This is a genomic window from Fictibacillus nanhaiensis, assembly GCF_019801215.1.
Taxonomy (GTDB): Bacteria; Bacillota; Bacilli; order Bacillales; family Fictibacillaceae; genus Fictibacillus; species Fictibacillus nanhaiensis_C.
On record NZ_JAHVJO010000003.1, the window covers coordinates 402,790 to 513,827 of the forward strand.

Here is a 111,038-nt window from a genome sequence, read left to right on the forward strand (position 1 = left end):
ACTATATCTTCTGCAAGGTCACCAAATCGGAAATGTTCCTTAGTGACAATATCTAGTTTCATAGCATCCAATTTTGTGTAGTACAGCATGTTTTTCACACGCTTCTCCATTCTCTCTGTCTCTTTTAATATGACATCCATCATATCTTCTGTCGTTTTCTTAGGCATGATGCCATCTTTCACAGACTGGGCGTAACTTTTGATCGTCATAATCGGTGTTTTCAGCTCATGTGAGGCATGCTGGATAAATGTCTTCTGAGCATGATCATGTCTAAGCAGATTCTGCCTCATCTCCTCAAACTGTTTCGACAAGACGTAGAACTCATCATCCCCCTTCCAATGAAAGGGTTCCTGCCAGTTTCTTTTCGCAATCTGCTCGAATCGCTTCCCAAGAATCGCTAATGGAGAACGGAGGTACCTTGCAAGCCAAATGGCGGGCAAGATGGAAAAGATACCGGTGAAAAGCAAGATCAATACAAGTCTTAACCAAAGACGGTTCACCATTTGATCACGATATGTATCCCACATATAGGAAATCAAATAAACTTTCTCATCTAAAACGTTGGTTTTTGTAGAGATCACATAAAAAAGGGTAGCATTTTTATAAGTCAACTCGTATCTGCCCTGCGTTTTCTTCTGTTCGTACGCTTTCTCAGCCATTTCCACTAATACCTCTTGCGGAACAAAATCTCCTTCCGTGGCATACTGATCAACGATAAGAATATGTCCTACCGAGTGGCCTGCATTTTTTCTTTCATAAAAGTCGATAGAAGATTCCCCTTTTTGAGGGAACTGCATTTTTGGGTCAAGCACAGTTTTTTGACCGTTTTCGATAATTCGATAGGTTTCTTCAGTCATTGTATCTTTTATGGAAAGCGGGTAGATTATGGCTGTCAAAAGTCCTATCGTGAACAGCAGCAGTCCGAACGAGAGCCAGATTCGCTGAGAGAGATTTAATCGAATCATGATGGAATGATCCGATATCCTGAACCATATACCGTTTCCAAGTTCAGCCTCGGCATTTTTTTCCGAACACGGCGAATCACATCGTCAACAGCTCGTTCTGACCCAAAATAATCGTCTCCCCAGACAGATTCCAATATTTCTTCTCGCTTTCGGGATTTCCCCTTGTTCTCGATTAAGTAGAGCAGCACGTCTATTTCTTTGCCTGTTAAGTTGATTATTTCTCCTTCACGCGTAATCTTTCTCGAGATCGGATCTATCCTGTATCCAGTAATTTCAATTACTTGCGGCACCTGATTTCCTGTTTCATAGATTCTTGTTAATAGTTTTTTTACGCGGATCACAAGCTCTCTTGGCATAAAAGGTTTTGCCAAATAATCATCACTTCCCATTTCAAGTCCGACAATCCGGTCAAGATCCTGATCTCTAGCTGAGATAAAGATAACAGGTGTATCTTGATTTTTTTTAATCTCTTTTATCATTTCATAGCCGTCCATTCCTGGCAGCATAATATCCAAAATCCATAGATGGGGAGGGGATTCTTCAGAACACTTCAATGCATCTTCTCCATTATGAAAAACGGATACACTCCATCCCTCTTTTTCCATATACGCTTTTAAAACATGTGCAAGATCTTGCTCATCCTCTACTAAATAAACGGAATAGTCATTTGACATGGGCCGTCCCCTCCTTTTTTAACTAATACTAAAACGACTGCCCCATTGAATAAATGGTACAGAAGGAATGAGAGATTCAAGATGAGAGTGGCATGTAAAATATAGAACTTGCCGATTTAGTGCTACCTCTTGAATGAGTGACAGGGTCTTTCTCGTTCTCTTCTCATCAAAGTTCACAGCGATATCATCCATAAAAATCGGAAAACCTGCTGGACCCGCGTTCGCAGCTACTGCCAGTCTGATAGACAAGTACACTTGCTCTGCCGTTCCCCTGCTTAATTCATGGGGGTAATAGCGAGATCCATCTGCTTTTACGACTGCCAATTCATCTGTTTCTGTATAGATGATAGATTGATATTCACCTTCTGTTATCTTACTAAAATACTCACTGGAAGTCTTTAAAACTGCTGGCAGTTTTGTTTGTTGATACTCTTCTTTAACTTTTTGAAGTGCATGCTGTGCAAGACGATAACTTGCCCACTTTTTCACGAAATTGTTCCATTCTTCTTTTAATAGCTCGAACCGATGCATATGCTCAGAATAGCTGCCGTCCTCCAGAAGTTTCTTCATTTCCCACTCAAGTTTGGCTTTGTCTTCTGTAAGCGTCGTGAGTTCGGTCTGCCATTTTACTTCTTTATTTTCACAGTACTCAAGATGCTGAAGCGTTTGATCATATTGCTCGGTTATCTTCTCGGCCATCTTCTCAATTTCAGAAGCTGAAAACCCGAGGGATAACAGCTGATTGTACAGCATATCTCTGTCTTCCACGAGCTTTGTATATGTAGCGACATCTTTCCCTTTTTTGTAATATTCTTCCTCATTATGAACACCAGCGTCTTTCCACAAATGTTCAATTTGGATCTGAATATGTTGAATCTGTTTGTGCAGTCCTTCTTTTCTCTCTAAAAGTTCTGTAAGGTTTCTTCGGAGATGATCTCTTTCTGTTACGCTCTGCAACTGCTTCTCTAATTTCGAATGAAGTCGGGTAACCTGTTCCACAAACGTATTTGAAGTCTCTTCATTAAACGCCGAAGAGAGCTGCAGTGCTTTACTTTCGTAAGAAATCCATTCATCTTTCATTTGCTGAAGCTTTTGTGCAGCGTTTTGCTTCTTTTTCATAAGCTCTTTTAATTTATAGAGACTATTCACATACCCTGACACTAGTAATCTGTCGAGCTCACTTGTATAACCATTTTCTTTAGCCCAACTTTCTGCACGTTCTAATAAGCGTACCTCTTCTATTTCTAAGTAATCGAGTTGCTTTGCAATTTGTAAATAAACATTATTTTCATGTGCCAGCACGGCTTCTAACTGAATCCATAGCTTTCTGTTCTCAAGCTCTTTTAACCATTTTTGATCTGTATACTGAACCTCATTGAGAGAGTTTGCTGTTTTCTTTTTCATTCCATTTAGTGCTGTCATCAAACCTGTTAACAGCAAAACAAGAAAACCGCCATAAAAAACCGATGAGTTATCGGTTGACCACCCAGACCAGATCAGAACAGCGGCAGAAATAAAGGGCAGCCATACAGCATATAAAGGAAATGAATTTTTTTGATTCTTCTTGTTCTGTTCCTTTTCATAACGTTCGTATTCTTCTTGAGGTAAAAGGCGTGCTTTCAGGTCTGATTGTTCTTTTTCAAAACCTTCAAGCTTTACTCTGGATTCTTCCAGATCGCCTTCTAGCCTTCTTTTTCTCTCTTGAATGTTCACTTTTTGTTTTAGTAATTCCTCATGTTCATGTAAAGATGAAAGAGTGAAGGACAATTCACTTAATTCTTTTTCACCCCATGTTTCACCAATTGAAGCACTAAGGTCTTTTTCTTCAACCTGAAGTTGATCGATACTCTTCTCCAGATCGTGCATTTGTTTTTGTAAAAGCTCAACATGTGATCGTTTATTAAACAATTGTTTAATTTCCTTCTGTAGCGCAAAAAACGCTTCATTCACCTCAAGTGCATTCTCTGCGTTCTTGACGTGTGAAATCCTTTCTTCTATATATTGAAGTTCTCCATTTAATAAGGAAACTTCTTTTTTCCATTGCTCAAACCGATTTATTCCATTTTCAGGAAAAACTATTTCTGATGAAACAAATGGCTTTAGTTTTTGTGAGAATTGTTTATATTTTTCTAAAACGGGCTGAAGCTCAAATAATCGCTTAAGTAACCTGCGTTCTTGTTGAACCTCCTTTAACTCTCCGAAAAGCGATTGACTTCTTTTTTCCAGGTTCTCTTTTTGGGTCTTGATATGCTGGTAATTTTCATTCTTTTCCCGATACTCGCTCAAGGATTTTTCTATTCGCTTTAATTGTTCCAGCTTTTCATTAATAAGAGGCTTTTTACCCGCCTTTTTAAATAATTCCGATTGTTTCTTTTCAAACGTTTGTTCAATTTCAAGAAGATCACGATCCCCGGAGATAGCCGTACTGATTAAAAAATTCCCAAGTTCTTCAGAGGTTAATTTATCGAGCTTTTGCAGTCCATCAAGTCCAAAGCAATAAGCACCTTGAAAAAGAGATTGATCCATTCGGTCTAATAGCTGACTTAAAAAGGGCTCTTCTTTTAGCTCTCCGGTTTCATTGTAAATCGTAACCTCTCCAGCCACTTTGGAACCTTCAATTCTTTCTATCGTCCAAATTCCCCATTTGGGGTGATCGATGATAAGCTTACCTCCCATGCGATTTCCGTTCTTTGGTTCATACCGTCGTTGGGATTGATTTTTAGTTGGAAACCCAAATAAGATGCATCTTATAAAATCCATCAATGTAGTCTTACCCGCTTCATTTTCTCCAAACAGCCATTGGAATCCAGTTTTCTCCAATGTTATTTTGCAATTTTGCAACACACCAAAGTGATAGATATGAAGAAAAACGATTTTCATGATTTCACCTACCCTTTATTAAGCTCTGCTAATAATAGTTGCTCAGCTTGTTTCGTTATCTCTTCCCAATCCTCATGACCTAGTGAAATATGTTTTCTTGCGGTTTTGTGTGTGATTAGTTCAGCTAACGCTATTTCACGTTCCCCTTCATCCTGTAAAACATGTAATACATCTTGAAAAAAAGCAGATTGCTTTAAAGACAGCTCATTCTGTTTTGAAGGAAGGGTATCATTTTTAATGGTAACAACGTATACAAAGGAACTCTCCACATCCTCTTCCCGCAGGATTCCTTCAAGCTCTTCAATAAACGATCCATCAAGTAGTTCAGGATATAAAGGAGTATGTCCCGATAATGTGATGATTAAGAACACACCTTTCTGATCCTGTCTGTATGTATCTTTAATTTCTTCACAATACGTGATGACTTCTTGCAGCCGTTCAAAGTTTTCTAATTGAATAACTGCTTCATGCCATTCAATATCGGATGTGGATACAAATCTGCTGCTCGCCTGGTTTTCATGAAGTGTAACGATATAACCACCTTTTTCTCCCGTTTCACCACTATGTCTTCCTTGTATGTTCCCTGAATAGCGCACAGGTGGTTCATCATTCAGATCCATTTTTTTATGAATATGGCCCAGAGCCCAATAATCGTATCCCTTCTTCAACAACTCAGATAGTAGAAATGGTGCATATCGGCTGTGTCCGCTGTACCCATCTGCTTGACCATGTAATACTCCGATATGGTAAAAGCCGTCTTTCTTTTCTGGATAATGTTGGGTTCGGTTATCTGTAATAGCTGATGTTTCATAGCTAAACCCATGAATGCGAGCAATCGTCTTGCCTTCTTTCTCATAAGATAATGTCTGGATAGCATTGCCTTCAAAAAAATGAACATTCTTCGGCCAATCCAGTGTAATCCATTGTCCATCAAGGGGATCATGGTTGCCATGACTAATATATACTTGTATGTTATGAGTCTCTAATCTCACGAAACAATTTTTCAAAAAAGATTGAGCTTTTAAGCTTCGCTGTCCGCTGTCATATAAATCACCAGCAATGATGACAAAATCAACTTCTTCCTTTATAGCTAAATCTACAAGTCTTTTAAATGACAGAAACGCACTGTCAAATAACCGCAGAAACAACCCTTCAGGCAAGGAGGAAAGCCCCTTAAACGGACTGTCTAAATGCAAGTCTGCACAATGTAAAAATTTAATCATTCTACTCACCCTTTTTTCTACCATTCTTCCCCTCATTTTAACATATATACGAAAACACGTTCGCTAATTTCTCATAATAAAAAGGAAAGCAAGTGTGCTTTCCCATCAAAGATTTATATTCCAGTTGAATCTTTCTTTTCTTGTTTTGATAAAAGCATTGCCTGTTTAAACAGTTTTAAAGATGGTGCGTTTCCGTACATAAGAACACCTCCGCGATACACACGTGCTCCAATAACGGCAAAAAGCAGTATAGCACCCACAAGCACACCAATTCCAAGTGCCACTTCCCAAACAGGTAATGATAGCATTCCAACACGCAGCAGCATAAGCATTGGAGTAAACAACGGGAAGTAAGAAGCGGCCGCAACAAAGCCAGACTCCGGATTTTCTCTTCCATACATGGCAATCATGAATGCAGCAACGATTACGATTACGACAGGTGTCATAATGTTGTTCACTTCTTCTACCCTGCTGATCAATGAGCCAATCATAGCAAATAGTGTCGCATACAGAAAAAATCCTAACACGAAGAAAAGAAGAGCGTATACTACTAAAGAAACGGGAATTTCATTGAGCTTAAGCTCTTGAATAATACTTTCATTTTTTCCACTCAGCTGTCCGTTCAACTTAACCGCAGCATAACCTCCCGCAATAATAACGGCTAACTGGGTAAGAGCAATGAGGACGATTCCAAATATTTTTCCAAACATTTGTTTAACCGGTGAGACACTTGAGATTAAAATCTCCATCACTCTTGACGATTTTTCCGTTGCTACTTCTACCGCGATCATACTTCCGTACATCATAACGGACATGTACATGAAGAAAAGAAGAACGTATACGAGAATATATACTTGCGCTGCTTCTTCTTCGCTCTTAGCAGTCGTAGATAGCGATTCTTTATTGAATGAGACAGGCAAATAAATGGCTGCCAGCTGTTCTTGGTTCAAACCGATTGATTCAGCTGCAGCTTTATTCTTGATCTGTTGCAATGCCATCTCTAAATCCGTAATCAGATCCTGTTTTGTTACATCTTCAGCTTTGTAAGTCCCGGTTACAATACCAGCCGCGTCTTTATCCAAAATCAAAAGACCATCATATTCACCTGTTCGCACAAGCTTTTCTGCGTCTTTTTCAGATTTGGTAACCTCTTTAGCCTCAAGCTCATCACCAGCTTGCTTTAAATGTGTTTGCAGGGCTGTAAAGGTCTCCCCCGTTTTATCAATAACTCCGACGTGTGATACTTCATCTCCATTAAACATTTTTGTGATTTGATTCATGTTCGTGACGACAAATAATAATAGAATCGTAATCAGCGTAGAGATGATAAAGGGTTTTGACTTAATCTTCGAACGATATGTATGCATCATAACGGTCAAAAACTTACTCATGAACGACACCTACCTTTTCGATAAAAATATCATTCAATGAAGGTTCTTCGAGTTCAAACTTTCTAACAAATCCTTTTGATTGAATGGCTAGGAATAATTCGTTCGCAGCTTCTTCTCGTTCTACCTGCAATATAATTCCGTCAGCTGTCAAACGGTGTTTAACAACCCCATTCGTATCTTTTAAGTAACTTAGATCAAAGTCTGCTTTTACAGATACGTTCTTCTTTCCGAAAGAGCGTTTAATATCTTTTAAGTTTCCTTGAACAACTGATCTCCCCTTATGCATGATGCATAAATGCTCACAGAGTTCTTCAACATGTTCCATTCTATGACTGGAAAAAACGATTGTTGTACCTTCCTTTTTCAGCTCATGAACGGCGTTTTTTAATAGCTCTACGTTAACTGGATCTAAGCCGCTAAAAGGTTCATCTAAAATTAATAACTCTGGTCGATGGATAACCGCCGCAATAAATTGTATTTTTTGCTGATTTCCTTTTGAAAGAGATTCTACTTTTTTGTTCAAATATTCATCTGCTCCAAATCGCTTTAACCAATTCTCTGTTTGTTCTTGGATAAGTGAACGTGACATTCCTCGCAGTTGTCCTAAATAAATAAGCTGTTCCCTAACCGTCAGTTTTGGATACAAGCCTCTTTCTTCTGGAAGATAACCTACTACATCACTTGTCTCATATGAAATTTCTTTCCCATTCCACGTAATTGAACCTTCTGTTGGTGTTAATAATCCTAGGATCATTCTGAAGGTAGTGGTCTTGCCCGCACCGTTCGCTCCTAGCAATCCAAAGATCTCTCCACTCGGAATCTCTAGGTTTAATCCGTCAACAGCCGTAAAGACACCAAATTTTTTCCGAACTTCGTTTATGGTAAGCATAAAATCCCCTCCCGTTGTAAAATATACCATATTATTCCTAATACGTGATGTATTCTGCGAAGTTTCATACAATTTAATGTGGTTTTGCAGGAAATAATCCGGTTAACGTGGAAATCATTTTTTAGATACGAAAGGAGTTAACAACCATGAATACATATGTATTGACTGCCTACGAAAAGAACGGGGATAAAGTATTGGATGAAAATATTTCAGCATCCAATGATCGTGAAGCAAAACAACGGGGAGAAGCCCGTTTGGCTGAACTAAACTTACAAGAAAAAACGCATCGTCTGACTTCACCAAAGGGACAGCTGCTTCTTTTCCACCGCTAATGAATCTTACGGAAACGAGGGGAAAAAAAGTGAGTGAAGTTTTTATTCGTGAAGCTCGGTATGAAGACAGTTATGAACTTTCCTATTTGATGGGGGAACTCGGATATCCGACATCTCCTGAAGAAATGACTGAACGTTTAGAAACACTTCTCCCAAATGAAGCATACGCCTGTTTTGTTGCTTGTATAAACGATCAAGTCATCGGGATGATTGGTCTTACAATAGGAATCTTCTTCGAAAAAAATGGCTGTTATGCTAGAATCTCGGCTCTGGTAGTTAGTGAAGAATTTAGAGGAAACGGAATCGGCAAGCAGCTTGTCCGGTATGGAGAAGAATGGGCTAAAGAGCAAGGCGCAACTGCCATCTTGCTCAATAGCGGAAAACACCGGACAGATACTCATGAGTTTTACAGAAGCTTAGATTATGATGATACAGGCTTACGTTTTATTAAAGTAATGCTGTAAAAAACATAAAAAAGACCGGCTGCTTGATCTAGCGCCGGTCTTCTTTCGTTTCCGTTCCATTTTTGACCCCGTAATGTCTTTGTTGTTATTTTAAGTTAACCCACACACTCTTCACTTCTGTGTAATTGTTCAATGCATAAGAGCCCATCTCCCGACCCATTCCAGATTGCTTATAGCCTCCAAATGGTGATGCAGCATCAAACGCATTATAGCAGTTCACCCAAACCGTACCTGCACGAAGTTTGTTAGATACATAGTGAGCCGTTTTTAAGTTTTCAGTCCATAGTCCTGCAGCAAGACCATAATCGGAGTCATTTGCACGATTAATCACCTCGTCAAGGTCTTCAAACGGCATCGCAGCTACAACTGGACCAAAGATTTCTTCTTTTGCGATCGTCATTTTATCATCAACATCCGCAAAAATCGTTGGCTCTACAAAATATCCTCGGTCATAAGGTGCTGTTCCACCAGTCAGAAGTTCTGCACCTTCATCCTTACCTTTTTGAATATAGTTAAGGACACGGTTATGCTGCTCTTCCGAAACAAGAGGCCCCATCGTCGTATCCCGATCCAATCCAGGACCTTGTTTGATTTTTTTCGCATGTGAAACAAGATCTGCTACTACATTATCAAACGATTTCTTCTGGATATAAAGACGTGAACCTGCACAGCAAACTTGTCCTTGATTAAACATAATACCACTCAAAGCACCAGGAATCGCACGTTTCATATCAGCATCCGGCAGAATGATATTGGGTGACTTTCCACCAAGTTCTAACGTTACACGCTTTAATGTATGAGAGGCATTACGCATAATCATTTTTCCTACTTCAGTTGAGCCAGTAAATGCGATTTTGTCTACGTTTGGATGATCAACAAGAGCCGCTCCTGTTTCGCCTGCACCTGTTACTACGTTAAGTACGCCTTCAGGGAATCCTGCTTCTTGCGCTAATTTAGCTAAATAAAGCGCAGAAAGTGGTGTTTGCTCTGCTGGCTTCAACACAACTGTACAGCCTGTAGCAAGTGCCGCCCCAAGTTTCCACGCTGCCATTAACAACGGGAAGTTCCAAGGAATGATCTGTCCAACTACACCAAGTGCTTCGTGACGCGTATAGTTGAAGAAGCTTCCTGCAACAGGAATCGTTTGTCCGACAATTTTCGTAGACCATCCTGCGTAATAACGGAAATGCTCAATCGCTAATGGTACGTCAGCATGCGTCGTTTCTCCGATTGGTTTCCCGTTATCGAGAGTATCAAGCTGTGCCAACTCTTCTTTATTTTCTTCCATTAAATCAGCTAGTTTGTAAATTAAGTAACTACGCTTGGACGCAGGCATTTTTGACCAGTAGCCTGTTTCAAATGCAGCTCTAGCAGCTTTAACTGCTTTGTCGATGTCCTCTGCTCCACCTTCAGATACAACGGCAAGTACCTCTCCCGTTGCAGGGTTTACTGTTTCAAATGTTTTTCCGTTTGCGGAACTGACCCATTCCCCATTAATAAAATGTTTCTTCGTTCCGTTCAGGAACTCTGCCACCTTTGGTTTTAATTGTAGGTCTAACGTTTTTTCCATTTGAATCCTCCCTTTACAAAGTGTTACTTACATAAATAAATTTCAACAGGATTCATGTAAACCCTTTCATTTTCTACATTTGTAATCAAACTGAAACGTTTTTGATAAAATTCGCCAAATGAATGTCGAAAAAAGTTGTAATTCTGTGGGCTTGTCTGCTAATATGACAATTTCTGAATTAAAGCTTAAATCTTGTGGATAAATCAGCTATCTTTTTGGATTCACCCTCTAAATTTCTGAATTCAAGCACTAGATTTTTGGATTCGCTCTTTAAAACAACAACAAAAAGACCCTTCATGGACGAATTCCTCCATAAAGAGCCCTCTATTATTCTACATAATACTATCTTTTCATTGTTTGGAAGCGCATTTGCTTCCGAAAAACTTCTTTTACCATATAAGGAACACCTAGTTGATCGTTTGTACGTGTAATCCACTTCGCTTTGCGCTTTACATCGTCTGGTGCGTTCGCCATCGCTACGCCAAGACCTGCAAATTCGATCATATCCATATCGTTGTACGAATCCCCGATTGCCACCATTTCGTTTGGCGCAATTCCAAGCTTTTCGCCAAGAAATCGTAAACCGTTCCCTTTAGTTGCTTTTTTCGCAGTTATTTCTAAATTAGATTTTGTCGAAGAGGAATACTCCAAATCTGGCATTTGTTCTTTTAAGAACTTTTTAGCAGATTCACACTCTTTTTCATCAAAAAACTGAACATCCATCTTTGGTGGCGAAACTTCTTGAGACAGGACATAGTCTCCTAGATTTTCTGTGAAGGATACAGGATAGAAAAGCGGATCACCCGTGCTGAGTGTTAATTTCGCAACAAGCTGGCTCTTTTGCTTCAGCTGATTACCAACTGAAAAGCGCTCATGAACCACGCGCATATGACATTCGTAATTCTCAAGGATGTCCACAATCCTGTAGGTTTCCTCTACAGAGAGGCGCGTTTCTTGAAGTGGCTCGTCAAGGGATGAGGCAATAAATCCTCCATTATGACTGATTAGATAATTGTTGATCTTTAGCGCTTTTGCTATCTTTTGAGTAGAAGGAAAGCTCCTTCCCGAAGCGAGTGTGACGTATACCCCTTTTTGTTGTACATAATCAATGGCTTCTTTCGTTTCTTTATCGATACGGAAATTGCTTCGCAGTAGGGTTCCGTCGATGTCAATCGCTAGTAAACGGTATACCATGTTGCTCCCCCCATTTCGCGAAAATAAAGTATAAAGACTCGTGTTAAGTCTATGACCTTTAAACATGCTTTAGAACGCTGACAAGCCTACATTCTTTCGGACAAAAAGAAAAACCCTGTTTCCGTTGAAGAAACAGGGTTTGGGATCCTTTTTACTGTTGTGGTTCGTTTTCTTGCGTCATTGGACCATAAAGCTCTTCCAGCGGTTTCGTAATCACTCTGTTCAGATCATTAATGATTGTACTCATACGTTGTTCTGCCGCCATAAGCTTAGAAATCGTTTCGTTTTGTTGAACTTCTGTAAACAATTGTTGAGCAGCTTCTACTTCTTCTTGAGTAACTTCTTGACCAGACATTTGCTTTTGCTGCAAAGTCACTTGAATGTCACGGAATTTACCAAACAGCTCTTTCGTTTGAGGATTATTGTTTACTTCATCATAGCTATTTTTTAAAGCCTGAAAGTCTTCGCTATTTCTTAATGCTTTTTCTAGATCGTATGCAACATCATATACGTTTGCCATTGTTAAAAAACCTCCCATGTATTAAAGTACGGTACCCACTATAACAGACTCTATAATAATAGTACAAGGATACCTTGAAACAGACCGATCAATCCACCTAATAAAGCTCCAAGCCATGTAATCATTTTCAGTTCGCTTTTGGCGATTGATATGATAATTTCCTCTAGACGCTCCAGAGAAAATGCCTCTACTTGTTCCTCGACGATTTTAGCGAGATGCATCTTTTCAAGAAGAACATCAAGTTTTGCGACAAATAAATCTAGTCCTGCAGCCACTGCCTTAGGTGTCAGGTCATCCACAATCCACCCTTCAATGGCATCTGCAATTTGACTTACCGGTGTATTTAAATATTCTTCAATCGGCAGTCTGTTCGTTATTTCTTTTGCCACCCCAGAGATAAGGTCTGGCACACTCAGTAATCCTACCGCTTCTCCCATTCTCTTTTCCATGAAGCCACGGTATTCTGATTCAAAAAGCTTTAGCATGGTTTCACGTGTATTCTCATGCTTTAAAAACTTAATCAGTTCAGGCTGAACTTTGTCAACGATACTCACATTTCCGAAGAACATTGAAACCATGTTGACGAGCATACCTTTATCCATCAAAAATGCGTCTATTCCATTCGCTAACGCCTTTCTTCCCTCGCTGCTCTCTAAATAATGAACACCTCTGTTCAGGAGCCAGTCCACAACTTCCGGAAGCTTTTCTTCACCCGCTGAAACAAACTTTTCAGGAAGGACATCTTTCATTTCCTTGCCATTCGATTCTTCGAACATTTTTTTCATTCTGTTCAGAAGCCAATTCTCAGTCATCGATTGAATGCGGTGCTGCATATCTTCTACACCGAAGTCTTTTTTCAATAGTTCATTTATTGTAACGTCGCTTTTTAAAAAGCGTTTCACTTCACCTTGAATCAGTTCTGTCATCTCTGTACGAAAACCAGAATCATTGATTTTCGCCTGAACTCCCTCAGCAGTGAGAAGATGTTTTGTAACCGTTTCTCCTAACTGGACAGCTAGCTGATGTCTTCGCTTCGGAATGAGTCCTGGGGTAAATGGAACCCTGAATTTACCAATATATAAAGTGTTGAAAGGACGGAACAGCATTTTGATGGCAATTAAATTCGTCAGCCCGCCAATAAATGCTCCGACTATGATCATTATCGTAATTGAAACCCATATATTCATATTCGTTCTCTCCATTACAGCATATTCTACTTACCTAGTATAAGCGATTTCAAAATAGACAAGCAATGTGGACGGAAAGCTTACTTAGATGAAACAACTGACAGCAAATCTACAAAATAAAAACGGTCCTGACCTGTAAACATATCTTTTACCATCCGGCATTCACCAAGTTTATACGGAATAGGATAAGAAAAGTTCGGTCCATCAAAAACAAAAGTATGAAATTCCCCGTTCTCTCCGCAAACATCATGCTCTACTGGATAATCGTTTATAAATGGCTCATCTATGACTCTTCCCAAAAAGGACGCATCTATTGTAAAGGCATCCACGCAGCATACTACAGTTTTAAAGCCTTCCTTTACAAATTCGTCAATCAGCTTTTTTGAGTCTTCTCCCCAAATAGGAAAGATAGGAGTTAATCCTATACCTTCTAGCATTTTTTCACGATAGACTTTCACATCTTCTAAAAATATATCTCCAAACATGATGTATGCAATGCCATCAGCAAGTATACGGTTTACGGCATTTCCCATTCTTTGCTGATAGATTTCATTTGGACAATCCTTTGGGATCCACACTTTGCGAAGAGGAATGCCAAGTGAATGTGCCTGCATCTCCAACAGACTATTTCGTACCCCATGCATGGTTGTTCTGTCATAGTCTTCAGTTAAAGTAGTCAATAAAGATTCAATCTCCCACTTTCCGGATTTCTGGAGCCTATGTAAAGCTAAGATGGAATCTTTACCTCCACTGAACGATACGACAATCTTTTTTTTCATATACTCCTCCAATACTATTTTGGCGGCAGACCGAACGTATATCCTTCTGCTTTCAGTTCAGTCAGCAGCTCATCTAAAATCAGGACTGTTTGCTTTAGTTCATGCAGCAAAATCACTGAACCTTCCTCTACATAATTGATAACATGATGGATAATGTGCTCAGGATCTTGCTTATGCTCCCAATCAAGCCCCGCCACTTCCCATAGAAAAGGAATAAGATCGAGCTTATCTAGTACGGAAAGAGTATCTTCATTAAACTGTCCGTATGGCGGCCGGAAATATTTCATCTTTTGACCTGTGAGGTTTTCAATATGCTCTTTATTTGATTTAATATCGTGATGCTGCTTTTCAAGACTAAGTCTCGTAAGATCTCTATGTCTGAGTGAATGACCGCCAATAATATGACCTTCCTCTACAACACGTTTCCATGGTCTTTGTTTATGCAATAATCGTGACTGCCAAAAGAACATTGCTTTTGCTTCATGCCTTTTTAAAATATCTAGAATCGGAATTAATACCGATGAAGGTCCGTCATCAAACGTCAGGATAAGCGATTTAGAATTTGAATGATCTGCCCACTTTCTTTTATTTGTCCAAATGTCTTTATTCTCCCAGTCGTACACGACCGTTGAAGAAGTTACTCATGGGCACTTTTTCATCTTTCTTCCTCCTAACTTCTCAAACCCGTTTAGTCTATACCGTAACATTGCTATAATAATAACAAGGTTTCCTCTGAAAGGATATGAAATAGGATGCTCGATAAATTAAAGAAACACTACAAAGATGCCATAACGACCGACCTTTCCCAAACTTCAGGATTTCAATGGTTTATCACAAATGAAGGAGAAGCGTTTGGCATAACTCAATCTTCCCTTTCCGATACTGAGAAAAAATTATTAAGCTCCATGTTTGATTCGTTTGAAGTAGGTTCGGCAGAGCAAACTTTTTCTCCTGCTCAATTAAAATGGAAATCCATTCTTACAGGAGATGCCTCCACTGAGGCAAAGAGTTTTCATCGTTTTGTTCATTTTTTTAGCAAAAAACCTATAACAGACTATAGTTCTTTTTCGGAAGCAGTTAACGGACTATTCCCAGAGGATGCGGTGCTTCTCTTAAATCATGACTTCAAAAGCGGCGTCATTATTGAAACGTCTAGACAAGCGTTTAACGATACCCCGTATGAAGCGCTGAAAGACGTTCTTTCTACAGATTTTTATATGGATATCTCTATTTATATCGGTTCCTATCATTACCAAACAGCTTTTGCAAAAGATACTTTTGAACGTGAACAAAAACAATTTTTAGCGGTAAAAAACAATCTCTTGCCGAAATCAGTGTATACAACAGCGGACATTGTTCCCTACCTTCTTCTCCGTTCAGCAAGTGAAGGAACAGAAATGACATTAGACCTTCTGTTCGATGAGTGGGCAGAAGAAGATCAAGAAACGCTAAAGAGCATCAAAGTATTCGTAGAGTGCAACATGAACATTTCATTAGCTGCCAAAAAGTTATACATTCATCGGAATAGCCTTCAATACCGTGTTGACAAGTTTTATGACAAAACTGGAATCGATGTAAAACAATTTAAAAACGCAATTACTGTTTATATGGCCATTCTATATCTAGAACAAAAAAACAGGATCCTTTAAAGACTGCTTCCGATTATGGAAGTGGTCTTTTTTACAAATAAAGGGATTATCACTTTTACATAGAATATTTTTACAAATATAGATAGAGAAATGTAATAAAAAGGGGACATTGATCATAGTGAAATATTTTAAACAACCTGTTTTTCTTGCTGGTTTCTCAATCATTCTCTTATTCATTTTAGGCAGCTTCTACTATTCATCAGTTAAAGATTCAGCCAGCCCGTCCAAACTCCTTTATGATGAAACAGGAAAAATCATTGATCAGGCACCGTTTGAACCTAGTGATGAATACCCGCTTGGTTCTGATCAATTCGGCAACAACTACTTGTTCGCGATTATAGAAGGAGCAAAATACACTTTAGGATTAGTACTACTCATTACGATTGGAAGAATGATCTTTTCCATTCTAGGTTCTTTTATCCTTCTAGCTGTTCCTCTTTTCATTAGGAAATTCATCAGTAGCTTAACTGATATTTTTCACTTTGCACCATTGTCAATTTTTGCATATTTGCTTATCGCACCAGCCCTTGTTGCATTTAGCTGGAGCTATTCAGACTTTACACAATTCATGATCGCTACTGTCGTCTTAATCTTCCTTACAGTGCCTGTCTTAGCCTTGCAGATAGCAAATGAGATCACCATCTTATCCAAAGAAGAATTTATCCAGCATGCTCCTCTATTAGGTGGTGGAAGAATTCATATCTTTATAAAGCATATACTCCCTTGTTTAGCACCAAAATTGTTCCTGATCACCGTTCAGCAAGCAGGACAAACATTATCTATCCTTGCTCATCTCGCTTTCTTGAAAATTTTTGTTGGTGGATTTAATGATATTACATATGGAGAAGAAGAGGACACTTATGTTCGAACATTTTCAGATTCTTTTGAGTGGGGCGGTTTAATCGTACAGAACTGGTCGTTTTATTATGCAGAACCTCAACTCGTGATTGCTCCTGTATGTTGTTTTGTTCTATGTATTATCGCATTTAACCTGATGATTTCTGGAATTACAAGAGCAGACAATCCTTCTTTACGATTGAAGAAGAAGAAATCCTTTGTCAGTACGGCTGCAGCATCACATGCATTCATTCCTTTAAAGAAAGAAGGGATGAATAGGTGATTAAAGTACTCACTAAGTTACTAACCTTTTTTGTAATTTCCATAACAGGAATTCTGCTTTTCACTTCGCTGCCCGTATTAATTTACGATTATGCGGTCCTGATGAACAACACTCGTTTAATCGATCGCGGACAGATGGATAACAATTCATTTCTTACTAACTCGATTGTTTTTGAACCTTCTGCTTATATAAATCAAATCAAACATACCGTACAACAAATCCTGGACGTGACTAACACGACCTATTACTCGAACGGCCAAGATTATGAGCTATTCCCTGCATTTGTTGAAGTTTATCCACAATCGCTAACCTTTTTTATCGGAGCTCTCTTTTTTAGTCTTTTGATGGGTATTGGGCTAACCATCCTTTATATGCTTTTCCCTGCCCAATTAAAGACCTTGATTAAAAGGATGATAGTGGCAATCGAAACACTGCCTGATATATTCATTATTATCCTTGTACAACTTACCGTTATTTGGTTCTATAAAACAACCGGCGTACTCATGTTTAATATTGTGAATGTATACAATACAGAGGCATACTTTCTTCCCATTTTCGCTATCTCTATTCTTCCAACATTGTATATAGTCAAGTATTTGATATTAACGATAGAGGAAGAATCACTTAAACATTATATAGAGTTTGCCAAAGGAAAAGGACTTCATAATTTTTATATTCTTATTGTTTACTTGATGAAAAATACGGCTGTCCCTCTCTTTTTTCAAATGAAAACCATTTTCTGGATCATACTTTCTAACTTGCTCATCCTTGAAATTCTTTTTAATATATACGGAATAACCCGCTTTATAGCGGATTATGGTGTGGAGAACCCCCACCTAGCTGCTATCTGTCTGATTGCGATCTTCCTGCCTTTCTTTGTACTTTTTGCTTCAGGAAGCTTGCTCATCCGAAAGCTAGATCCTCGTTAAGATAAAATTTCGCCTCTTTGTGCAACTTGCATAAAGAGGTTTTTCAATTTTAGGCATGTCGTCCATTTACGATGAGGTAATGAAAGCGTAAACTTAAACCATAAAAGAAAACGTTTACATTGGAAGGGGATTTAAAAGAATGGCAACGATTAAGTTAAACAATATCGTAAAGCAATATGATAATAAAGTAACAGCAGTACATGATTTCAACTTGGATATTTCAGACAAAGAATTTATCGTATTTGTAGGTCCATCGGGTTGTGGTAAATCAACAACTCTTAGAATGATCGCTGGACTTGAAGAAATCTCTGAAGGAGAACTTGTGATCGACGAGCGTGTCGTGAACGATGTTGCACCAAAAGATCGTGATATCGCGATGGTTTTCCAAAACTATGCACTTTATCCTCACATGAATGTATACGACAATATGGCATTTGGCTTAAAACTTCGTAAATTCAGCAAGGACGAAATTGACAAGCGAGTTAAAGAAGCAGCGCGCATTCTTGGACTAGAGCAATACTTAGATCGTAAGCCTAAAGCTCTTTCGGGTGGACAGCGTCAGCGTGTAGCATTAGGACGTGCGATTGTACGTGATGCAAAAGTATTCTTAATGGATGAGCCTTTATCAAACCTTGATGCAAAGCTTCGTGTACAGATGCGTGCAGAAATCACAAAGCTTCACCAGCGTCTGCAAACAACAACGATTTATGTAACACATGACCAAACAGAAGCGATGACGATGGCAACTCGTATCGTCGTTATGAAAGACGGCCGAATTCAGCAAGTTGGTTCACCGAAAGAAGTTTACGATACACCAGAAAATATCTTTGTAGGCGGATTTATCGGAAGCCCAGCGATGAACTTCTTAAATGGAACACTTGGAGATGGATTCTTTACAGTTGGTGATACAAAGATCGCGATTCCAGAAGGTAAGATGAAAGTATTGCGTGACAAAGGATATGCTAACAAAGAAATCGTTCTTGGTATTCGTCCAGAGGACATTCATGATGAGCCAGTATTCTTGGAGTCTTCTTCAAACACAAAGATCGAAGCAAAAATTGATGTAGCTGAATTGATGGGTGCAGAAACGTTCCTTTATTCTACAGTTAGCGGCCAAGATTTTATCGCCCGCGTAGATTCTCGCACTGACATTCGTAACGGACAAAACATCTCTCTTGCGTTTGATATGAACAAATCGCATTTCTTTGATAAAGAAACAGAACTTCGCATCCGTTAATATATCTTTTTTAGAAGAGTCCTGCTAATTGAAGCAGGGCTTTATATTGTTATTCGAGAGCTTCAACATCCATGAAATGGAAAAATATGTGATGAGGTCATCTTTTTATATGATGACTCTCCTTTTTTATGTGATGGAAGTACAATTTTATGTGATTGTGCTTATTTTTTATGTGATTATGAAAGGCTAATAAAGAATAGACCAAAATCCCCTGTTATTTTTTCCTTTCTCGGGGAAAATGTTTAATGGTTGACGAAATGATAACCAATTTATACAATTAATTCTATAAAATTTGTCGGGATTATCCCGGCTAGGAGGACTTCATTTGAAAAACACACTTAAATTCCTGTTGGCACTTGCCCTTTCAGCTGTTCTATTATCAGCTTGCGGGACGGATGAAAAATCTAAGGACACAGGTTCCGATAAAGAAAAAAATGTATTAACGATCGGAACTGAGGCTACTTACCCGCCGTTCACTTTCCGTGACAAAAAAACAAACGACATTACTGGCTATGATGTTGAAGTAGCAAAAGAAGTAGCTAAACGCCTAGATATGGAAGCGAAGTTTGTTCCAACTGAATGGAAAAACATGTTCACTTCCCTAGACTCAAAACGTTTTGACCTTGTTGCAAACCAAGTGACGATTACAGACGAAAGAAAAGGACAATACGATTTTTCAACTCCTTATACCGTTTCTGGCGGACAAGTGATTGTAAACAAAGAAAATACTGACATTAAAGGCATCGAAGATTTAAAAGGAAAGGTAGTCGGTACAACGCAAGGAAGTAATTATGCAGCAGAAGCAGAAAAAGCTGGTGCAAAAACAAAATACTATAAAGGCGTTGCCCAAGTGTTAACAGATCTAGATGTAAATCGTGTAGATGCTGCAATGAACGATCAGCTTTTTATCTTAACAGAATTAAAGAAAACGGATTATAACGTAAAAGCAGTTGGAGAGCCGTTTAATAAGAATGAGATGGCATTTGCATTCCGAAAAGGGAATGAAGATCTCATAAAAAAGGTTAATGAAGCTTTAGAGGAAATGAAGAATGATGGTACTTTAGAAAAAATCTCCGAAAAATACTTTGGGGAAAATGTAAGTGAATAATCTATCTGAGATCTTGCTCAACTCCCTCCCCTACTTGTTGGAGGGAGCTGTTTTTACTGTTGTCATCAGCTTGTTTTCTATAATTGGAGCTCTTATTTTCGGGTTATTTATTGCATTATGCCGGATGTCATCTATAAAAATTCTTTCTGGATTTGCAAAAGGATACATTTCCTTTTTCAGAGGGACGCCGTTATTAATACAATTGCTTATCTTATATAACGGATTTACATTTATTTATGTACCTGAAGGGTGGCAGGCTGCACTTGCGGGATTAATTCTTCATTTTAGTGCGTATATCGCTGAGTCCTATCGAGGTGCCATTCAATCGATCGAAAAAGGACAATGGGAGGCTGCTTTTTCTTTAGGAATGAACAGATATTTAACATATAAAGAAATTATTCTTCCTCAAGCTTGGAGAACTTCTATACCTTCTGTTTGGAACTCTTTAATCGATATTGTTAAAGCTTCATCGCTGGCTTCTGTCATCACCGTGCCAGAACTTACTTTAATGGCTGACCAAATCAGTGCATCACAGCTGATCGTACTTCCTGTATTGCTCGAAGCCGCTGTCCTCTATTGGATTTTAACGTCTTTATTAGATGGTCTCAGAATTATTCTTGAGCGACGCATCCAATTGAGGCAATAGACTTCATGTCCATGAACTTCTGGATATGAAGTTTTTTTATGACCATTCCCCGATAAAGAAAAGCACTTCCTGATGGCATGAATCACAATAGAAGATATGCGCACATTGGCTTTCCTGGAAATTTGTCGGATAGCCATCTTCAAGTTTCAGTTCATTAACTTCCATATAGGGACTGTAGTCGTCAAAAAAATCACTAACTTTTCCTTGATCGCTTACACCCCTGCCACAGTCAGGACATCGGACACTGATTGTTTGAAAGTTATTGCATATCGGACACATAGCCATGTTTAGACACCTTCCTTTCACTCTGTTTAAAAAGGAGTGGAATACTCCACCCCTTTACAGCCATGTTTATAGAGTTAGCGAGATCCGCCTAATTGTTGTTGCGCCATTGCTACCAGACGTTTCGTCATTTCCCCACCAACTGATCCGTTTGCACGGGCAGTCGTGTCTGGTCCGAGTGTTACTCCAAATTCAGAAGCGATTTCATACTTCATTTGATCGATTGCCTGTTGTGCACCAGGAACCACCAATTTATTTCTTCTTGCCATTTGTTTCACCCCCTTACTATATATTGTGCATACATCATTAAGCGGGTATGCGTTCATCAGCTTGGCAATATATAGAGCTCCTCCCATTTGAAATTTTTTATAAAAAATTTGTATCAATGGTTTATACTGATTTATAGTTAGAGAACATTATAAAAAGTTGGTGAAGATATGTCGAATGAATTTGCGGTTGATATGTTCCGAAAAACAATACCATTATTTCAGGCACTTGGTGATCCGGTCAGACAAGATCTTGTTTTACTGTTAGCCGAAACTGAAAAAATGAACGTAACGGATATTTCCAATCAATCTCCCATGTCTCGGCCAACCGTTTCTCACCATTTAAAAATATTACGTGAAGCTGGTATTGTCGGTACGGAAAAAAAGGGGAAAGAAATTTTTTATTTTTTGACACTCGATCAAACCGTTGTTCAGCTTAAACAACTGATTAACATTATTGAAGAGGAATGTATTCTCTAATATAGAAAAAGCGACTCAGCACGTAGCTGAATCGCTTATTTTTTTCGTAATTGTTTATAAAAAGAACGAACAAGAGCGGCCTTCTGTTTTTTAGTTGAGAAATAAGCCAGAATAAGTGCTCTTACTTTTAGATATTTATTTTGATACGGATACCAGTTAATTTCTTTTTGCTTTATGCCAGGGTCTCTCATAACGGACATTTGCCGGCTAAAAGTGTAAAGTCCCTCATCACCATGATACTTTCCTGTACCACTGCTTTTCACACCGCCAAATGGCAGATGAGGATTGGCAACAGATACAAGCACATCATTAATGACAGCGTTGCCTGTGACAAGCTTTGACGTCACACGATCTGCCTTCTTGCTGTCTTTTGTCCACACACTTGCATTTAAACCGAATTCTGTACTGTTGGCTTTATTAATCGCTTCTTCTTCCGTTGAGAATGCAATGACTGGCATCACTGGTCCGAACGTCTCTTCCGTTACAATCTTCATATCTTGAGTAATGTTTGTTAAGACCATAGGCTCAAGGTACATGCTTTCTCCCCATTTGTCCGGATGTCTTCCGGTAAGCAATAAAGCACCTTTTTCTAAAGCGTCTAACACGTGATCTCGAATTACTTCTTTTTGCTGATGAAAGGTTAATGAACCAACATCTTCACCCATCTTCAGTTTTTTCGTTTCTTCCACTAGTCGGTCAATAAATTCGCCATGAATGGAACTTTGAACATAAACTCGCTCAATGGACATACAAACTTGACCTGCGTTCGTGAACGCCCCCCAAACTGCACCATGAACAGCTCTCATTAGCGGAGCATCATCAAACACAATCATAGGGTCTTTGCCTCCGAGTTCAAGCGTATACGGAATAAACCTCTTGCTCGCTTCCATCCCTATTTTCCTTCCCGTTTCAACAGAGCCGGTGAAGAAAATGCTGTCTGGAGTTCCTGAAACGAGGGCCTGACCAAGCTCTTTTCCTCCATGGGCAACTTGAAGTACGTTTTTAGGCAGATTGATCTCTCTTGCAATTTTTTCAATTAATAGTCCGATCGTAGGGGTAACTTCTGATGGCTTTAAAATAACGGAATTACCTGCGATTAATGCTGAAATAACAGGTGTCATCGAAAGCTGAAACGGATAATTCCACGGTGAAATGATTAAAACCGTTCCTAATGGAAAATAATCCACATAAGAAGACTTCCCGACAAAGAGAATTGGTGTCGAAACTTTTTGGCGCTTTAATATTTTCGGTGCGCGCTTTTCATAATGCTGCAGAATGTCAATCACAGGCATTAGATCAGCTGTTAACGCTTCAGTTTTTACCTTTCCGGTAGCTGAACAGATTTCTTCAACGATTTCATCTATATTTTCTAGAAGATAGTGCTTCATTTTTGTAAGAAAAGAAAGTCTAGTTTCCAAAGGACGAGTCGACCAGAATTTGAATGCAGCAGATGATTTCTCATATATATCTGAAACGTGCTGTACTTCTGTCTCCAGCCATTGATCAATCGTCTCTCCTGTAGCAGGATGTTTTGCAATCAATACATTTTTCATTTGCGCACCTCCTTTTTCAAAAAATTCATATATCTTTCATCATACCTTTTTTTGAGCTTATTGTTTATTTATTTTTTGCAATATGATAACATGTTGATATACTTAAACGTATAAACATATAAAATATTGAGGGGATGGATCCTTTTTGAAACATAAAACTGTACTTATTACGGGTGCTTCAAGTGGAATTGGCCTAGAATTCGCATCGATCTTTGCTAAAGATGGCTACCATATTATCCTTACAGCAAGAAATGAAACAAGACTGCAAGACATTGCCCGCGATTTAAAAACCAAGCATAATACAGAAGTTACGGTAATAGCAAAAGATTTAAGTTTGAACGAGGGTGCAGAAGAATTAACGGCGGAGCTTTTAGCAAAAGGGATTGAAATAGATGTATTGATCAACAACGCTGGTTTTGCTGCATATGGACCTTTCGATGAAACATCTTGGAAAGAAGAAAAAGATATGATTCAAGTAAACATCATGGCTCTGACTGCTCTTACAAAACAACTGCTGCCTGGTATGATTAAACGCAACAGTGGAAAGATCTTAAATGTTGCATCAACTGCTGCTTTTCAGCCTGGTCCGTTAATGGCTGTGTATTACGCCACTAAAGCATATGTACTTTCCTTTTCAGAAGCTATAAATTATGAAGTAAGGGATACAAATGTTAGCGTCACTGCCCTCTGCCCTGGCGCAACGGCTACAAATTTTGAAAAAAGAGCAAGCCTTGAATCTTCAAAGTTGTTTCAATCAGGAGCAATGGATGCTCATGAGGTTGCCTTATCAGGTTACAAGGCGTTAATGGAGGAGAAAGCTCTAATTATTCCAGGATCAAAAAATAAAGTTTTAGCAAACTTAGTCCGTTTTCTTCCAAGAAAGACTGTGTTAAATATCGTTCATTATGTTCAAGATAAAAAATAATCGATAGAGCAGTTCTCTGAGATTTGTTAAAGAGACTGCTCTTTTTTCTCTCTTTTTTAATTGCAATTTTGAAAAAACACCCATTGATTTCCATTTTATTATGGTGTAATATTACACTTATAGGGAACAATTTTAGTTTATAACTGATTTTGAACGTTGTTACATATACATGTATGGGGGTGGAGAATGGATGAATCAAAAATGGATGAAACGTGAAGGTCAGAAATGGGTTGAAGATAAGATCATTACTTCTGAACAACTTGATTTACTTGTTGCTCGTTATCCAGATACAAAAGAACAAAGTAAAATCACGGGTATACTACCGATTTTAGCGAGTGTTTTAATCGCTATTGGCATATTATCTTTCATTGCATCGAATTGGAGCGAAATTCCTCCTTTTGCAAGGCTCTCTCTATTAATTTTCATCATGATTAGTTTTTATACAGCAGGTGACAGGTACCTCAAAAAAGGACATGAAGCATTGGGCACATCGCTTAACTTGCTAGGTATTGTCTCGTTTGGAGCAAGTATCATCCTATTAGGGCAAACCTTTCATTTATCAGCAGTAGATGCCAGACTGTTTGTCTTTTGGAGTTTGCCAGCTGTTTATTATTTGTACCGAGACCGAAGCAAGCTTTATTTGTTCCTTCTTGCTGCTTTAACAATCGGCGGACAGATTTATAGCCTTAATGAATTCCAAAGCTTTAGTTATCTTCTATTATTCCTTTTCATCACCTGTATAGGTGGATTTGTATTCTTGTACCCAAGAAAACTGGAAACTGAACTTTTCACGATTGGACTTAGTACTCAGATATTCATCCTGCTCATAGTGAAAGACTTCAATCTACTCTGGTTCCTCCTGTTCGGATTCGCTTTATATACAGCAGGATCGTGGGTCCATAAATCCGTATTCAAACAATCGTTTAAACGTTTAGGTACAATTATAGGTTTTGGCTTTGCATACGGACTTTATTTTTTTCTGACGAATGAAATTGTTTCTGATTTTGAACCGCATAAGATCTATTATCTGTCTGTATTTATTCTCATTCTAGCTCTTTCCATCTACGCCAAAAGAGCAGAAAACACGTTCTTGTCTATATGGGAATTACTCATCTTTCTTCCTTACTTCTTTTTAGTAGAACTGACGGATGCTTTAGCAGTAGGACTTCTCTATCTTATCGTTATGTTTGTGTATTCAGGATTTATGCTTGCCGCAGGCTACCGGAGCGAAAATCGGGCACAGATCAACTTTGGAATTGTGCTTTTCCTCCTCGTTTGTTTGATGGGATACTTTAATCTTGCTTGGGCATTCATGCCAAAATCCATATTTTTCTTAATCGGCGGAATTCTATTATTTATTCTAAATGCATTTCTTCAACGCAAGAAAAAACAAATCCTCAAAAACGGAGGACCCCATCATGAATAATAAAAGAAGATGGATCCTAGTTGCTGCCCTACAAGTACTCTTTCTGCTTTTTATTGCTGGAAGTTACTATAGCATCGATTATTTGGGCAAAGAGATCAAAATAAAAACAACTCCCGTTGATCCTAGAGATATTTTATATGGAGATTATGTCACACTCCGGTTTGATATTAGTACCGCTCCCCTTTCTAAATGGAAAGGTGACATCGGTTTACTAGATCGGGGCCAGCGTGTCGCTTATGTTGTATTAGAAGAAAATAAGGAAGGCTATCATGTCGTTCAAGAAGTTTATCCTGAGAAGCCTGATGTGACCTCAGATCAAATTGTTTTAAAAGCGAAAACTGAAAAATTTTGGAGCGAAACCAACGATACAATTCGGCTTATATATGGATTTGAGCGGTATTACATTCAGGAAAATACGGGGAAAGAACTCGAGCAGCAAGCAAGTGATATGGATGTCATCCTAAGTGTTGCACCATGGGGAGCACACAAGATTATTGAACTTCAAACCAATAAATGAAAAGCCTCATAGGAATGGGGCTTTTTTTCTCGGTTTAATATTGCTAATTACGGGAAAATTGATAGTGAGGTGAAAACGATGTCTGATACTAAAATAATTGAACTAAAAGATGTAATCAACGGGTGGTCGGGTAGTCAAATCGCCATTCGAAAAGAAGAAGCCGGCGATATTGATGAAATCAGGATCTCACTTGTAAAAGCCACATTTGAACAACGAGATGCACAGGATGACTATTTGGGATACCATATCTTGTTTTTACATGGAACCGCGTATGCGGCAGAAGAAGGTTCACAAGTAGAACTTCCTGCCATTACGTATGAAATTCCGATAGATGGCATCAAAGACATAAGACTTGATCATGAAATTGTATCTTTTGAAACAAACAGAGCTCAATATGTCGTAAACAAATAATAGATAGAGCTGATCTGCTTAACGGATCGGCTCTTTTTTCGTTCTCTTTGTATAAAATCCTAATATTAGCCAATCGATGTGTCTTTTGTCACATTTTGTTGTGTTAGCGTTTTAATCCTTATATGAGGGGTATATCCTTCAGTAAACAAATTTCCTTCAAAATCAAACAAATGAGGAGTGGTTTACAATGTGGAAGAAGAGATGGGCAGCCGGAACCTTGGCAGCCATGCTGACTTTAGGTGGATTAACTGCTTGTGGTGATGGTGTTGACCAGGATAACGGAGTAAATGATGGCGAACAAAATGATGAAATGGATGAAAAGAATAAAGAAGAAGGTTGATGTTAAAAAAGCTTAAACCCGATTGTTTTGCCCAGACAAGCGTTTAACTCCTGCACATAGACACTCTTTTTGTCTCGTTGGTAGGACAGAAACGACCTCGAGGGCAGAATCGTGAAGCTAGACTATAAAAAGCTGAACCTGACTTCATAAAAAAAGGAGCCCTTAAAAGGGCTCCATTTCGTGATTAGCTTACTGCACGTTTTTCTGTTTTTCCTTGTTGAAGCTGATACATCTGGAAGTAACGTCCCTTTTGCTTCATCAGTTCATCATGACTTCCTCGTTCAACGATAACGCCTCTGTCCAGAACAAGAATCTGGTCAGCACTCTTAATCGTTGAAAGTCGGTGAGCAATAATAAAAGTGGTTCTTCCCCGTTTTAATACATCCAATGCCTCTTGGATGACTGCTTCTGTTTCTGTATCAATACTTGCTGTTGCCTCATCCAAAATTAAAATAGCTGGGTTATAAGCAAGTGCTCTCGCAAATGAGATCAATTGACGCTGACCTGATGAAAGTGTGCTTCCCTTTTCAACAACAGGTTCATCTAAACCTTTTGGAAGGTTATTGATAAATGGCATTGCACCAACATCAGTTAGTGCTTTTTCTATTTGTTCCCTTGAGATCTCAGGGTTATCTAGACTTACATTGGAAGCAAGTGTTCCAGTAAACAAGAATGGATCTTGAAGAACAATACCCATATGCTGACGCAATTCCTGTTTGGACAATTCCATAATGTCCTTCCCATCAATCATGATCTTTCCTTGCTTAATATCATAGAAACGGAACAGCAAATTCATGATGGAGCTTTTTCCAGAACCCGTGTGACCTACCAGTGCTACTGTCTCGCCTTGGTTCGCTTCAAAAGATATATTCTTCAGAACAGGCTCTCCTTCAACGTAACTGAACGTCACGTCATCAAAAACGACATTGCCTTTATAACGTTCGATTTCAGTCTCGGTAACCGTTTCCCCTGGTTCATCCATTAATACGAACACTCTCTCAGCTGAAACAAGTGCCTGTTCAAGCTGAGCAAGCTGGTTTACCATACCTGTAACAGGATGAAACATTCGGTTCAAATAGTCTACAAAGGCATAGAGCACACCGATTGAAATAACTGAGCCGACTCCAAGTGCCTGACCTCCAAAGTGCCAAATAAAGGCCATGAATGCTAGGTTTTTTAATAGCAGGACCAGGTTATGTCCCGTTAATCCATTCAGGTTAAGCATCTTATTTTGGAACGTAAAATATTCTTTATTCATCGTTTCAAACTCTTCTGTCGTCTCTTTTTGTCTCTTAAATGCCTGAATAATGGTCATTCCATTGATGGATTCGTTAATCATTCCATTGATGTCACTCAATACGGAACGAATTTTATGATTGTAATGGGATGCAAATTTTCGGTAGACCATGATCCACACGACTAAGATCGGTAAAAGAATTAAACAGATCGTTGCAAGCTTGGTATCTAACAAGAACAAAGCAATAAATATACCGGTTAGGTAGATGATTCCTGTAAAGAAATTAGCAAGTACGTTAATAAACAGTTCTTTAATTGCTTCTGTATCGTTCGTGATGCGTGAAACGATTTTACCTGCAGGCTGATTATCGAAATACGTAATAGCAACTCGCTGTACATGTGCAAATACATCTTGTCGAATCTTTTTAATAACCAAGTTTGATGACCGCTGCAGCATGTACCGCTGGCCGTATTGAAAAAATCCTGCAAACATTAATAATCCCATGTAAAGCATCATTAGTTTTACGATGCCTGTTATTTCAGGTTCATAAAAGCTAAACGTTTCACGAACACTAAGTTTATCAGCTGGATAGGTTTCCGTTTTCTCTCTAAAAGATATGGTTACTTTACCATTCTCAGCTTTTCGTTCACCGTCAAAAGAGAGCGGTTGATCAATCACATAATAATTACGTTTTACTTGAACAACACGAATCTCTTCTCCCTTTTGTTCTCCCTGCTCAAAGTGATCACTTCGTTTATACCAGTTTCCATTATAATTCACAGCTGCCTTTTCTTCTTCATTCACTTGGTACCACGGCTTCTCGATTCCAAGGATATGATCATCAATTATCGTTTTAGCGATGAAAGGTCCCGTCAGTTCCGCTGCGATTGCTACGGTTAGCATTAGCAAACCGAGTATAAAGTTTTTCTTGAACTGAAGTGCGTATTGAAACAGGCGTCTTCCTACATTCATTGTTACACCGCCTTATTATCGTTTAAGTTTTGTTCGATTTGCTGACGTTCGTGCTGTTCTTTATACCAGCCATCTTTAGCAATCAGGTCTTCATGTTTTCCTTGGTCCACGATCTTGCCGTCTTCAATTACGATAATAGAGTCTGCGTGCTCAACAGCAGATAACCTGTGCGTCGTAATGAAAGTCGTTTTCCCAGCACGTTCTTTTCGAATGTTTTCAATGATTGCAGTCTCTGTTTTTGCATCGACCGCTGATAATGCATCATCTAAAATCAAGATTTCCGGGTCTACACATAATGCACGTGCAATGGATACACGCTGTTTTTGTCCTCCCGATAAGGCAACTCCCTTTTCCCCTACGAGTGTGTTTAGTCCTTCTGGCAAATATTCTACATCGTTTTTAAAAGATGCCATTTCCATCACGTGGTCTAGCTTATCTTTACCTGCTAAACGATTGCCGAACAGAATGTTTTCTTGAACAGATCTTGAAAAAAGAATAGCATCCTGTGGCACGTATCCGATCCACGCTTGCAGGTCTTCAAGAGCAATATCTTCAATCCCTACTCCTGAAAAACTGATTTTCCCATCTCCAGCTGGATACTCTCTCAACAATTGTTTAAGCAAGGTTGTTTTACCGCTTCCGGTACGTCCGACGATTCCAAGGGTCTCCCCTTTTTTTATCGTAATATGAATATCTTTTAAATTGTCTGTTTCAGACGAAGGATAACGGAAAGAAACACCTTCGAATTTAATCGTCCCTGGATCTGATAGAGGGACAAGGTCTTCTCCGTTCTTCACATCTGGTTCATAAGCTAACGTTTCATTTACACGATCCAGAGATGCGCTCCCACGCTCCATTACATTAATCAGTTCACCAACTGCAATCATTGGCCATATTAACATTCCAAGATAAACGTTAAAGGTAACGAGTTCACCTAATGTAATCGTATTGTGAAACACCATGTACGCTCCATAACCTAGACCAATCATGTAACTTATCCCCACAAGGATTTTAATGGTCGGCTCAAACAGAGCATCAATTCTCGAAACAGCGAGGTTCTTTTCAAAAACTTCGTTCGTTACCTTATTAAATCTCTCATTGTCTTCTTTTTCCTGAACATAAGCACGTATGACACGTACTCCTTGAATGCTTTCTAACACAGAGTCGTTCATTTCTCCAAATGCGTCTTGAGCGACTGTAAATCGTTCATGTACTTTTTTACCATACTTTTTAATGATAAATGCGATAATCGGCAGTGGAATAAGTGCAGCAAACGTTAGCTTCCAGCTGATCATAAAACCCATTACGAATAGTATCGTGAGCATGAACAAACTAGAATCTACAAGGGTAAGTATCCCAAACCCTGCTGTCATAGCGATTGCTTTTAAGTCATTCGTTGCACGCGCCATTAAGTCACCTGTTCTATTTTTCTCAAAAAAGGTTGGTGTCATCTTTAAGAGATGGCGCATAAAACGGGATCTCATTGTACGTTCAATGATCTGAGCTCCACCAAACAGCTGATAGATCCAAATGTACATCGCAATGTACATCCCTACTAGAACGGCTACGAAAATACCAAGCTTCTGCATCATTTCATCTTTCGTGATCGTTCCCATATGAATAGAATCTATCGTATCTCCTATTAGTTTAGGAGGAATAACTTCAAGAATTCCAACTCCAGTCAAGAGCACAATCGCTATCGTATACCGTTTCCAATGCTCTTTAAAAAACCAAGATAACTTTCCTAAAACTGAAAACATTTCTCTCTCTCCCCTCTATCTCGCTGTCTATGTTTGACGAATCGTATAAACGAGCTACCCAAAAAGTGTATGATCCTTCCGTTCTAGCCACACTTCAAACACTCCAATTTTCATTTCGTTTCCTCCTTGAATTTGTTTTTATATTGCAAAAGAAGAATAATAGCCTCTTCGTGCAAACGAAAAAATAAAAAAGCATACCACTCGAAGGCGATATGCTTAATAAACACAAAAAAAACACACGTCACGACTGGAGGTGACCTGCGTACAAATAGGTATGTAAGAAAGGATAAATAAAGAAAGGAATCCCCTTACTTCATCTTTTCAGGCAGGTCATGATATGAAATTGTATTGTATGCTAGCATGACAATAGAACATTCAATATGCGTTGAAACCGTAACTTTTACCATGACACAACCATCCTTTCCATAATTTTGTAGTTTGTAACTTTGGTAATCTTAACACTATTCTAATTACTATGTCAATTCCTTTTAGATATGCAAAATAAAACTTTTACAATTCTAAACTATGACGTTTTCATCGTAATGGTGTGTCCATTTATTCAGTTGTCTGAAAAAAGATATTCGACCAAAATATGCAAATCCGATCGAGCTGGTTTATGTTACTTAGCCTCAGGATCATCATGCATAATACCAAAAAGACCATCCACTGGATCTTTGCAATACGCCAGATACCCGACACCAGGAATCGCCATTTTAGGGACAACTACGATACCGCCTGAATCTGTTACTTTATTTAGAAAATCGTCTACTGAATCCACTTTGATTGTGTTTGTCGTCCTCGAAACACCATCTGGAGAGCGCATGATGCCGCCATCAATTCCTGCTTCCCCCTCACCCGTTCGAACAAGAAAATACTCTTCTGGTCCATCCCACTTTGAAACTTGCCACCCAAATACGTCCTTGTAAAAGGCTGCCGCTTTATCCGGATCTGCCACTTGCAGTTCAAAATGTACCACTCTGTTCATCATAATCTTCCTCTCAAATTTTATATAGAAACATATGTTCTCGTAATAAGTATTAGACATCCTTTTTCATATTCCTTTTAAGAAATGAAATTTTTTTATTAAAAAATAAAGAGGGTATGTCGAAAATTGGTTAAATGAAAATTAACGTGGAATTAGTTTGATTTAACGTGGAAATAAATCATATAACGTGGAAATAAGAGAAATAACGTGGAATTACACGATACTCCACCTGAAAAACAGCTTCACCACATAAAGAAACCCCGTCACTCCAGGTAACGGGGTCTACTTTAATTTTATTTTAAGCAAACTGACGCGTTAAGTTAGCCATTTCAATTGCAGAAACAGCAGCTTCCCACCCTTTGTTGCCCGCTTTTGTTCCGGCACGTTCAATGGCTTGCTCGATAGAATCCACTGTTAGAACACCAAAGATCACCGGAACACCGCTCGTCATGGAAGCAGCAGCAACACCTTTAGCAGCTTCATTACACACATAATCAAAATGTGGAGTCGATCCGCGAATAACCGCACCAAGTGTGATAACAGCGTCATAATTTCCGCTGTCAGCCATTTTCTTAGCGATTAACGGTATCTCAAAAGCTCCAGGAACCCATGCAATGTCTACATCGTCTTCTGACACACCGTGTCTTTTAAAAGCGTCCTCTGCACCAGATACTAATTTATCCGAAATAAAATCATTGAAACGACCAGCAACGATTCCTATTTTTAAACCTGTACCAACTAAGTGTCCTTCAAATAACTTTGCCATTTTATAGGTCCTCCCGTTTTAGAAATGAAGCATATGCCCCAATTTGCTCTTTTTTGTTTTTAAATAGTCTTCATTGTTTTCATGATGAGGCATCTGTAAAGCCACACGTTCTGTTACTTCCAAGTCATAGCCCTTTAGTCCGGCAATTTTTCTTGGGTTGTTCGTTAGTAGTTTCATTTTACGAATCCCAAGCTCTTTTAGTATTTGTGCTCCAATTCCATAGTCACGAAGATCCGGTGCAAATCCTAGTTGCTCGTTGGCTTCCACCGTATCAAGACCCTCTTCTTGAAGCTTATAAGCTTTCATTTTATTAAGTAGTCCGATGCCTCTGCCTTCTTGTCTCATGTACAATAAAACACCGTTGCCTTCTTTTTCGATTTGCGCAAGGGCGGCATGAAGCTGTGGTCCACAATCACATCGGTTTGAACCAAATACATCACCTGTCAGACATTCTGAATGAACGCGAACCAAAACAGGCTTATCGTTGCTGATTTCACCCTTTACAAGTGCCACATGTTCTTTGTTATCTAATACATTTGAAAAACCAATGGCTTTGAAATGACCAAATTCGGTTGGGAGGTTAATTTCCACTTCTCGTTTAACCATTTGTTCCGTTTTATTTCGGTACGTGATCAAGTCTTTTATCGTGATGAGCTTCAAATTATGCTGTTTCGCTAAATCTACAAGTTCAGGCACACGTGCCATCGTGCCGTCTTCTTTCATGATCTCACAAATGACACCAGCCGATTTGCTTCCGGCCATTCTTGCTAAATCAATTGCAGCTTCTGTATGCCCTGCTCTTCTCAGCACACCGCCTTTTTTTCCGATCAACGGAAATATATGACCGGGGCGTTTGAAATCTGATGGAACTGAGTCTTCGTTCACAAGCTCGCGAACGGTAGCTGCTCTTTCTTGTGCAGAAATGCCTGTAGTGGTAGAAATATGGTCAACACTGATAGTAAAAGCCGTTCCGTGGGAATCGGTATTCGCCGCCACCATCGGGGATAAATCCAGCTTGGATGCGATTTCCTCTGAAATGGGAGTACATACTAAGCCTCGTCCGTGCGTAACCATAAAATTGATCGACTCAGATGTAATTCCTTCCGCTAAGGCAACGAAATCCCCTTCGTTTTCACGATCTTCATCATCCACTACGATTACAATCTTCCCGTTTTTTAAGTCAGCTACTGCTTCTTCTATGGAGTGAAACATTTACTCTCCTCCTAAAATCCGTGCTCTTGTAAAAAATCAAGAGACATTTTTGACTTTGGTTTATTATCTTCTTTCTCTGGAGACAACATTCTGTATACATATTTGGCAAGCATGTCACATTCAATATTCACTCGATCTCCAGGACCTTTTTTACCTAACACCGTGTGATCCGCAGTGTGCGGGATTAACGAAACCGTAATCGTATCCTTTGTCACATCAAAGACCGTCAAACTTGTCCCATCGATGCTTACAGATCCTTTTAGCATAAAATACGGCATTATATGCTTTTGCAATGAAATCACATAATAGATCGCATTTCTTTCTGGCCGTTTCTCTACGATCACTCCCGTTCCATCAACATGTCCCGAGACAAAATGTCCGCCAAAACGCCCGCCAGCAGCCATGGCGCGTTCAAGATTGACGGTTGAACGGTTGTTTAACAGCTTCAAAGTCGAAGAACGAAAAGTCTCGGGCATCACATCTACGGTAAATTGATGAGAGGTAAATGAAGTAACGGTAAGACAAACACCGTTTACAGCAATGCTGTCACCAAGCTGAACATCACCAAGCACTTTTTGAGCAGATATGGTTAGCACGATGGTTTCATTTCCTTTGTTAATGGACTTGATTGTCCCTAATTCTTCAATAATGCCTGTAAACAAATTTCTATACCTCCCTTTTTATGTGATTTGCTGCTTTCGGTAATCGTAAAATAGTTAGGAGTCTATTTTTCACATAAAAATACCCCGAGAACAAAACGCTCCCGGGGTTAGATTAAACATGTATAACGAAATAAACCTTCAAAATCACTGTGTTTAATAAACAAGTGTTTAAAAGCTTCACGTTCCTTCTCCCATCCAGACTATACTGTCGGCTTCGGAATTTCACCGAATCCACCGTTTTTGTAGAACAAAACCGGGTCACGGACTAAGAGGTATTCGCCTCATCACCGCCGGTTGGGAATTTCACCCGACCCCGAAGGAAATCTATTTACTTACATACATTATAAGTAAACACGAGGCTAAATTCAAACGTAAGAGCATTATTGACCGATGATTAATTTTTCTTTCGGATAATGAATGTGCTCTGTGACCACTTTACCACGAATGATAAAGAGGAATGAAAGAACACCGATTCTCCCAATAAACATAAGTATCATCAAGATTACTTTACCCGTTGAACTTAACGTGGGAGTAATACCTACTGAAAGTCCCGTTGTACCAAACGCAGAGCAAACTTCAAAAAAGAGATGTTCAATCGGCATCGGATCTGTAATTGAAAGAATAATGGTTGAAGTCGTACATAGTACCATCGCTACGATTATGACAATAAAGGACTTTTGGATATCTTCAGGATAAATTTCCCTATTAAAAATCTTAATTGTGTTTCTTCCTTTTGCATAGAAGTAGATAGCGAGAAGAGCTACTGCGAAAGTGGTTGTCCGAATTCCACCACCCACACTGCTTGGAGATGCGCCGATAAACATCATCACACCTAAGAACAGCATCGTTGGAACGGTAAACTGTGAAACATCCATCGTCGATAAACCGCCACTTCTAGTCGTGACTGACTGAAACATCGAATAGAAAAACGTTTCATGCCATGTTTTATCTTCAAAAAAAGCATTCATTTCGAGCAGATATATTCCTATTGCTCCTGTAACAACCAATAGAGCAAAGGTAATCGTTGTGACTTTAGTGAAAAGCGTGAACGTATACCGCTCCAGGTACTTCCGTTCTTTAATAAAATTGTTTAGTTCAACCAAGACTGGAAATCCGATGGCACCTGACGTGATCAAACACATCGTTACAATTTGAACAAGATAGTCATTTCTAAACGGAATTAGTGAGCTCCCGGTAATATCAAATCCGGCATTCGTTGTTGCCGTAACGGATGCAAAAAAAGCATGATACAGAACACTTAGGTCTGTATTATAATACGGCTGGAATAAAAAATAGAAAAGAACCGTTCCAACCGCTTCAATCCCGAGTATTAGGACTAAAATTTGTTTCATGAGCTGAACAAGACCTGCGAGTGTAGATTGGTTCTGATCTGTCATGATGAGCTGACGCTCCCTCATCCCAATTCGTTTCCCAATTAATAACCAGATTGCTGTTCCGAGCGTCATTACTCCAATACCGCCAATTTGTACAATAATGGCGAGAAGGATGACGCCGGTTTGGTTAAACGTTTCAGAAATATTTACAGCTGTTAATCCTGTAACACTTACAGCACTAACTGCGGTAAATAACGTATCAATAAAAGACAGCTCTACTCCCTCTTTATGTCCAACAGGCAAACCTAAAAGAAAAGTAGCTACCAAAATGGATAATAAATAAAAGATAACGATGAGCTGAACGGATGTCAGATGATTTTTTTTTGGAGTACTGCCATTATTTTTATACATATATGTTTTCACCTATCAAGGGATTTTTCTGTAACCTTCTGAAATCTTAACAATAGCATTTCCATTTAACAAGGTGAAAACGAACATTTTGTAAAAAAAGACTATTATTTTTAGATGAGCTCTTTTTCAGAAGACATTCTTTTTTCAATCGTTTTCATTAAATGGGCTGAATCGTCTACCTGGATGACGACTCTTGTAACCATTTTTTTAAATCCATATATCAGACGGACTTGAATCGGTTTCTTTAATATGAGGTCAATTGACGGCTTTGCTGGGATAAAGTCACTCACTAACGCTTCAAATGTATATTTTTTCTCCTCGCTAGTAATAGCGTCTGGACCTTCATAACGTTTTAGTTCTTGTATGGCTGAGTACGGGACAATCACGCCTTTAATAAAACCAATGTTTATGAAGTGCCTTGTCTGTCGCAATTAAAGGGACCTTTTTTCACTGCTTGCATCTGCCCGATTAGAAAAAGAACGGTATACGCATTAATGAAAAGTAAAATGAGAGAAATCGTATGATCTAACTGACTGAAGAAGTAATGAAGTCCCACCGATTCAATTATAAGAGCATGAATCAGCATAAGGTAAAAAGCTACAAAACTCGTTTTTTTGTGATAGGTAAAAACCTCTCCCGATTTAATATATGAGTGACGCCAGGAATATAGGGCATAGTACAGCATCGTGATCTCACTGATTACCGTCTCAAGCAGCCGGTTTTCCTTAAAATGAGCTGCAAATGCTTGTTGAATTTTTATTATGAATGGAAGTTCCTCGTTAAGCTCTTTATATGTTTTCCTAACTTTCGCCATTTTACGGCAAACGATAACTAATACATACAATTCAATCGAGATAATTCCTGCCTCAAGCGCAATGAGAATTTTAGGAACGGCAGATACCTTTTCCAATAAGAAATCCGGGATAATCTTTGTTGCTAATCCATAGCTTACAAGTGCTACTAAAACGGTCAATTTCCATGTATACCTTTGACGAATGACAAAATAGTAAGTGAGAAGCGGGATAACGAGAAGAAAATCAAACATGGAGCCAACTAAAACGAGATCGGGTACAGGTTGAAAATAAGGGGTCTTGTACAATACCGTGTTGCTTCCAATAACCAAAAAACAAAGAGTGAGAAACGGTATCCACTTAACTGGTTTTACGATGGAATGGTTCATTGTAATCCCTCCTCCCTTTTCATTATACAATAAATACCAATTAATTCTTTTCATTCCAGTCTTTGTCACAAAAGGTACAAAAATAAGACCACTACGCTTCTATCGGCGGGTGGTCTTGGTTTTTATTCATTGTGGTTTTCTTTTTTATTGGCAAGAATACAATCAAACTTAAACAAAAGGCCACCCCTTCTAACACAAGGATATACCACGGATAAGGACCTAAGAAATCCATTAAAGAGGCATTGCCAGGTTTCCTCATAAGAAACATATAATTGGCATTCAACATAACATTAACGATAAAAACGCATCCCGCATAAACGTTCAACCAAATGAACGAAATAAAAAAACGACTCCAGCTGATTCTAAATGATCTGACAATCGCATAATACATCGCTGTCCAGACGATTAATCCATGTGCTAAAAAGTATTGCAAAAAGCGGAAATGCCAAGGCTCCTGATACAATTCCGGAGTAAGCAAACCTTGTAATGCTCCGGTAAATCCGAACAAGTAAACAAAGGCAAAGAGCTTTTTATTTTCAGTTATCACTAATACGATACACAACAATATATTTAAACTGCACAACTGAAGAGGTAAATACAGCTCCTCTGTCCACATCTCATTATATACAGCCCAATAATGATAGGTAACTTCTGATAAAACAAGCCCTGTAAGCAATATTTTTTTTATATAGGAAACATCACTAAGACGTGACCGAAAAACGTACATAACAAGAACAACTAGAAAGATAAAAAAGAGACTTAGAATATGTGCCCCGCCAAACATTACAAACCCCGACTCGCCTTCATTAAACCAATGCTTCATACCCCACCTCCAACCTCTTACTTAAGAGTATTCACAATTCACCGTTGCATTTCCTTTTTGGAAAAATTTGTAAATTACAGTTGAATTGCGTAACAGTGTTATGTTACACTTCTATCAAGGAGGTTGTTTATGGACAATTTAATCTCAAAAAAAGATCTGCTTGAAGCAGCAAACATCTCTTATGGCCAGTTATATCGCTGGAAACGAAAAAACCTCATTCCTGAGAACTGGTTTATTAGGAAGTCCACATTTACTGGACAGGAAACCTTTTTTCCACGAGAAGATATTCTGCATCGCGTTGAAAAAATCAAAACATTAAAAGATGACTTATCACTTGATGAACTCGCTGCTATGTTTTCACCATCTCCTACAGTCACCTCGTTACCTACAGAAGAAATAATAAAACGTAACATTGTTTCTCATACATCTCTTGAAATGTACATCAATCATTTTGGCGAAACACCTACTTTTTCTTTTTCACACTTACTGACTTTATACGTATTAGATTCCTTATTACAAACGGGAGAAATGAACCGTTCAGAAGGTATGGACTTACTGCGCATTCTAGAAGAGCAGGCAAACACAATTAAAGAAACCGAAAGCGAGTTATTTTTTATTCGAAAAATGGGAGTCTCCTTCTTTATCATAACACCTGAACCTGCAAAGCTGTTCGTAGAGTCTCAAACAAAAATGATCGCCCATTACAGAATGAATCAATGCATAGAAGAATTAAAGCTAAAGATTAATTAAACGTTGAGGAGGAAAAAAGAAATGGAAAAAACGGCAGAAAGAAACATTAGTATCTCAGGTTCAGGAACTGCTTCTGGAGGAGAATATCACGAAGTAAAAGTGAACGGTTCAGCAAAAATTCATGGTGACATTCAATGCGAAAAGTTTAAATGCAATGGAAGCTCTCATGTTGAAGGAAACGTAATAGCTGAAAACGTAAAAATCAATGGATCTACTCATTTTGAAGGCAACCTAGACGCTAAAGAAATGACAATTAACGGCAGTGCTGACATCGATGGAAACCTCCATTGTAATGAACTTAAGGTTCAAGGATCTTCTTCTGTTAAAGGTCACGTTACAGGAAAAGAGATTATCGTAAGAGGCTCCGCTTCCATCAAAGGCAACGTTTCAGGTGAAGAAGTAGATATAAAAGGACAAGTGAAAATAAAGAGTGACTGTGAAGCAGAATCATTCAACGCACGTGGTAATTTTAAAATTAACGGATTGTTAAATGCGGGAAGCATTGATATTGAACTATTGCGGCATTGTGAGGCGAAAGAAATTGGTGGAGAAACGATTAGCGTAAAAAAAACCATTGATTCTTCAGGTTTTAAAAAACTGATTAAATTCTTCATCTCCCAGCATTCTGATCAGCTGACTGCTGAAGTAATCGAAGGGGATCACATATATTTAGAACATACACACGCAAAAGTAGTACGCGGGAACACAATTACGATTGGCCCTGGCTGCCATGTTGAAAAAGTCGAATATAAAGAAAGTCTAGAACTGGATGAAAATGCAAAAGTGGGTGCACAAGAGAAAATTTAATATGATCTTGGGTCCGCTCCTATATTCCAACTATTGCTCGTAAACTTTAAAAATCGCTCGTAAATTTCAATAATCGCTCGTAAACTTGAAATATCGATCGTAAACTCCAATTACCGCTCGTAAATCTTAATAATCGCTCGTAAACCCCAATTATCGCTCGTAAACCCCAATTATCGCTCGTAAATCTTTATTATAGTTAAAATCAATCAAACGTACTCAAAAGTCAAAAGCAGCCTCTCTCAGGTCATTTAAACACCTGTTTAAGGCTGCTTTCCTATTTTCTCACTCACTGACTCCCTGCTGTTACTTTTAAACCGATAATCCCCGTGATGATAAATGCTAAAAATACAAACCGCATCCACGTTTTCGGCTCTCCGAAAAGAATAATTCCCAATATGACAGCTCCAGCCGCTCCAATTCCAGTCCAAATCGTATATGCCGTTCCGATTGGCAATATCTTTGTAGCCAACGACAAGAAATAGAAGCTGATAATCATTCCGATTACCGTAACGACGGATGGCCACAATTTTGTAAAACCGTTTGTATATTTCAGACCAATTGCCCACACAATCTCAAAGATTCCTGCAATAAATAAGTACAGCCAAGCCATGATTTAACCCTCCTAAAAAATAAAACCCGAGAAGATATAGTATCTATATCCTCCCAGGCTTTTATCCCTCCGTGTACACAATGTATCCATTGCGCGCTTTCTCTTGGTCCAGACTAGCAAAAAACTACGGAACCCTAGAAAGCTTTCTTTCTCTATTATTTATATAACATCCGGTTCCCGTCAAGTACCAACTGTTTACACTAGTGATCAACCCTAAAAAATGTATACATTTTCCTTTTTAATCAAACATTAAAGAATAAGGCAGGTGATGAAGTAATGAGTTCAGCGAAAGAAGAAATCGCCATAAACAAGAATCTTCAAGACAATGATGAATATATTCGCAACCTCTATAAAGACTGCGATGATATTAAAATTCAATATTTCCAATTTGGGAAGAACTATAACAATGAAGCTATTGTTGTTCATTGTGATTCTCTTGTTCAAGAAGAAAAGTCGAACCTGCTTCATCAAATCATCAAAGATATGCCTGATTTTGAAGCGGCTCTCTCTCTTTCCATTTCAATTGATGAAATAAAAACCTTTTTTGAAAACAAAGGTGTATCTTCCCGTCCGGTTCAGCTCTTGAAAAACTATTCAGAAGTTAACGGCAAGATTGTTAACGGGCATATGGTCATCTTTTTAAATAAATGGGACTTGGCAATAAGCATTGATACTTCATCTGTTGAAAAAAGAAGTGTGGCAGAACCCCAAAACGAGGTAGTGGTTGTCGGACCAAGAGAGGGTACGATCGAAAATCTGCAAAAGAATCTTGGATTAATCCGCTCTAGATTAAAGACGCCGGATCTTAAGTTCTGCTTTCGTCAAACAGAAAACAAATCCAACTTGAAGTTTGTTTACGGGTACTTATCAGGAGCAGTAAAACCTGAAGTTCTCGAAGAATTTGTATCAAGAATCGACCGGATAAAAGATGAAGAAATACTAGAAACAGCCTATATCGCAGAGCTTATTGAAGAGTCTACCATTACGCCATTTCCACAATATCGGTTCACCGAACGGCCAGATGTTGCTGCTGCCTCCCTATTAGAAGGCAAAATTATCGTTTTAGTTGAAGGAACGGGAACCATTGTGATTTGCCCTGGCCTGTTTAACGAGTTTTTTCAGTCGGCTTCTGATTATTATCAAAGATCCAGTTTTTCATCAATCATACGTTTAGTCCGATACATCGGCTTTTTTTTAAGCATCGCTCTACCAAGTATTTATATTGCTTTAACCACTTTTCATTCAGAACTTATTCCTACTGTCCTTTTAATTGCACTGTTAGATACGCGGGAGGGCATACCCTTCCCTGCGTTAATTGAAGCTTTAATCATGATCTTCTTTTTTGAACTCTTACAAGAAGCAGGAATAAGGCTGCCTAAACCCATCGGTTCAACAGTTAGTATTGTTGGCGCATTAATTATCGGAGAAGCATCCATTAATGCTGGAATTGCTTCTCCCATCATGGTCGTCATAATTGGACTAACGGGGATCGCATCCTTTTCCATTCCTTATTATGATTTTGGATTTGCAGCTCGATTGCTTCGAATTCCATTAATGATATTGGCATCCATAATGGGAGGGTTCGGTCTTTTAATCGGAGCTCTACTTATCCTTCTTCACTTATCAAAATTAACCGTTTTAAAAGAACCTTATCTCGGTTCACTTACCTTGAAAAACGGCTCACTTCTTAAAGATGGGTTGATTCGGCTCTCCTATAAAAAACTGTTGCGTCATAAAAAGCTGTAAAAAAAGCTATACAAAATTTTGAAAAAGAGATTGGCGGGATTTGGATGAAGCAGCTGACAAAATACATACTTTCCTTTTCCCTGCTTTTTCTTTCTGGCTGCTGGGATCAGAATGAGCTTACAGAATTTGTGTTCGTTCAATCACTCGCTGTGGATCAAACGAAAGACGGAAACATTAAACTGACTACCCAATTTTATAAGCCTTCCCCTAAGATTGCTTCATCAGGGGGTGGAGGAGATGTATCTTTTGTAAATATAGAAACGGAAGGAAAAACCATGTTTGATGCCATTCGTGATATCACCATTCATATCGGAAGAAAAGCACACTGGGGACATGTACGTTTTATTGTGATGAGTGATAAGGTGGCCAAAAAAAATATCGCTCAGATGCTCGAATTCTTTTATCGTGATCATGAACCAAGACTTCTAACGGGCTTTGCTATCACGAAAGGAAAAGCCTCCGATTATCTACAAACGAAGCCTCACATTGAAAATACCATTAGTGAACAACTAAATGAGGCAACTAAATCCGGAGGTAAATTCAGTGGCAAAGCGTACCCAACAAACTTGTATACTCTTGGCAAACAAATTCATAGTGAGACCCAGACTGCTTATGCACCTTTATTATCAAAAGACTCTTCCAAAAACAACATGATTATTATTGATGGATTGGCGATTTTTCATAAAGCCAAGCTAAAACAAATCCTGTCCAACAAAGATACGAAATACTTGATGCTCGTCATGAAAGAGTTTCAATCTGGAATCATTGAACTGCCTTGCCCAAAGAGTGACCTTAAAGAAAGCTATGAAGTATTGGACGTTCAGACGAAAACATCAGTTTCAACGAAAAGGGATGGGATTCATTACAAAATTGAACCAAAACTTCAAATGGCCATTGGAGAGATGCAATGTACAACGATTGAAGACAGAAGTCATATGGAAGAACTAAACAAGAAGTTGGAGAAACAGATCGATCGCCAGATTCATGATCTTCTAAAAAAATCGCAAAAGAAAAATACGGATATCATCGGTTTAGGCAATGCCATCTATCATTATGAACCCGAAGAATGGGATAAAATTAAAAAAGAGAAAAAACCTTATTATAAGACGGCTACCATTCATGTGAAAACAAAAGTAAACGTTGTGAACACTGGGACAGATATTGGCATACCTTTTTCACCAAAATAAGAAAAGGGAGTAAAAGTATCAATGATTGAAAACCTTATCCTTCTACTAATCGTTGTTCTACTTTTTTTGGATTATAAAAAGGTGACAACAGAAAAAAAAATAAAAAGAATCTATCTCTCCCTTTCTGTTCCAGCCCTATACGTTTTTTACTCATTCTCTTTTGACAAGAGCCTTCCGAGTTTGGACGATTTCTTCCGCCTTGTTCTTGGTCCTCTCGCTGAAATGATTCTTTCTTGGCTGCAAATAAAATAAGAAGGAGTACCGATAATGCAAGTAAGTAAAATAAATTATTGGCAAATGGCTATTTTATTTCAGGTATACATAACAGGGTCTTCCATTATCAACATACAGGGGCCTTTATTAGCTGCTGCCAAAAACGCGGCGTGGATTGCTCTTTTACTTTCTACCTTAATCGGGTTCCTCATACTCTATCTTGTACTCTCGCTACATGACCTTTTTCCAGAAGATAATTATGTAGGTCAAGTCAGAAAAATAGTAGGTCCTAAAGTGACATACCTCTTCATAATCCCGTTTATTCTTGTAGTAATCTATGTTACTGCCAATATCGTATACGGGATGGGACAATATTTCACTACATCTATGATGAGAGAAACCCCTCTGTATATTTTTCATGTGCTGATTCTCACTACAGCCGCTTTAACAGCAAAAGCGGGAATTGAAGTAATGGCTAGAATGTTTCACTTATTGTTGTATCTCCTATTTTTTATCATCTTTATGATGCTTCTTTTGCCAATGTCTATATATGAAGTTGAAAATCTTCTTCCACTAGCACCTGACGGTATAAAACCCATCATAAACGGAATCTATGTGGGATTCGGATTTCCTTACATGGATATCCTCTATTTTGCCATGATTCTTCCATTTATCCAAAAGCAAACAGGAAAGTCACTAAACAAATGGCTGTACGGCGGATTGTTTTTTAACGGAATATTGCTTTCGATCACCATCATGTGCTCAATAATGGGACTAGGTCCTCTCGTTTTTATGAAAAAGTTCCCTTTGCACCTATTAGCTCAATTAATAAGTATAGGAGAAATCATTGAACGTGTAGAAGCGATTTTCGGGATTGCCCTCATCTTAGGATCTTATATGAAGATCGCCTTACTATTATTTATTATTGATCAAGCTATTTCCAGTTTGTTTAAGATAAAATCTTCACAATTGATCTATATCCTATCGACCATTGTATTTTTCCTTTCACTAACTATGTATAAAAATGAGATTGAGCTTGGTGAATCGGGATCTATTATGCAGCCTACTATCACCTTCTTTTTTGGTTTTATTCCCCTTGCTTTGACGGTCATCATAGGGAAATGGAAAGATAAGAACCAGAAGTATAGTCATGAATAATTAATGGTCAAACACCCTTATCTCAAACGATTTTTCTTTTTTTATTTCTTCATGAAAAGTATTGATAAATGTTCGGAGCGAAGCCCGATGGGAGATATTATGCTTTTAACGAACATCCAAACTGACTTCCCTTCTAATCACATTGGAAAAATCTATAGTTTCCGAGCACTCATAGGCGGACTTGGACTCTCTTTAGGAACACTAGCAGCAAGCTTTTCTTTTCAATTTTTCACAATACCTGTTGTAATGGTCATCTTTTCGTGTGTCATTATCGGAATTGGCACCTTAGGCATTATTTATGTACGCGGTATGATTTCAGTAAAAATTCAAAACGCCAGCTGACATTTAATGTTAAACTAAAGTGTGAGTATAGTTATGAAATACGAAGCTTGAGGTGAATGCATGTTAAAACTGGATACTTTGTCACAACGATTTGAAAACTTTGCAACATTCGAATGTGCAGGATCGAGTCAGTTATATGAATTCTTATCTTTAAAAGTTGCTCAAGATAACGACCTGCTTTATTTATGTACAAAAGCTCGAGATGGGCAACCCGCACCCAATTTATTGTTTGGTAGCGTTCACCATTTATTATTAAGCGGAAAACAGCATGAACTTAGCGACTACTTCCCAAGCCTTACAAAACAACCTAAAAAAATAACAGATTCATTTGAGTCTTTTAAAAATTTCTGTGAAATGTATCAAGATGAAATAATCCTTTTGCTGCAAACGAAGTTAGTGCAAACAAATGAAGTAAGACGGTGCGGTTATCTATATCCCTGTTTCTCTTATATTTACAGCAGAATACATAAGCCGCTTGCGCTTATCGAGATTGGAACAAGTGCAGGTCTGCAGCTGTTTTGGGATAGATATCGCTATTCTTATAATACCGGCAAATTATACGGAAACCACCTATCTGATGTACTCATTAAATCAGAAATAAAAGGTATGGACGAACCGTATCTCTTAACTGAAAGTCCACCCGTTTCCCATCGATTCGGGCTTGATCTGCACATTAATGATGTAACAGATCCCGAAGATGCTGGTTGGCTAAATGCTTTAATTTGGCCAGAACATCATGAAAGACGGGAGCTTTTTCAGAATGCTGCTCGATACGTCAACAAGGAAGAAGTTACTTTTATTGAAGGTGATGGCGTCTCCCTGTTTCCACAGATCATTGATCAGATTTCTAAAGACAGCATGATCTGTGTATTCCATACGCATGTTGCCAATCAAATTCCTGAAGATATTAAGCATCAGTTGCAAGAAAACATAAAGAAAATCGGTCAAACTCGAGATATTGCCCATATTTACAACAATATATGGGATAAAGAGCTGCATATCGACTCCTTTATGGAAGGCGCTGAGCAAACACAGATCGTTGGAGAAACGGACGGTCATGGCAGATGGTTTCAGTGGAAGATATAATCCCATATTAAACATCTGTTTAAATTTATGAAAAGGGCAGACTCTAAAAGTTCACATTACGTGCCTTTTGAGACTGCCCTTTTATATATCGTTTGTTTATGCTTTTAGATATCGTTCTTGAATGATTTTACGATGATGTAGTTCATGTCCGGCTATAATCGTACTTAAAGCCCTAGCAGTAACTTCTGTTTGATTCGCCGTTCCTCTTCTTGCAAGCATTTCTTGGCTCAAACTCTTAAGCAGGTGGATGGTTGATTGACGTACACAGGCAAAATGATCGAGCAGTTCGTTTAGAGATTGTTTGTCAAACTCTGCTTCTTCCACATATTGATTTTCATCGTAACCTGGTAGTAAAGCGGACTCTCCTCGGGCAATAGACAGGAGTCTGAAACTCATGATTCGTTCGGTATCCGTGATATGACCGATGACTTCCTTTATACTCCATTTTCCAGGTGCATAACGAAATTTACTTTGTTCTTCAGATAATGAACTGAGCATCGTGACCGTTTCTTTCATTTGTTCTCCAAGAATTTGTACTAGCTCTCCTTGAGGAACTAATTTTACATATGTTGCATAATAATCTGCGTACTCATAGACAGATGGCATCTTCTCCATGGTTTCACCTCTTATTGAATGGTAGTCTATTCTCCTTTCGCTTCCCTTCTTTGTTTTCCTCTTCTTCCCATGAAAAAATGCATGATCCTGCTATAACTATGAAAAACCGAGGATGATCATGATTTTTCAAGAAAATAACACATTTATCCGCTTACATTCCATTACCTAATTCTTACTAATCGTGGTATAATCGAACGCGTTGACATCGGACCCGACTTTCATGAGAGTTGAGAGTCAAAAAACAGTTTTCATAAAAAAGAGAGAGGTGTATTTTTTGGATTTACAAACAATTAAACAGGAGTGGTTCGGGAACATACGGGGAGATGTTCTTGCCGGGATCGTAGTGGCATTAGCCCTAATTCCAGAAGCCATTGCCTTCTCTATCATTGCAGGTGTAGACCCTATGGTGGGCTTGTATGCCTCATTTTGTATTGCCGTTGTTATTGCTTTTGTGGGCGGTCGACCGGGTATGATATCCGCTGCCACAGGTGCGATGGCTTTAGTTATGGTGACACTCGTCGCAGATCATGGTTTGAAATATTTATTAGCTGCGACAATTTTAACGGGAATCATTCAGATTGTAATCGGGCTATTAAAGCTTGGTAAGTATATGAAGTTTGTTCCGCGTTCCGTTATGGTTGGTTTTGTTAATGCATTAGCGATTTTGATTTTCATGGCTCAATTACCGCATTTTGTGGGAGAATCTTGGATCATGTATGCAATGGTAGCAGGTGCTTTGGCTATTATTTATCTATTCCCAAGAATAACAAAAACCGTTCCTTCACCATTAATCGCAATTATCGTGATTACGATTATTGCACTTATGTCAGGATCATCCGTTAGAACCGTAGGAGACATGGGTGAACTAACTCAAGCACTGCCGTTATTTTTAATTCCTGATATTCCATTAACATTTGAAACACTGCAAATTATTTTTCCTTATTCTTTCGCATTGGCTCTTGTTGGATTATTAGAATCACTTCTTACTGCTCAGATCGTTGATGATATGACAGATACAGAAAGTGACAAGAACAAAGAAGCAAAAGGACAAGGTATCGCCAATATTGTTGCTGGATTTTTCGGTGGAATGGCTGGTTGTGCGATGATCGGACAATCTGTTATAAACGTAAAATCTGGAGGAAGAGGACGGCTGTCTACATTCGTAGCAGGGTCATTCTTAATGGTTCTGATCATCTTATTAAACGATGTTTTAGTTCAAATCCCAATGGCAGCCTTAGTAGGTGTTATGATCATGGTTTCAATCGGAACATTTGATTGGTCTTCCTTAACAAAACTGCATGTTATGCCAAGAACAGATGCGGCCGTTATGATTGTAACGGTGGTAACTGTAGTATTTACACACGATTTATCAAAAGGCGTTTTAGCTGGTGTTATTCTGAGTGCATTATTTTTTGCGGCTAAAATCTCTAAAGTTGAGATGGCGTCGAAAATGGATTCAGCCTTAAACCAAAAAACCTATATCGTAAAAGGACAGCTTTTCTTTGCTTCCGTTACAGATTTTGTCTCACAATTTGATTTCAATGAAAACGTGAAACATGTGGTGATTGATTTATCACAATCGCACCTTTGGGATGATTCAGCCGTTGGTGCGCTCGATAAAATTGCTATGAAATACCGCCAAAACCAGGTAGACGTGCAGTTTATCGGCCTTAACGATGACAGTTCAGGACTTGTAAAAAAACTAGCTGTATATGATAAAGCCGACGGAAAGATGGCCGCTCATTAGAATAGATTCCTTTGCAAAGGGTACACTTTAATCGTGTACTCTTTTTTATACAATAATTGTTAGAATATTTTGATTTTTAATCTCTTGCACCTTATAATATAAGTATGAAAGCGATTTCAATAGGAAAGGAAGCGAAGGATCATGTTTATACATGAAACAGATCTCCGTAAAAAAGCCTTTGATGAGCTATTCAGTCCTCAAGTTGATACAGCAGAGGAGAACAACCTACTCCATAATTACAGCTTAGCCTTTATAGGCATGATAGCAATTGTCGTAAGTAAGCTATTATAAGAAGAGCTAGCCAATTAAACTTGGCTAGCTTTTTATTTATTGGATTGGCATAAACGCCACATTCCAGATTCCGTCCTCATCCTTTACCATTTTAAATCCAGATTTCGCGTCAGCATCAGGGCTAACTAGAAATTCTATATATCCCTCATTATTATTGGTTTGTATGAATTTTCCGTTCTCGAGGTTATTGAATTGTTTAATGATTTGTTCAGTGGATCCTCTATCAGAGTCCGGGATATTTTCGTCTTCATCCTTTGTCCAACGAATAAGGTCTTTTTGGTCTGTATATAGAGCATATACAACATCATTTCTTCGTTGTAAATTAGCTTCGACATATATCTTAGCAATGCTTATGGGACTTAAATTTCTTAAATGATTTTCGTTTAAATCCTCTTTCAGTTTTTCTAATATCGCTTTCTCTTCGGTTGTTAAAGTTGGAGGAAACGCCGCATAAGGGTTACGCTCTTCCTTAATTTTTTCCGTGCTATTGGTTTCAGGATTATACTTTTCGGTAGTTTTACCACTGCTGTTCAGAGATGTTGTATAAATGTCTTTCCCTTGCGGATAGTTTATATTTGCCCAAATCATTTTACCTTCATTTGTAAATCCTATAAAGAACTGAATGCTTATGTCTCTTCTAAGCAGGCTTTCAAAGTCAACAGAATCTGAAAACTTATAAGTAAATGATGAATCATGAACGAGCATGTTGTAACCGATTATTTTTGAAGCACCACTCTCACTGTCTGAACTGTCTAGTTCCTTATAATCTGTACCAAATAGATCAATCACTTCTTTTTCGACCATCCCAATTGCGATATGGCTTTGAAGGAAAATTGCTTTATCAAGTATTTCCTTATCACTATACTTCGGGAGGGTTTTCACTGGCTCTTTTTTTACGGGATCCTGTTTAACAACCGTTTTTTCTTTATGTAGATTCGCAGGCTGACTTTTCTCGCCTGCATCTGTAAAGTTCAAAACTAGAAAAACAATTAATGCACATAACGAAACAAGTGTGAAAGAGCTGATTATTTTTGGAACGTACATTTTTTTACTGTCATTATCATTTTGATGTCTAACGTGATTAAGTATTCTTCTCTTTTCTTGTTCAGAAAAAACACGATTGGGATTTAAATAATTCTCAAAGTCATCCTTCATTTCCTTTAAAACTTTATCCATGTTAAACCCCTCCTTTCCTATCCATTTTTGTTTCCATATTTTTTTTCGCCCTTCTAAGACGTGATTTTACAGTGTTAAGGTTTATTTCTAATGTTGCAGAGATTTCTTCTAATGAAAACTCTTTAAAATAATATAGGATAATGACCTCTCTGAACTTGATCGGCAGCTGCAGAATGAGCTGGCTAATTTGTTCTTTTTGTTCGTTTTGCAGATACTCTTCTTCCGGAGACAAATCATCTGATTTTTGATAAAACGTGTTTGTTAATAGAGTACTCGTATAATGCCAGCTGCGCACATAATCTTTGCATTTATTTATCGCGATTCGATAAATCCACGTTTTAATGGTTGATTGTTCTCGAAAGTCATTCAAATTATTATAGACACTTATGAAAATCTCTTGAGTGATATCTTCAGCTTGCTGCCAGTTCTTTGTGTACGTGAACGCTAATCTTTTGATTTCTTCACCATATTCGTCCATAAGGTCAGATAATTGATCCATCTCACTCTTCGGATACTGCATTACGGCCGTATTGCTCTTTACCACATATGTCGCCCTCCTAAGTATTAATCGTTTGTTAGACGGTGACCCCTTATAAAAAGTTGCATTAGTTATGAATTAATTTCCATTTTTATATTTTAACGTAATTTCGTTAAGTTAAGACAGTCACTTAATGGAGTAGCTTTACAATCACATAAATAAAGAGTGTCATCACATAAAAAACACACTTCATCACATAAAAAATACAGCCGATCACATAAATATAATTGACCACCACATAATTAACCAATTATTTACAAACGAATTCATAAAAAAGAGCTGACTATTTCAGGTCAACCATCTAACCCATAATGTCAGCTTCTCTTAATCTTTTCTCTATTTTAATATGTTCCAGATATCTTCGGAAGCACCGCCTACATACCAGGCGGCTGTTCCCCTCAAGTTATATTTTTTTACAAGGTCATAGCGGAGTTTCATGGATTCCTTGTCCTCCACCCAGATCTGGTGTTTTTCGCCGTTTTCAATAAATTCTACATAGTTTTGGGAGGTCTTCTCGTCCCACTTTTTTGTAAGCTTTTTCTCCATAATCAGCTTTTCTGTTTCAAGCATCGTTCTATCAATGCTGCTTACTTCGCCGTTAGCGTTTGTAATCCATTCACGTGTGTAAAACGGCACTCCCAAAATAATTTTATGAGCTGGAACTTCCTTCGTTAAAAGCTCAATTCCTTCCCGCGTCCAAGGAATGGATGCTACGGACCCAGCCTTCGGACTGCTTCCCCAATGTTCATCGTAACCCATCATAATGATATAATCCGCGGCGTTTCCAAGACCTGCCCGGTCCAGGCTGCCAGACCAGAAAGGATCTGCATTTTCCCGGCTAACATCTACTGATACCACGATATGATATGGTTCTAGAGCGGATTTAAGCTCTTGAATAAACATGACATAGTGCTGCTTGTTCTTCGGATCTATATTTTCGAAATCTACATTGATTCCTTTACTTTTTGTATGGACTAACGATTGCGTTAATGTTTTAATCACTTTTTTCCGATTTTCCTTATGTGACAAAATAAGATTCGTGAGTTCAGGGTCAAACTTGTTTCCAAAAAGTGGCCAGACTTCTTTTCCAGACTGAGCTGCAGCTTCCGCATATCGGTGGTCAACTTCTACATTTATTCGTGCATCTGAGTCGCTTAACGTATACCATCTTGGTGAGACAACATCCAGACCTGGAATTTGAAGCTGTTTCAAGTACGTTTCGCTCGTACCATTATATTTCCAGCCTAAATTAAATTTGGACAATCTGTTTAAAGTAATCTCCGAATTTTTTATCCAGCCTTTTTTTCCTCCTAATAACTGCATTTCATAATAACTCTCTGGAATCATCATCTCTTTTCCAGCCTCTAAAACAACAGCTTCTATTGAATTAATCTCTATAAGCTTCTCCATTGAAACGTTATATTGACGTGCTATTTCCCACAATGCATCATTCTGTTTAATAGGATGGATAACCATCTCTTGTGGGATTTCCAGACTTTGTCCTATAAACAAACGCGTTCCAAGGATCTTGTTTTCTCTCTGAAGTTCACTAACCGGAACATTATACTGATTAGCGATAAGAAATAGCGTATCTCCCTCTGATACAGTATGAATTTGTGTAGGATCAGCTTCATTTGAACGATTAAGAATAGGAAATTCCTCTCCTTTAAGCAAGGATGTTATTTTCTTAGACGTCGTTTTTGGAGCTGTATAGATAGCCGCATGATCGGCAGAAACAGTACCTACTTGTAAAGAGTCTTGCGCAAGTACTGGATTAGTTAGAAATAAAAATAAAGGAACACTTAAAAGTAAGCTTGTTAAAAATGACTGTTTCACTATTCCCTCCAGATATAATCTATTATTCTACTTATTTAGATTACATTCTGTTAGGCCTCATCTAAACTGGTACATAGTGGAAATTCCAGCGCAAAAGAAAGCCTTCTTATAGGATAAGTAGTAGGGTTGTGGAGTAGAAAAACTACATTCACAAGGTTACTATCAAGGTAAATCGAATATTTTCAGACAACGAAATCACACAGAAAAACGCAGAGGTTTTTGCATCCTCTGCGTTTTTTATAATCTACTGACCTGTTCTTCAACTAAAGTCCCTAACTTTAAATTTATTTATATAAATCTTTTTAAGTATTCGCTATATATTTTGTTCATAACTTTTGGTGTGTTTTCTAAATAAACATTAATTTGTTCCATGTTTGATTCGAATTTATCAGAGTTTCTTTCATCTGTTGGAAAATCAGATATTCCTTTAATAATAATACATTCAACATCATTCTTCTTACAGATATAAGCAATTGCACCCGCTTCTGTATCGGCAATTGTTATTTCGTTTTCTTTAAGTTCTAAATAGTCCTTCCACATAACTACTGCTTTATCAGCGGTGGCAATAGTTCCAGTATAAAAATCATTTCCATATTCTGATAAATCAATATTGACTATGAAGGATTGTTTAATAAGAGGCTCAATTTCTTTTACTGTACAATCATATTGAACGGCTTCATCGGGCACGAAAACATCCAAATTACTGAACTTATCATCTATTCCTGCACATGTTCCAGCAACGATTACTTTCGTTAAATTAAATTTAGAAATCATATACTGATTACCACCAACACCATTTACTTTTCTTACACCTGTACTATAAAAAACAAGTTTGGAATCATTAATTGTTTTTATGAAATACTCGCCATAAGGATAACCGAAACGTTCATTATCTTTTATCCCGAAATATTCCAATGTCGCTTCAAATTCCCACTTCGTTGCTATACTTATTCCTATCATCGATTTATCACCTTCTGAACCGAACTACCTTTTTACTTTACTTCAACCACATATGGGACTATAAACACCTTATTATTCTGCTTAAACTGACCCCATATTTTATAGGTGCCAGCTCGAGGAAACGTGGTCTCAAACTCTGCGTCAGGTCCTGTTGCCTTTTCATCAAGTGGATGGACATGAAGATATTCCTCTGTATCTTCGCTTATGATAACGACATGGCCAGAGGCTCCAAGATAAGGCTGCAAATCAGTAACAGGCTCTCCTTTTTCATTTTGAATTGAAAAAGTCAGTTTTATTTTTGTATCAGGTTTGGGGTACTCTTCATCAAAAGAGAGCGAAACCGTCTTCCCCTTTGATTTCTTGGTCAGACTCCTGTCAGGTTCAATCGTTTTATGAGATTCCTTTTTACCCTCTACCTGTACCCATTCCATTTCTGTAACTTCGTTGCCGCCTGATGGAATAAAGTCCGTAATTATTTTATAATCCCCTCCTGAAGGGAACCGGTTCTTTACCGAAAACATTCCATCTCCAAGAAATTTGGGATGTATATGATTAAAATACGAAAGGTCCTTACTTACAACAATAACGTGCATTTTCTTTTCATGGTTAATCTCGTACGTATTGATCGCTTTTCCATCAGGATCACTAATTTTTACACGTAACTCTTCTTCCACGTTCGCTTGAATGGGCTGCTCTGATACATCCCAATCCACATTCGTCTTCATATGTTTATTACCGTCTTTATGTTGGTCATGGTTATCGGCCTTGTTGGAATGCTTACCATGCTCTTCATGTCCTTCATCGCTGTTCGTTGAACAAGATGTGACAACAAAGGTCATAATCATGATAAGAATAAAGCAAACGATTTTTTTCATAGCACCATACTCCTTGCTGTGTAAGAATTAATAAATGTTAGTATGCATACTATCATTCATTTTACACTAATTCTTCTCCCAAAGTTCAATCCATCTTCCCTCGGGATCAGCAATCCAGTTAAATGTTCCATACTCACTTTTTTCAGTCTCCCTTAACAGAGGAATGTCTAATTTTTTTAAGTGTTCTACACAATCATCCATGTTCTCAACTTGAAAATTCAGCATTACAGCCTGTTCTTTCGGAAAATAATCATTTTCATCTGTAAAAAACGAAAAAATTGTCTCGTTGCCTTTTTGAGGAGTGATAACCGTTCCAAACCAATCCTCCATTTCAATTTGTAAAACTTCTCTATACCATTCTTTCAAAACCTCTCTGTTACCAGTTCTCCAAAAAACACCGCCGAAACCTTTTATTTTCATAGTTAACCTCTCCTTATCTAAAAACTCTATTTAACCGCGTGATATGTATTCGCTCAAAAAGGAACAATACCTCTTCGCTCTATGATTATTTGTTAATAGCCAGTCACCCTCCGCACAATTCGAATGAAACAAAGTAACGAATTTAGCTAACCATTAATACAGTCCTTTTTTTTGAGTCCTCATATAATAAAGGACAATAAGCACGGATGGCCAGAAAGTGGGTATTCAATGCTTTTTTTTCCAATAAGAGCAAATCACTACTTTCATTTGTTTCATCTGGTATAAAATAAACGTATATAAAAAATAAATGATAGATAATTACGAATGATTTATAAAGGGGAACAACAAAATGATTCAAAACATCGATAAACAAAAAATCCTTTCGCTATTAGAAGATAAAATACAATTGATAAAAAAAGATGAAGGAGCCATCTATTTAGTTGGTCCCATTCGTCTCCCGGTAAATCTATATGGAGAAACGGTTGTATTTCAGTGGTACTGTTGGTTAGAAGGTTGTAAACAAACAGATAACTTTGAAGAAGTGATCGAAAAATTATCTTCAGCCAATTTAGCTGAATATCAGCAATCGAGCGTTCTTGTTTATGGGGATTTTGAATATGACGACGATGCCTTGATCCGCATGCATTCGATTTGTCACACTGGTGATATTTTTGGAAGCAAACGCTGTGATTGCGGATATCAGCTTAAACAATCCATGAAAATGATTGTTGAACACGGAACTGGAGCTCTCTTTTATTTAGCTAACCACGAAGGCCGAGGAATTGGGTTATTCAGCAAAGCGATGGCATATGTTCTTCAGGAAAATGGACAAGATACGGTTGAAGCAAACGAAAGCCTGGGCTTTGTTGATGATTCTCGAAACTATGACGATGCCATTGAAGTATTAAAAGTGTTACGTACTAAACCTGTCACACTCATTACAAACAATCCAAAAAAACTTGAAGCACTCACTAACTCTGGTTTATCTGTTTCAGGCAGAACCCCAATATGGGGCGATATCTCTGAATTTAATGAAAAATATTTGAAAACAAAAATCCACAGATCCGGTCATTTAGAAAATGAAGGGACATTCTAAAATGAGCAGCCATGAATTCTATATGCAGCTTGCCTTAGATAATGCAATGGCAATGAAAGGCCAGACAGATCCAAACCCTTTAGTAGGCTCTGTCATTGTTAACAACAATCGAATCGTTGGAATAGGTACACACCTTAAAGCTGGTGAACCACACGCTGAGATTCACGCTATTCGTATGGCTGGAGAAAATGCAAGAGGCGGTACGATCTATGTTACACTTGAACCTTGCTCACACCATGGAAGAACGGGACCATGTGCAATCGCAATCGTAGAAGCTGGCATTAAGAAGGTTGTCATTTCAACACTTGATCCAAACCCACTCGTATCAGGAAATGGCGTAAAGATTCTAGAGGATGCTGGCATTGAAGTTGAAGTCAATATACTTCAAGAAAAATCACGTAAAATGAATGAAGTATTCAACAAATTCATTGTGGAAAAGATTCCTTTTGTTACGTTGAAGTCAGGGATTACTCTTGATGGAAAAATTGCAAGTCACTCAAATAACAGCAAATGGATCACATCACCTGAGTCCAGATTGGATGTTCATCAACTCCGAAATGAAAATCAAGCTATTCTTGTTGGTGTAAATACTGTTATTCATGACGATCCTGAACTCACGACAAGAATTCCTAATGGCCGTAATCCTATCCGCGTAATCCTGGATTCAACATTAAAGATTCCTGTCGACTCGAAAGTTATGACCGATAACCTGGCGGAAACTTGGGTTTTCACAAGTGAGAGACATGATAATGACAAGAAAGTTCAATTAGAAGAGCTTGGCATACGAGTATTTGTAGCAGGAACCTACCAAGTGAATCCACATCAGGTCCTTAAAGTCTTAGGAGAAAATTTGATCTCTTCCCTACTCATTGAAGGTGGAGGAACGATTAACGCCGTGTTTCTAGAAAACAAGCTGGTCGATAAAGCTATTTTTTATATCGCTCCCAAGTTAATCGGAGGCAAAGATTCACCCTCCTTTTTTGGAGGAGCTGGTATAGAAAAAATGGCTGATGCTATTGAACTTGATGATCTTACAGTCACTCAAGTAGGTCCTGATTATAAATTTACAAGCTATCCAAAATACAAATAAGAGGTTTTGCATATGAGATTTGGTTTTGATATTGATGACACATTAATTAACTTAAGGCAGCATGCTTTTCATATTTACAATAAAAAGTTAAAGCAGAGTGTGCCTCTTGATGTTTTCGAAACGATAAAAACACTTGAGATTCACGAGCCGTTTGGACTTTCAACAAAAGAAGGAAATCAGATGTGGCTAGATTCTATGGAAGAAATCTATTTCACTGATTGCCCTCCCTACCCTGATGCAATAGAAGTGTTACAGGAACTCAACGATCAAGGACATGAAATCTACTATATTACGGCTAGACCTGCAAAACATTGTGAACAGACGAAAAAATGGGTGGAAGAAGCCGGTTTTCCTGTCCAAGAAGGCCGATTCTTTTGCGGGATGAAGGATGAGGAAAAGATACACACCATTAAGGATTTGAACCTGGACTTCTACTTTGATGACAAACCTAATGTTTTAGATACACTTACAAACGAATCCGTTCAACTGTATGTAAGAGACCAAACCTATAATCAGCATATGGATATTCCCCGATTAACCAATTGGTCTGAACTAAAAGACATTATAAAAAAACATTCTAAATAACGAAAAATAGTGTGCCTCGGCGCACTATTTTTATTGTAAAAAATCATATTCATTCGCATAACTTCTTAATTTTTGGTATCTTATATTAAGTTGGAAGGTGTGTGAATATGTTTTTTTTATTGTTATCTTTGTTAACAGCAGGCCTGTTTATTGAAGTCATACAAAAGCATGTACTGAAAAAGAAAGATCCTGATATCAATGAACTTTGGATGGAGTTAGAAGAGCAAGAGTGGTATAAAAAACTTTTGTGTGATCCACTCTTAAAAGAATGGATTCTCCTCGATAAGCAAAAGGGGTTGTTACAAGATCCCTATTACGTGCGTAAAATTATCGATAAAGCAGGTCATCGCGAGGGATTTATTAATTACATGAAAGATAAAGCAAAATAAAGAAAAGCACGCATTTAGCGCGCTTTTTCTATCCTATCTGTTTGAAGCTATCAATTGCCTGTTTCACATTAGCGTATGTTTTTAAAGAAGAAAAGTTAATGCCCTCTGCTACCGCACGGATCGCAAGTTCTGAACGAATCCCCGTTACAATAACCTGAATTCCTAACAATCCAAGAACACGGTACACGTTAAAAATATAAGAAGCTACTTCCGTATCAATCGTTACGATTCCTGAAAAATCCATGATTAAATATTCAATATTCAATTCTGGAATTTTCGGTAAAACATGATTCATCAAGTGGTCAGCACGCTCAATATCAAAAGCCCCAATAAGCGGCAGAACAGCTAATCCGTCTTGAATAGGGACGATAGGTGTTGATAACTCCCGCAGTTCTTTCTTTGTCTTTGAAAGAATTTCTTTAGATCGCCTCTCGAATGCAAACACGGTCTCATTAATACTCACATCCAGCATGTGATGAACGCGTTTAAGTATTAAGACCACTTCTTCTGTATGAAGTCCATGCTCCAAACTAATCTCCATAATAAAATCAGCAAAAACAATTCTCGTATCTGGATAACGAACTAGAATTTCTGAAATTTGTTGGTGTTCGGCAGCTGTTTTCTCACCGTTTTCTCTGCTCCACGTGAGCAGCTTCTCGGGTACAGAACCTTCTTCACCGTTTATTGATTCACTTAAGAACGTGAAAAAATCAACATACATTTTTCTAGCTTGATCTATGTCTTCTTCACTTACTTGAAAACCGAACTTTTTAATAATATCATCAACGATCTTATTAGCTAGAAGCTCCGCATTTTCTTTTAGATAATTGGCAACCGTTAATGTCGATTCCACAAGTCCCACACTCCGTATCTTCATAATAAATAATTATTCGTCCCCATATATTGTAACATTTAAAATTCAATTACTGCCTAAATGATATAAATAATACTTCATAATTGATTATTTATATCTATAGGAATCAATCGTTCAAATTGTTATAATTATTCAAAAATAAATAATTATTCATAAGTAAATAATGATTATGTAAGATTGAAAGGTATGATACTCATGACTCATCCTAATGATTGGAACGAAAATGAACAAATTCTCCATTCTTTAAAAGATGATATTTTAGTAACTAACATAGAAGGCATCATTTTAAAAGTTAGTGAAGTAACCGGAAAGATTTATGGTGTCGATTCAGAAAGCTTAGTGGGAAAGTCCGTGTACGATCTTGAAGCTCAAGGTCTCTTTACCCCTATCCTAACGCCGATGGTTGTAAAAGAAAAAAAGAAAATAACTTTTATTCAAAAAACACATACAGGAAAAAAACTTCTTGTAACAGGGATTCCTGTGATGAATGAAAAAGGTGAGCTATATAGAGTAGTCAGCTATTCACACGACATTACTGAGCTGGTGGAATATAAGACTTTTTTAAACACGATGGAAGAAGAAATGGAGCGAGTAAAAAGCGAGCTTGATCTCTTGAGAAGTAAGCAATTACGCGCTGCAGGAATGATTGCAAATAGTAATGAAATGAAAAAAGTCATCAGTACCGCACTTCAGTTATCTGAAGTTGACGTGAATGCTTTACTATTAGGTGAATCTGGAGTCGGGAAATCTCTTCTAGCCAAGTTTATTCATAATAAAAGCCAACGCAACAATGGGCCATTTATAGAAGTGAATTGTGGAGCTATACCCGATTCTTTATTTGAAGCCGAATTATTTGGTTACGAGTCTGGGGCGTTTACAGGTGCTAATCAAAAAGGAAAAATCGGTCTAGTTGAGCTTTCTGATGGAGGAACATTGTTTCTAGACGAAATAGGTGAACTCCCGCTTCAACACCAAGTGAAAGTTTTAAAAGTCATTCAGGAAAAACAGTTTTATAGGGTTGGCGGCACACGGCCAATCAAAGTAGATTTCCGCCTGATCTCCGCTACTAACAAAGACTTAAAGAAGGCCATACAAGATAAGTTGTTTAGAGAAGATCTCTATTTTCGTTTAAATGTAGTGCCAATCACGATTCCTCCCCTTCGCGACCGTACGGAGGACATATTACCATTAATCAACCTTCTTTTAAATCAGTTTGAAACAAAGTATAAAAGAGAGAAACAACTGGATGAAGCCGTCATCCACCATCTCCTTCATTATGAATGGAAGGGTAATGTAAGAGAGTTGATCAACATCATGGAAAGATTGGTAGTGCTATCCCCTTCTACCCTTATATCTGTAGAACAACTTCCCGACAATATTATAGATTCCGTTTCTCCAACAACTAAACATATGAATGAAGATCATTCCCTTAAGGAACAGTTGAACGAAAAGGAAAAGCAGATCCTTCAGAATGCAAGAAAAAAATACAAAACGACTGTTCGTATGGCAGTGGCTCTTGGGATCAGCCAGCCGTCAATTGTAAGAAAAATGAAAAAATATAAGATTTATTAATTTGCCTGGCATGGAACTTGCATGAATATTCAACTAGCAAGATATTTCAGCTAGAGTTCGTATTATTCAAGGAGGAATTCATGTGTTAACAGACTGGAACAACCTAATAACGAAAATGCCTGATTTACTAGCACCAAGTATGGCCAAGGACCATCCCAACCTTCCCGTCGTGAAAGCGGAAGGCTGCTATTATTATGGATTGGACGGGAAACAATATTTAGATTTCACTTCTGGAATTGCAACTGCAAACACAGGCCATAGACATCCTAGAGTTGTACAAGCTATAAAAGAGGCTGCTGATCATCTTGTGCACGGTCCATCAGGTGTCATTATGTATGAATCGATCCTTAAACTCGCCGATGAACTAACACATGTTCTTCCAGGAAACCTTGACTGCTTTTTCTTTGCAAACAGCGGAACAGAGGCCATTGAAGGGGCTATCAAACTAGCAAAACATGTAACAAAAAGACCCTATGTCATTTCTTTTATTGGGTGTTTTCATGGTCGATCGCTCGGAGCGTTAAGTGTTACGACCTCAAAGAGTAAATACCGTAAATTTCTTCAACCAAACGGGCTCACCTATCAGGTTCCTTATGCAGATGTAACGGGTTGTCCAAGTGGAATGGATCCTGAAACATATGTCATTGAAAAACTAGAAAAAGATTTTGAAACTCTCTTCAATCATCAAGTGACTCCTGAAGAAGTTGCATGCATGATTGTGGAGCCCGTACTCGGTGAAGGAGGATATATTGTTCCTCCTAAAGGATGGCTCAAAAAAATGAGAGAAATTTGTGATAGACATGGCATTCTCCTGATCTTTGACGAAGTTCAAACCGGTTTTGGGCGAACAGGAGAATGGTTTGCTGCTCAAACTTTTAATGTGACGCCTGATATTATGGCTATCGCCAAAGGGATTGCGTCCGGTCTACCGTTAAGTGCTACAGTTGCCTCTAAAGAATTAATGAAACAATGGCCGCTTGGCAGTCATGGAACAACATTCGGCGGAAACCCGATCGCTTGTTCTGCAGCATTAGCAACAATTGAAGTCTTAAAAGAAGAAAAGCTGATTCAAAACTCCAAAGAAATGGGTGCTTATGCGTATAACAAATTGAAAGAAATAGAGACTGCATATCCCGTAATCGGAAGCGTACGTGCTCTTGGACTCATGATCGGCATTGAAATTATCGATCCTTTTTCAGGTAAACCTGATGGAAACGCACTTATGACGATCCTAAACAAATGTCTTGATAAAGGAGCTCTCTTTTACTTATGCGGAAATAACAGTGAAGTCATTCGAATGATTCCACCACTTACAATTAATAAAGAACAAATTGATCAAGGGCTATTCATACTTGAAGAAGCAATCACTGAATATCAGACAGAAATTCAAGCAGAATTAAATAAACACTACCAGAATGCATAGCTTGCTATCGAAAAGCATCAAAGATTCAAAAATAAAAGGAGGTTAATGACATGCAAGCATTAGATACGGTTGTTGTCTTAATATATTTTGCTGTATTGATTGGTGCTGGAATTATTGGTTCAACGAAAGCGAAAACATCTGAAGATTTTAACCTTGCAGGACGAAATCTAGGCATGTTCATGTATCTTGGTTGTTTATCCGCTGTTATCCTTGGCGGGGCAGCAACCATCGGAACCACAAAACTTGGATATGAGTATGGCATTTCAGGAATTTGGTTTGTTTCAATGATTGGCCTAGGTATTATTATTCTTGGAACGATATTTATCAAAAAGATCGATTCCTTAAAAGTAACGACAATCAGTGAGCTTCTCGGAAAAAGGTATAAATCCGAAACACGTCTTCTAAGCGCAATCGTTGCCTCTATCTATACTTTAATGATTGCTGTCACACAAGTGATTGGAATGGGAACCATTATAAATGTCCTTCTAGGATGGAGCTTAACAACTTCCATGCTTGTAGGAGGAGGTATTGTTCTTTTTTATACCATTCTTGGAGGTATGTGGAGCGTTACGGTTACCGACATCATTCAATTTGTTATTATGACAATCGGCATTTTCTTCATTATGGTACCTATGAGTATTTCTAAAGTTGATGGATTAGGCAATCTTCTTGCTGAATTACCGAAAGCCCACTTAAGTTTCACTTCCATTGGCTATCAGCAAATTTTTCAATACTTTCTCTTATTTGCACTTGGAATGGTCGTATCACAAGATATTTGGCAGCGAGTATTTACCGCAAAATCTAACAAGATTGCAAGGAATGGGTCCATTTTCGCCGGTATCTATAGCTTTGCCTATGCAATCGCTGGAAGCATCATTGGGATGTGCGCATTTATTATCATTCCAAATATGGACAATGCCCAAAATACTTTTGCCACTATGGCTCTCACCATTTTACCTACAGGCATCTTAGGACTAGTACTGGCAAGTGTTTGTTCTGCTTTAATGTCAACCGCATCTGGATCGTTGCTGGCCTCGTCAACATTAATTACTAATGACATTTTAAAACCATATCTTCTTAAAAATCTAACAGATAAAAAACTTTTACTGGTTTCAAGAATTACTACATTATTTATCGGATTGATCGCTATTACCTTCTCCATTTGGATACAAGATGTTTTAATTGCTCTCGATGTCGCTTATGCTATCCTATCTGGTGCAATCTTTGTTCCATTAGTGATGACCTTCTTTTGGAAGAAAGCAACTCCAAACTCAGGTTTTTATGCCATTTTAATCAGTACCATCGTTGTTCTAGCTGGTCTGTTTATTGAAGGACTTACTGCAACAACTCCTATCATTTACGGTATGACTACTGGTGTTATCAGCTTGGTGGGTATTTCATTTTTGACAAACCTGACAAGCAAACAGAGAATTGAAGAATATGTGGAAGAAGAAAGAAAACGAGCTTAATAATCGTCTAAAAAAAGTACGCAGCCTGCGTGCTTTTTTGTTTGCCTTCCTTCAATCAACCTTTATTTGTATTACAGCCATTTAGTTAGTAAGTTAGTTGAATATGAAATTATGGAATGTTACCATAAAATCGAAACCCGATATTGGTATTCGATATTAATTGGGAATTAAGGATGTGAAGTCTTGGAAGATAAGGTATTACGAAAGCTTTTTCTTGGATTTATCCAAATTCATATTCTCCACCATGCTAAAGAACATCCCATATATGGGACTTGGATGCTTAACGAGCTTAAAGAGCATGGATATAACATAAGTTCTGGTACTCTCTACCCTATCCTTCACAACATGGAAGCAGATGAGCTTTTAACAAAAGAAGAAAAAAATGTAGAAGGAAAAATAAGAAAGTATTATACCTCTACAAAAAAAGGGGAAAAAGTTTTGATTGAAGCAAGAAACAAAGCATACGAACTTTTTAAAGAAATAAATGAAAAATAGAGGTGACAAATCATGACAGATAGAAAAAACACATTTAAAATACTGATAGAGATCCTTTTCATATCAACAAGACTCGGTCTAACTTCCTTTGGTGGTCCTATCGCACATTTGGGATATTTTCATGAAGAATATGTGAGAAAAAGAAGATGGTTGGATGAAAAAAGTTATGCGGATTTAGTTGCACTCTGCCAGTTTTTACCTGGTCCAGCAAGCAGCCAAGTTGGTATTGGAATCGGCGTAATGCGAGGTGGTGTTTTAGGAGGTATAGTTTCATTTATTGGCTTTACCCTTCCTTCTGTCCTTGCACTGATTGTATTTGCCATCATTTTGCAAGGTCTTGATGTTGGTGACGTCAGCTGGATTCATGGGTTGAAAATTGTTGCAGTTGCCGTAGTGGCACATGCAATTTTGGGAATGGCCGAAAAACTCACGCCTGATTTAAAGAGAAAAACCATTGCCTTGTTTGCATTAGTCGTAACCCTCCTTTGGCAAACTGCTTTTTCTCAAGTGGGTGTTATCTTAATAGCAGGAATTCTTGGCTTTCTTCTTTTCCGAAAACATAACGAAAGTGAGCATTCAGAATACGAGTTTCCGATTTCGAAACGATTTGCCGTAATTTGTTTAGTCCTATTCTTTAGCTTACTCCTTATTTTACCGATATTACGCGAAGCCACATCAATCAGCTGGATCGCATTCTTTGACAGCTTTTATCGGTCTGGTTCATTGGTTTTTGGTGGCGGGCATGTTGTGTTGCCTTTGCTAGAGAGAGAATTTGTTCCAACCAATTGGATTAGTGAAGAAGCTTTCCTGGCGGGCTACGGTGCTGCCCAGGCTGTACCAGGACCATTATTTACTTTTGCTGCCTACATCGGAGCCGTAGTGAACGGATGGCAAGGCGGTTTGTTGGCCACTTTTGCCATCTTTTTACCTGCTTTTCTTCTTATTCTAGGTACACTTCCCTTTTGGAATATGCTGCGCCGCAATCCAAAAATCAAAGGTGCGTTAATGGGAGTGAACGCAGCTGTGGTCGGTATTTTAATTTCAGCCTTCTACCACCCAATCTGGACGAGTACCATCAAAGAGTCCATTGATTTTGCCTTTGCTGCCATTCTTTTTAGTATGCTTGTGTATTGGAAGCTGCCCCCATGGATTATTGTTGTTACAGGAGCAGCTGGCGGGTTTCTGATGTCATTTCTCTAATAAAATCAAAACACCAAAGCATTTGAGAAGGCTTTGGTGTTTTTTCTTTTAATACCTTAAATCCTGCTTATGAACAATCCCGTGCTCTAAATATACTTTTAAAAGGGTTAAAGCTTCTCCCCAGCACCTGCACACCCGATACATGCTGCTAAATCATTATCAGAATCTGTATATCCTGTCTCATTAAGAACCACTAAAGTACCCTCTTTAAATGGCTCAAGTGTAAAAGATACGGTTGTTGTACTCTCACCTGGTGACCATTGAAAAATAAAAGTCTTGTGCGGAATTGCTTCGATTATCTTGCCCCCATCTTCCATATTTTCCTGGTTCTTTCCAAATTCAGTCCATCTTAATCGTATTTCTCCCGTTCCATTCGGTTCTATGTATAGAGAAGTATGATCTGTAAACCAGGTATTCCACCCTTCAGCTGTCGTGAGTATTTGGTATACCTGTTCTGGTGCTACTTTAATAAACGTACGATGTGTAAGTTTAGGCATCATTATCCCCCCTAAAGTCTAAAATTCCATAAATACCAAATAAGTCCTTTATTATCATTGTTATTTTTATACTTTTTTGTATATTAAATATAATAACTTGTTATGGGAGTTGTAAGGATGAAACGGTCTTTCTATTATTATTGGTTCGCTTCAACGAATATTTCCTTAGCTGATGTTATCTATATCATGGTCATTACAACATTCATTTATCGTGAGACACAGTCTGCCTTTATCGCAGCGTTATTCCCTTTATTTAATGCTATATCTAGATTTACAGCAGGGTTTACCACTCCTCTGTTACTCGAAAAATTTCAGTATGCTCATCTGTTAGTTTCTCTTCAAATCATAAAAGCTGTATTGATCACATTTCTTATCATTGGTTTTGATCCTATTACATCTCATATCGTTTTTCTGATTCTTTTCGTACTTGTCATCTCTTTTATTGAAGGATGGGGATCTCCTTTACTACAGTCCGTTGTGCCACGGATCGTTTCAAAAAGTGAACTAATAAAAGCGAATAGCTCCCTATCTATAACCAATCAATCTGTTCAAATTGCAGGGTATACGTTCACTGGATTCTTAGTCATCCAATTTGGTCATATGCCAACCTTAATTACGACCGCTATTCTTCTATGGCTTGCTTCAATTAGCTTATATCAAACAAGCCGTTCCTTTGTAGACGAACAACGTGTAGAGAACAGAAAATCCAGATGGGCACTCATTAAAGAAGGATGGTCCCTTTTATGGAACAATCACACACTCAGAATGGTTACAATTATGGACATAATTGAAGGTATGGCAGGGACCATATGGATAGGTGCCATTACATTGGTCTATGTTAAAGAAGCCCTAAATCAAAGTGAAGAATGGTGGGGTTTCATAAATTCAAGTTATTATATTGGAACAATTCTTGGTGGTTTTATGACTTTTTGGATGGCAAAATGGATTCAAAAGCACTTGATTGCTAGTATGATAATTGGTTCAGCGTTTTTCAGTTTATTTACGTTGCTCTATGGGTTAAACAGCATTCCAATACTCTCACTCATCCTCTGTGTAGGTATGGGACCTGCTTATCAGTTAAGAGATGTAGCACAGCAAACCGCTATTCAAACTGGCGTGGATAGCTCTTTACTGCCTAAACTCTATGCTTCTAGAAGCATTATTTCATCTACCGTTACAAGTCTATCTATAGCAATTGTCGGTCTAATAGCAGATTTTCTAGGAATTAGATGGGTTTACATATTTGGTTCAATACTCATTGCAACGAGCGCATTTTTAGCTTTGGCCATCATTCGTTATCAAAAAAATCTAAAGCAAGCAGTGCCTGATGCTTCTTTAAAAACATAAAAAAACACGCTCTTCACGTGTTTTTTAATATAGAACTAATGCATTAAGGATGCTCTCAAACTAGTGATATCATTTTCTAAATACCCTTTTAAACAAGTTAACATATATACCCAGCCTTCTTTTTGTCCGATCATCTTAGTTACGATTTCAGGGTCCTCTTCTTTTAAACCAGATTCATTGACTTCAATAATCGACTCGAAATTATCCATTTCCGTTAGGGTAATAGTGACAACTGTTTCTTGGTCTTGGCCTCCCCATGAGAATACGATTTTCTTATCTTCTTCAACCTCTAATACGGTTATGATGCCTTCTGCATTGTATTCATCATACCTCCAAGTAATCTCTTTTCCTTCTTCCACCCTACTTGTTCCTGATGAAAACCAATAATTAGACATTTGTTCAGGGTTTACTAACGCTTCAAACACCTCTTTAGCCGGCTTACGTATTTTAAGTTTTGTAATTATTTCTGTATTCATAAAATGTTCAACCCTTTTTTATTAAATTTACTGATTCTATATTCTTTCTTAACTCTTCACAAAATTCCTTTATTTTATAAAAAAAGCACGCCATCAGCATGCTTCGGTTTACTTTTTAAACATTTGTTTAATTTACGATGTACACGTTACCCGAAAGCTACCTATTGGACATGTCTATTATTCGTATCGGATTTCCTGAATCATCATTAAATATCGCATATCTACCTGGTGGAATATCACATGGCTCTTTTATAAAAATAAGAGAAGCTCTATTTTCTTGAAAAAATTCATCAACACTCTCAACCAAAAAAACACTTCCTGGTCCGTATGTATGTTCCTCAGCATCATCCTCAAGTAAAATCTGAGTATCTGCATTTGTTTTAAACGCTACTGTATGATCTCCTTCTCTCCACGCCTCTTCCATCCCTAATACATCACGATAAAAAGATACTGCCTTCTTCATCTCTTTTACAGGTTGAGAATGAAAAACTAACTTCATCTTGCAACACTCCCTTATCTTCTTATTAGTGGTCGTAAATCATTTACGTAAATCGTAAATGATTTACGTATGTGTGTCAACATGTTATAATGGATGCATGAGAGCTAATATCCCAATTCCAGGTACGGTAAGAGAGAAGATATTAAACCAAGCTATAAAAGACTTTGGAACTCAAGGTTTCGAAGGAGTAAATGTCCAACAACTCGCTAAGTCAATTGGAGTTACAACTGGTGCACTTTATCATCATTTCGGAAATAAGCTAGAGTTATATCGTATTGTTCGTGAAGAAGTTGAACGTAGAATTACAAGTAGAATGGAGGGAGCCTCAGCTGTTCACGATCAACCATTGTTGTCTATTAAATCAGCGATGTTAGTAGGTTTTGATGCTGCCATTAAATTAGATGTTTGCAAACTCTTAAGTGAACAAGATCCTAGTGGCAATAGAGATTTAGTAGCACAATTGTTTAAAGAAATACTAGATGAAAAAATAGAAGGTACTGAAGTAATTCTTTCTGCAAGTTGGCGATCTTCTTTAAGTAACGTTGCTAACGGAATGAACCCAGATCATGCAAAAAAGGCATTAAGATGGTTCCTTGAAAAAAATTAATCATCAAAAAGAAAAGCACGCCGGCAGCGTGCTTTTTGGTTTGGATTGATGTCGGCGTTGGTTGTTCAATCCCCGGATCACACGAAGGTTAAGTCACTTCTTTAGAAATTTGAATTGCCAATACATACTGTTATTTCTACATATAAATTATTTTATATCTACCACAATATCCCCAGGTAAATTCGTATAGGATAAAACCAAAATTAAGTTGTCCGTTTGTTCTGGAACTTCGTAAGTTGTTATTAAGCTTGCCTTTCCCTTCCCCACCAATTGCGTTAGTCCCCTCCAATTTTCTTTTTCAATAACCTTCCAATCCTTTGCATTGTATTTATTACCTTTAGAATCAATCAATTGAAACGTGTATGGTTTCATTAGCCAAGTAACTTCTTCATAATTTGTAAATGTGAAAGGAACTGATATAAATTTATAACCCTCTTTTGGTTTATCCTCTCTTTTACTAGAGAGGTCTTTTCCGATATCAATGGTAAAGTATATTTCATCTGTAAAATCATTTTTCATTGAAAATTGTTCACCAGCAGTAATTCTTTCATAAGCTGAATCGTAGTAAGCAGAAAACCCAGTAACATTGTTATTTTTTTTGTCAGGTTTTTCTTTTGAAGGAGAAGTTTTGTAAACTTCTATAACTTTTCCTTTTGTGCCTTGTACAGGATCGGCAGTTTCACTTGTATTTGCACTGTTTATTGTTACGGGAATTGCTGAACCGAGTAATAAAATAATTCCTGCAAATAAACAAGCCCCTCCCATAGCAAATACATATTTAAATCGTTTTTCAGCTCTTCTTGAATTATTATATCCTCCTCCTAACCCTTGATAAGGTTGTATTTTGACGGCTTTAATAGATGGAATAACCGCACCAATTCCCCCTGCAAGTATGGGGATTATGATCGTTGCAAGTAGAATGAAAAATTCATTAGTTGGAAACTGTCCGTACACTTTTATAATCGTTAGTAATGCTAATAGTAAGCCAATAATTCCAGCGATTAATCCATTCATTCCGCCTTCAAACAAAATCATTCTTCTAATGGTTTCATCTCGCCAGCCTAATGCTTTGAGTACCGCAAATTCAGGCTGCCTTTCCACAACGTTTTGCCAAATGATTTCGAGTGTAGTTAAAATTGCGATAGCCATCGCAATACCCATTGCTAAATAATGCATCGGACCAACCTCTAGAGCAACGTATTGCCCCAGCCAGGTGGCATACATAACTCCTTTTAAACGAAATGTAACAAAGATGAAGAAGATGAGCATCGTAGAAGGAAGAGCGATTGAAAGAATAGATAATACGCTTCGTTTCCACCTTGTTAACATATAATTATTACTTATGCCAATAGGTGTTTGAGATTTGAAATATCGTTTTCCTTTTGATATTTCACCAGCTTTCATACTTTCGTATGGTTGGATATTTCGAACAAGCATCGCTGGTACAAGTGTTCCAATCCAGTAGATAAACAGTCCAAATACACCAATCAATAGAATACGACCAGTAGATGTATCAATATCATTCGAAAGATAAATATAGCCAAGAATTAGCCAACTGATAATAGATACGATACTGCCTAATATCGTTGACTCTATAAATAATAATTTAGACAACTGATTAGGTCTCCAACCTAAAGACAATAAAACAGCGTATTCTTTCTTGCGAGCATACATCATGATTAGGTTAGAAGAAAATACGTAAACAATCGCAACCAGAAGGACAGTTATGATAAATGATGATGCTCCAACTTTCGTTTCCTTGAAAATAGAAATAGAAGATCCGAGTTTGATCCAAGGCTGCTCAACCCATCCGATGCTCTTCTTTTTTTCAATCCCTGGCACATGTGTTAAAGCAGGTTGAGGTGAAGAGCCTAACGTAATATCCGTTATGAGTCCCGTTTCTTTTTCGATCTCTTTTGCTACCTGTTTTAATAATTTTTCGCTTTCTTTATTTAATTGATTTACGCCTTTGACTTTAATCCTGATAGAAGCAATAGGCTTATCTCCTAGTAATTTTGCAGCTGCATCAAGAGTCGTTAACATTGTTGGTGGCTTTGTTAAAAAACCATAAGGGTTATTTTCAGGTTTCATTGTTCTTGGCGGATTTACAGGTGTCTCATCTGCATCCATTACCAATTGAGCTTTAGCTGGAAAATACGTTTCCATTGGAAGTTCTGTCAACGGATCTTTGGAAATTTTTATTTTTGTGGGGTCAAAAATACCTACAGGATCAACTCTTAATCGTAACCAGCTATTAAAATCATCACCAAACATGTTTACGTGACGGTATGCTTGATCCACCTTTATCAGAGAATCTTCTGGAAGTGTAAAAGGCGTAATTTCATATGAAAAGGTCCATCTATCTTTAAATGGACTGTCTATTGGACGATAATCAACAGGGGACGGTTTAAGTGCCACAAATTTTGAGTGGTCATCAAGAGTGCTCTGATTATTCATGATTTGTTCTACAACTTTTTTCTGTGCTTGAGAAGTTGTAAACGTACGTTTCTCAACAACAATTCCTTTTTGCTTCTTTAAAAATTCTAATCCGCCATTGTTCCTGACGTTTTCCATTGACTTCTGTTGTTCACCAGATTGAAAAGGAATATCTAATTTCTCTACGACAAAAGAAATTCTACTATCTGCGTACTCTTTTTTGCTCATAATGACAGGAATGGAGGTATCTTTAATGGTAGCATCCAAACTAATCTCTTCTGCAGTGTCACCTTTTATGAAATACCGGCTATTTTCACTTTTAATAATCGCTTTGTCAAGACCAACTAGTTTAGCTTCTTCTTCAGGATCTACTCCAGCGAGTAATAAATAGCTCCCATAACTGAGACTACCATCAAACTCTGCGGTACCATACTCTTTTCCAGAATCAGAAGGCTTCCATTTTCCAACAGTAAAATAAAAATCTCCTTCATCTATTTCTTTAATAACCCCGTTATTATTCATTTCTGTCATTTTTAACCGATAAACACCTGGTATTGTGACATTAACTTGATCCAGTTTGACATCATTGTTCGTAAAACCAATCATTGCAATGGGTGCAGCTATTTCAATAGAATCCATTTTTCTAATCTTTTCATACTGTTCCATCGTAATACCGCCTGATAGCCCACTAAGATAGTTGGGTTCTAGCAGATTTAAATCCTCAGTTACACTGCGGCTTCCTTGTGGTCGAACGACAATATCATAAGAAGATTTCCATCTTTTTTGCAGTTCATCAACAATCGTTCCATTATTGGCTTGTGTGATTCCTACCAAATAACTGAGCCCGATACTTAAGATTAAGACACCAACGAGTACAAGGATGAATTTCTCTTTATTTCTCCACCACGAGTTCCATATGAATTTAAGCATTACGGACACTCCTATGCTCCCTTATGATCTCTCCGTCCTTCATTTCAATTTGTAAATCGGCTCGTTCTGCTAATAGAGGATCATGGGTGACTATAATCACACCACATTCTTTTTCTTTGTTTAATTTTTGAAGCAACTGAAAAATCGTTTCCCCTGTTTCCGTATCAAGGTTACCTGTAGGCTCGTCCGCAAGCAGCCAGCTTGGCTCATGTACAAGTGCTCTCGCAATTGCCACTCGTTGTTGCTGTCCTCCTGATAATTGTGAAGGAAGAGCGTTACATTTATCTTTTAAACCCATCTGTTTCAGTAACGATTCAGCTCTTTCTTTTTTATTGTACTGAACTTTTCTTGCCATAAGAGGAGACATTACGTTTTCTAAAGCTGTTAAGGTTGGAAGAAGATGAAATTGCTGAAAAATAAAACCGATGTGTTCGAATCGAAAATCAGCTAGCTTTCTACTTTTTAATTGATTAATCTTTTGGTCACCAAAATAGATTTCTCCCTGACTAGGTATATCCAAAGTACCCAACAGACTGAGTAAAGTAGATTTACCAGAACCTGATGACCCTACAATGGAAATAAATTCTCCTTGGTTAAACGTAACGTTAACGTTCTTTAAGGCGTACGTCTCAACACCATCCCCTAAAAAGATTTTGTTTAGGTTTTTACATTCAATTGAAAAATCCATGTTCAGCCCCCTACTTAAAAAGAAAGTTTTCTGTTCTGTTTATGTATTAGACGATTGATGTGGAAAAATATCTCATTTTTTAGCTAACTTAGTGAGGTCCATGATGTATTCTTCTAATGAAAAAAGCACACTGCTTTCAGTGTACTTTTTAAACATTTGTTTAAGTTAAAGATATTAAGGGACTAATTTCCATTCAAACCTAAAACAATAACATAGGATTTTGTATGATCCTAGTCTCCATGTGTGCGGAGTCCCGCCATAAGTAATGAAGTATGGCAGCACTTTTTATAGCTATAATTTCATCATTATATTCTTAATTCTCGTATATTCTTCTTTGGTAATCTCCCCTTTAACTAGTCGCTCCTTTAAGAGCATTACAGGTCTGTCTTCAAACTGATTTTTTTCATTAGTTTCCGATGGCAGTTAAATCATTACATATTTATTTCATTTTTAGGTAGAATTTGTAAAATTTGTAACTTATAATTAAGGGACTATACTTGCGATTATTCATTTATCTGTTTTGGAGGTATATATGACAAGTAAACTCATTTTCCAATTTTGCATGAGTTTAATAAGCATTTTTTGTATTATCTTATTGCCCTATCTTTTTATGGATATGACTCAACTAATCAACACAATAAAACTAATTGATACAGGATTGATATCTAGTGGCTGGTTCATTAAGTCGCAACTTTCTTTAGAGTTTAATCAATATATTGGAGCGATTGGAACTACTGCAAACAAACTCCTTCATATTTTAGATATACATTATTATTACAAAGGGAAAATGCTACCACTGTTTCCCGATATTCTTATCCCTTACATCTCATCTCTTAAAATATTTGCTTCTGCACTTTCAATTTCAGTTTTAACTACTTTTTTGCTCACCTATGCAATTATGCTCTTTCCTATACACTTAAAACGTTTTGTTCAGTTTATTCTTTTTATTTTGGAATCCTTACCCGACATTTTTGTTGTCATTATGTTTCAAGTTTTCATAATTTGGCTTTATAAAGAGACAGATATCCTCCTATTCCAAATTACCAATACCTATCAGAATCCTGCACTCTTTTTGCCTATTATATGTCTATCCATATTGCCAACGATGTACCTGGTGAGAATTTTATTACTCTTGCTTGAGGACGAATCGAGTAAACAATATGTAGAACTTGCAAAGGGAAAAGGTTTGAGAAGACCCTTTATTTTAGCTGTTCATATTTTCCGTAATGCTCTATTTAGTATGTTCTATCATTCTAAAACGATGTTTTGGTTTATGCTCTCCAACCTTTTTATGATTGAATATCTATTAAACACAAATGGAATCCTTATGTTCTTACTCAAAAATTACAGTCCTATTACACCTGAAGCAACCATCACAGGGGTATTTATGCTTTTTGTCCCTTTTTATCTGCTCTTTGCATTTATCACAGTCTTAACAGAAGCAAAGAAAAAGAAAGTGTTGGGGGTGTAAGGAGTGGCAAAACTAGTAAAACAACCTTTATTTCTCATAGGTTTCATCATGATGTTAACCATGTTTCTGGGAAGTTTTGTTTATTCCCATTTTCACTCAGAACCTCCCGAAAAAGTGCAAGTTTTGTACAACGATGAAAAGGAACTGTTGGGAGCCGCACCATTTCCGCCATCAACCCAGTTCTGGTTGGGTACAGACAGATTAGGTAATGATTTATTTTTCAAGGTCATGGACGGGGCTAAATACACGCTCGGCATTGCCTTTGCAGTAGCTGCACTCCGACTTCTACTTTCCTGCATTTTTAGTTTCTTTTTGCAAATCATGCCTATGAAAATTCGCGTCATTTTTATTGAGATGGTCGAAGGATTTAAGTTTGTTCCAGTTTCTTTACTGGCATTTATTATTTTGTCGCCCGTATTAATCATCTTTGCATGGAGTTTTACAAACACCCAACAAATTACGTTCTCTATTGCAGTCCTAACGTTTATTGCTGTTCCTACTTTAAGTGTGTTAATAACGGAAGAAATCAGTGAAATAAAGAAAATGGAATTTTTTGAAGGAGTTAAACTGTTTGGAGGCGGGTATTTTCATATTCTAAGAAAACACATCCTTCCCTTTTTATTACCACGACTTGCAATTATGTATGGACAACATGTGGTTGCGGTTTTAATCTTGTTAGCACATATGGGATTTTTGGAACTGTTTATTGGTGGAGTAGACTTTATAACAGTTGACGTATCTTTGGGAGGAGAAGAAGTAAAGGAATCGTTTCAATTGATGAACGAGTGGTCAGGTCTAATCGGATCCACACTCTATGAATTTTGGGCTTCTAAATGGGTATTACTTGCACCGGTTTATGGGTTTGCTCTTTCCATTTTAGGTACGAACTTCATGGTAGAGGGCATGAAAAGGTCTTTTTCAGAGCATCAACCTAGTTCTAAACAGTTAAAGAAAAAGAAGAATTTAATAAGCACATCTATCGAAAAAAAGTTTGTTCGACTAAACTCATAACCCATAACAAAAAGACCATGTCTCACTGCAGACACGGTCTCGCGTGTTGGGTTTCTAATAGAACAAGACCCTTTCATAACTAAAATATATATAATTTGTTCACGGTTAGGGTCGCATAGAAATTCAGGATCCACATCTTTTTCATGCCATACGTTCAAAAAACACATTCCATTATTCTTCGGCTTTAAAGTCAATCATCACTCCAACGACCTCTTTAGAAACGTTATATTTTACTTTTACTTCGTACATGCCGTCTCCATAACCGGACATTGAAACCGCTCCACCTGGAACAACTCCACCCTGGGCATCAGAAGCAACTACATCACAGCATGCAACAAAATATTTTAATCCGTCTTCATCCATCTTAATGTCATCTACATTTCTCACTTCAAATTGGATGACATCATCCATACCAAATATTGTAAGATCAAAAATTCCAGCTTGTGCAGAGTCCACTCCAATAGATTTATCACAATCATGCCATTTTCCAGTCGGTTTCTTTTCTCCATAAAATACAAATAAAGTTTCAACGACTTTATCATGAGAGTAAGAGATGGATGTTTGCCATTTCCCTTTTTTTACATTTGAAAGTATGATTTGCAACTCATTTTCTTCTTCCACCTGATAGCATGGATCAGTAACAATTAATTGTCCACTTTCTACTGTAAAAGTACCCACATTTTTTGGCATAATCGTGTTCGCCTTCGGTACATACCAATCAATAAATAGGCTTAAGGTTGATGCTTTACAATCGCAATTCCCGTTTTTCTCATCCCATAGATAGATTTGTTCCTGCATCAATCTTTTTCTGATACGGTAGCAGAGTTTATCACCATTATTGTTTTCACCAATACAAATCATATCACTCGGTATATTTTTCGGTCTGTTCTCACGATTACGTTTTACAATATCCATAGTAAATTCTGATTGTTCATTTGTTGGAATAGGAAACAAAGTCCAATCACCAAAGTTTGCTCCATTCGTTTCTAAAAAGAGTTCCTTGTATTCATCTGGAAAAATAGCACCAAGCTCTTTTTCGGTTTTTTTCAACTCAAGCAATGATACTCTTGCCCAATTGGAACTTGCATCAATCATATCCATTACTTTTTTCATAACTTTTTTTGAATAACAGGTGATTCCCATCCGTCATACTCACCGTTATGTTTTTGTGCCATTTCAATAACCGTGTCGGTTACAGAATCAATCAGGTGATAATCTACTCCATCTTCACGAGAGATGGTAATGCTGTATGTACCGTCTTCATTCTTCTCTTGCTCGTATCCTTCTGTGATAAAGCCCTCTTGTTGAATGTCTCGTTCAAATAATTTTAAATCCTCCAATGTCTCAAACTCCACCCAATGTTCGATCTTACGAGGTACTTCAAGATCATCTTTCTCATTTTCTAATATCTCCACCAACTCATGGTTTGACATGTGTTGGAACTGATATTCGTTCGGGTAGAGAAATTCAAAATAAAATTCCCACGGTTCATCTTCTTCAATACCTTTTATTTCTGTTTCGTAATTATTGTTATCAAATAGAGCTTTTGCATGCTGCTCAATGATTTTGACCTTTTTATCTGTATTTGCATAATAAAAAAATTCTCGTATGCCGTTGGTTGTTAGCCTTCCTACTTGAACAATATCTTCATTATTCAACCTTTCCATCAGATCGTATTCCCATTCCCCTATACGATCATCTTCTTGTTCTTCGGGGTAACTCTGTTCTGTGGGGTTTTTCAGATTAATCCTTACTGAGAATAACTTTTTATATTTTTTGATATTTATCTCTTCTGTTACTTCCAAATCTACAACGAATGACGCTAAGTAACCATCCAGTTCATCTAAATAAAAATTCCAGTTATCAGACATATAGATCTCCTCCTTAACTTTTAGTATAGGGATACTTGGTTTCCCTTTCTATATCGAATTATCTCGAATGTGTTTCGAAAAGGAGATCGATCATATTTCACATAGTTGAACAATAAAAAGCACGCAAGCAGCGTGCTTTTTCATATTGCTATTTAAACACTTGTTTAATTTTTGAGACGGTTTTACCGCTCACTTAGGAATTAAATCATCCATTAATTAGCGTAAAGTTCTACATTCTCTAAATCTGATATTGGTATCCATATTAATTCTGTTAAGGATCTCAGGTTGGACTTATTTTGCTTTTAAAATGTATTCCTGCACAATTCCATTTACAATAGTTAATGACTCTTCTGCTGTTGCTTTGTTTGAATGTTTGTTCCAATTGTAAGTAATTAAAGCCTTCCATAAAGCCCATCCTCTAGCTCTATTCCATGTTTCTTCATCCATATTTAATGCATCTTTAAATGCCACTCTACTCTTATCATCAAAGAACGTCCAAGCCATGGCTGCATCACATGCAGGATCACCAACCCCTAAAATACCGAAATCAATAACGGCAGAGAGCTTTCCTTTATTAACTAGAATATTACCAGGAGCTATATCACCGTGAACCCAAACTGGAGCTTTTGACCATTTTGATTCTAGAGCAAGATCCCATATTTCATTTATTACTGGCGCGTTTATAGTATCTTTGTTGGGTTCTATTGCATCCCTACACTCTTGATCATATATGCCTAAATCCCCGCCTCTATGAAAATTGTGCTTCCCTGCTAAAGGACCATCACTGGCATCTATTGATTGTAATTCAAGTAAAAATGACCCTAAGTCTTTAGCAAATTGGTAAATATCATATATATTATGATGGGTTAGCGTCTCACCTTCTAACCACTTATTAACTGACCACGGTAATGAATATTTCTTACATGGTTTACCTATTGCTATGGGTGTTTGTATTGGTAATGAAAGTTTAATAGCTAATTTTGGCAGCCAATTTTGTTCCTTCTCAACTTGAGCAGCATAGTGTTCTGAACTGGGTAGTCTTACACTCATATTGTTTCCCAAATGAAACGTTCGGTTATCATTCCCGCTAAATTGCACGGGTAAAATCTCCAAATGAGACCAATCTGGAAATTGTTCATTTATTAAACTTTTAACTAGACTTACATTGATGTTTTCCATTAAATACCCCTCTATCCATTATTTATCCCTTTTTATATTCACTCCATTTTTTCTCTTTTTATCACCCAAAATATCTGGTTAAAAATCTAAGTCTATTGAACAAACCGATTCAAATATGCAGTACACAGCGAAACCATTTTATCGGACTTCATTCTTTGTTTGATCACAAACTTTTCGTACTCCACCTTCTCATTCATTTAAGACTTTTTGAAGAAGGAGTTGGAAAAGCAATCGATTCTTTTAACAATAGCCCTTTATGTATATTTCTTCTTTTTTATTATCCATTATATGTATTTAAATGAACACAAAAAAATTACAAGCATCACAGCTTGTAATTTTTTAAATTTAGAGATACTTCCGATGCACCGTCTTCCCATCATAAGTGAACAACACAGGCTTCTGCTCAATCTTCGTCTCCATATGAACAGGACGTCCCCAGAGGTGATGAACATGCGGCAGCACTTTCTCCAGATACTTCACATCCAGTTCCATATCTTCATAGCTATGAACCAAGTATAATTCACCATTCTTCATATAATCTGCGTCGTTTACGGTAATGTAAGGAAATCCTCCGTTCACACGCATACTAACGAGCTGATCGCGGACTTCTTCCCACTGTTTATCAACAATCTTGTATTCTTTCCCCTGCTTTTGAAACAGATACATATCTTCCCGTTGTGCTAAGTCCTTCGTTAAGTAGTTTCGGATGAACGACATGTCGGACTCCAGTTCACGGACTTCAAACATTTTTTCACGACCAGAACCAGGTTTAACGCCTTGTCTTATCAGTTCTTCATCAGGGTTGTTGTAGCGTTCTTCAATGTCTTTGAAGATCTGAAGACCTAGATAGTAAGGGTTGATGGATGTTTTCGATGGCTGGACAACACCTGCATTAAGTTTCGCAAACTCGATCGTCTCATGAGAGGTTAAGTCCATTTCTTGCAGGATCTTTGCGTGCCAGTAGCTAGCCCAGCCTTCGTTCATGATTTTTGTTTCGAGCTGAGGCCAGAAATACAGCATTTCCTCCCTCATCATGGATAAGATGTCTCGCTGCCATTCCTCGAGTTCACGGCTGTACTGCTCAATAAACAAAAGAATGTCTTTTTCAGGCTGTGGCGGGAATGTCTTTTTCTTTTTCAATATGGGTTTATCCGATTTTTTTAAATCTAGCTTCCAAAGATCATCATATGGCGTTTCTTTTTTCTGAATGATTTCTTCGTCCTCTTCAAACACATAGTTCAATTTGTTTCTTACGAGTGAAGGATCGATATGTTCTTGAATGGCTAAGATGGCATCGAGAAACTCTTCAACTTCTTTTTTTCCATAGAGATGTTCGTATTGAGCCACCCGTTCGGCTGTTGCGGTCATGCATTCTACCATATCCCGTCTCGTGTTTGAAAAACGAACATTGTTTTTAAAGAAGTCACAATGCGCCAGAACGTGTGCAATGATAAGTTTGTTTTGTATCAATGAATTTGTATCCAATAAAAACGCGTAACAAGGATCTGAATTGATAACAAGCTCATAAATTTTACTTAAACCTAAATCATATTGAAGCTTCATTTTGTGGAATTGCTTTCCGAAGCTCCAGTGTGAAAATCGGGTAGGCATCCCGTAAGCACCAAACGTATAAATAATATCTGCCGGACATATTTCATACCGCATCGGGTAAAAATCAAGGCCAAAGTGGTCTGCAATTTCGGTAATTTCCGCAATTGCGTTTTGAAGCTCTTTGTTTTGCAAGTCCCAGTTCATGTTTTCCCCCTCCTGCTTTTTCCTTACTTTTAACTGTATGAAAGAAAACGGGCATTCATGAGAAAACGAGAGTGAAAAATTGGACGGGTTACAAATTATGCTTTTCGAACGGCTGGTAATAAATAAAACAAAAATGTAGTTGCTGTGATGGTTCCCCCGATTGCAATCGTTGCAGCAGAACTTGTGATTGATCCTAAATAACCTGAAAGCATCGCGGAAAACGGCAATAAAAGCCATGTCATCCAACGGCTTGTCGCCTGTACTCTTCCTAATAAGATGTCAGGTGTGTGTTTTTGGCGGATTGTTGTGATACATGGATTAATCATGCAAGCAGCTAATACTCCGATGGCATTGGCTATGGCGACAGTAAGAAAGGTTCCTGAAAAGGCTAAACTAATGATTGAAAGTCCACCAAGTAAATGCGCCATCATCAAAATCGCTTGAAATGTAAATAGGTGGCTAAGTCTGTTTGTTACAAGGGCTCCTGTAATCGCCATGATTCCCCCCAATGATAGAATGATTCCGATTTGGGCAGGTTTAAACAGCAGAACTTCTGTTAAGTGAAAAATGAATAATGTTAAATACATCGTTGTTCCGAAAGTTGATATCATGAGAGCCATATTTGTGTAAAAAATGATCTTTGTATGAAACACATGTTTAAACCCTTCTTTTAATTCTAAAGTGAATGTTTGGAAAAATGTATTTCGATTAAAGGATCTCACCTTGCTGGTTGGTTGAATGTTGATTTTTGTAATGATCCAAAACGTGATAAAAAAGGAAATAGCGTTTAATAACAAGCCTAAACCAGGTGCTGTTAAGGAAATAAGTAATCCACCTAGAGCAGGTCCGATGACGATAGCAGTTTGAAACAGCCCTTCATTCCATGCATTCGCTTCATGAAGACGTTCTTTTTGCACTAGATGAGGCAGAAAAGCAAAGCCTGCTGCATTATGAAGCTGTGTTAGCCAACCCATGAACAGTGCACCTGTGGCGATATGCCAAAATTCAAGAAGATTGGCCTGGTAAAGCACAGCCAAGAAAAGAAGGAGAACGCCTCTTGAAAGGTCAGCTATATAGAGCAGCTTTTTACGGTTAAATGTATCCGCGATCCAACCTGCTAGAGGCTGAAAAAATACAGGCACTCTTTCTACTGCAGCAATCATCCCCATCGCAACAGCAGAACCCGTAATTTGAAGAACGATAAGCGGAAGAGCTAGCAAGTAGATTTGGTCGCCAAGAAATGAAATGAATTTGCTGCCAAGTAATCTCATTACTTTTGGATTTCTATGTAGTGGTTGTGTTTCCGTTAAAGCATCCTTACGTATAGATTGCACGATTGAAATCCCCTTTCTCTCTGCTTCATACTATTACTTATGAAGCAGAGAGAATCCTTTCTAATATGAATAAATTGTTGGGGACTGTCCCCCAACAATTTATTTCCCTTTGCCGTTTCAGGATGCCGGACTCGATAAATAAGCCATAAGAACTACATAAATTGTGTATTTTTGATTCGATCGGCTAACTATCTCGCTTGTCCGACAATTATTTCCCAACATGTCATCAAAAAAAGTGGCGAATCCCCAAAAAGGATTCGCCTGCATCTACTCATTCTCACCTTGCTTTATATACATCTAATACACATTGCCATCCATAACAATCCGATGCTTCCTTAAGATGATCGATCCACACCTCTTCTTTTGAATCAGCGTTTTTCTTTTTCATCACTTTTGTTTTCTTCATACTCCCACCTGTTCTTATCCACACGATTTCTCCACCTGGCATCGTTTTTGGATACACATCAGCCACGCCCTTTTCAGGTTTTGTGATTTTTTTTGCACTACCATCTTTGACATTTACAATTGCTAAAAATGGATGAGGCCTCTTTTCTTCAGGAACATTCCAACCCCATTCAATCTGTCTGCTTACGATAATCGCCTTATCACTTCTCCAAGTGAAATCACCATCCGCAAATCCCTCGATCCCAAGATCCACTTCTTTTCCGCTATCTGCCTGCCAATACGTAAGTTTTTTATTTTCTGAAGTTAGCCGCCCTATTCCTTTTATGAAAGCAAGTTTCTCATCCTTTGGCGACCAATGAAACCAATTAGGATCACTCAGCATGTTTCCTGCCATTTTTGTTTCAGATCCATATTTTGTAACCGTCATTAATGTATTGCTATCTGCTGACATGGAGGCAGTCGGACAAGCGATAAATGCATACTGCCTGCTTCTTGCTGACCACTTAAATTCAGTCGTACCAATCGCAAAAAAAGTATCACTCCTCTTTGGCAGAGTTGTTATCCTTTTTATTTTCGTTTGGTCACCTTTTGCATCAGCCGGAACAGTAAAAATTTGAACAGCACTCCATCCATCCGGCTCTAAATGTGCAGAAGAGGAAATGATGAACCCTTTCCCATCAGACGTCCAGCTGTAATTCCCTACACCTAACGCAACGTTCTCAAAAGGTTCAGTTGGCTCTGACAGGTTTATAACATTAAGTACACTCCCGCTTTTCCAGGCAAGCTTTTGTCCAACTGGAGCCCATCTCGGCATATAAGCATCTCCAGCAAATACCCTTCTTTTTAAACGAGTAACCCGGTTGTAGATCCATAATTCCTTTGAATCTCCTGATAAATAACTAACGTATATACCATCACTCGAAAATTTTGGGTAAAATACTTTTCCGCCTTCAACAATCTTTCTTTCAACTTCCCCATCTTTTAACCATAATCCATCTTTTCGAACAAATACTGCTTTCTCATCGGATGCATTAACTGCAATCGGTTCACTTATAAAAAGAATTATTAGACTCAGTACCAAAAGGAATATTCGCTTCAAATCATTCACCTCATTAGTAACATGAGCTAAATAAAGAATTTCATACAAAAAGCTCAGAAGCTATCTGCTCCTAAGCTCTTTTTTATCGTAAATTATTCACCTGTTTCAGCGAATCGCTTAATACGGGAAGCAATTTCATCTCGGACACGTTGAAATTCACTCCACTCTTTTCCTGCAGGATCATCAAACCCCCAGTGTTCACGCTTTTTGTGCGGAGGTGTTGCTGGGCAAACATCATTAGCATGTCCGCATAATGTAACCACCAAGTCAGCTCTTTCCAAAATGTCTTTATCGATCACATCAGATGTCTGATTCGTAATATCAATATTCACTTCATTCATCGCTTTAATCGCATTGGGATTAACGCCATGTGCCTCAATTCCAGCTGAGTACACGTCATATTTATCACCAAGATAATGGTGTCCGAATCCTTCCGCCATTTGAGAGCGGCAAGAGTTTCCTGTGCAAAGGAAATAGATGATTGGTTTTGCCATTTGAATAACCTCCTAAGACTTCTTTCGAGACCATCATAATATAAGTATATCCTTATATCAATATTTATTTATATATTCTTTGACATGCTATATAAACATATGGTTATATACTAATGAGGTGAGAACAATATGGAACTGGAACAGTTAGCTGAATGTTACAAAGCAATGGCAGATAAAACACGATTGAACATTTTAGCTTTACTCCGTCATGAAGAATTATGTGTGTGTGAGTTAGTCGAAATTTTACAAATGACACAGCCTAGTATTTCACAGCATCTCCGAAAATTAAAACAAGCAAAATTAGTAAAAGAACGCCGAAACAGTCAATGGATTTTTTATTCCATCGACGGTGAGATCTATCCGTTTATAAAAGAAAACCTTGAAGCTTTGCCTGACATGTCTGAAAAAATTGAACAACTAAAGGTATCTGGAGGAAAGGTTTGCTGCTAGCATAGAGAATACACAGCATTGGGGGAATTTTTTTATGGACAGCATGGCGATTACAGCCTTTGGTGTATTTTTAATCACACTTATTTTTGTCATTTGGCAGCCTAAAGGCCTTTCGATCGGTTGGTCTGCTTCTGTCGGTGCTATTATTGCACTTCTGCTGAAAGTCGTAAGTCCTGCAGATGTTTGGACCGTTACCGGCATAGTTTGGAATGCCACATTAGCTTTCGTAGCTATCATATTGATTTCCATCATTTTAGATGAAATTGGTTTCTTTGAGTGGTCTGCACTACATATGGCCCGGCTAGCTGGTGGGAATGGCAAGAGAATGTTCATTTATGTCATATTACTAGGTGCAGCTGTTGCGGCTTTCTTTGCTAACGACGGTGCTGCACTTATCCTTACACCGATCGTACTCGCACAAGTAAGGGCACTGCGTTTTAAAGAAACAATGATTCTGCCTTTTATCATGGCAAGTGGATTCATCGCGGATACAACTTCGCTTCCCCTTGTTGTTTCAAACTTAGTAAATATTGTTTCTGCCGATTTTTTTAACATCGGATTTGTTGAATACGCGAGCCGTATGATCGTGCCGAACTTCTTTTCCTTGTTTGCCAGCATGGTTGTGTTATTTATTTTTTTCCGAAAAGATATTCCTGCAACCTATGATTTATCTCAGCTGAAACAGCCAAAAGAGGCGATACGGGATCCTAAGCTATTTAAACTGTCATGGCTCATATTAGCTGTTTTATTGATGGGTTATTTAACGAGTGAGTTTATTGGAGTACCCGTTTCCATTATTGCAGGTGCAGCAGCAGTCTTCTTTATTTTTGCAGCCCGAAAAAGTCCTGCGATACAAACGAAAAAAATCGTAATGGATGCACCGTGGACGGTTGTTGTTTTTTCAATTGGAATGTACGTTGTCGTCTATGGACTTCGAAACGCTGGATTAACAGATCTTCTAGGCAGCTTAATTCAAATGATTGCAGATCAAGGATTGTTTGCTGCCACAATCGGAATGGGATTCTTGGCTGCCGTATTATCATCTGTTATGAACAATATGCCAACAGTCATGATTGATGCTTTAGCCATTGATGGCACACAAACATCTGGTGTTATACGCGAAGCCTTAATTTATGCCAACATTATCGGATCTGATTTAGGTCCTAAGATTACACCGATTGGCTCACTCGCTACCCTTTTATGGCTGCATGTTTTAGCAAAAAAAGGGGTGCAGATTACGTGGGGCTATTATTTCAAAATTGGAATCTTGTTAACGGTTCCTGTCTTATTCATCACTTTAACCGGCCTTTATCTGTGGCTATTACTTTTATCATAAAAAAGGAGAGTTTAAACGATGATTCAACGTATGCATGTAGCGGTTAACTGTACAGACCTTGAAAAATCACTAGACTTTTATAAAAGCTTTTTTGGGCAAGAGCCCGTTAAAGTAAAAGACAATTATGCAAAATTCGAGCTCGATCAGCCTGCACTTCATTTTTCACTGAACGTTAGGCCATTTAAAAAAGATGGCGTGCTTAACCATTTAGGTTTTCAAGTAGACAACACAGAAGATGTAATCGCGATGGGAGAACGTTTGCGTGAATCTGGTCTTCTTCTAATCGATGAGATGGACACGACTTGCTGCTATGCCGTCCAAGATAAAGTGTGGGTGTATGACCCAGACGGTAACGCTTGGGAAATCTTTTATACGAAAGAAGACTCAGATTTTGAATCAGCTGGAGCTGGAGATGCACGTGATTTATCACTATGCTGCGCTCCTCCACAAAAACCGCAAACCATTACGTTAGGTTTTACAAAAAAATAAAAAACGTAAAATCCCTCTGCTACTTGGCAAGGGATTTTTGTTTTATCCACCCAAACGGACGACAATATCCCTCATTTCAATGACTATTCCTGGACAATCCCGCATATATGTTAATAATCACAACAGGACAGGGATGATCGCCATGGTCAAACGGACAATAGCTATATTCTTTGGCAGCGTGTTGCTCGGTATCGGTATAAATGGTTTTATTGTCCCTTTTCATTTATTAGATGGCGGGATGATTGGAATTAGTCTTCTCTTAAAATATGTATGGGGCTATAAAGTCGGTTTAACGATTATATTGTTGAGTATCCCTATCTATCTGCTAGCTTGGAAGCTTGAACGCCGGTATTTTATAAACAGCGTTCATGGACTTCTCGCTTCGTCTTTGATCATCGATCTTCTTACCCCATTAAGAGGAATGTTTTCAGTTTCTGTTATGGAAGGATCGGTAATTGGCGGTCTATTTATCGGAACAGGAATCGGCTGGATGCTGCGCCACGAAACGAGTACAGGAGGAACTGATCTACTGGCACTCTTCGTATCACGTTGGCTCGCGATCAATGTAGGCATGGTCATCTTTCTCATTGATGCTGGAGTTATTCTGGCAGGTCTATACGTGATGGGAGAGGGTATTTTATTTTACTCACTCGTCACCATTCTTTCTGTTGGTTTTGCCACAATGACAATGACTCTTATTCGTTCGATTAATTTTTATAAAAGCATATAAAAATGAGCCCTAAATAGGCTCATTTTTGTCTTTATACCGTTTTGTCCATACATGCCATAAGACGTTCTTCAATGTCCTTTGCTTTTTGTTCTAGATCTTGATCCTTTAGCAGTTTCACGAATTCCGTCGGCTTAGGCATTCCAATTTTTGTTTTACCTTCTTCCGAGTATAACACCATCTTACATGGCAAGAAGTATCCAATCATCTTGTTTTGTGTCAATACTTCCATTGCTTCCTGAGGATTACAAACCTCTAGAATGAGGAAGTCATCATTATAGTCTAATCCCTTTTCCTGCAGCTTTTCTTTTACATTAAACTGCCATAACACACCAAACTTTTCTTCCTTCAACTGCTCCTCTAATTTCAGTGCAGCCTCTTCCATGGTCATTGTTGTTTCGACTGTGTAGTGAAACATAAGCAACCTCCTAAAAAAGTCTCTTTTATATGTGTTACCTGAAAAAAAAAGAAATCAAACATTTTTCACCCTAAAATATCTAACCAGATTTTTATTGACGTAGCCACAATAAGTGCAGCCAAGATAAATTGAAGAATTTTAGTATTCACTTTTTTACCAAACTGCGCGCCAAGCGGAGAAGCGATCAAGCTTGCAACTACCATGATTACCGCAGGCCATAACAAAACTTGCCCTGTCGTAATCTTACCGATTGTCGCACCGATTGAAGAAATAAATGTGATGGCAAGTGACGTAGCAATCGTCATGCGTGTTGGAATCTTGAGTACGACCAGCATGATGGGAACAAGAATAAACGCACCTGCTGCACCTACAATACCTGCTGCTACACCTACAATAAATGCTAATCCGGCTGCAAGCCATTTATTAAACGTAACTTGATCTAATGGAATATCATCAATGCCCTTTTTTGGAATAAGCATCATTACAGCCGCTATCGTAGCGAGAACCGCATAAACGACGTTAATTTGTCCTTCAGACATTCCCTGTGATCCGTATCCACCAATAAAACTACCGATGAGAATCGCAGATCCCATATAGATAATTAATGTTTTATTTAAATAACCACCTTTACGATAAGCCCATACCCCACCTATCGTGGCAAAGAAGACTTGAATAGCACTGATCCCTGATACTTCATGAGCGGTATATGCTGTGAATCCTAACATTGCCGGAATATAAAGCAGCATCGGATATTTGATAATCGATCCGCCGATCCCGACCATTCCAGATATAAATGAACCTATAAAGCCAATTAAAAAGATCGTAATAATAAATGTGAATTCCAAGTCATCACCATCCCCTCGCTAATCCATCAAAACATTAAATAAATAGGTTGATCTTTGACTCATCTGCGTCGGCAAGGTAAGAAGCTACACCTGCATAATCTAAACCATCAATAAGTTCTTCTTTCGTAATTCCCAAGACATCCATGGACATCGTACAAGCAACCATTTTTACGTCTAGATCTTGAGCCACTTCAATTAATTCTTTTAGAGAAGCAATATTCTTTTTCTTCATCGTATACTTCATCATTTTTGCACCAAGGCCACCGTAATTCATATTAGAAATCCCTAGCTTTTCTGGTCCTCTTGGAAGCATCTTACCGAACATTTTATCTAAAAATGATTTTTCAACATTTACATATTCGTCTCTTCTTAATACGTTCAGTCCCCAAAACGTAAAGAACATCGTTACTTGCTTCCCCATTGCAGCTGCCCCTGTTGCGATGATAAAACTTGCAATCGCCTTATCAAGATCTCCACTAAACACTACCATTGTTGTTTTATCTTGTGTTTGTTCCATTTTCAACTCTCCTCCTCATATTAACCCCAATAATATAAATGATAGGGAAAGGCATAAACATATGCCTCTTCATATCGTTGTATTAACCTTTTTGAATCCAGAATTTGAACACACCGTCTTCTTCTTTGTGTTCTAATAGTTCATGACCTGAAGATTTTGACCAAGCAGACAAGTCGTTAACTGCACCTTTATCTGTTGCTTGAACTTCTAGGATGTCACCACTATCAAGTGTATCCATTGCTTTTTTTGTTTTTACGATTGGCATTGGGCAAGATAACCCTTTAGTGTCTAAAGTTTGTTTTACGTTCATGTATAGAACCTCCTGAAAAATTTTAGTTTGGTTTAGTTATTATTCAGAAATGGCACATCGGTTTGGACCGATTTCCATTTCGCGTTGTTCGTCATTTGAAGGGTTGATTTTACCCATGTTTGTTTCACGAATTTCTTGATATGCGTTCGGTTGTGGTGGCAAGTTTTCTGTTACTGCTTTTCTAAACTCAGCCTCATTCTCAATGTTTAAACCGCTGTTCTTCTCAAATAAATCTCCAAGCTTAGCAGAAACTCCACCCTTTTCATCAAGCTCACTGATCTTTCCAAAATGAGCTGGCAGTACAACCAAATCTTTTGAAAGGTTGTTGTATTTGTTATAAAGGGAATCGCGTAAATCACTTACCCAGTCTTCAGCTTTACCCGCAAGGTCTGGGCGTCCGATCGAATCAACGAATAGAATATCTCCAGAAAGCAGGTATTGGCCGTCAACGATCATGGACGTACTTCCGATCGTATGTCCTGGTGTATAAAGCGGCTGAATTTCAATCTTTGTGTGACCGATCGTAATGTCTTTACCTTCTTCTAATGCTTCATATGAGAACGTTACTTCTTCAGCATCTTTCGGAGGAAGCCAGTACGTTGCGTTTGTTTTTTCTGCTAGGCTGCGTCCGCCAGAAATGTGGTCAGCATGAAGGTGAGTATCAATCATGTGCTTAATTTCCAAATTATTTTCTTTTGCAAAGTCTTCATAAGCTTCTGTCATACGAGCAGAATCGATAATTGCTGCTTCTCCGTTTGATTCAACAAGGTAAGAAAGGCATCCTTTACCAATACGGTTGAATTGATAGAGAGATCCTCCATCTTTAAGGTCACCGATCTTAACTGGCAACAAGTACTCGCTCCAAGCTTTCATACCACCTTCAAGGTAATAAACATCCTGAATGCCTTCTTCAGCGAGCATTTCTGCCACCATTTTTGAAGAACCTTCTTTCGCACATACAACGACCACTTCTTCTTTCGGAAGGTGTTCCAACACTTCTTCAACACCATCCAATAAATCGAAATACGGACGATTGATAGATTCAATTCCTTTCCCTTCGATCTTCCAGTCATTAAAATCACTTTCATTTCGAACATCAAGAACAAACATTTTTCCTTCGACAACACGTTCTGCTATTTCTTTTGCTGATATTGGTTTAATCATTTGTTTAACTACCTCCTCGTGATTATACTCATTTCATTTTTTTTCGTTTTAGAAAGTTACTGTCATGTTTGCATCTTTTGCGAAATCTAAGAACATCATTGCTCCACCTACATCGATACCATCAATAAAATCTTCTTTTTTCAAATTCATTACATCCATTGTCATTTGGCATGCGATGATTTTAACGCCCATCTCTTGAGCCATTTCTACTAATTCAGGAATAGATGGTACATTTGCAGCTTTAAATCCTTCTACAAAATGTTCTTTCCCTTCAGGTAACGGCAAATTCTTATAGCCTTCCTTATGAATTAAGTTCAAACCTTCAAATGTAAAGAAAATTGTTACTTCGTAATCCGCAGATGCTGCAGCTGTTGCAATATTAAAAACCTTGTATGCATCAAAAGCACTTCCATTACTTGCGATAATTGCTGTTTTATTAGCCATTATTTATTTCCTCCTTCATCATTTTCCGTTGGTCCCGTCCATTCAGACATGCCTGGTAGAACATTTTTCACTTTTTCGAATCCATTTGCAGTTAAGATTTGAGCAGCCATATCACTTCTATTACCAGTACGGCATACAACATGAATTTCTTTATTTTTATCAAGAGTGCTTAGTTTGTTTTCAAGATCTCCAAGTGGAATGGATACTGCCCCAGGTATACGTTTAAACGCATATTCTGCTGGCTCGCGAACATCTAGAATAACCATATCGTCGTTTTTCGAATCCAGTGCTTTTTCTAATTCATCGTTTTGAATCGTATGCTCAAACTTAGTTGCTTCTTTTACTTCATCAGGGTTTGCTTTTCTTAAATAATGAATAAGCACATCCCCATCTTCTTTCGTTCCTAGATACTGGTTCCCAGTATTTCTAGCCCAACCTTGAATATCAGCTAGTGAACCTTTATCTGTTGCCAGCACTTCAATGACTTGACCTGCTTCAAGCTGATCCATTGCTTTCTTCGTTCGAACAATCGGCATTGGGCAAAATAACCCTTTACAGTCTAAAACTTGATCTACTTTAATACTCATTTGTTAGTACCTCCACGTAAATTGTTTTTTTATATTGTTTGGCCATCCCAATTCATCATACCGCCACTCATGTTCTTGACCTTAAAATGATTAGCGGACAAAACATTACAAGCCTTTTCACTTCTTTTACCTGAACGGCAAACCATAATGTATTCTTTTGTTTGATCTAACTCATTTAATCGAGATGCAACCTCTCCCAACGGAATATGCTTAGCTCCCGGAATCATTCCTTGTGAAACCTCATCATTTTCACGAACATCAATAATGTTTAACTTCTCGCCGCTTTTAAGTAAACGCTCCACATCTTGTGGGTTAATCGCTTCAAAAGACACGTTTTAGTATCCCCTCTCCTATAAAAGTTATCATATTGCCAATACCCGTATAGGTATATTTAAAACCAAAAAAAATTACCATCTTCCCAACTTGTTTCTAACACTAACTTGTTTTGTCTTTTAATGACTTTAATAAGATCTTGTCTTTATTAACCACCAGATCTACACCATTCATGGTGGTTAATCGCAATCAAGCCATATTTATAGGAAGAGAAAAACTGAAATCAATCATTGAATTCCTCTCCTCCCTAAATACCCATAGGGGTATATTAAAGGATAAAAGATAATCTGTCAACAGACGATGCTTATGACAGAATTATCGGCTTTTCACGAGAAGCTGAACAGCTTCTTTAACAAGATCAGAGTTCATTTCCTCTCCGCTTTCCATTTGTTCACGCAAACATTGTTCCAGGTTCGTGCCGACGATTAATCCTATTGTGCGATCAATAGCTGTACGGGAAGCAGAAAGTTGAGTAATGACCGCTTTACAATCTTGCTCTTCTTCTAACATACGCAATACTCCACGTATTTGACCCTCAATTCTTTTAAGTCGATTTTTCATTTCTTGAGTGTATTCCAAATTCAGCACCTCCTCAGAAGCTAAAAATACCTATAGGGGTATATTACATGAAACTTTTTCTGTTGTCAAACGGTTCACTTAAAAGTGATAGAAAGGCTGCAGCAACTGCATACAGCCTTCTTTACTTCTTATTATTGTACCACCTTTTGCATTCTTTCATGAACAAGTTCCATTACAGCTTGTTTTAAAGAAGACAATGCTGTGTCGGCTTTTTTGTTTGTTTCAGCTTGGACGCCAAAATAGAACTTGATTTTCGGTTCTGTTCCCGACGGTCTGACACAGAACCACGATTCGTCTGAAAGTTTATATTTTAAAACATTCGATTTAGGAAGCATAATATCCTCTGTAAGGTCAGTATCAATTCTATAACGCGAACTTGCTTGATAGTCTTCTGTTGCCACTAATTTCTTGCCATTTATCTCAAGGGGAAGATCTGCCCTAAAACCAGCAAGAAGGTTTAAGATTTGTTCTGCTCCAGACTTTCCTTTTAACGTTAACGATTCCAGACCTTCTTTATAATACCCATGCTTTTCATAAATATCGTTTAAGGCATCAAATAAGGTCTTTCCTTGTTTCTTGTAATAAGCGGCCATTTCGGCACCCATCAAACAGGCTTGGACAGCATCTTTATCCCTGACAAAATCTCCAATCAAAGATCCATAGCTTTCTTCATATCCAAAAAGGAAGGAATGCTTGCCGTTCTTTTCGTATTCTTTTATTTTTTCACCAATAAATTTAAAGCCCGTTAACGTATCCTCACAAGAGATTCCATATGATTCAGAAATAACTCGGCCTAGCTCAGATGTAACAATTGTTTTAAAAACAATGCCTTTTGAACAAAGGCTTCCTTTTTCCTCACGTTGAGAAAGGATGTACTCAAGCATAAGTGCGCCGGTTTGGTTCCCTGTAAGGATTTCGTATTCCCCTTCGCTGTTTTTCACCGCAAATCCCACTCGATCCGCATCAGGATCAGTTGCCATCAAAATTTCTGCATTGGTTTCTTTCCCATATTGAATGGCTAGCTCGAACGCAGCGTGTTCTTCCGGATTAGGTGACTTTACCGTTGAAAAATCAGGATCTGGTAACTCTTGTTCTTTAACAACAGAAACATTCGTAAATCCAAGTTTATTTAAGCCTTCTCTTACTGGAAGGTTTGCTGTTCCATGCAGGGGAGTAAAAACGATGCTCAAATCATGCATTTCTTTTATAACTTCTCGGTTTAGGCTGATCTTAGTTAATTGTTCCATGTAAGCTTGATCTATTTCATCACCAATTACTTTGATCAAACCCTCGCCTTTTAAAAATTCCTCTGGTTTTACAACAATTGAAAGTTCATCTTCAACTGCATTTACTTTTTGAATAACTTCATCAGCTTCTTTTGGCGGCAACTGTCCGCCATCCGGACCATACACTTTATAACCGTTATATTCCGGGGGGTTATGACTCGCCGTAACCACAATACCACCATATGCTTTTAAATATCTTACCGCAAAAGATAATTCCGGAGTAGGTCTTAAGCTTTCAAAAACGTAAGCTTGTACACCGTTTGAAGCAAGCGTTTTGGCAGCCTCCATTGCGAACTCAGGAGATTGATGTCTGGAATCAAAAGCGATAACGACACCCCGTTTTTGTGCTTTCTCACCTTGTTCAATAATAAAATTTGCTAAGCCAAGAGATGCTTTCCTAACCGTATACGTGTTCATTCTGTTTGTGCCAGGGCCAATCTCACCGCGCATGCCCCCTGTGCCAAACTCTAAATTCTTATAAAAGCAGTCTTCAAGTATCGTCCTGTTATCTTTGAAGCTCTCTAGTGCAGTCTTTAATGGTTTTTCAAGTTCTTCTTTTTGAATCCATCGTTCATATGTTTTCTCCCAGGACATAGTACTGCCTCCTTTTATGCTAAATAATTAATGTTCATTTTTAGTTTCGATTTTAATCGAGTATTTCCTGCTTTATGTATGAATTACAGCCTTTATTATACTGTTTTCACTTAAAAAAATAAAATGCATGTCGAGACATGATTCCATTTTGACACAGTTCGTTGTATTTCCCGAGAAATAGAAAAAATGCGGCAAGCTTTATTCGCTTACCGCACTTACGGTCTTTGTTTACTTACTCTTATCTTTTTGTACAACACCGTACAGATCTAATCTTCTATCTCGTAAAAGTGTTACACTGCCTGTTTTGCGTTGTCTTCTTAATATTTCAAGGTCTACATCACCAACAACAACAGTTTCAATATTAGGATGACATTCCCCAACAATACCATCTCTCGGGAATGAAAAATCGGATGGTGTAAAAATACCTGACTGGGCATATTGGATATCCATATTTTCAACTTGTGACAAGTTACCCACTGTTCCAGCAATTGCTGTGTAGATCTCATTCTCAATTGCACGAGCCTGTGAGCAATAACGAACTCTTAAATAACCTTGGCGATCTTCCGTACAGAAAGGAGTGAAAATAATTTTCGCTCCTTGATCTGTCACGATACGCGAAAGCTCAGGGAACTCAATATCATAACAGATTAAGATGGCAATCTTCCCACAATCTGTATCAAAAACTTGTACTTTGTCACCTGCTGTAATTCCCCACCATTTTCGTTCATTCGGTGTGATATGAATTTTGTATTGTTTATCAATCGTGCCATCTCTTCTAAACAAGTAAGCAACATTGTATATGTCACCATCTTCTTCCACGAAGTGAGAGCCTCCAATAATATTTACGTTATATCTAACAGCAAGGTTTGTAAATAGCTCGATGTATTGCTCCGTAAATTCAGTTAATTTTCGAATGGCTAAACTCGGGCTCTTTTCTTCGCAAAACGATAATAGCTGGGTAGTGAGCAATTCAGGGAAAACAGCAAAATCTGATCCTTGATCAGAAGCAACATCTGTATAATACTCCACTTGGGTTGCAAAATCTTCAAATGACTCAATCGTTTTCATCATATATTGAATGGCTGTAATTCGAACCGGCTCACTCGTTTTGAAGTATTTCTTCGTTTTGTTTGGAATATAATCTACATTGTTCCATTCCATGAGTGTTGCGTACGCATTGGATTGCTTGTCATCAGGAAGGTAGCTTTTGTTTAAACGCATGATTGTGAAACCATTCATTAGTTGAAACGTTAATACAGGGTCGTAAATATTATGCTGAATGACTTCTCTTACATACTCTCTTGGAGACATTTCATTCGCATGTTTATGGTAGTTCGGTATTCTTCCACCAAGGATGATACTTTTTAAATTTTTCTGTTCAGCCAGCTCTTTACGCGCCTCATATAAACGGCGTCCAATCTTCATTCTTCTGTATTCTGGGTGCACCATGACTTCTATGCCATAAAGATTAAAGCCTTCAGGATCATGATTTGTAATATAACCTTTATCCGTAATTTCGTCCCACGTATGCTTATCATCGTATTCATCAAAATTCAACATCAAACTTGAACAGCTTCCAACAATTTTCCCTTCATATGTGACACAGAACTGTCCTTCTGGAAAAATTCTTAGATGGCTCTTTAACTGATCCCGCTCCCACGGCTCCATATTGCCAGGAAAACAAATTTTTTGAAGCTCTAATATTTCATCTATATCTTCAAACTGAATGTTGCGAAGCTCTATTTTTTTCTCGAATTTGGAAACATCAAGCTCACTCATCTATTCCACTCCTCTAACCTGCTTATTCACTTAATACCATCATACTTGATTCATAACGGACTTTATACCCTAATACCAATCATTTCACTTTCTTCCGCTCTATTAGGTCTAGTAACGCTGATAACTCTAGTTCTGCTACAGACTCCATTTGATGATCCACTTCACCAAACGTCATATGCTTCGTAACTGAGTTTGGAATCGCGACACAGAAAAGTCCTGCTTTTTTTGCAGCCAACGATCCGTTCACTGAATCTTCAAAAGCGATGGCTTGTTCCGGTTTTACCCCTAGAGCTTCAACCGCTTTTAAATAAAGTGCTGGGTCAGGCTTAACTTTTTCCACATCATCTGCGGTTTTAATGACCTCAAAATAAGGAAGAAGATTTATCCGCTCAAGATGTTCGAGCACCCATTTTCGTGAGGAGCTTGAAGCAAGACCAATCTTTAATCCGAGCTCTTTGCCAGCTTTTAAATAATCTTCTATACCAGGCAATGGCTTTTGTTCAAGAATTAGTGCTATTTCACGCTCTGTTTTTTTGGAACGCAGTTCTTCATGGTTCAATTTTTTTTGTATTTGCTTTTCTAAGTATTCGTATGGGTTGAAATCAGAGTGAGTGCCTATACACTCTCCCCATACTTCTAACGGCAGATTTGTTCCATGTTCTTTATACAACTCTTGAAAAGCATTATAATGCTGAGTTTCAGTATCTAAGATCGTGCCATCAAAATCGAATACAAGAGCTTTAATCAAAGCCATCATCCTAACTGCGTTTTTATTATATTTTCTTAAATTTTTAATAAAGACGCAAGAAAACCGATTCCTTTCTCCACCATTTACGAAATTAATGAAGTACGTTCGTTCTGAACAAGATCTTTTTCCCGTTGCTAGTTGCAATGATTGCCCCCATTTGGTCCGTTCTGTAAATTGTCATCTTTCTGTTATTCAGCCGGTATAATACTTCTTTTGAGGGAAACTGGTAAGGATTGTTTTTCCCAACTGATATGACAGCCGTTTTTGCTTTTACTTTTCTTAAAAATTCCATCGTTGTTCCTGTGTTTGCCCCATGATGCCCAATCTTGATAACATCTGCTCTCACACCTCCACGATTGATAATCTCTTTTTCTTCTTCCGCTCCAGCATCCGCCATTAAAAGAAAATTCTTTTTGCCATGCTTAATCTTGATAACCGCGGAATAATCGTTAATATGTTTGTAATATGAAGCCTTTGGGGCGAGCATTTCCACTTTGACGGAAAATCCCATCTTGAAATTCACCCCAGCTTTTGCCCGATCTACAGGTATTTGTTTTTCATTAATGACGCGAAACAGGTCATGGTAATATTTCGTATCATAAGGCAGGTTTGGCATATAAAGAACACTCACTGGAAAAGCACGGATCACATCATCCAGCGATCCGATATGGTCATGATGCGGATGTGACGCAACGACAATATCAAGATGGGTGATGCCTTCTCTTTTCAGATAAGTGATGATTTCTTCTCCATCATGCTCATCACCGCCATCAATGAGCATCGTCTGCCCGTTCGGTGCTTCTACTAAAATACAGTCAGCTTGTCCAACATCTAAAAAATGAATGGTTAGTGGATCAAACCAGTCAGCATGAGCGGATTTTTCGGAGACCAACATAAAGATAAATATGAAACTTAAGCAAAAAGCTGCTGATCTGTTTAATCTTTTCAAACTTCACACCCCTTTAGTTTCGAAATTTTCGTCCAGAAATCTTATCTTTAGTTATATGTAACTTTGCACGTTTCAACAACAAAACCCGCTATCCAATACATGGATGGCGGGTTCTAAAAATTTTTCACCTAGGAAGTTACTTCACTTTTTTTGAAGAAACTCTTCATGGCGTGATAAACATCGGCTTTTTCTTTTAGAATATAGTGACTGAATTTCTCATTATCCATATTCTTATACACACTCATTAATGTAGAGTGCCGGTTATAGGCATTTACTTCTCCATAACCAAACATATTCGAATGTTCCATGATTTCTTGGACGAGTTTTACACAACGTGCATTATCACTTGTAAGATTGTCACCATCTGAAAAGTGGAACGGGTATATATTAAAACGGTTAGACGAATATTTCGTTTCGATCAGCTCAAGCGCTTTTCGATAAGCCGATGAACAAATCGTTCCTCCACTCTCACCTTTGTTAAAAAAGTCTTGTTCAGAAACCACTTTCGCTTCGGTATGATGTGCAATAAATTCAATTTCTACCTTTTCGTATTTGGAACGCAGAAAACGTGTCATCCAGAAAAAGAAACTTCTTGCCATATACTTTTCCCATATCCCCATCGATCCAGATGTATCCATCATGGCTAATACGACAGCTTTGGATTCAGGCTTAACAACTTCATTCCACGTCTTAAATCGCAGATCATCGTTCATGATGGGTGCCACACTAGGGGTGCCAATCAAAGCGTTCCTCTTAAATGCCGTTAAGATGGTTCTTTTCTTATCGACGTTACCCATAAGTCCCTTTTTACGTACATCGTTAAATTCGATTTTTTCTAACACGATCTGATCTTGTTCTTTTTGCTTAAGATTAGGAAGTTCAAGTTCTTTAAACAGCATTTCTTCTAATTCAATGATCGAAACTTCTGCTTCTGCATAATCCACTCCTGGTTTATCACCAGCAGGACCCTTTCCTTTTCCGGCTCCGTTCTGTCCGGCACGTCCATCTCTTGCTACTACGTCCCCCACCTGGCTATCTCCGTCACCTTGGCCTACGTGCTTGTTTTTCTCGTAGTTGTATCGGATTTTGTATTCATCCATGGAACGAATCGGAATCTTAATTACGTCCTTCCCATTGGATAAAATGATATTTTCTTCACTTATCAAATCCGGCAAGTTGTTTTTAATGGCTTCCTGCACTTTTTCCATATGCCTTTGATGATCTTGATATCCTTTTCGGTGGAGGGACCAGTTTTCCTGAGACACAACAAAATTGTTCTTATCCGGTTCACTCATAGTTATCCCCTCCAGAGCAGCAATAATCAAAGCTGCTTTTTCTTGATCAACCCTGGGCATACATTGCTTTTAGTAATCCGTATCTATAAGAAAAAAAGGGTTGGTTACTCTATCTTATGCAAGTACTCAATAGAATTGCTAAACTTTCACGATAAAAAAGCCCTCTTTTCTAAAAATAGAAAAGAAGGCCTGTTGTGTTATTTTTTGTATTCTTTTTTCTCGTGCTGCTCGGGGTCTGGTGTTTTACCACTTTTCCGAACTTCTTCGTTTGATGAAACATGTTCCATAACTTTTCCGTGTTCTTTCATTTCTTCAAATGTGGATGCCATTGAACTGTTTTTTCTTTTCGGTTCTTTATCTTGTTTTGTCATAGGGATTCACCTCTTACAGAAATTTTCCCCAATCAATCCTTTTTAAAACCATTAAAAACTCTCATTTCATCAACCGGCCAATAACGAATATTGGCTTCACCCACAATGTCTTGCATCTCTACCAGCCCAATGTGACGGCTGTCAATGCTATGCAGTCTGTTGTCACCCAGTACAAAAATCTTCCCCTCAGGGACCTTATTGTGCCCTGTAATTTCTTCGAGTGTGAAGTTTCCAGTCAATGTCCGATTTCCTGCAAATCGTTTAAATTCATCCAGATACGGTTCTTCAACGGGTTTATTGTTGATATACAATTTGTCATCTTTATACGCAATATGGTCTCCTGGTAAGCCTATAACCCTTTTGATATAGTCTTCTTCTGGATTCGCTTTAAACACTACAAGATCAAACCGCTCAGGGCTGCCAATCTCGTACCCAATTTTGTTTATGATCAATCGATTGCCGTTTTGAATGGTTGGCATCATGGATTCCCCATAAACAACATATTGCTCAATCAAAAACTTTTTTATAATAATAGCAAGAATGAGTGCAATACCTATTGCCTTTATCCAATCGAATAATCCATTTCTTTCTTCCCGAGCCGAGCTCATACAGCTCACTTCCTTTAGTTAGCTTATTAGTATCAATTTACCATTTTTAAAATAGTAAATACAAGTTCAATTATTTTCATCTTAAAAATTTATGCATGTATTTCATAAAGATTTTGTTTAGTTTTACCTATTTTATTGTAAAAAACACACCCCGATGACCTTATCTGTGTCCAGGGTGTGTTTATGGTTTTCTATCGATTTAATAAACTTCCGACATAACGCAATAGTTCATTGGCACTAGTTGTGTTATACCCGTGTTCATCTACAAGACGTGCAATCACTTCATTGATCTTTTTCAATTGTGATTCGTCAGGTGTTTTGGATGAGGTTGTAATTTTAACAACGTCTTTCAGGTCAGCAAATAATTTCTTTTGAATGGCTTCTCTTAATCGTTCATGTGAATTGTAGTCAAATTTTTTCCCTTTTCTTGCGTAAGCTGATATACGGATTAAGATTTCTTCGCGGAACGCTTTTTTGGCATTCTCAGAAATACCAATTTGTTCTTCGATCGATCTCATCAGTTTTTCATCTGGACTCATTTCCTCACCCGTTAAAGGATCACGGAGCTTGTTTTTGTTGCAATAAGCCTCAACGTTATCTAAGTAATTGTCCATAAGCGTTTTGGCGGATTCTTCATAGGAATAAACAAAGGCTTTTTGTACTTCTTTCTTCGCAATATCATCATACTCTTTACGAGCAGCTGAGATAAAATTAATAAATCTTTCTTTATCTTCTTTAGAGATAGAAGCATGATGATCTAACCCGTCTTTTAAAGAACGCAGGACATCTAACGCATTAATTGACGGTGTTTCTTTACGAATAATGGCTGATGAAATTCTATTAATGACATACCGCGGATCAATACCTGCCATCCCTTCATCAGAAAACTCTTTTTTCAGTTCTTCAAGGTCAACATGGTTAAAGCCTTCCACGATTTCTCCATCATAGAGCCTCATCTTTTTAAGAAGGTCCATCCCTTGTTTCTTCGAGTCTTTCAGCCTAGTGAGAACGGAAAAAATGGCTGCAACCCGTAATGCATGAGGGGCAATATGGACATGAGACATATCGCTTTCTGAAATCATTTTTGCATAAATTTTCTCTTCCTCTGATACTTTGAGATTGTACGGAACGCCCATTACAATAATTCTGGAATGCAGCGCTTCGTTCTTTTTATTTGCGATAAAGGAACGATATTCGGATTCATTCGTGTGAGCGACTATGAGCTCATCAGCTGAGATTAATGCAAATCGACCTGCTTTAAAGTTTCCTTCTTGTGTGAGTGAAAGCAAATGCCATAGAAACTTCTCATCACATTTCAGCATTTCCTGAAACTCCATCATCCCTCTGTTTGCTTTGTTCAGCTCACCATCAAAACGGTATGCACGGGGATCTGATTCAGACCCGTATTCTGCAATAGTAGAAAAATCGATACTGCCTGTAAGATCGGCAATATCCTGCGACTTTGGATCAGAAGGACTGAACGTTCCGATTCCCGTTCGTTTATCCTCTGAAAAAAAGATTCGCTCTACCATAACATCTTCTAACCGGTTGTCGTATTCATGCTGAAGCCTCATCGTATTTAACGGTGACAAGCTTCCTTCTACCCTTACACCATACTCATCATAAAACTCTTTTCTCAGATGCTGCGGAATTAAATGCAGCGGATCTTCATGCATCGGACAGCCTTTAATGGCATATACCGCTCCCTCAGGCGTTTTCGTGTAATTCTCTAACCCTCTTTTTAACATGGTTACAAGAGTGGATTTACCACCCGATACAGGTCCCATTAACAGCAATATACGTTTACGGACATCAAGGCGTTTAGCAGCAGGATGAAAATACTCTTCCACAAGTCGTTCGATTGATTCTTCTAATCCAAAAATCTGATCGCTGAAAAAGTGATACACCTTTTGACCATTTTTCTCTGATATTCCAGCATCTTTAATCATGTTGTATACTCTTGAATGCGCAGACTGGGCGACAAATGGCCGATCTCTTAAAATATCAAGGTATTCAGCGAAGGTACCTTCCCAGGCTAGACGCTGTTCTTCTTCACGATGCAATTGGATTCTTGATAAAATATCCATGAGTACCTCCTTGATTGTATTGGCTCCATCAAGTGTTAATCTACTCTATGCATGGATGTCCGTAATCATTCTGTTTGAATAGTGTTTTTTATTTCAAAATGCGATTAATCGTACAATCCTTTTCATGGTAAAATATGTTTATATTTGTTTTTGAAACGGAGAATTCTACCATGAATCAAAAGCTCGGCATAGTAGCAGTGACATTATTATTAAGCGTCGTATTTCTGTCGTTTGTAGGATTGCGCGGCGAATACGAAAACTATATCCCATTCAATAAAGCGGTACAGGCTCTTGCAGATGCAAAGAGTATTCACCTTGAACAAAATAGCATTCTTTTGGATAGAAACGGTGAATCGTTGTATGAGTTTAGAGCGGACGAGAGCCGAATTCATTTACCGTATGACGAAATACCTCTCTACGTTCGTCAGGCATTTATTGCTACAGAAGATCAAAATTTTTTAAAGCACCATGGCATTGACGGAAAAGCGATTGCTAGAGCTTTTATTACGAATTCTGCAGAAGGAAGCATTGAACAAGGTGGCAGTACGATTACCCAGCAGCTTACCCGGAACCTCTTTTTGAATCATGAACGGACTTATGACAGAAAACTGAAAGAACTATTGATTTCTTATCGCATTGAACAACAGCTCTCAAAAGAACAAATTCTGGAGTTATACATCAATGCTATCTATTTTCAAAATGGAATCTATGGCATTGAAAAAGCCAGTTACTATTATTTTAATAAGCCGTCCAAGCAGCTTTCTTTAGGTGAAACAGCGCTTCTTACGGCTATTCCGAACAATCCAGAACGATATGATCCTTTAAGGAATTTTCATCACACAATACAGCGGCAGAAGTGGATTTTACTAAAAATGAAAGAGCAAGGATATATCGATGAGGAAGCCTTTGAAGAAGCTGTTAATCAACCTATTCATCTGTCCCTTGAAAACAGCACCGTTCCGTTCCCTGAGCTAGTCGGCTATGTAAAAGAGGAACTCCACGAATTAATTGCTTCTCAAAATAAAAGCATGAACTCAAAACAGCTTACCGAAAAAAGAGATGCTCTTCTGAACAGCGGCATTGTTGTTGAGACAGCTTTAGATCCTAAACTGCAAGCAGAAGCATTGAAAGCCGTCCAAAGACGATTGCCATATGAAAAAATAGAAGGCTCTGTTGTTGTCATCGATCACATCTCTAAGCATATCGTGGCGATGGTAGGAGGTAAAAAGGTAGCTCTTGAAGAATTCAATCGTGCTTACCAAAGCCGTTTGCAGCCAGGCTCTTCAATAAAACCTTTACTCGTGTTTGCTCCATACATGGATGTTTCTGGTGCTCAACCTAATACGATGATAAGTGGAGCAAGGTTCTGTGAAGGTGCTTATTGTCCGACTAACTATGGTGGTGCAGTATATGGTTCAGTTTCTTTAAAAAAAGCGATGGCCAGCTCAGTAAATACGGCAGCAGTTCGGATACTGAAGAAAACAGGTGTGGAAAAAGCTTTCTCTTATTTAAAGCTCTTTCAATTTTCATCAATCACACAAGAAGATCACCAGCTCGCATCGTCACTTGGCGGATTTTCAAAGGGCTTTTCGCCGTTAGAACTTACTGGCGCGTATACCGCGTTTAGCAATGAGGGCACATTTTTAAAACCAAGATTGATCATTGCTGTAAAAGATAAGAAAGGAAAAATCTTATACGAGTGGAAGGATCAGCCTACACGAGTTTGGAAAGAAGAAACAAACAAGATGATGAGGGACTTGCTGGAGGAAGTTACGCTCTCAGGTACGGCACAAGATGCTCGCTTTGCAGGCTCTCAATATATTGGCGGCAAGACCGGAACGACCAATGATATAAAAGACCTTTGGTTTGTCGGGCTGACTGACCGGTATACCGCAGGCGTCTGGGTCGGGCAAGACAAACCAGCGAGCCTCAAATCGATAGAAAGTTCTTCACCAGAAATAATGATTTGGCGGGACATTATGATAAAAGCTCATGGAAAGTAAAAAAACCCTGCCAATTGAATGGGCAGGGTTTTCGATCCAGCAGTTTTGCTGGTCAATGCAAAAGTTTTGCTGGTTAATCCGGAAGTTTTGCTGGTTAATCCAGAAGTTTTGCTGGTCAATCCGGAAGTTTTGCTGGTTAATTCAGAAGTTTCTTGCCGATATCCACGAGTCGACATAAATCGACAACGCGGTTCATAAAGTACCTTATGTAATCGCAGACACAAACGCATTATACAATCGTAAAACCGTATATATAACGAGCAGAAGGAAGCCCGCCCAGAAGAACAAGTGCATAAATACCATACCGATGATGCCTACCGTTGATAAACTTGAACTGATTTTTAGAAGAAAATAAAAAAAGTAAACAAGTGATGCAGCCGCAAATACAAGAAACATCAGCAGTATGGAGTGGTTTAAAGCAATGGCAAGCATCCCTCCACCAAAAAAGAACCATCCGCCGCTCTTCCCTTGCTGCAGCAAGATTCCTTCTGTATCTCGGGAAAAAAAGAACATACTTAAGTGAGTTAACGTATCAGATAATAGCTTCAAAGCTGCAAATCCCATAAAGAACAATAAAAACAAGCAAAAGCCAACTGACAAATGAATAACATGCTCTTGAAATAGCTCAAGCATCCCTTGGTAAATGCCAAAGTATTTGAGCTTTTCTATAACGAGTCTTTCAATGTGGATAGCAAAGCCGCAGCTAAACAGGATGATTGAAAACAGGGGGAGATACCCTGTCATATAAACGTTTTTCTTCATTCTGTCACACAACACCCCTCAATTTGTGAACTTTCATAGAAATACATTCACATGATAACCGTTTTCATTTATAATGGGGAAAGAGAATGGAAAGACTAAGACTACTTTCAAAGGAGGAGTTCAGATGGATTTTATCCTCATCCTACTTGTGATGCTCGCCTTCCTGACTGCAATTTTTACAGCAGGCTATAACGATCGTCCTGGAAAAAACTAATCCATATACATATGGAAGCAAAAACGTCCCTCACATACAAGGACGTTTTTTTATTTTCTCTTTATTTCAACTCTCCAAAATTCTGCTGTCGTAATGCTTCATAAATTAAAATGGCTGCAGTGTTTGACAGGTTTAATGAACGAATATGATCATTCATCGGTATGCGCAGACATCTCTCCATATTGGATTTTATAAGTTCTTCTGGAAGACCTTTCGTCTCTTTTCCAAAGATAAAAAAGACATCTTTCTCCGAATCCGAATAATCGAAACCAGAATACGTCTTTTCTCCGAATTTCGTTATAAAGTAAAATTCACCCTCTGGATACTCTTCAAAAAAAGCTTCGAGCGAATCGTGATGCTGAAGTTTAACGTGCTCCCAATAATCGAGTCCTGCCCGCTTCAAGTATTTATCTTCCAAAGAAAAGCCGAGTGGATGGATCAAATGTAAAGACGTATTCGTTCCCGCGCACGTCCGGGCGATGTTACCGGTATTGGCAGGAATTAATGGTTCATATAAAACAACATGTATAGCCAAAAAGCTCACCTCAAAAACAATATTCCAACAAGTACTTATTATAGCACTTTTTTTAGAATATCACTCTTAGAAGGCAAGCTTTCCACTTAAAGAATATGAAAAAATTTATACTGAATTCTCTTTGTATAAGCCGTTGAGTCTTCATAGCCCCAATATCTCATTCTGCTGTTAGTCGTGTGGGCGTTAACAAGCGGTTCACCAGAAGGATCCTTAGCAACGACAATCGTTGTATGCTGATAGTGCCCGTCTCCGGTAAAGTCATAGCAGATTACATCTCCGGGCAGCAAAAGGTGGGCCGCTGATTTTTCCTGTGCCTGCAGACTTGACTTTGAGCCGCTTAAGTACCACCTGAACGCATTTGCGACCGACCAGCTATAGCTCCACGAATTGTTTCTCATCCACCACCCTTTAGACTTTATGGATTGGGGGGTCATTGGAATCCCTCCTGCATGGACACTTTGTGAGATGTAATTGGTGCAATCATTTTCAAATGATTTATAAGCAGGATTATACGTATTCCACCATCTCTCTGCATACCTGACAGCCGCTAATCTGTCATAGCCACCTTTGTTCGGTGAGATCGAGTCATTCTCACGTTCGATCTTAGGAAGTTCTTTGTAATTACCCTCAGCATTTGCCGGTTCATCGCTTTTCATATCACCATCTAAAAATACAGCACGGCGTTCTTGTGATATCTCTTCAACATAGAAATCAAACCCTTGTTTGATTAAAAAGCTGTAATGAACGAGATAGTCCACCTGAGTGCGGTTTTCTGATTCTGTTGTTCGCAAAACACTGCCGTTCGCCTGGTTATTGACGATAAAAGCATTTCTATCGGTGTACATTTGTTTTTTACGCAAAAAACTTTCTTGTTCTTCTTTTAAAAAGAAGCCCCTTCCATCTGCATCTGCATGTATCATCCATTGGGACTGATTTTGAATATAAGCTTTGAGTGTTTCCATCCACAAAAAACATCCCTCCCTGCTTCTACTAACATATGAGAGAGACATAAAAAAAAAGAACCCTTTAAGGGCTCTATGAAGTCTTCTTACAGCTGTTCTGTTCGATGGATAATAAAATTTCTTTTTTATCTAATCCTCCACCATATCCTACGAGTGCACCATTGCTTCCAATGACGCGATGACACGGAATAAACACAGGCACAGGGTTTTGGTTATTTGCACTTCCAACAGCACGAACGGCCTTTGGTGCACCAATCTCTTGAGCTACTTCCTTATATGAGCAAGTTACCCCATATGGAATACCAGTAAGCTGCGTCCAAACCTTTTTTTGAAATGCCGTTCCGAACAAATCGTAGCTGATGTTGAATGTTTGCAGGTTGCCTGCAAAATAAGCGTTTAACTGCTGAGTGGCCTCTGCTAAATATTCTGGAGAATGAATCAATTCCCCTTTAATATAATGCTTTGCCATCCAAGCGTGTAAAGATGGAAGGTTATCCTCCATTGAACCAAAATCGAGACGGCAGATTCCGTTCTCCGTTGCAATGATTGTTAACGGTCCGATTACGCTTTCCATTTCTTCATAATAGAGTAACGTTTTAATCTGACACATAATTATCCCTTCTTTTCATTACTTGACCTTACTATATCGGACACTTCAAACATATGCGATTACGAAATTTCTTGATTTCGAAGCATTTTAAGACCTTTTTCTATCTCTAACGCCACCAAATCGTCATTTTCGCGCTCTTTTGCTGTAGAAAGTTCGAATTCTGCTTCATTTCCGCCAATTTTCCCAATCGCCCAAGCTGCAGTACCACGAATTACGGGTCTTGGGTCATGCTTCAATACGTGAAATAAATCCGGCAGTGCTGTCTTTTCTTTAAAATGAGCAAGAGCAATGATCGCATTGCGCTGAATCGGTTTTTTTCCTCTCCAGCTGCCGGATATAGAGCCAAATTTTTCTTTAAATTCTCTGTTAGACATCGTTAATAATGGCTGCAAAAGTGGTTTTACAATTTCAGGATCAGGCTCCATCTCCACATGATGATGAAAATCTTTCCCTTTGTTTTTCGGACAGACGGTCTGACACGTGTCACAGCCATAAAGCCGATTTCCTAACTTCTCTCTGTATCGATCTGGCAAGAAACCTTTTGTTTGTGTTAAAAAGGCAATACACTTTGAAGAATCAAGCTGACCTCCCTGTACAAGCGCTCCAGTCGGGCACGCTTCCACACATTTATTGCACGAGCCGCATTGATCTTCCATTGGTGTATCAGCTGGAAAAGCTATGTTTGAAAGGAGTTCGCCAAGGTACATGTAGGAACCAAACTCTGGTGAAAGGATCGCGCAATTTTTTCCACTCCATCCAATACCAGCACGTTCAGCCACAGCTCTATCAGAGAGCTCTCCAGTATCAACCATTGATTTCACTTTTGCTTCAGGAACTTTTTCTAAAATAAAAGCCTCCAGCAGCATCAGCTTTTCTCTTAATATATGGTGATAATCTTTTCCCCATGATGCTCTGCAAAAAATTCCTCTTCGCTCTCCTTTTATACTTTTCGGCGCATTCTTCATTTTGGAGGGATATGCAAGAGCTATCGATATAATGCTCGAAGCTCCTGTAAGCAGCCTCTCGGGCTCTGTTCTTTTGTCAATATCCTCTTCTTCAAAACCTGATTGATATTGAAGGTGTTGCTGCAATCGGAGTCTTTCTTTTAACTCAACAAATACATCAGCACTTGCGAAGCCAATTTTATCAATTCCGATTTCTTTACTATATGCAACAATCTCTTCCTTCAACTGGGCACCTGTCATACATATCCCTCCTTTCACATTTATTTTCCACTCTTATGATAAACTAAGAATATATATTCAAAGAAACGAGGTCCTATTCATGATAACCATTTCAGCTGAAATCAAGAAACTTATTCCTCATTTAAAAATAGGCGCAATTACATACCATGATATCGTGATAAGCGAATCACCGCAAATGATAAAGGGACGTTTCCAGCTATTTCTAGAATCTTTAAGACTTGAAGATAAATCTGCTACCGATTTTCCCGGTGTTGCTGAATATCGTTCTGTCTTTAAAACGCTTGGCACAGATCCCTCTCGCTATCGCCCTGCTTCAGAAGCTTTAATCCGCCGTGTTTTAAGCGGTAAAGACCTCCCTCCTATAAATTCCGGAGTAGATATAAATAACTTCTTCTCGATCCGTTTTGCCATTCCGATCGGCCTTTATAATTTGGATGAAATAAAAGGCGATATAGAAGTACGAGTTGGTTCATCAGAAGACACGTATGAAGCTCTAAACGGCCGCGAGATGAACATGGAGGGAAAATTGCTATCAGCAGACACTATAGGTGCATTTGGAAGTCCTATCGTCGATTCTAAGCGTACAATGATGACAGAGAGGGCACAAAACGCATTGCATATCGTCTATCTGCAGCCTTCTATGGAAAAGAATGATGCAGAAGAGCTGTTGACGTCTATGGCAAACATGTTCACTCAAGTCAATGGCGGCACTGCCAAAATCGAACTCATATAAATCAAACAACTGTTTAAAAATGAATTTTATTTTTGCGAGTTCTTTTGCGCCTGATTATATCTGTATGTGACGGGTTGCTTCTATTCGTGGATAAAAAAAATGCAGGGCTTCATTGTAACAACGAAGCCCTGCATTAAAACCTACAACTAACTTGTTCTATATATAAGCAGCATGTTTGAAAATTATGACAAGTTCTTTTGAAACTTATTCCACAAGTGTGTATTTTGCAGAAAGAGTGGAACTTGTCCAAAGAAGTGAATAAAAAATGACCAGCAGCAACAAATCTTTTAGAAAAGAGCCTAATAAAAAGAAAAAGAATCATTCTTACTAATAAGAACGTATAATGAAGAGGTACGTAAAAAAGTGGGAGTGATAACGGTATGGCAAAAAGTAGAGCAAAAAAAGTACGAGAGAAGTTGGTTCGTGAAGGTTGGAGAAACCCTGAAGAAAACCGCAGTTCTTATGCAGTTGCAGAAGTGTACAAATGTATGGCTACAAAAACGACTAAAACAAAAAAAGACAAAATATATAGCAGAAAAAAAGAGCGATTATCCTCAACTGATTACAGTGGTGATAAACGCTTTTTTTATATACCTTATACCTTATGGATTAGTTGACCCTAAAACGTCTTTTTCTTTTTCTCATTAATCTGTTTTAACACTCTTCGATTTAGCTCCCATAATGCCGTCTTATTGCTGTCCCATTTTAAAAGTGAAAGAGCTTCATCATAGCTGACCCATTTATAAAAAGAGTGTTCTTTTGACAATGATAAGTCTTTCTTAAGCACTTCTACTCCAAATGAATATTCATTGATGACATATACCTCATCACCCCAAAGAAATGTACCTACAACATGTTCTACTGGTATGGAGGATATGGAATCTAACCTCAGAAATGACAAATCACTTGTTAAACCAGCTTCTTCAAAAGCTTCGCGTCTCGCAGCTTCGATTATTGTCTCTCCTTCTTCTCCTCCTCCAGCAATGCCTTGCCAATAACGATCATCTGCTCTGTTAAAAACTGCATATTTTACGGTGTTCTCATCAACAATATAAGGCAGTACTAAAACTTGATAAGGAGCTCTCATACAAATTGCCCTCCAAACGTAGTAATCGTTTTATATATAAAAAAGCCATTGCTTTAAAAGCAATGACTTATCATTTCGTATGTAATGGTACCGGTGGTCGGGGTCGAACCGACACTCCAGAAGGAACACGATTTTGAGTCGTGCGCGTCTGCCAATTCCGCCACACCGGCATTGTAAAACTATAAAAATGGAAATGGAGGCGGCACCCGGATTCGAACCGGGGGATAAGGGTTTTGCAGACCCGTGCCTTACCACTTGGCTATGCCGCCAGAGTATATGTCAATGGAGCGGAAGACGGGATTCGAACCCGCGACCCCAACCTTGGCAAGGTTGTATTCTACCACTGAACTACTTCCGCAATATAAAAATGGCTGGGCTAGATGGATTCGAACCATCGCATGACGGAGTCAAAGTCCGTTGCCTTACCGCTTGGCTATAGCCCAACACTAAAATGGGGCGGACGAGGGGAATCGAACCCCCGAATGTCGGAACCACAATCCGATGCGTTAACCACTTCGCCACGACCGCCACAATAAATTTAAATGGCAGGGGCAGTAGGAATCGAACCCACACCAAAGGTTTTGGAGACCTTCGTTCTACCTTTAAACTATGCCCCTGTAAGAATAAATATGTTTAAAAGATGGTGGAGGGGGACGGATTCGAACCGCCGAACCCGGAGGGAGCGGATTTACAGTCCGCCGCGTTTAGCCACTTCGCTACCCCTCCACAATTGAGACAGGTTTTATTGTAAAACATATAAGACCTGATTTCAAGAGGATTTTTTTCCCTGAACAAACTGTTCCTGCGTCTACTGGCTTATTCAAGCAGCAGAATCCTCATCGCAGCAAACTTATTTTATATACAAATAAGTTTGTGGTGCCGGCTAGAGGACTTGAACCCCCAACCTACTGATTACAAGTCAGTTGCTCTACCAATTGAGCTAAACCGGCAAAAAAAATGGTGGCTCGAGACGGAATCGAACCGCCGACACGAGGATTTTCAGTCCTCTGCTCTACCGACTGAGCTATCGAGCCAAGATTAGTACATCTTGGTAAAATAAAACCACCGAAAATATAAAAATGGCGGACCCGACCGGGGTCGAACCGGCGATCTCCTGCGTGACAGGCAGGCATGTTAACCACTACACCACGAGTCCATTTGGTTGCGGGGACAGGATTTGAACCTGCGACCTTCGGGTTATGAGCCCGACGAGCTACCAGACTGCTCCACCCCGCGATGATATAAAGTATATGGACGATATTGTCCATGTTTGCCATCTCTTCCTCTACAAGCATCTCATGATGTGTATCCGTCGAGACATGTCGTCGTGATTTCACTGAAGCTTACGCTCCATGCTCCACCCCGCGATGATATAAAAGGTATATGGTGGAGGATGACGGGTTCGAACCGCCGACCCCCTGCTTGTAAGGCAGGTGCTCTCCCAGCTGAGCTAATCCTCCATATAAGTTGGTTATGTATTAAAAAGTAAATGGTGACCCGTACGGGATTCGAACCCGTGTTACCGCCGTGAAAGGGCGGTGTCTTAACCGCTTGACCAACGGGCCATTTATATTTATAAGGTAAGTATCTGGCGGAGAGCAAGGGATTCGAACCCTTGATACGGGGTTGACCGTATACACGATTTCCAATCGTGCTCCTTCGACCTCTCGGACAGCTCTCCAATGGCTCCACAGGTAGGACTCGAACCTACGACCGATCGGTTAACAGCCGATAGCTCTACCACTGAGCTACTGTGGAATATGTATGGCTCAGCGACGTCCTACTCTAACAGGGGGAGACCCCCAACTACCATCGGCGCTGAAGAGCTTAACTTCCGTGTTCGGTATGGGAACGGGTGTGACCTCTTCGCCATCATCACTGAACCAATTATATTGAGAAATTGCTCTCTCAAAACTAGATACGACGTTTCCAAACGTTTCATGCTTTTAAGGATAAGCCCTCGACCGATTAGTATCTGTCAGCTCCACGTGTCACCACGCTTCCACACCAGACCTATCAACCTCATCATCTCTAAGGGGTCTTACTCACTTAACGTGATGGGA

General features: G+C 38.3%; 113 protein-coding genes, 15 tRNA genes, 2 rRNA genes and 2 riboswitches (1 of these 132 running past the window's edge). Of the genes, 43 read left to right on the top strand and 87 right to left on the bottom strand.

Annotated elements, in window-relative coordinates:
- From KUV80_RS15040 to KUV80_RS15065, 6 genes are all read right to left on the bottom strand, one after another.
- Positions 1-965, bottom strand: partial view of a sensor histidine kinase gene (locus KUV80_RS15040; protein ID WP_222463548.1) — the 5' portion only. The gene continues 388 nt to the left of window position 1, outside the view; 965 of the gene's 1,353 nt are visible here — the first part of the coding sequence; the start codon lies at positions 963-965; the stop codon falls past the left edge of the window.
- Positions 962-1,639, bottom strand: coding sequence for a response regulator transcription factor (locus tag KUV80_RS15045; protein WP_222463549.1), 678 nt, complete (start codon positions 1,637-1,639; stop codon positions 962-964). Before KUV80_RS15045 ends, KUV80_RS15040 begins: the two co-directional genes overlap by 4 nt.
- Before the next feature lie 18 nt (positions 1,640-1,657).
- Positions 1,658-4,519, bottom strand: coding sequence for an ATP-binding protein (locus KUV80_RS15050; RefSeq protein ID WP_222463550.1), 2,862 nt, complete (start codon positions 4,517-4,519; stop codon positions 1,658-1,660).
- An 8-nt stretch (positions 4,520-4,527) separates the two neighbouring features.
- Positions 4,528-5,742 (bottom strand): metallophosphoesterase family protein, encoded by a 1,215-nt coding sequence (locus KUV80_RS15055; protein ID WP_222463551.1) that lies wholly within the window; start codon positions 5,740-5,742, stop codon positions 4,528-4,530.
- A 113-nt stretch (positions 5,743-5,855) separates the two neighbouring features.
- Positions 5,856-7,133 carry an ABC transporter permease gene (locus KUV80_RS15060; RefSeq protein WP_222463552.1) on the bottom strand — a complete coding sequence of 426 codons (1,278 nt, stop codon included), beginning with the start codon at positions 7,131-7,133 and terminating at the stop codon, positions 5,856-5,858.
- Positions 7,126-8,022 (bottom strand): ABC transporter ATP-binding protein, encoded by an 897-nt coding sequence (locus tag KUV80_RS15065; RefSeq protein ID WP_222463553.1) that lies wholly within the window; start codon positions 8,020-8,022, stop codon positions 7,126-7,128. Before KUV80_RS15065 ends, KUV80_RS15060 begins: the two co-directional genes overlap by 8 nt.
- A 146-nt stretch (positions 8,023-8,168) precedes the next feature.
- Between KUV80_RS15065 and KUV80_RS15070 the strand changes: the two genes are divergently transcribed.
- Positions 8,169-8,354, top strand: a complete 186-nt coding sequence (locus KUV80_RS15070; protein WP_222463554.1) for a YhzD family protein — start codon at positions 8,169-8,171, stop codon at positions 8,352-8,354.
- Positions 8,355-8,383: 29 nt separating this feature from the next.
- A complete protein-coding gene (locus KUV80_RS15075; protein WP_338083508.1) occupies positions 8,384-8,818 on the top strand; it encodes a GNAT family N-acetyltransferase in 435 nt (144 codons plus the stop codon).
- A gap of 85 nt (positions 8,819-8,903) precedes the next feature.
- On the opposite strand, the gene KUV80_RS15080 is transcribed toward KUV80_RS15075, so the two are convergent.
- The 6 genes from KUV80_RS15080 to KUV80_RS15105 form a co-directional block, all read right to left on the bottom strand.
- Positions 8,904-10,388, bottom strand: coding sequence for an aldehyde dehydrogenase family protein (locus KUV80_RS15080; RefSeq protein WP_222463555.1), 1,485 nt, complete (start codon positions 10,386-10,388; stop codon positions 8,904-8,906).
- A 342-nt stretch (positions 10,389-10,730) separates the two neighbouring features.
- On the bottom strand, positions 10,731-11,582 hold the full coding sequence (locus KUV80_RS15085; protein ID WP_222463556.1) for a Cof-type HAD-IIB family hydrolase: 852 nt from the start codon (positions 11,580-11,582) through the stop codon (positions 10,731-10,733).
- Positions 11,583-11,733: 151 nt separating this feature from the next.
- On the bottom strand, positions 11,734-12,102 hold the full coding sequence (locus KUV80_RS15090) for a YlbF family regulator (RefSeq protein WP_222463557.1): 369 nt from the start codon (positions 12,100-12,102) through the stop codon (positions 11,734-11,736).
- Between the two features lie 50 nt (positions 12,103-12,152).
- Entirely contained in the window at positions 12,153-13,289 is a 1,137-nt protein-coding gene (locus KUV80_RS15095; protein WP_222463558.1) for a DUF445 domain-containing protein, read from the bottom strand.
- Positions 13,290-13,369: 80 nt separating this feature from the next.
- Positions 13,370-14,068 (bottom strand): diphthine--ammonia ligase, encoded by a 699-nt coding sequence (locus KUV80_RS15100; protein WP_222463559.1) that lies wholly within the window; start codon positions 14,066-14,068, stop codon positions 13,370-13,372.
- A 14-nt stretch (positions 14,069-14,082) separates the two neighbouring features.
- Positions 14,083-14,691: a polysaccharide deacetylase family protein gene (locus KUV80_RS15105; RefSeq protein ID WP_338083509.1), complete on the bottom strand. Its 609-nt coding sequence runs from the start codon at positions 14,689-14,691 to the stop codon at positions 14,083-14,085.
- A gap of 129 nt (positions 14,692-14,820) precedes the next feature.
- On the opposite strand from KUV80_RS15105, the gene KUV80_RS15110 reads away from it, so the two are divergent.
- The 6 genes from KUV80_RS15110 to KUV80_RS15135 all read left to right on the top strand — a co-directional run bounded on the left by KUV80_RS15110 (position 14,821) and on the right by KUV80_RS15135 (position 20,757).
- Positions 14,821-15,717 carry a PucR family transcriptional regulator gene (locus KUV80_RS15110; RefSeq protein ID WP_222463560.1) on the top strand — a complete coding sequence of 299 codons (897 nt, stop codon included), beginning with the start codon at positions 14,821-14,823 and terminating at the stop codon, positions 15,715-15,717.
- A gap of 118 nt (positions 15,718-15,835) precedes the next feature.
- On the top strand, positions 15,836-16,837 hold the full coding sequence (locus KUV80_RS15115) for a hypothetical protein (protein ID WP_222463561.1): 1,002 nt from the start codon (positions 15,836-15,838) through the stop codon (positions 16,835-16,837).
- Positions 16,834-17,766, top strand: coding sequence for an ABC transporter permease subunit (locus KUV80_RS18850; protein WP_222463562.1), 933 nt, complete (start codon positions 16,834-16,836; stop codon positions 17,764-17,766). Before KUV80_RS15115 ends, KUV80_RS18850 begins: the two co-directional genes overlap by 4 nt.
- Before the next feature lie 139 nt (positions 17,767-17,905).
- A complete protein-coding gene (locus KUV80_RS15125; protein ID WP_222463563.1) occupies positions 17,906-19,003 on the top strand; it encodes an ABC transporter ATP-binding protein in 1,098 nt (365 codons plus the stop codon).
- A gap of 325 nt (positions 19,004-19,328) precedes the next feature.
- Positions 19,329-20,111: a transporter substrate-binding domain-containing protein gene (locus KUV80_RS15130; protein ID WP_222463564.1), complete on the top strand. Its 783-nt coding sequence runs from the start codon at positions 19,329-19,331 to the stop codon at positions 20,109-20,111.
- Positions 20,104-20,757, top strand: coding sequence for an amino acid ABC transporter permease (locus KUV80_RS15135; RefSeq protein WP_222463565.1), 654 nt, complete (start codon positions 20,104-20,106; stop codon positions 20,755-20,757). Before KUV80_RS15130 ends, KUV80_RS15135 begins: the two co-directional genes overlap by 8 nt.
- A gap of 36 nt (positions 20,758-20,793) precedes the next feature.
- Here the strand turns inward: KUV80_RS15135 and KUV80_RS15140 are convergent, their stop codons facing one another.
- Together KUV80_RS15140 and KUV80_RS15145 are read right to left on the bottom strand one after the other, a co-directional pair.
- Positions 20,794-21,042 carry a hypothetical protein gene (locus KUV80_RS15140; RefSeq protein WP_222463566.1) on the bottom strand — a complete coding sequence of 83 codons (249 nt, stop codon included), beginning with the start codon at positions 21,040-21,042 and terminating at the stop codon, positions 20,794-20,796.
- A 74-nt stretch (positions 21,043-21,116) separates the two neighbouring features.
- Positions 21,117-21,308, bottom strand: a complete 192-nt coding sequence (locus KUV80_RS15145) for an alpha/beta-type small acid-soluble spore protein (RefSeq protein WP_066286545.1) — start codon at positions 21,306-21,308, stop codon at positions 21,117-21,119.
- A 168-nt stretch (positions 21,309-21,476) separates the two neighbouring features.
- Between KUV80_RS15145 and KUV80_RS15150 the strand changes: the two genes are divergently transcribed.
- The gene (locus KUV80_RS15150; protein ID WP_222463567.1) at positions 21,477-21,785 is read left to right on the top strand and encodes an ArsR/SmtB family transcription factor; all 309 of its coding nucleotides are present in this window, start codon (positions 21,477-21,479) and stop codon (positions 21,783-21,785) included.
- Positions 21,786-21,820: 35 nt separating this feature from the next.
- Here KUV80_RS15150 and KUV80_RS15155 read toward each other — a convergent pair whose 3' ends face one another.
- Positions 21,821-23,338 (bottom strand): aldehyde dehydrogenase family protein, encoded by a 1,518-nt coding sequence (locus KUV80_RS15155; RefSeq protein ID WP_222463568.1) that lies wholly within the window; start codon positions 23,336-23,338, stop codon positions 21,821-21,823.
- A gap of 145 nt (positions 23,339-23,483) precedes the next feature.
- Between KUV80_RS15155 and KUV80_RS15160 the strand changes: the two genes are divergently transcribed.
- From KUV80_RS15160 to KUV80_RS15180, 5 genes are all read left to right on the top strand, one after another.
- On the top strand, positions 23,484-24,263 hold the full coding sequence (locus KUV80_RS15160) for an SDR family NAD(P)-dependent oxidoreductase (protein WP_222463569.1): 780 nt from the start codon (positions 23,484-23,486) through the stop codon (positions 24,261-24,263).
- 190 nt (positions 24,264-24,453) lie between these two features.
- Positions 24,454-25,689: a DUF2157 domain-containing protein gene (locus tag KUV80_RS15165; RefSeq protein WP_222463570.1), complete on the top strand. Its 1,236-nt coding sequence runs from the start codon at positions 24,454-24,456 to the stop codon at positions 25,687-25,689.
- A complete protein-coding gene (locus KUV80_RS15170; RefSeq protein WP_222463571.1) occupies positions 25,682-26,206 on the top strand; it encodes a GDYXXLXY domain-containing protein in 525 nt (174 codons plus the stop codon). Before KUV80_RS15165 ends, KUV80_RS15170 begins: the two co-directional genes overlap by 8 nt.
- A gap of 78 nt (positions 26,207-26,284) precedes the next feature.
- Positions 26,285-26,617, top strand: a complete 333-nt coding sequence (locus tag KUV80_RS15175; RefSeq protein WP_222463572.1) for a hypothetical protein — start codon at positions 26,285-26,287, stop codon at positions 26,615-26,617.
- Between the two features lie 187 nt (positions 26,618-26,804).
- On the top strand, positions 26,805-26,957 hold the full coding sequence (locus KUV80_RS15180; RefSeq protein WP_222463573.1) for a hypothetical protein: 153 nt from the start codon (positions 26,805-26,807) through the stop codon (positions 26,955-26,957).
- Between the two features lie 184 nt (positions 26,958-27,141).
- Here the strand turns inward: KUV80_RS15180 and KUV80_RS15185 are convergent, their stop codons facing one another.
- The 10 genes from KUV80_RS15185 to KUV80_RS15230 form a co-directional block, all read right to left on the bottom strand.
- Positions 27,142-29,166: an ABC transporter ATP-binding protein gene (locus KUV80_RS15185; RefSeq protein WP_222463574.1), complete on the bottom strand. Its 2,025-nt coding sequence runs from the start codon at positions 29,164-29,166 to the stop codon at positions 27,142-27,144.
- 2 nt (positions 29,167-29,168) lie between these two features.
- A complete protein-coding gene (locus KUV80_RS15190) occupies positions 29,169-30,926 on the bottom strand; it encodes an ABC transporter ATP-binding protein (RefSeq protein WP_222463575.1) in 1,758 nt (585 codons plus the stop codon).
- A gap of 619 nt (positions 30,927-31,545) precedes the next feature.
- On the bottom strand, positions 31,546-31,914 hold the full coding sequence (locus tag KUV80_RS15195; RefSeq protein WP_246625236.1) for a VOC family protein: 369 nt from the start codon (positions 31,912-31,914) through the stop codon (positions 31,546-31,548).
- Between the two features lie 295 nt (positions 31,915-32,209).
- Positions 32,210-32,677 (bottom strand): 6,7-dimethyl-8-ribityllumazine synthase, encoded by a 468-nt coding sequence (gene ribH / locus KUV80_RS15200; RefSeq protein ID WP_222463576.1) that lies wholly within the window; start codon positions 32,675-32,677, stop codon positions 32,210-32,212.
- A gap of 18 nt (positions 32,678-32,695) precedes the next feature.
- A complete protein-coding gene (locus tag KUV80_RS15205) occupies positions 32,696-33,889 on the bottom strand; it encodes a bifunctional 3,4-dihydroxy-2-butanone-4-phosphate synthase/GTP cyclohydrolase II (RefSeq protein ID WP_222463577.1) in 1,194 nt (397 codons plus the stop codon).
- Between the two features lie 11 nt (positions 33,890-33,900).
- On the bottom strand, positions 33,901-34,551 hold the full coding sequence (gene ribE / locus KUV80_RS15210) for a riboflavin synthase (RefSeq protein WP_222463578.1): 651 nt from the start codon (positions 34,549-34,551) through the stop codon (positions 33,901-33,903).
- A gap of 179 nt (positions 34,552-34,730) precedes the next feature.
- Positions 34,731-34,876, bottom strand: a riboswitch (FMN riboswitch).
- A 55-nt stretch (positions 34,877-34,931) separates the two neighbouring features.
- Complete coding sequence (locus KUV80_RS15215) at positions 34,932-36,296, bottom strand: TrkH family potassium uptake protein (protein WP_222463579.1); 1,365 nt, start codon at positions 36,294-36,296, stop codon at positions 34,932-34,934.
- A 110-nt stretch (positions 36,297-36,406) separates the two neighbouring features.
- Complete coding sequence (locus KUV80_RS15220; RefSeq protein WP_222463580.1) at positions 36,407-36,727, bottom strand: hypothetical protein; 321 nt, start codon at positions 36,725-36,727, stop codon at positions 36,407-36,409.
- Positions 36,703-37,476 (bottom strand): hypothetical protein, encoded by a 774-nt coding sequence (locus tag KUV80_RS15225; RefSeq protein ID WP_222463581.1) that lies wholly within the window; start codon positions 37,474-37,476, stop codon positions 36,703-36,705. Before KUV80_RS15225 ends, KUV80_RS15220 begins: the two co-directional genes overlap by 25 nt.
- 91 nt (positions 37,477-37,567) lie before the next feature.
- Positions 37,568-38,299 carry a TIGR02206 family membrane protein gene (locus KUV80_RS15230; RefSeq protein WP_222463582.1) on the bottom strand — a complete coding sequence of 244 codons (732 nt, stop codon included), beginning with the start codon at positions 38,297-38,299 and terminating at the stop codon, positions 37,568-37,570.
- A 129-nt stretch (positions 38,300-38,428) separates the two neighbouring features.
- Between KUV80_RS15230 and KUV80_RS15235 the strand changes: the two genes are divergently transcribed.
- Positions 38,429-39,049, top strand: coding sequence for a YhbD family protein (locus KUV80_RS15235; protein ID WP_222463583.1), 621 nt, complete (start codon positions 38,429-38,431; stop codon positions 39,047-39,049).
- 21 nt (positions 39,050-39,070) lie between these two features.
- Complete coding sequence (locus tag KUV80_RS15240) at positions 39,071-39,856, top strand: polymer-forming cytoskeletal protein (RefSeq protein WP_222463584.1); 786 nt, start codon at positions 39,071-39,073, stop codon at positions 39,854-39,856.
- 286 nt (positions 39,857-40,142) lie between these two features.
- Here the strand turns inward: KUV80_RS15240 and sugE are convergent, their stop codons facing one another.
- Positions 40,143-40,466, bottom strand: coding sequence for a quaternary ammonium compound efflux SMR transporter SugE (gene sugE / locus KUV80_RS15245; protein WP_222463585.1), 324 nt, complete (start codon positions 40,464-40,466; stop codon positions 40,143-40,145).
- A 48-nt stretch (positions 40,467-40,514) separates the two neighbouring features.
- Positions 40,515-40,615, bottom strand: a riboswitch (guanidine-I (ykkC/yxkD leader).
- Between the two features lie 127 nt (positions 40,616-40,742).
- Here sugE and KUV80_RS15250 point away from each other — a divergent pair.
- From KUV80_RS15250 to KUV80_RS15270, 5 genes are all read left to right on the top strand, one after another.
- Positions 40,743-42,212: a spore germination protein gene (locus KUV80_RS15250; protein ID WP_222463586.1), complete on the top strand. Its 1,470-nt coding sequence runs from the start codon at positions 40,743-40,745 to the stop codon at positions 42,210-42,212.
- Positions 42,213-42,256: 44 nt separating this feature from the next.
- On the top strand, positions 42,257-43,399 hold the full coding sequence (locus tag KUV80_RS15255) for a Ger(x)C family spore germination protein (protein ID WP_222463587.1): 1,143 nt from the start codon (positions 42,257-42,259) through the stop codon (positions 43,397-43,399).
- Positions 43,400-43,666: 267 nt separating this feature from the next.
- Positions 43,667-44,770, top strand: coding sequence for a GerAB/ArcD/ProY family transporter (locus KUV80_RS15260; protein WP_222463588.1), 1,104 nt, complete (start codon positions 43,667-43,669; stop codon positions 44,768-44,770).
- A gap of 87 nt (positions 44,771-44,857) precedes the next feature.
- Positions 44,858-45,112 carry a hypothetical protein gene (locus KUV80_RS15265; RefSeq protein ID WP_222463589.1) on the top strand — a complete coding sequence of 85 codons (255 nt, stop codon included), beginning with the start codon at positions 44,858-44,860 and terminating at the stop codon, positions 45,110-45,112.
- A gap of 60 nt (positions 45,113-45,172) precedes the next feature.
- Positions 45,173-46,198 carry a DUF2332 domain-containing protein gene (locus KUV80_RS15270; protein WP_222463590.1) on the top strand — a complete coding sequence of 342 codons (1,026 nt, stop codon included), beginning with the start codon at positions 45,173-45,175 and terminating at the stop codon, positions 46,196-46,198.
- Between the two features lie 96 nt (positions 46,199-46,294).
- Here the strand turns inward: KUV80_RS15270 and KUV80_RS15275 are convergent, their stop codons facing one another.
- Complete coding sequence (locus KUV80_RS15275) at positions 46,295-46,813, bottom strand: DinB family protein (protein ID WP_222463591.1); 519 nt, start codon at positions 46,811-46,813, stop codon at positions 46,295-46,297.
- A gap of 274 nt (positions 46,814-47,087) precedes the next feature.
- On the opposite strand from KUV80_RS15275, the gene KUV80_RS15280 reads away from it, so the two are divergent.
- Positions 47,088-48,560 (top strand): SulP family inorganic anion transporter, encoded by a 1,473-nt coding sequence (locus tag KUV80_RS15280; RefSeq protein WP_222463592.1) that lies wholly within the window; start codon positions 47,088-47,090, stop codon positions 48,558-48,560.
- Between the two features lie 141 nt (positions 48,561-48,701).
- Positions 48,702-48,851, top strand: a complete 150-nt coding sequence (locus tag KUV80_RS15285; protein ID WP_222463593.1) for a hypothetical protein — start codon at positions 48,702-48,704, stop codon at positions 48,849-48,851.
- A gap of 36 nt (positions 48,852-48,887) precedes the next feature.
- On the opposite strand, the gene KUV80_RS18650 is transcribed toward KUV80_RS15285, so the two are convergent.
- The 6 genes from KUV80_RS18650 to KUV80_RS15315 all read right to left on the bottom strand — a co-directional run bounded on the left by KUV80_RS18650 (position 48,888) and on the right by KUV80_RS15315 (position 54,656).
- A complete protein-coding gene (locus tag KUV80_RS18650) occupies positions 48,888-50,027 on the bottom strand; it encodes a hypothetical protein (protein WP_246625237.1) in 1,140 nt (379 codons plus the stop codon).
- Between the two features lies 1 nt (position 50,028).
- Positions 50,029-50,571, bottom strand: a complete 543-nt coding sequence (locus tag KUV80_RS15295) for a sigma-70 family RNA polymerase sigma factor (protein ID WP_338083510.1) — start codon at positions 50,569-50,571, stop codon at positions 50,029-50,031.
- Between the two features lie 330 nt (positions 50,572-50,901).
- Complete coding sequence (locus tag KUV80_RS15300) at positions 50,902-52,401, bottom strand: glycosyl hydrolase family 18 protein (RefSeq protein WP_222463594.1); 1,500 nt, start codon at positions 52,399-52,401, stop codon at positions 50,902-50,904.
- 288 nt (positions 52,402-52,689) lie between these two features.
- On the bottom strand, positions 52,690-53,361 hold the full coding sequence (locus tag KUV80_RS15305) for a permease (RefSeq protein ID WP_222463595.1): 672 nt from the start codon (positions 53,359-53,361) through the stop codon (positions 52,690-52,692).
- 32 nt (positions 53,362-53,393) lie between these two features.
- Positions 53,394-54,236, bottom strand: coding sequence for a hypothetical protein (locus KUV80_RS15310; RefSeq protein WP_222463596.1), 843 nt, complete (start codon positions 54,234-54,236; stop codon positions 53,394-53,396).
- Positions 54,237-54,302: 66 nt separating this feature from the next.
- Complete coding sequence (locus tag KUV80_RS15315) at positions 54,303-54,656, bottom strand: VOC family protein (RefSeq protein ID WP_222463597.1); 354 nt, start codon at positions 54,654-54,656, stop codon at positions 54,303-54,305.
- 349 nt (positions 54,657-55,005) lie between these two features.
- Between KUV80_RS15315 and KUV80_RS15320 the strand changes: the two genes are divergently transcribed.
- The 4 genes from KUV80_RS15320 to KUV80_RS15335 all read left to right on the top strand — a co-directional run bounded on the left by KUV80_RS15320 (position 55,006) and on the right by KUV80_RS15335 (position 57,816).
- Positions 55,006-55,752 carry a GTP cyclohydrolase II gene (locus KUV80_RS15320; RefSeq protein ID WP_222463598.1) on the top strand — a complete coding sequence of 249 codons (747 nt, stop codon included), beginning with the start codon at positions 55,006-55,008 and terminating at the stop codon, positions 55,750-55,752.
- A 1-nt stretch (position 55,753) separates the two neighbouring features.
- On the top strand, positions 55,754-56,842 hold the full coding sequence (gene ribD / locus KUV80_RS15325) for a bifunctional diaminohydroxyphosphoribosylaminopyrimidine deaminase/5-amino-6-(5-phosphoribosylamino)uracil reductase RibD (RefSeq protein WP_222463599.1): 1,089 nt from the start codon (positions 55,754-55,756) through the stop codon (positions 56,840-56,842).
- A 12-nt stretch (positions 56,843-56,854) separates the two neighbouring features.
- Positions 56,855-57,427, top strand: coding sequence for a 5' nucleotidase, NT5C type (locus tag KUV80_RS15330; protein ID WP_222463600.1), 573 nt, complete (start codon positions 56,855-56,857; stop codon positions 57,425-57,427).
- Between the two features lie 107 nt (positions 57,428-57,534).
- Positions 57,535-57,816 carry a hypothetical protein gene (locus KUV80_RS15335; RefSeq protein ID WP_222463601.1) on the top strand — a complete coding sequence of 94 codons (282 nt, stop codon included), beginning with the start codon at positions 57,535-57,537 and terminating at the stop codon, positions 57,814-57,816.
- Between the two features lie 28 nt (positions 57,817-57,844).
- Here the strand turns inward: KUV80_RS15335 and KUV80_RS18855 are convergent, their stop codons facing one another.
- The gene (locus KUV80_RS18855) at positions 57,845-58,669 is read right to left on the bottom strand and encodes an STAS domain-containing protein (protein WP_222463602.1); all 825 of its coding nucleotides are present in this window, start codon (positions 58,667-58,669) and stop codon (positions 57,845-57,847) included.
- A 216-nt stretch (positions 58,670-58,885) separates the two neighbouring features.
- Here KUV80_RS18855 and KUV80_RS15345 point away from each other — a divergent pair, with 216 nt between their 5' ends.
- The 5 genes from KUV80_RS15345 (at position 58,886) to KUV80_RS15365 (ending at position 64,849) form a co-directional block, all read left to right on the top strand.
- Positions 58,886-60,262: a sigma-54 interaction domain-containing protein gene (locus tag KUV80_RS15345; RefSeq protein WP_222463603.1), complete on the top strand. Its 1,377-nt coding sequence runs from the start codon at positions 58,886-58,888 to the stop codon at positions 60,260-60,262.
- Positions 60,263-60,344: 82 nt separating this feature from the next.
- The gene (locus KUV80_RS15350; RefSeq protein WP_222463604.1) at positions 60,345-61,685 is read left to right on the top strand and encodes an aspartate aminotransferase family protein; all 1,341 of its coding nucleotides are present in this window, start codon (positions 60,345-60,347) and stop codon (positions 61,683-61,685) included.
- A gap of 50 nt (positions 61,686-61,735) precedes the next feature.
- On the top strand, positions 61,736-63,154 hold the full coding sequence (locus tag KUV80_RS15355) for a sodium:solute symporter (RefSeq protein ID WP_222463605.1): 1,419 nt from the start codon (positions 61,736-61,738) through the stop codon (positions 63,152-63,154).
- A gap of 183 nt (positions 63,155-63,337) precedes the next feature.
- On the top strand, positions 63,338-63,649 hold the full coding sequence (locus KUV80_RS15360; protein ID WP_222463606.1) for a PadR family transcriptional regulator: 312 nt from the start codon (positions 63,338-63,340) through the stop codon (positions 63,647-63,649).
- A gap of 12 nt (positions 63,650-63,661) precedes the next feature.
- Positions 63,662-64,849 (top strand): chromate transporter, encoded by a 1,188-nt coding sequence (locus tag KUV80_RS15365; protein ID WP_222463607.1) that lies wholly within the window; start codon positions 63,662-63,664, stop codon positions 64,847-64,849.
- Positions 64,850-64,956: 107 nt separating this feature from the next.
- Here KUV80_RS15365 and KUV80_RS15370 read toward each other — a convergent pair whose 3' ends face one another.
- The gene (locus tag KUV80_RS15370; RefSeq protein WP_222463608.1) at positions 64,957-65,346 is read right to left on the bottom strand and encodes an SRPBCC family protein; all 390 of its coding nucleotides are present in this window, start codon (positions 65,344-65,346) and stop codon (positions 64,957-64,959) included.
- A 117-nt stretch (positions 65,347-65,463) separates the two neighbouring features.
- Here KUV80_RS15370 and KUV80_RS15375 point away from each other — a divergent pair, with 117 nt between their 5' ends.
- Positions 65,464-66,693, top strand: a complete 1,230-nt coding sequence (locus KUV80_RS15375) for an MFS transporter (RefSeq protein ID WP_222463609.1) — start codon at positions 65,464-65,466, stop codon at positions 66,691-66,693.
- Between the two features lie 35 nt (positions 66,694-66,728).
- Here KUV80_RS15375 and KUV80_RS15380 read toward each other — a convergent pair whose 3' ends face one another.
- Entirely contained in the window at positions 66,729-67,169 is a 441-nt protein-coding gene (locus tag KUV80_RS15380; protein WP_222463610.1) for an SRPBCC family protein, read from the bottom strand.
- A 157-nt stretch (positions 67,170-67,326) separates the two neighbouring features.
- The gene (locus tag KUV80_RS15385) at positions 67,327-67,668 is read right to left on the bottom strand and encodes a VOC family protein (protein ID WP_222463611.1); all 342 of its coding nucleotides are present in this window, start codon (positions 67,666-67,668) and stop codon (positions 67,327-67,329) included.
- A 97-nt stretch (positions 67,669-67,765) separates the two neighbouring features.
- Between KUV80_RS15385 and KUV80_RS15390 the strand changes: the two genes are divergently transcribed.
- Positions 67,766-68,275: a TetR/AcrR family transcriptional regulator gene (locus KUV80_RS15390; protein ID WP_222463612.1), complete on the top strand. Its 510-nt coding sequence runs from the start codon at positions 67,766-67,768 to the stop codon at positions 68,273-68,275.
- Between the two features lie 147 nt (positions 68,276-68,422).
- On the opposite strand, the gene KUV80_RS15395 is transcribed toward KUV80_RS15390, so the two are convergent.
- From KUV80_RS15395 to KUV80_RS18920, 3 genes are all read right to left on the bottom strand, one after another.
- A complete protein-coding gene (locus tag KUV80_RS15395) occupies positions 68,423-71,641 on the bottom strand; it encodes an ABC transporter permease (RefSeq protein ID WP_222463613.1) in 3,219 nt (1,072 codons plus the stop codon).
- A complete protein-coding gene (locus KUV80_RS15400; protein ID WP_222463614.1) occupies positions 71,634-72,329 on the bottom strand; it encodes an ABC transporter ATP-binding protein in 696 nt (231 codons plus the stop codon). Before KUV80_RS15400 ends, KUV80_RS15395 begins: the two co-directional genes overlap by 8 nt.
- A gap of 291 nt (positions 72,330-72,620) precedes the next feature.
- The gene (locus KUV80_RS18920; RefSeq protein ID WP_222463691.1) at positions 72,621-72,704 is read right to left on the bottom strand and encodes an SHOCT domain-containing protein; all 84 of its coding nucleotides are present in this window, start codon (positions 72,702-72,704) and stop codon (positions 72,621-72,623) included.
- A 157-nt stretch (positions 72,705-72,861) separates the two neighbouring features.
- On the opposite strand from KUV80_RS18920, the gene KUV80_RS15410 reads away from it, so the two are divergent.
- Positions 72,862-73,800, top strand: coding sequence for an ABC transporter permease subunit (locus KUV80_RS15410; protein ID WP_222463615.1), 939 nt, complete (start codon positions 72,862-72,864; stop codon positions 73,798-73,800).
- 3 nt (positions 73,801-73,803) lie between these two features.
- On the top strand, positions 73,804-74,811 hold the full coding sequence (locus tag KUV80_RS15415; protein WP_222463616.1) for a hypothetical protein: 1,008 nt from the start codon (positions 73,804-73,806) through the stop codon (positions 74,809-74,811).
- A 171-nt stretch (positions 74,812-74,982) separates the two neighbouring features.
- On the opposite strand, the gene KUV80_RS15420 is transcribed toward KUV80_RS15415, so the two are convergent.
- From KUV80_RS15420 to arsC, 7 genes are all read right to left on the bottom strand, one after another.
- Positions 74,983-75,954: an SMI1/KNR4 family protein gene (locus KUV80_RS15420; protein ID WP_246625238.1), complete on the bottom strand. Its 972-nt coding sequence runs from the start codon at positions 75,952-75,954 to the stop codon at positions 74,983-74,985.
- Entirely contained in the window at positions 75,921-76,682 is a 762-nt protein-coding gene (locus tag KUV80_RS15425) for a DUF695 domain-containing protein (protein WP_222463617.1), read from the bottom strand. The genes KUV80_RS15420 and KUV80_RS15425 overlap by 34 nt, the downstream gene beginning before the upstream one ends.
- A gap of 291 nt (positions 76,683-76,973) precedes the next feature.
- A complete protein-coding gene (locus tag KUV80_RS15430) occupies positions 76,974-77,861 on the bottom strand; it encodes an aminoglycoside phosphotransferase family protein (protein WP_222463618.1) in 888 nt (295 codons plus the stop codon).
- Between the two features lie 345 nt (positions 77,862-78,206).
- On the bottom strand, positions 78,207-79,616 hold the full coding sequence (locus KUV80_RS15435) for a SpoVR family protein (protein ID WP_222463619.1): 1,410 nt from the start codon (positions 79,614-79,616) through the stop codon (positions 78,207-78,209).
- A 95-nt stretch (positions 79,617-79,711) separates the two neighbouring features.
- Entirely contained in the window at positions 79,712-80,950 is a 1,239-nt protein-coding gene (locus tag KUV80_RS15440; protein WP_222463620.1) for an MFS transporter, read from the bottom strand.
- Between the two features lie 277 nt (positions 80,951-81,227).
- Positions 81,228-82,454, bottom strand: a complete 1,227-nt coding sequence (locus tag KUV80_RS15445; protein WP_222463621.1) for a hypothetical protein — start codon at positions 82,452-82,454, stop codon at positions 81,228-81,230.
- Between the two features lie 92 nt (positions 82,455-82,546).
- Positions 82,547-82,948 (bottom strand): arsenate reductase (thioredoxin), encoded by a 402-nt coding sequence (gene arsC, locus KUV80_RS15450; protein WP_222463622.1) that lies wholly within the window; start codon positions 82,946-82,948, stop codon positions 82,547-82,549.
- 129 nt (positions 82,949-83,077) lie between these two features.
- Between arsC and KUV80_RS15455 the strand changes: the two genes are divergently transcribed.
- The 4 genes from KUV80_RS15455 to KUV80_RS15470 all read left to right on the top strand — a co-directional run bounded on the left by KUV80_RS15455 (position 83,078) and on the right by KUV80_RS15470 (position 85,953).
- A complete protein-coding gene (locus KUV80_RS15455; protein WP_222463623.1) occupies positions 83,078-83,398 on the top strand; it encodes an ArsR/SmtB family transcription factor in 321 nt (106 codons plus the stop codon).
- A 43-nt stretch (positions 83,399-83,441) separates the two neighbouring features.
- On the top strand, positions 83,442-84,734 hold the full coding sequence (locus tag KUV80_RS15460) for an arsenic transporter (RefSeq protein WP_246625263.1): 1,293 nt from the start codon (positions 83,442-83,444) through the stop codon (positions 84,732-84,734).
- A gap of 21 nt (positions 84,735-84,755) precedes the next feature.
- Positions 84,756-85,223, top strand: a complete 468-nt coding sequence (locus tag KUV80_RS15465) for an ArsI/CadI family heavy metal resistance metalloenzyme (RefSeq protein ID WP_425308996.1) — start codon at positions 84,756-84,758, stop codon at positions 85,221-85,223.
- A gap of 142 nt (positions 85,224-85,365) precedes the next feature.
- Entirely contained in the window at positions 85,366-85,953 is a 588-nt protein-coding gene (locus KUV80_RS15470; RefSeq protein ID WP_222463626.1) for a YitT family protein, read from the top strand.
- A 31-nt stretch (positions 85,954-85,984) separates the two neighbouring features.
- Here the strand turns inward: KUV80_RS15470 and KUV80_RS15475 are convergent, their stop codons facing one another.
- From KUV80_RS15475 to KUV80_RS15555, 17 genes are all read right to left on the bottom strand, one after another.
- Entirely contained in the window at positions 85,985-86,368 is a 384-nt protein-coding gene (locus tag KUV80_RS15475; RefSeq protein WP_222463627.1) for a DUF302 domain-containing protein, read from the bottom strand.
- 65 nt (positions 86,369-86,433) lie between these two features.
- Positions 86,434-87,213: a sulfite exporter TauE/SafE family protein gene (locus tag KUV80_RS15480; RefSeq protein ID WP_222463628.1), complete on the bottom strand. Its 780-nt coding sequence runs from the start codon at positions 87,211-87,213 to the stop codon at positions 86,434-86,436.
- Between the two features lie 34 nt (positions 87,214-87,247).
- On the bottom strand, positions 87,248-87,730 hold the full coding sequence (locus tag KUV80_RS15485; protein ID WP_222463629.1) for a DsrE/DsrF/DrsH-like family protein: 483 nt from the start codon (positions 87,728-87,730) through the stop codon (positions 87,248-87,250).
- An 82-nt stretch (positions 87,731-87,812) separates the two neighbouring features.
- A complete protein-coding gene (locus tag KUV80_RS15490; protein WP_222463630.1) occupies positions 87,813-88,040 on the bottom strand; it encodes a sulfurtransferase TusA family protein in 228 nt (75 codons plus the stop codon).
- A gap of 39 nt (positions 88,041-88,079) precedes the next feature.
- A complete protein-coding gene (locus KUV80_RS15495; RefSeq protein WP_222463631.1) occupies positions 88,080-89,204 on the bottom strand; it encodes an MBL fold metallo-hydrolase in 1,125 nt (374 codons plus the stop codon).
- A gap of 48 nt (positions 89,205-89,252) precedes the next feature.
- Complete coding sequence (locus tag KUV80_RS15500; RefSeq protein WP_222463632.1) at positions 89,253-89,648, bottom strand: DsrE/DsrF/DrsH-like family protein; 396 nt, start codon at positions 89,646-89,648, stop codon at positions 89,253-89,255.
- Complete coding sequence (locus KUV80_RS15505) at positions 89,648-90,235, bottom strand: sulfurtransferase TusA family protein (RefSeq protein ID WP_222463633.1); 588 nt, start codon at positions 90,233-90,235, stop codon at positions 89,648-89,650. The genes KUV80_RS15500 and KUV80_RS15505 overlap by 1 nt, the downstream gene beginning before the upstream one ends.
- A 29-nt stretch (positions 90,236-90,264) precedes the next feature.
- Positions 90,265-90,567 (bottom strand): rhodanese-like domain-containing protein, encoded by a 303-nt coding sequence (locus KUV80_RS15510; protein ID WP_222463634.1) that lies wholly within the window; start codon positions 90,565-90,567, stop codon positions 90,265-90,267.
- Between the two features lie 316 nt (positions 90,568-90,883).
- Positions 90,884-91,147, bottom strand: a complete 264-nt coding sequence (locus KUV80_RS15515) for a metal-sensitive transcriptional regulator (RefSeq protein WP_222463635.1) — start codon at positions 91,145-91,147, stop codon at positions 90,884-90,886.
- A 131-nt stretch (positions 91,148-91,278) separates the two neighbouring features.
- Entirely contained in the window at positions 91,279-93,027 is a 1,749-nt protein-coding gene (locus tag KUV80_RS15520; protein WP_222463636.1) for a phospho-sugar mutase, read from the bottom strand.
- A gap of 228 nt (positions 93,028-93,255) precedes the next feature.
- Positions 93,256-94,806 (bottom strand): bifunctional GNAT family N-acetyltransferase/carbon-nitrogen hydrolase family protein, encoded by a 1,551-nt coding sequence (locus tag KUV80_RS15525; RefSeq protein WP_222463637.1) that lies wholly within the window; start codon positions 94,804-94,806, stop codon positions 93,256-93,258.
- A 79-nt stretch (positions 94,807-94,885) separates the two neighbouring features.
- Positions 94,886-95,554 carry an HAD family hydrolase gene (locus KUV80_RS15530; protein WP_222463638.1) on the bottom strand — a complete coding sequence of 223 codons (669 nt, stop codon included), beginning with the start codon at positions 95,552-95,554 and terminating at the stop codon, positions 94,886-94,888.
- A gap of 91 nt (positions 95,555-95,645) precedes the next feature.
- Positions 95,646-96,503 carry a ComEC/Rec2 family competence protein gene (locus KUV80_RS15535; protein WP_222463639.1) on the bottom strand — a complete coding sequence of 286 codons (858 nt, stop codon included), beginning with the start codon at positions 96,501-96,503 and terminating at the stop codon, positions 95,646-95,648.
- A 128-nt stretch (positions 96,504-96,631) separates the two neighbouring features.
- A complete protein-coding gene (gene yhbH, locus KUV80_RS15540) occupies positions 96,632-97,798 on the bottom strand; it encodes a sporulation protein YhbH (protein ID WP_222463640.1) in 1,167 nt (388 codons plus the stop codon).
- 197 nt (positions 97,799-97,995) lie between these two features.
- Complete coding sequence (locus KUV80_RS15545; RefSeq protein WP_222463641.1) at positions 97,996-98,169, bottom strand: hypothetical protein; 174 nt, start codon at positions 98,167-98,169, stop codon at positions 97,996-97,998.
- Between the two features lie 32 nt (positions 98,170-98,201).
- On the bottom strand, positions 98,202-98,777 hold the full coding sequence (gene lepB / locus KUV80_RS15550) for a signal peptidase I (protein ID WP_222463642.1): 576 nt from the start codon (positions 98,775-98,777) through the stop codon (positions 98,202-98,204).
- A gap of 191 nt (positions 98,778-98,968) precedes the next feature.
- The gene (locus KUV80_RS15555) at positions 98,969-100,864 is read right to left on the bottom strand and encodes a PrkA family serine protein kinase (protein WP_222463643.1); all 1,896 of its coding nucleotides are present in this window, start codon (positions 100,862-100,864) and stop codon (positions 98,969-98,971) included.
- Between the two features lie 170 nt (positions 100,865-101,034).
- Here KUV80_RS15555 and KUV80_RS15560 point away from each other — a divergent pair, with 170 nt between their 5' ends.
- A complete protein-coding gene (locus tag KUV80_RS15560; protein ID WP_222463644.1) occupies positions 101,035-102,867 on the top strand; it encodes a transglycosylase domain-containing protein in 1,833 nt (610 codons plus the stop codon).
- Positions 102,868-103,071: 204 nt separating this feature from the next.
- On the opposite strand, the gene KUV80_RS15565 is transcribed toward KUV80_RS15560, so the two are convergent.
- The 5 genes from KUV80_RS15565 to queG all read right to left on the bottom strand — a co-directional run bounded on the left by KUV80_RS15565 (position 103,072) and on the right by queG (position 107,155).
- The gene (locus KUV80_RS15565) at positions 103,072-103,629 is read right to left on the bottom strand and encodes a DUF5366 family protein (protein WP_222463645.1); all 558 of its coding nucleotides are present in this window, start codon (positions 103,627-103,629) and stop codon (positions 103,072-103,074) included.
- 275 nt (positions 103,630-103,904) lie between these two features.
- Positions 103,905-104,378 carry a tRNA (uridine(34)/cytosine(34)/5-carboxymethylaminomethyluridine(34)-2'-O)-methyltransferase TrmL gene (gene trmL / locus KUV80_RS15570; protein WP_222463646.1) on the bottom strand — a complete coding sequence of 158 codons (474 nt, stop codon included), beginning with the start codon at positions 104,376-104,378 and terminating at the stop codon, positions 103,905-103,907.
- An 86-nt stretch (positions 104,379-104,464) separates the two neighbouring features.
- Positions 104,465-105,340 carry an amidase domain-containing protein gene (locus KUV80_RS15575; protein ID WP_246625264.1) on the bottom strand — a complete coding sequence of 292 codons (876 nt, stop codon included), beginning with the start codon at positions 105,338-105,340 and terminating at the stop codon, positions 104,465-104,467.
- A gap of 73 nt (positions 105,341-105,413) precedes the next feature.
- Positions 105,414-105,950: a methylated-DNA--[protein]-cysteine S-methyltransferase gene (locus KUV80_RS15580; protein ID WP_222463648.1), complete on the bottom strand. Its 537-nt coding sequence runs from the start codon at positions 105,948-105,950 to the stop codon at positions 105,414-105,416.
- A 59-nt stretch (positions 105,951-106,009) separates the two neighbouring features.
- Complete coding sequence (gene queG / locus KUV80_RS15585; RefSeq protein WP_222463649.1) at positions 106,010-107,155, bottom strand: tRNA epoxyqueuosine(34) reductase QueG; 1,146 nt, start codon at positions 107,153-107,155, stop codon at positions 106,010-106,012.
- 79 nt (positions 107,156-107,234) lie between these two features.
- Between queG and KUV80_RS15590 the strand changes: the two genes are divergently transcribed.
- Together KUV80_RS15590 and KUV80_RS15595 are read left to right on the top strand one after the other, a co-directional pair.
- Entirely contained in the window at positions 107,235-107,888 is a 654-nt protein-coding gene (locus KUV80_RS15590) for a B3/B4 domain-containing protein (RefSeq protein WP_222463650.1), read from the top strand.
- Between the two features lie 380 nt (positions 107,889-108,268).
- The gene (locus tag KUV80_RS15595) at positions 108,269-108,505 is read left to right on the top strand and encodes a hypothetical protein (RefSeq protein ID WP_222463651.1); all 237 of its coding nucleotides are present in this window, start codon (positions 108,269-108,271) and stop codon (positions 108,503-108,505) included.
- 2 nt (positions 108,506-108,507) lie between these two features.
- On the opposite strand, the gene KUV80_RS15600 is transcribed toward KUV80_RS15595, so the two are convergent.
- The 18 genes from KUV80_RS15600 to KUV80_RS15685 all read right to left on the bottom strand — a co-directional run.
- Positions 108,508-108,975: an NUDIX domain-containing protein gene (locus KUV80_RS15600; RefSeq protein ID WP_222463652.1), complete on the bottom strand. Its 468-nt coding sequence runs from the start codon at positions 108,973-108,975 to the stop codon at positions 108,508-108,510.
- A gap of 85 nt (positions 108,976-109,060) precedes the next feature.
- Positions 109,061-109,145 (bottom strand) — tRNA-Leu (locus KUV80_RS15605).
- A 24-nt stretch (positions 109,146-109,169) separates the two neighbouring features.
- A tRNA-Cys gene (locus tag KUV80_RS15610) sits at positions 109,170-109,244 on the bottom strand.
- 14 nt (positions 109,245-109,258) lie between these two features.
- A tRNA-Gly gene (locus tag KUV80_RS15615) sits at positions 109,259-109,333 on the bottom strand.
- A gap of 10 nt (positions 109,334-109,343) precedes the next feature.
- Positions 109,344-109,418, bottom strand: a tRNA-Gln gene (locus KUV80_RS15620).
- Between the two features lie 9 nt (positions 109,419-109,427).
- A tRNA-His gene (locus tag KUV80_RS15625) sits at positions 109,428-109,503 on the bottom strand.
- 15 nt (positions 109,504-109,518) lie between these two features.
- A tRNA-Trp gene (locus KUV80_RS15630) sits at positions 109,519-109,592 on the bottom strand.
- 24 nt (positions 109,593-109,616) lie between these two features.
- Positions 109,617-109,701, bottom strand: a tRNA-Tyr gene (locus KUV80_RS15635).
- 148 nt (positions 109,702-109,849) lie between these two features.
- Positions 109,850-109,925 (bottom strand) — tRNA-Thr (locus KUV80_RS15640).
- 8 nt (positions 109,926-109,933) lie between these two features.
- Positions 109,934-110,009 (bottom strand) — tRNA-Phe (locus KUV80_RS15645).
- 46 nt (positions 110,010-110,055) lie between these two features.
- Positions 110,056-110,131, bottom strand: a tRNA-Asp gene (locus KUV80_RS15650).
- Positions 110,132-110,134: 3 nt separating this feature from the next.
- Positions 110,135-110,211 (bottom strand) — tRNA-Met (locus tag KUV80_RS15655).
- Positions 110,212-110,359: 148 nt separating this feature from the next.
- Positions 110,360-110,435: transfer RNA gene (locus KUV80_RS15660), tRNA-Val, on the bottom strand.
- Between the two features lie 30 nt (positions 110,436-110,465).
- Positions 110,466-110,540, bottom strand: a tRNA-Glu gene (locus tag KUV80_RS15665).
- A gap of 24 nt (positions 110,541-110,564) precedes the next feature.
- Positions 110,565-110,656: transfer RNA gene (locus KUV80_RS15670), tRNA-Ser, on the bottom strand.
- A gap of 2 nt (positions 110,657-110,658) precedes the next feature.
- Positions 110,659-110,733 (bottom strand) — tRNA-Asn (locus tag KUV80_RS15675).
- 9 nt (positions 110,734-110,742) lie between these two features.
- Positions 110,743-110,858: ribosomal RNA gene (gene rrf / locus KUV80_RS15680) — 5S ribosomal RNA — on the bottom strand.
- 65 nt (positions 110,859-110,923) lie between these two features.
- Positions 110,924-111,038: ribosomal RNA gene (locus KUV80_RS15685) — 23S ribosomal RNA — on the bottom strand; the annotation flags it as partial.

Bases quoted from the DNA above. Each gene is read 5' to 3' on its own strand.
- KUV80_RS15045 (WP_222463549.1), bottom strand. From the start codon at position 1,639: ATGTCAAATGACTATTCCGTTTATTTAGTAGAGGATGAGCAAGATCTT.
- KUV80_RS15050 (WP_222463550.1), bottom strand. From the start codon at position 4,519: ATGAAAATCGTTTTTCTTCATATCTATCACTTTGGTGTGTTGCAAAAT.
- KUV80_RS15055 (WP_222463551.1), bottom strand. From the start codon at position 5,742: ATGATTAAATTTTTACATTGTGCAGACTTGCATTTAGACAGTCCGTTT.
- KUV80_RS15060 (WP_222463552.1), bottom strand. From the start codon at position 7,133: ATGAGTAAGTTTTTGACCGTTATGATGCATACATATCGTTCGAAGATT.
- KUV80_RS15065 (WP_222463553.1), bottom strand. From the start codon at position 8,022: ATGCTTACCATAAACGAAGTTCGGAAAAAATTTGGTGTCTTTACGGCT.
- KUV80_RS15070 (WP_222463554.1), top strand. From the start codon at position 8,169: ATGAATACATATGTATTGACTGCCTACGAAAAGAACGGGGATAAAGTA.
- KUV80_RS15080 (WP_222463555.1), bottom strand. From the start codon at position 10,388: ATGGAAAAAACGTTAGACCTACAATTAAAACCAAAGGTGGCAGAGTTC.
- KUV80_RS15085 (WP_222463556.1), bottom strand. From the start codon at position 11,582: ATGGTATACCGTTTACTAGCGATTGACATCGACGGAACCCTACTGCGA.
- KUV80_RS15090 (WP_222463557.1), bottom strand. From the start codon at position 12,102: ATGGCAAACGTATATGATGTTGCATACGATCTAGAAAAAGCATTAAGA.
- KUV80_RS15095 (WP_222463558.1), bottom strand. From the start codon at position 13,289: ATGAATATATGGGTTTCAATTACGATAATGATCATAGTCGGAGCATTT.
- KUV80_RS15100 (WP_222463559.1), bottom strand. From the start codon at position 14,068: ATGAAAAAAAAGATTGTCGTATCGTTCAGTGGAGGTAAAGATTCCATC.
- KUV80_RS15110 (WP_222463560.1), top strand. From the start codon at position 14,821: ATGCTCGATAAATTAAAGAAACACTACAAAGATGCCATAACGACCGAC.
- KUV80_RS15125 (WP_222463563.1), top strand. From the start codon at position 17,906: ATGGCAACGATTAAGTTAAACAATATCGTAAAGCAATATGATAATAAA.
- KUV80_RS15140 (WP_222463566.1), bottom strand. From the start codon at position 21,042: ATGGCTATGTGTCCGATATGCAATAACTTTCAAACAATCAGTGTCCGA.
- KUV80_RS15145 (WP_066286545.1), bottom strand. From the start codon at position 21,308: ATGGCAAGAAGAAATAAATTGGTGGTTCCTGGTGCACAACAGGCAATC.
- KUV80_RS15150 (WP_222463567.1), top strand. From the start codon at position 21,477: ATGTCGAATGAATTTGCGGTTGATATGTTCCGAAAAACAATACCATTA.
- KUV80_RS15155 (WP_222463568.1), bottom strand. From the start codon at position 23,338: ATGAAAAATGTATTGATTGCAAAACATCCTGCTACAGGAGAGACGATT.
- KUV80_RS15165 (WP_222463570.1), top strand. From the start codon at position 24,454: ATGAATCAAAAATGGATGAAACGTGAAGGTCAGAAATGGGTTGAAGAT.
- KUV80_RS15170 (WP_222463571.1), top strand. From the start codon at position 25,682: ATGAATAATAAAAGAAGATGGATCCTAGTTGCTGCCCTACAAGTACTC.
- KUV80_RS15175 (WP_222463572.1), top strand. From the start codon at position 26,285: ATGTCTGATACTAAAATAATTGAACTAAAAGATGTAATCAACGGGTGG.
- KUV80_RS15180 (WP_222463573.1), top strand. From the start codon at position 26,805: ATGTGGAAGAAGAGATGGGCAGCCGGAACCTTGGCAGCCATGCTGACT.
- KUV80_RS15185 (WP_222463574.1), bottom strand. From the start codon at position 29,166: ATGAATGTAGGAAGACGCCTGTTTCAATACGCACTTCAGTTCAAGAAA.
- KUV80_RS15190 (WP_222463575.1), bottom strand. From the start codon at position 30,926: ATGTTTTCAGTTTTAGGAAAGTTATCTTGGTTTTTTAAAGAGCATTGG.
- KUV80_RS15195 (WP_246625236.1), bottom strand. From the start codon at position 31,914: ATGATGAACAGAGTGGTACATTTTGAACTGCAAGTGGCAGATCCGGAT.
- ribH (WP_222463576.1), bottom strand. From the start codon at position 32,677: ATGGCAAAGTTATTTGAAGGACACTTAGTTGGTACAGGTTTAAAAATA.
- KUV80_RS15205 (WP_222463577.1), bottom strand. From the start codon at position 33,889: ATGTTTCACTCCATAGAAGAAGCAGTAGCTGACTTAAAAAACGGGAAG.
- KUV80_RS15215 (WP_222463579.1), bottom strand. From the start codon at position 36,296: ATGTATAAAAATAATGGCAGTACTCCAAAAAAAAATCATCTGACATCC.
- KUV80_RS15225 (WP_222463581.1), bottom strand. From the start codon at position 37,476: ATGAACCATTCCATCGTAAAACCAGTTAAGTGGATACCGTTTCTCACT.
- KUV80_RS15230 (WP_222463582.1), bottom strand. From the start codon at position 38,299: ATGAAGCATTGGTTTAATGAAGGCGAGTCGGGGTTTGTAATGTTTGGC.
- KUV80_RS15235 (WP_222463583.1), top strand. From the start codon at position 38,429: ATGGACAATTTAATCTCAAAAAAAGATCTGCTTGAAGCAGCAAACATC.
- KUV80_RS15240 (WP_222463584.1), top strand. From the start codon at position 39,071: ATGGAAAAAACGGCAGAAAGAAACATTAGTATCTCAGGTTCAGGAACT.
- sugE (WP_222463585.1), bottom strand. From the start codon at position 40,466: ATGGCTTGGCTGTACTTATTTATTGCAGGAATCTTTGAGATTGTGTGG.
- KUV80_RS15250 (WP_222463586.1), top strand. From the start codon at position 40,743: ATGAGTTCAGCGAAAGAAGAAATCGCCATAAACAAGAATCTTCAAGAC.
- KUV80_RS15255 (WP_222463587.1), top strand. From the start codon at position 42,257: ATGAAGCAGCTGACAAAATACATACTTTCCTTTTCCCTGCTTTTTCTT.
- KUV80_RS15260 (WP_222463588.1), top strand. From the start codon at position 43,667: ATGCAAGTAAGTAAAATAAATTATTGGCAAATGGCTATTTTATTTCAG.
- KUV80_RS15265 (WP_222463589.1), top strand. From the start codon at position 44,858: ATGGGAGATATTATGCTTTTAACGAACATCCAAACTGACTTCCCTTCT.
- KUV80_RS15270 (WP_222463590.1), top strand. From the start codon at position 45,173: ATGTTAAAACTGGATACTTTGTCACAACGATTTGAAAACTTTGCAACA.
- KUV80_RS15275 (WP_222463591.1), bottom strand. From the start codon at position 46,813: ATGGAGAAGATGCCATCTGTCTATGAGTACGCAGATTATTATGCAACA.
- KUV80_RS15285 (WP_222463593.1), top strand. From the start codon at position 48,702: ATGTTTATACATGAAACAGATCTCCGTAAAAAAGCCTTTGATGAGCTA.
- KUV80_RS18650 (WP_246625237.1), bottom strand. From the start codon at position 50,027: ATGGATAAAGTTTTAAAGGAAATGAAGGATGACTTTGAGAATTATTTA.
- KUV80_RS15305 (WP_222463595.1), bottom strand. From the start codon at position 53,361: ATGATAGGAATAAGTATAGCAACGAAGTGGGAATTTGAAGCGACATTG.
- KUV80_RS15310 (WP_222463596.1), bottom strand. From the start codon at position 54,236: ATGAAAAAAATCGTTTGCTTTATTCTTATCATGATTATGACCTTTGTT.
- KUV80_RS15315 (WP_222463597.1), bottom strand. From the start codon at position 54,656: ATGAAAATAAAAGGTTTCGGCGGTGTTTTTTGGAGAACTGGTAACAGA.
- KUV80_RS15320 (WP_222463598.1), top strand. From the start codon at position 55,006: ATGATTCAAAACATCGATAAACAAAAAATCCTTTCGCTATTAGAAGAT.
- ribD (WP_222463599.1), top strand. From the start codon at position 55,754: ATGAGCAGCCATGAATTCTATATGCAGCTTGCCTTAGATAATGCAATG.
- KUV80_RS15330 (WP_222463600.1), top strand. From the start codon at position 56,855: ATGAGATTTGGTTTTGATATTGATGACACATTAATTAACTTAAGGCAG.
- KUV80_RS15335 (WP_222463601.1), top strand. From the start codon at position 57,535: ATGTTTTTTTTATTGTTATCTTTGTTAACAGCAGGCCTGTTTATTGAA.
- KUV80_RS15345 (WP_222463603.1), top strand. From the start codon at position 58,886: ATGACTCATCCTAATGATTGGAACGAAAATGAACAAATTCTCCATTCT.
- KUV80_RS15355 (WP_222463605.1), top strand. From the start codon at position 61,736: ATGCAAGCATTAGATACGGTTGTTGTCTTAATATATTTTGCTGTATTG.
- KUV80_RS15365 (WP_222463607.1), top strand. From the start codon at position 63,662: ATGACAGATAGAAAAAACACATTTAAAATACTGATAGAGATCCTTTTC.
- KUV80_RS15370 (WP_222463608.1), bottom strand. From the start codon at position 65,346: ATGCCTAAACTTACACATCGTACGTTTATTAAAGTAGCACCAGAACAG.
- KUV80_RS15375 (WP_222463609.1), top strand. From the start codon at position 65,464: ATGAAACGGTCTTTCTATTATTATTGGTTCGCTTCAACGAATATTTCC.
- KUV80_RS15380 (WP_222463610.1), bottom strand. From the start codon at position 67,169: ATGAATACAGAAATAATTACAAAACTTAAAATACGTAAGCCGGCTAAA.
- KUV80_RS15385 (WP_222463611.1), bottom strand. From the start codon at position 67,668: ATGAAGTTAGTTTTTCATTCTCAACCTGTAAAAGAGATGAAGAAGGCA.
- KUV80_RS15390 (WP_222463612.1), top strand. From the start codon at position 67,766: ATGAGAGCTAATATCCCAATTCCAGGTACGGTAAGAGAGAAGATATTA.
- KUV80_RS15395 (WP_222463613.1), bottom strand. From the start codon at position 71,641: ATGCTTAAATTCATATGGAACTCGTGGTGGAGAAATAAAGAGAAATTC.
- KUV80_RS15400 (WP_222463614.1), bottom strand. From the start codon at position 72,329: ATGGATTTTTCAATTGAATGTAAAAACCTAAACAAAATCTTTTTAGGG.
- KUV80_RS18920 (WP_222463691.1), bottom strand. From the start codon at position 72,704: ATGCTCTTAAAGGAGCGACTAGTTAAAGGGGAGATTACCAAAGAAGAA.
- KUV80_RS15410 (WP_222463615.1), top strand. From the start codon at position 72,862: ATGACAAGTAAACTCATTTTCCAATTTTGCATGAGTTTAATAAGCATT.
- KUV80_RS15420 (WP_246625238.1), bottom strand. From the start codon at position 75,954: ATGGGAATCACCTGTTATTCAAAAAAAGTTATGAAAAAAGTAATGGAT.
- KUV80_RS15425 (WP_222463617.1), bottom strand. From the start codon at position 76,682: ATGTCTGATAACTGGAATTTTTATTTAGATGAACTGGATGGTTACTTA.
- KUV80_RS15430 (WP_222463618.1), bottom strand. From the start codon at position 77,861: ATGGAAAACATCAATGTAAGTCTAGTTAAAAGTTTAATAAATGAACAA.
- KUV80_RS15435 (WP_222463619.1), bottom strand. From the start codon at position 79,616: ATGAACTGGGACTTGCAAAACAAAGAGCTTCAAAACGCAATTGCGGAA.
- arsC (WP_222463622.1), bottom strand. From the start codon at position 82,948: ATGGCAAAACCAATCATCTATTTCCTTTGCACAGGAAACTCTTGCCGC.
- KUV80_RS15455 (WP_222463623.1), top strand. From the start codon at position 83,078: ATGGAACTGGAACAGTTAGCTGAATGTTACAAAGCAATGGCAGATAAA.
- KUV80_RS15460 (WP_246625263.1), top strand. From the start codon at position 83,442: ATGGCGATTACAGCCTTTGGTGTATTTTTAATCACACTTATTTTTGTC.
- KUV80_RS15470 (WP_222463626.1), top strand. From the start codon at position 85,366: ATGGTCAAACGGACAATAGCTATATTCTTTGGCAGCGTGTTGCTCGGT.
- KUV80_RS15475 (WP_222463627.1), bottom strand. From the start codon at position 86,368: ATGTTTCACTACACAGTCGAAACAACAATGACCATGGAAGAGGCTGCA.
- KUV80_RS15485 (WP_222463629.1), bottom strand. From the start codon at position 87,730: ATGGAACAAACACAAGATAAAACAACAATGGTAGTGTTTAGTGGAGAT.
- KUV80_RS15490 (WP_222463630.1), bottom strand. From the start codon at position 88,040: ATGAACGTAAAACAAACTTTAGACACTAAAGGGTTATCTTGCCCAATG.
- KUV80_RS15495 (WP_222463631.1), bottom strand. From the start codon at position 89,204: ATGATTAAACCAATATCAGCAAAAGAAATAGCAGAACGTGTTGTCGAA.
- KUV80_RS15500 (WP_222463632.1), bottom strand. From the start codon at position 89,648: ATGGCTAATAAAACAGCAATTATCGCAAGTAATGGAAGTGCTTTTGAT.
- KUV80_RS15505 (WP_222463633.1), bottom strand. From the start codon at position 90,235: ATGAGTATTAAAGTAGATCAAGTTTTAGACTGTAAAGGGTTATTTTGC.
- KUV80_RS15520 (WP_222463636.1), bottom strand. From the start codon at position 93,027: ATGTCCTGGGAGAAAACATATGAACGATGGATTCAAAAAGAAGAACTT.
- KUV80_RS15525 (WP_222463637.1), bottom strand. From the start codon at position 94,806: ATGAGTGAGCTTGATGTTTCCAAATTCGAGAAAAAAATAGAGCTTCGC.
- yhbH (WP_222463640.1), bottom strand. From the start codon at position 97,798: ATGAGTGAACCGGATAAGAACAATTTTGTTGTGTCTCAGGAAAACTGG.
- KUV80_RS15545 (WP_222463641.1), bottom strand. From the start codon at position 98,169: ATGACAAAACAAGATAAAGAACCGAAAAGAAAAAACAGTTCAATGGCA.
- lepB (WP_222463642.1), bottom strand. From the start codon at position 98,777: ATGAGCTCGGCTCGGGAAGAAAGAAATGGATTATTCGATTGGATAAAG.
- KUV80_RS15555 (WP_222463643.1), bottom strand. From the start codon at position 100,864: ATGGATATTTTATCAAGAATCCAATTGCATCGTGAAGAAGAACAGCGT.
- KUV80_RS15560 (WP_222463644.1), top strand. From the start codon at position 101,035: ATGAATCAAAAGCTCGGCATAGTAGCAGTGACATTATTATTAAGCGTC.
- KUV80_RS15565 (WP_222463645.1), bottom strand. From the start codon at position 103,629: ATGAAGAAAAACGTTTATATGACAGGGTATCTCCCCCTGTTTTCAATC.
- KUV80_RS15575 (WP_246625264.1), bottom strand. From the start codon at position 105,340: ATGGAAACACTCAAAGCTTATATTCAAAATCAGTCCCAATGGATGATA.
- KUV80_RS15580 (WP_222463648.1), bottom strand. From the start codon at position 105,950: ATGTGTCAGATTAAAACGTTACTCTATTATGAAGAAATGGAAAGCGTA.
- queG (WP_222463649.1), bottom strand. From the start codon at position 107,155: ATGACAGGTGCCCAGTTGAAGGAAGAGATTGTTGCATATAGTAAAGAA.
- KUV80_RS15590 (WP_222463650.1), top strand. From the start codon at position 107,235: ATGATAACCATTTCAGCTGAAATCAAGAAACTTATTCCTCATTTAAAA.
- KUV80_RS15595 (WP_222463651.1), top strand. From the start codon at position 108,269: ATGGCAAAAAGTAGAGCAAAAAAAGTACGAGAGAAGTTGGTTCGTGAA.
- KUV80_RS15600 (WP_222463652.1), bottom strand. From the start codon at position 108,975: ATGAGAGCTCCTTATCAAGTTTTAGTACTGCCTTATATTGTTGATGAG.